Source organism: Actinosynnema pretiosum (genome assembly GCF_024171695.1).
Lineage (GTDB): Bacteria > Actinomycetota > Actinomycetes > Mycobacteriales > Pseudonocardiaceae > Actinosynnema > Actinosynnema pretiosum.
This window is the reverse complement of the sequence record NZ_JAMTCF010000023.1, coordinates 1-111864: the sequence shown is the minus strand read 5'-3', so window position 1 is coordinate 111864 and position 111864 is coordinate 1. Positions and strand designations below refer to the sequence as shown.

Here is a 111864-nt window from a genome sequence, read left to right as displayed (position 1 = left end):
CCAGCTCGGCGGGGTCCGCGCCCTCGGCCGCGGCGGAGGCGACGTCCTCGGCGGCGCAGCGCAGCTGGAACAGCCGGTCCTGCAGGTCGGCCAGCTCGGCGGCGGAGAGCACGACGGCGTCCTCGGGCAGGCCGCCGCGCTGCACGGCGGCCCTGCGCTCGTAGGCGCGCTGGCGGCACGGCTGGGCGCAGTAGCGGCGCGGTCTGCCCACCCGGCCCTGGTCGGGCAGGGGGCGACCGCACCAGGCGCAGTGGCGGGCGTCCTCGCGGCGCGCTCGGCGGGGCGCGGCCGGGTCGGCGGCTGCGGGGTCGACTTCGGTGCCCGGCCCGCCGGGGGCGTCGTCGACGTCCGCGCGGGCCGCGCCGGGGTAGTGGGAGGGGCCTGCCAGCTCCATGGGCGGCGACGGTAGCCGGACACCGGCTGGTTGTTCCAGCGCCACGCCGCCGGTGCACACTCGGCGCGTGAAGCTGAGCCATCGGTACCTGTCCGGCCCGAACCCGCGCGCCTTCGCGCACCGGGGGTGGCACCTGGGCGAGCTGGAGGGCATGGAGAACTCGCTGTCGGCGATGCGCCGCGCGGTGGCGGAGGGGTTCTCCTACCTGGAGACCGACGTGCACACCACCTCGGACGGGGTGGTCGTGGTGCACCACGACTCCACGCTCGACCGCACCACCGACGGCACGGGCGTGGTCTCCGACCTGCCGTGGGCGCGGGTGCGCGAGGCCCGCGTGGGCGGGCGGGAGCCGGTGGTGCGCCTGGAGGAGCTGATGGAGGAGCTGCCGGGGGCGTTCCTCAACATCGACGTCAAGTCCGACGCCGCCGTCGCCCCGGTGGTGGAGCTGCTGCGCCGCACCGGCGCGCTGGGCCGGGTGTGCCTGGCCTCGTTCTCCGACGCGCGCCTGGCCCGGCTGCGCAAGCTGCTCGGCCCCGAGCTGCTCACGTCGATGGGGCCGCGCTCGGTGGCCGCGCTGTGGGCGGGCTGCCGGGTGCCGGGCGTGGGCTCGGCGGCGCGCGGGGTGATCGCGCAGGTGCCGGTCAACCAGGGCAGGCTCACCGTGGTGGACGCCAGGTTCGTGCGGGCGGCGCACCGGCGCGGGGGCGAGGTGCACGTGTGGACCATCGACGAGGCCGACGAGATGCGGCGGCTGCTCGACCTCGGGGTGGACGGTCTGGTCAGCGACCGGCCGGACGTGCTGCGGGAGGTGCTGCGCGAGCGCGGGGCGTGGACGGCCACCTGATGTTCACAACAGGTTGGCCGAGGAGGGCCTGCCGAGGGCCTCTGGACGGATACAGTCCGCCCCCATGAGCGTGGCCGACAGCAGTGCGCCCCCCGCCGATCGCCGTAGAGAGCAGCGGGCCTGGATCTGGTACGACTGGGCGAACTCGGTGTTCCCCACATCGGTGATCACGGTGTTCTTCTCGCTGTACCTGGGCTCGATCGCGCAGGTCGCGGCGCAGGGCGACACCGCCCGCAACGGGGCGACCCCGTGCCTGGACGGCGGCCAGGAGAACTCGCTGGTCAACTGCGACATCTCGCTGTTCGGCCTGGAGTTCCCGGCCGGGTCGCTGTGGGGCTACCTGCTGTCGGTGGCCACCGTCATCCAGGTGCTGGTGCTGCCGGTCATGGGCGCCATCGCCGACCGCACCCAGAACAAGCGGGCGATGATGGGCGCGCTGGCGTTCACCGGCTCGGCCGCGACCATGGCGCTGGCCACCGTGACCGGCACGAACTGGCAGCTGGGCGTGGGGCTCTTCATCATCGCCAACATCTGCTACGGCGCCTCGGTGGTGGTGTACTACGCGTTCCTGCCGGAGATCGCCACCCCCGAGGAGCGCGACGCGGTGTCCTCGCGCGGCTGGGCGTTCGGCTACCTCGGCGGCGGCCTGGCGCTGGCGCTGCACCTGGCGCTGTACCTGGGCCACGACGCGATCGGGCTGACCCAGTCGGAGTCGGTGCGGCTGGCGTTCGTGCTCTCGGGCATCTGGTGGGCGGCGTTCACGCTGGTGCCGCTGCGGGGGCTGCGCGCCCACCAGGCGCCGCACGGCGGCGAGCGCGGGTTCGGCGTGGTGACGGCCGGGTTCAAGGAGCTGGGGCAGACCCTGAGGTTCGCCAAGGGCTTCCCGCTGACCCTGGCGTTCCTGGGCACGTACCTGATCTACACCGACGGCATCGCCACGGTGGCGAACGTGTCGGCCCAGTACGGCAGCGCCGAGCTGAAGCTGGAGCAGTCGGTGCTGATCACCACGATCCTGATCGTGCAGTTCGTGGCGTTCTTCGGCGGGCTGCTGCACGGGTGGGGCGCGAAGCGCTGGGGCACCAAGCGCACGATCATGATCAGCCTGGGCGTGTGGATCGTGGTGGTGGGCGCGGCGTACTTCGTGCAGGCCGGGCAGCAGGGGCAGTTCTTCGCGCTGGCGGCCGGGATCGGGATCGTGCTGGGCGGCACGAACGCGCTGTCGCGGTCGCTGTTCAGCCAGATGATCCCGCCGGGGCGCGAGGCCCAGTACTTCTCCCTGTACGAGGTGGGCGAGCGCTCGACCTCGTGGCTGGGGCCGCTGGTGTTCGCCGGGGTCGGGCAGGCCACCGGGTCGTTCCGGCTGGCGATCGTGTCGCTGGTGGTGTTCTTCGCGGTCGGGCTGGTGCTGATGGTGTTCGTGCCGGTGCGCAGGGCGATCAAGGCGTCGGGGAACCCGGTGCCGGAGACGGTCTGATCCGCTAGCTCGTCGTGGCGGGGTCGGGGTTCTTCCCCGGCCCCGCTTTTCTCATCCCCGCGACGGCGGTGAGCGCGGTGGTGGCGGCGGCGAGCAGCCACGGGTGGTGGTAGGCCAGGACGGGTGGGGCGAGCAGGCACCAGGCGGTCCACGCGGTGGTCGCGGTCGCGGCGGCGACGCTCCAGCGGGCGCCGGGGGCTTCGCGGTGGCGCTGCCCGGCCCACAGGGCGGCGGCGGTGGTCCACGCGGCGGCCTGGGTGGTCAGCGCCCAGGCCAGGGCGGGGCCCTCGGCGGCCAGCAGCGGCAGGCCCAGCGCGGCGGCGGCCGTGGCGGTGAGCGCGGCGGTGGTGGCGCGGCCGGTGAGCAGCGCGAGGAGTGCGAGCGGGGCCAGGGCCAGCACCAGCAGGTCGGCGGCCGGGACCGGAAGGTCGGCGCGCAGGGTCGTGGTGGCCTCCTGCACGGACAGCAGGGTGTGCCCGAGCAGGCCGGTGAACGCCACCAGCCGCACGGCGCGGCCCGCCCGCGTGTCGCCCAGGCGCAGCCGCGCGGCCAGCGCGAGCGTGGCGGCGGCCTCGGACCAGCCCGGCCAGCCGTGCTCCCGGTCCAGGTCGTCCTCGCGGCCCGCCAGGAACACCTCGGTCATCTCGTCGGCCCGCTCGGCGCGGTAGCGCGCGGGCAGCAGCCGCAGCAGCGCCCGGTAGCGGCGCTCCAGGTTGCCGCCGTCCCCGGCTGCCGGCTCGCCCGCTCTCGACTCGTCGGGGCTGCTCATCCGGTCTCCCTGGCCCTGAGGGCGGCGCTCGCCGCGCGCACGGTGGCGTCCAGGCGCGCGACCTCGGCGGTCAGCGCGCGCACGCCCGGTTCGGTGATGCGGTAGTAGCGGCGCAACCGGCCCTGGTGCACCTCGTCGCGGTCCGGTTCGGCCAGGCCCTCGGCGACCAGGCGGTCCAGCACCCCGTAGAGCGTGCCCACCCGCAGCCGGGTGCGCCCCTCGGACAGCGCGTCGACGTGCTGGACGATCGCGTAGCCGTGCCGGGGGCCCTCGGTCAGGGCGGTCAGGACGAGGAGCGCCTGCTCCGTCATGGGCTTCACCCGACACGTTATATCGCGAGACACGATATTAGGTCCAGTGTCGCTCGCCCACCTGAGTGACCGCGCCCGGTGCCCGGCGCATTAAGGTTGCGCGCCGTGGAACCCACCAACCCCGCACTCGACCCGACCGACGCCCTGGCGTCCGTGCCCGCCGCGGGCGCGCGGCGCGGGGTGAGAGCTGCGGGCAGCCTGCGGTTCTTCTTCGGCCCGATGGACTGCGGCAAGTCCACCCTGGCCCTGCAGATCGACCACAACCAGGCCCGGCAGGGCCGCTGCGGCCTGCTGCTGGTGCGCCACGACCGCTCCGGCACCCCCACCATCTCCAGCCGCATGGGCCTGGCCCGCCGCGCGCTGGAGGTCCACGACGACATGGACATGGGCGCGCTGGTGCGCGAGCACTGGGGACGCGGGCAGCGGGTGGACTACCTGATCGTCGACGAGGCCCAGTTCCTCGACCCCGAGCAGGTCGACCAGCTCGCCGAGCTCGCCGACGACGCCCAGATCGACGTCTACTGCTTCGGCCTGGCCACCGACTTCCGCAGCGCCATGTTCCCCGGCTCGCGCAGGCTGTTCGAGCTGGCCGACGAGCTCAACGCCATCCAGGTCGAGGTGCTGTGCTGGTGCGGGCTGCCCGGCCGGTTCAACGGGCGCGTGCACGACGACGTCCTGGTGCGCGACGGCAGCACCGTGCTGGTGGCCGACGTGGTGCAGGTCGCGGCGGACGACGTGCGCTACCAGGTGCTCTGCCGCAAGCACTACCGCACCGGCGACCTCGGCCCGTCCGCCGTGCGCGACGGGCAGCTCAGCCTGACCTGACCACCCCCGCCCCGGCGCATAATGGCAACACGCGTTGCCGGACGTGGGACGGGTCGGAGGGAGGGGCGGGACGTGGACGAGGACGTGCTCGGCCAGGTCGGGGAGCGGCTGCGCGCGCTGCGCACCTCGCGCGGGGCCACGCTGGCCGACCTGGCGGAGGTCACCGGGATCTCCAAGAGCACCCTGTCGCGGCTGGAGTCCGGGCAGCGGCGGCCCAGCCTGGAGCTGCTGCTGCCGATCGCCCGCGCGCACCGGGTGCCCCTGGACGAGCTGGTCGGCGCGCCGCCGGTGGGCGACCCCAGGGTGCGGCTCGCGCCGGTGCGCCGCAACGGCATGACCGTCGTGCCGCTCACCCAGCAGCCCGGCGGCATCCAGGCGTACAAGATGCTCATCCCCTACCGGGGCGACGCCCCCGACCCGCGCACCCACGGCGGCTACGAGTGGCTGTACGTGCTCGCGGGCAGGCTGCGGCTGGTGCTCGGGCAGCACGACGTGGTCCTGGTCTCCGGCGAGGCCGCCGAGTTCGACACGCGCGTGCCGCACTGGTTCGGCGCCGCCGAACCGGACCGGCCGGTGGAGGTGCTGAGCCTGTTCGGCAAGCAGGGCGAGCAGATCCACATGCGCACCGGGTCCACGCGCAAGGACGGCTGAGGTGACCGGCGCGCGAGCGCGGCTGCTGGCGCTGCTGGCCGGGCACGTGGCGGCGGTGCGGCCGGGCGGGATCGCGCGGGTGGCGGTGGACGGGGTCGACGGGGCGGGCAAGACCACCTTCGCCGACCAGCTCGCCGACGCGCTGGCCCCGCTGGGGCGGCCGGTGGTGCGGGCGGGCGTGGACGGCTTCCACCACCCGCGCGCGGTCCGCCACCGGCGCGGCAGGCACGACCCCGAGGGGTTCTTCGCCGACTCGTACGACTACCCGGCGCTGCGGCGCGCCCTGCTGGACCCGCTCGCGCCCGGCGGCGACCGCCTGGCGCGCACCGCCGTGTTCGACCACACCACCGACCGGCCCGTCGAGCGGGAACCGCAGCTCGTCCCGGGCGACGCGGTGCTGCTGCTCGACGGGATCTTCCTGCACCGGGACGAGCTGGCCCCGCTGTGGGACTGCGGGATCTTCCTGCGCGTGCGCTTCGCGGTGTCCGGGGCTCGCATGGCCATCCGAGACGGCTCGGACCCCGATCCGGGGCACCCCTCGAACCGGCGGTACGTCGAAGGGCAGCGCAGGTACCTCTCGGAGTGTCATCCTGAAGCCCGCGTGTGCGCCGTCGTCGACCACGACGATCTGCGCGTTCCAGTCCTGCTCCGCTTGGGCTCGCACGACTGACCACCCCGGCCTGCCCGCGCAGGGCGTGGGCAGGCCAGCGCTTCCGGGATCGTCACAGGAGGCGATTGGTCCGACCGGGGCAGGGGCTGGGAGAGTAGGTGGCGCAGCCGATCGTGAGGGGGGAGACCGTGCGGAGCCTTGCGGAACCACCCGCATCGATGGAACCCGGACCCGGTGGCGCGGAGCGCGTCGTGGCCCGCTTCGACGACCTGCTGCGCAGGCGCGCCGACCTGGAGGCGGTGGCGCGCGCCGCCGCCGAGCTGTCCGGCCTGCCCGCGCGCCTGGTCGACCGGACCCGCCGCGTGGTGATCCGGGTCGAACCGGACGGCGAGCGCCGCGACAGCCCCGACCGGCCCGAGCCGGACTGGCTGGCGGTGCGGGTGCTGGACGGCGCGGCCACCCTGTGGCTGGAGAGCCCGGCGCGTGGCCGCGACCTGGACACCCTGGTGCTGGAGCGCGCGGGCGCGGCGGCTGCGGTGCTGATCCGGCACCGGCCCGTCACCGGCCCCACCCACACGCCCACCGCGCCGCTGCTGGAGACCGCGATCGCCGCGGGCACGCCCCTGGAGGCCCGGCTCGCCGCGCTGCGCGCGCTGGGGCTCAACCCGGAGGGCAGGCTGCGCGTGCTGGCCCAGCCGCACGGCAAGGTCCTGGTGCAGCCCGAGGGCGACCCGGTGCCGGTGCGCGGCCGGGCGGGCGTGGGACCGGCGGTGCCCGCGCACCGGCTGCCCGAGTCGGCGGCGCGCGCCCTGACGGCGTTGCGGCTGACCGCGGAGGGCACCACGGCCGACCCCGGTCCGCGCGTGGTGCGGGCCGAGGACCTGGGCGGGCTGGAGATGCTGGCGGCGGCGGTCGCGCCGGGCACCACGACGCCGGACGCGGCGGTGCTCACGGCGGCGGCCGAGGAGGCGCCGTGGCTGCTGCCGACGCTGGTGGCGGTGGCCAACGCCCCGAACCAGCGGGCCGCCGCGCAGGAGCTGTTCGTGCACCACTCGACGCTGCGGGTGCGGTTGCAGCGCGCCGAGGTGCTGCTGGGGTGGAGCCTGCGCGACGCGGCGGGGATGCTGCGGCTGCGGCTGGCGCTGGCCGTGCGCCTGCTCGGCCGCCAGGTCTGACCCCCTCCCGGCGAACGGGGGCGCGCCACCCGTCCCAGGTGGGCGGGCTCGCGCCCCGGAGCGTCACAAAAAACCCGACCGCGTCTCCCCCGTTCGTGGTTCGCCACTCCCCTGGCGGGTATTGCTGCCCCTGACCCCGCACGGGGCGTCGGGTGCTCGACCCACCCGGCTCGGCACGTGGAGCGCAGGGAGGCGGAGGAGCAGTGGCGGACCAGGACAACCCCGGCCAGTTCGGCAACCGCGAGGACACCGAGGAGCAGGCGCGCAGGGGCGGGCGGGTCAGGCAGGACGGCACGAGCAGCGGGGTCACCAGCGGCGCCTTCGGCGAGCCCGAGTCCGCGGACCCCTCCCTGGCCGGTCGCGCGGGCGCGCACGCCCAGCCCGCCGAGGCCAAGGCCGTGGGCGGCGAGCACAGCCACGACCGCGACTGAGCCGAACCCCGTGAAGGCCCCCGTCCGCCCCTCCGGACGGGGGCCTTCACGCGCGCGCCCACCCCGGCGACCGGCCACACGGACGGGTGGTCACTGCGGCACGCCGCAGCCGTGCTCACCCCAATTCCTCGCGACTTGGCAACATTCGGTGCGGATCGGGCCCCGAGTGCGGCACACTGTCGGGCCGTGACCACGACGGCGCGGCTCAGCGCGGGCATCCTGCTGCACCGGACCGGTGCGGGCGGGCGGACCGAGGTGCTGCTCGGGCACATGGGCGGTCCGTTCTGGGCGCGCAAGCACGCGGGGGCCTGGTCGATCCCCAAGGGCGAGGTGGAGGAGGGCGAGGAGCCCGAGGCCGCCGCGCGGCGCGAGTTCGCGGAGGAGCTGGGCGTGCCCGTGCCGGACGGGCCCCTGGAACCGCTGGGGACGGTGCGGCAGTCCGGGGGGAAGACGGTCGTGGCGTGGTCCCTTCGTGGCGATCTCGACCCCGACTCGGTGACGCCGGGAACCTTCGAGCTGGAGTGGCCGAAGGGGTCCGGGCAGCTCAAGGCGTTCCCGGAAGTCGACCGGGTCGGCTGGTTTGACCTGGAGGAGGCCGCTCGACTGGTGGTGGCCGCGCAGCGCGACCTGCTGACCCGCCTGCCGGGCGCGCGGTCGTCCGGGCCCGACGTCGTTGCTGGTGAGGGAGTTGGTGACGGCGATGGGGGTCTCAATCGACACTGAGGACTTCGTGTCGATCATGTGACTAGGACTACGTTTAGTGGCCGTCCGAACGGGTGAGCCCAACACGGGCGGGCTACCCCGCAGTGACCGTCCACTCGGGACCTGCGGCCTCGCCCCCGAGCGACAAGCAGATAACCATCTGTAATCAACTTGCTGTCGAAGTTGGCTACTGGCGGGTTAAATCCGGTGTAATGTCGCACAACGTGTGCGTAACACGGTGACCCGAGCACGATCAGACGCTTCAGCTACTCCGTCAGTGTGACGCTGTAGCCCAAGAGCCTGATGGCGCGTCACGATCCCGTCGCGCGGACCTCCCCTAGGTGGGAGCCTTCGTTGACTGGTGAAAGACGTCACTGTGGGCGACCAGAAATCCATACCGGGAACGAACGGAGCAGTCCGGTCGTTGCACTCGGTGAGCACCAGCCTGGGCCCCGGCCCTGAGCCGAGCGAAAGGACACCGCCAATGGCCGACCGCGTTCTACGGGGTAGCCGGCTCGGAGCAGTCAGCTACGAGACCGACCGCAATCACGACCTCGCCCCCCGCCGGTCGGTGCGGTACGCCTGCCCCAAGGACCACGACTTCGAGGTCCCCTTCTCCGACGACGCCGAGATCCCGCACACCTGGGAGTGCCGCCTGCACGGCCAGGAGTCCAAGATCATCGACGGGAACGAGCCCGAGGCCAAGAAGGTCAAGCCCCCGCGCACCCACTGGGACATGCTGCTGGAGCGCCGCTCGATCCCCGAGCTGGAGGAGCTGCTCGACGAGCGGCTCGAAGAGCTGAAGGGCCGCCGCACCCGAACTGCGTAATTTCTAGAAGCCGAGGCCTGAGTGTCCAGGAGGAAAAGCGTCTCCTGGACACTCACCGCTCGGCTTCATTTTGTGGCCTGGTTGACGAGGGCCCCACCGCTCGGCGGTGGGGCCCTCGTCCGCTTTCAGCGGTTCTCCGCTAGCGGTTCGCCCCGGCCTTCGGCTTCGGCGCGAACAGGTCGCGCAGCTGGGTGAACCGCCTGCGCAGCCCCCACTTGGTGACCCGCACCAGCGCCTCGCGCACCACGTCGCCGCTCATCTTCGACTGCCCGATCTCCCGGTCCGTGAAAGTGATCGGCACCTCCACCACCCGGTACCCGCGCTCCACGGTCCGCCACGCCAGGTCGATCTGGAAGCAGTAGCCCGCCGACGCCACGTTGTGCAGTTTCAGGTTCCGCAGCACCTCGGCCCGGTACGCCCGGAACCCGGCCGTGATGTCCTTGATCCGCGCGCCCAGCGCCAGCTGCGCGTACAGGTTGGCCCCCCGCGAGAAGAACTCGCGCTTCTTCGGCCAGTTCACCACCGCGCCGCCCGGCGTGTACCGCGACCCGATCACCAGGTCGGCGTCCGGCAGCGCGGCCAGCATCCTGGGCAGGTCCTCCGGCGCGTGCGAGCCGTCCGCGTCCATCTCCACCAGCACGGCGTAGCCCCGGTCGAGACCCCACCCGAACCCGGCCACGTAGGCGGCGCCCAGACCGGCCTTCTCGGTGCGGTGCAGCACGTGCACCCGCTCGTCGGCGGCGGCCAGCGCGTCGGCCAGCTCGCCCGTGCCGTCCGGGCTGCCGTCGTCGACCACGAGGGCGTGCACGTCCGGCAGGGCGGCGTGCAGCCGCTTCACGATCTTCCCGATGTTGTCCCGCTCGTTGTAGGTCGGGATCACCACCAGCACCGGCCCGAGCTCGCGGTCAGGCTGCGCCTGCTGGTCCGTCATCCGTTTCCTCCTCGCCGCCGCCCGGTCGCGGGCGCCGGACGCGTTCCGTCGTCCGATCACGTTCAGTACCGGCCTGGCCGGGTCCGGTGCGGGCATCCCCCACTCGGGCCACGCGCCAAGCCGAAGGGCAAGAGTAGTCCCTCCCCCGGCGGCGGGGCCCGCCACCAGCGGTGTCGGCGCGCCACCCCCCTGCGCCCCGACCGCCCGGCAGCACTGTACGCGCACGTCAACCCCCGTTCGGCGCAGCGGTAGGAGTAACCGCCGGGAAGATCGGGAACCCCGAGTCCAGATATCGGGGTTGTCACCGATGCGGTGACCCCCCGTCCGAGGGGAAGGTGGAGGCATGACGACGACGTTGAGCAGGCCGCGTGAGCAGAAAGTGATCGCCGGGGTGTGCGCGGGCCTGGCCCAGCGCTACGGCTGGAAGCCGAACACCGTCCGGCTGCTGTTCGTGCTCTCCTGCCTGCTGCCCGGACCCCAGTTCATCATCTACCTCGCGCTCTGGATCATCATGCCCTCGCGCGGCTACTGACCAGCGCGGCCACGCCGTCGAGCACCCGCCGCAGCCCGAAGGCGAACGCGTGCTCGGCGTCGTGCGGAGCCCGGTGGGCGGTGCTGGCCGCAGCGCCCACCCGCACCGCCAGCGGGTACCGCTCCTCGTCCAGCACCGCCGCGAGCGCGGGACCCGCCTTCGCCCACCACTGCTCGTCCCCCATCCCCGACCCGGTCCGCGCGCGCTCCGCGTCCACCGCGGCGCGCGCGGTGGCCCGCACGTGCCCGAGCACCAGGGTCAGCACCGCGTCCATCTCGCCGTCGTCCAGGCCGATGCCGTCGACCGCGCCCAGCTCGTGCTCGTACTTGCCGATGGTCCCCGGCCCCAGCACCGCCCGGTGCAGCGGCGCGTCCAGCAGCCACGGGTGCCGCAGCAGCAGCGCCCGGTTGTCCCGCGCCACCGCCTCCAGCCGCTCCCGCCACCCGCCTGCCACCGGCTCGCGCGGCGTCGTGGCGCTCACCGCGTCGACCATCGCCTCCACCAGCTCGGCCTTGCCGGGCACGTGCGTGTACAGCGACATCGTGCCCACGCCCAGCGCCTCGGCCACCCGCCGCATCGACAGCGCCGCCAGCCCGTCGGCGTCGGCCAGCGCGACCGCCGCCGCCACGATCCGGTCCACACCGGGCCCACCGCGCCGGGTGGGCCGCGTGTCGGTGCGCCACAGCAGCGCCAGCACCCGCGCCGGGTCGTGCTCGTTGCTCACCGGCTCAGTCTGCCAAATCAGTCGGCCAGCGCCGCCCGGACGATCTCCAACGCCTCCTGCGCGGTCAGCCCCTGCTCGCGCGCGGTGGCCGCGAACGACCGGGCCGCCCCCAGCACCAGCTCCCGGCTGCGCTCCCCCGCCGCGCTGACCACCGTGCCCGCCCGGCCGCGCGTCTCGATCAGCCCGGCCTCCTCCAGCTCCCGGTAGGCGCGGGCCACGGTGTTGACCGCTATCCCCAGCTCGGCGGCCAGGGCGCGCACCGTCGGCAGCCGGGTTCCCACCGCCAGCTCGCGCTCGGCGATCTGGCGGGCGAACTGGGAGCGCACCTGCTCGTAGGGCGGCACGGGGGAGACCGGGTCGAGACTGATCACCGGTCGATAGTGGCAGAACGTCCGGGTACCGCGTCACCCCGCACGCCGAAGCGCGTCGGCGGCGGGGGTGGGGACGGGGCCCGGTGCGCGGTGGTGGCCGGGTGGGGTGACGCGCGTGGTGGGGGCACTCGTGCGGCGCGCCCCCACGGCCTTCCCGCACGAATGGGGTTTCGCCCGACCCCGCTCGGGGGAGTTCCGGGGCGACAGCGCGTCCACCGGGACCACGACGGGGTGGCCGGGGGCGCGCCCAGGAGGAGGAAGTCGCCGCGTGAGCCTGTACGAGGGGTTCTCCGTCACCCACCGCCGCTACGTGCCGCACTCGCACGCCCGGCGCGGCGGCGGGCTGGTGGACCCGGCTTTCCCGCTGTCCCTGTTCGGCGAGGTCGCGGCCGAGCTGCTGATCCGCGCCGACGGCGACGAGGGGCTGTTCGACGGCTACGAGTCGGTGGAGCTGCCCGCCCCGGTCCAGGCCGGTGACGTGGTGGAGGCCGACGCGACCCTGGTCCGGATCGGCAACCGGTCGCGGGAGGTCGAGTTCGAGGCGCGGGTGGTGTGCCGGGCCGCCCCGCTGCGCGGCCCCACCGCCGCCGACGTGCTGGAGCCGCCGCTGGTGGTGGCCAGGGCGCGCGGCACGCTGGTCGTGCCCACACCTGCGGACTAGGTCGTGTTCCAGGTGTGGCGCAGCCAGGTGTCGATGGCGGCGACGCCGACGGTGGCCTGGTAGCGGACGGCGGCCGTCCACCCGCGGAGCCTGTGGCCTCGCGGTGGGCGGGCGCGGGCCGGGTGCAGCTTGCCGGTCCACCCGCCCCGCGCCCGCCCGGTCGGCCACGCGGCCAGGCCGACGCCCTCGGCCCCCACCCGCTCACCGGGGCGTGGCGAACACCCGTCGTGCGGCCAGGCGCACGTCCGGATCGTCGTCGACGCGCAGCGACCGCAGCACCGACCGCCACTCCGGGGCGCCGATCTCGTCCGTGCCCAGCGTCGACAGCACCGCCACCGCGAGTCGCGCGTCCACCTCCAGCAGCGCGCGCACCAGTCCGCCCCGCTCGGCGTGCGCCACGTACTCCTTCCCCAGCCGCTTGGCCACCTTCAGCCGTGCCTCCGCCAGCAGGCCGGGGGTCGTCGCGGCGCGCAGCGCCACGCGCACGGCGTCGGGCACCGCGCCGGGGTCGGCGCAGTCCACGGCGGCCACCGCGACGTCCACCGCGAGGTCCGGGTGCTCCGGCGCGAGCAGCGCGACCAGCGCGTCGGAGGCGGCCCGCGTCGGCCTCGCGTGCTCGAACCGGCCGACCAGCGCGGCGAGGCGCCTGCGGACGGGCAGGTCGTGCTCGTCGGTGTCCACGTCGTCCAGCGCCACCAGGCGCCCGGCGACGCGGACCAGCGCGTCCGCGTCGGCCGCCAGCGACAGCAGCGCGTTCCACCAGCCCGACCGGCGGGACAGGTCCACCACCAGGTCCACGACGAGGTCCTCCCCGCCGTCGAGCCACCGGCTCCACGCGCGCAGCCGCCCCGCCGCCTCCCCCGAGGTCGGGCCGTCGGGCAAGCGCGTGGCGTCGAGGACCAGCCGCGCGTAGCGCTCCCGGTGGGCGGGCGGCACCCGGCGCGGCGCCCGGCGCAGGACCGCGTCGGCCGTGTCGCGCCGGTCCAGCGCCCAGCGCAGCACCTCCCACGACACCTCGTCGGCGGGCAGCGTCCCCGCCGCCGCGACCACGGCCACGTCGAGGTCCCGGTGCCACCCGCGCTGGTCGGCCAGGAGCCGGGCCGCGCCGGGCAGGCGGTGGGCCGCGGCGAGCCGCACCCCGGTCTTGCGCGCGCCGACCTTGTCCGAGGCGAGCAGGCTCGCCACCAGCCCGGCCAGGTGCGACGGCGGCACGAGCGCCGCGCGCCGCACCAGGGCGCGCGCCGCCTTGAGCGCGTGCGGGCCGTCGAGCCGGGCGAGGAGTTCGGCGTCGGCGTCGGGCGAGTCGGCGGCGGCCAGCCCGTGCAGCGCGGCCTCGGCGACGGCGCGGTCGGGGTCGTCGAGCAGCGGGCGCAGCAGGTCGGCCGCGCCGGGCACCAGGCCGAGCACGCGCACGGCTGCCACGCGCTCCTGGACCAGCGCGCCGTCGTCGCCCGCGGCGGCGGCGAGCGCGGTCGCGTAGGACTGCGCCTGGGCAGGCGTCCAGCGGTGGAAACCGCCGGTGAACAGCGGGAACGGCCGACCGTCCCCGGTCGCGGCGACGACCTCGTCGACCAGGTCGGTGCGCCGGGACACCACGGCCAGCACCTCCGGCCGCGCCGCCGCCGACGGGTCGCGGGCCAGCAGCGGCGTCACACGGTCGGGGTCGGCCGCCAGCCACAGCGCCGTCGCCCGGCGGGCCGCGTCCTCGTCGCGCGCCGCCGTCGCGTCCGCCAGCATCGACTGGAGCGCGGGCATCACCCACGCCCGCCTGCCCAGCTCGCCCGCCAGGTCCAGCAGCACGGTGTGCTCGCCGCGCCGGGCGTCGGCCTCGATCCTCGGGCGCAGCGCCTCGAACAGGCGGTGCTCCAGGCCGGGCGGCAGCGCCTCGGCCATCCGGGGGTGGTACAGGTCGGACACGTACAGGTCGGGCGACACCTCGGCCAGCCGCGCCAGCACGGTCAGCGCGGCGTCGACCAGCGCGCCGTCCACCCGGTCGCCGATCATGCGCGGGAGCAGTTCCAGGACCGCGTCGCGCGTGGCCGACGAGGAGTCCTCGGCGTCGATCGCGGCCACCAGCAGCGCGGTCCACGCCTCGGCGTCCTCGGCGCGCACGGTGTGCGCGGGAAGCTGCCCGAACGTGGTCAGCACCCTGCGCCGCACCGGGTCGCGGTCGCGCGCCAACCGGTCGAAGCGGGCGACGACCTCGCCGAACGCGCCCGGCTCCCGGCTCGCCGCCAGCGCGAACAGCTCGTAGGCGTTGTCACGCGCGTCCGGATCGGGGTCGCCGGTCGCCGCGACGAGCGCGTCGCGCGCCTCGGCCCACGGCAGCAGCGCGGTCAGCGACAGCCTGCGGTGCGCGGAGTCGTCCGGGGTGGCGCGGGCCAGCAGCGCGCGGACCCGCTCGACGCGCTCGGCGGCGGGCAGCAGGAGCAGCAGCTCTGGGGACTCGGTGTCGTCGGGGACGAACGCGGCGCACGTGGCGGGCGGCAGCACGGCCAGCAGCGCGGCGAGGTGGTGCTTCCCGCGCAGGCCCCGCACGAGTGCCGCCAGCACGTCGGCGCCCTGCGCCGCGCACGCCCGCCAGAACGCCGTGCTGCACCGGCCCCAGCCGAGCAGGTCGGGGAAGCGGGTGAACAGCCGGACCGCGCGGGTGGGGTCGTGCCTGAGCAGCGTGGTGCGCAGGTCCCGGTACTCCTTGGCCGGGACGCCCGCGTCGAGCGCCCGCTCGACGTGGGCGAGGGCGAGGTCGGGAGCGGCGGGGCCCGCCGCGCGGACGGCGTCGGCGAAGTGGCGCGCCGACCGGCTGAACGGCTGCTCGGCGACGAAGCCGAGCACCGCGCGCGGGTGCCGCTCGGCCAGCCGCGCCCAGCCGGTGATCGCGTGCTCCAGGCCGGGGAGCAGGCGAGCGACGGTGGCGTCGGCGCAGGCGGCGAGCAGCGCGGCGGCCTCGACGTCGCCGAAGCGGTCGCGGACCAGGGGAAGGAGGGCTTCGGCGAGGTCGGTGGCCCTGCGGCGGCGGATCGCGCGGTGCAGGACGTGGCGCAGGTGCTCGGAGAGCGCGGGCAGGACGGCCGCGACCGTCGGGGCGGGCACGCCGACGCGCACGGCGGCGACGAGGGCCCTGGCGGTGAGGGACCGGTCCTGCTGCTCGTGCTCGTCGGGGGGCGTGCCGATGCTCGGCAGGCAGCGGACGACGTGGTCGACGTCGCCCGCGAAGGCGGCGAGGGACAGCCCGACGTGCCGGGGGTGGCCGCCCGCGGCGTGCAGCTCGGCCAGCAGCGCGCCCAGGTCCTCGGGAGTGGTGTCCCGCGCCGTCATCGCCAGCGCCCGCTGGCGGGCGGAGTGGGAGAGGGGGGCGACGCGGTCGAGCAGGTCACGGGCCAAGATCATCACAGGGGCCATTCTGGACAAGTCGGATCGGGGGTGGGGGCGGAATCCGCGAGGTCGGGGACGCGTCACAGCGAGCCCGCGCACGCCACTTCCGAAACACGACCCGGCACCGACCGGCTAGGACCGCCGGGCCGAGCGCGCCAACCGGTCCGCCAGCGCCGCCACCCGCTCGCGCAGCTCGTCGGGGCGCTCCACGGCGAACGGCAGGTCCAGCGCCGCCAGCACGCCGGGCAGCCAGTCCAGGCTCGCCACCCGCAGCTCCGCCCGGACCCACCCCGCGCCCGCCTCCCCGATCACCGCCACCGACGCGGGCAGGCGGGCGCGGACCTGCTCGGCGCTCCCCCCGATCCGCAGGACCACCTCGTGCCGGTGCGGTGCGGTCGCCAGGCCGGTCAGCACCCGCTCCACCGGGTCCCGGCCCGGCGGTGGCGGGGTGAACGAGCCCGGCAGGGTCCGCGCGGACGCGACCCGGTCCAGCCGGAACGTGCGCTCCTCCCCGACCGCCGGGTCCTCGCCGGTCACGTACCAGCGGCCCGCGTGGGCCACCAGCCCGTGCGGGTGAAGCACGCGCTCGCTGCGCCGACCGTCGGCCGCCTCGTACCGGATCGACACCGGCCTGCGCCCCCGCACCGCGTCGGCGATCGTGAGCAGCACCGCCCCGTCGGGCCCGTCGCCGCCGTCCACCGGGCCGGTGAACGCGACCGACTCCAGCACGGCCGCAAGCCTGCGCTCCAACCGCTCCGGCAGCACCCGCCGGATCTTCGCCGCCGCCGTCTCGCCCGCCGCGCCCGCCGCCGTGGTCAGCCCCGTGCGGCGCCCGGCCACCAGACCCAGCAGCACGGCCAGCGCCTCGTCGTCCCCGAGCATCAGCGGCGGCAACCGGTAGCCGCGCGCCAGCCGGTACCCGCCGTACCGGCCGCGCACCGACTCCACCGGCACGTCAAGGTCCAGCAGGTGCTCCGCGTACCGGCGCACCGTGCGCTCGTCCACGCCCAACCGGTCCGCCAGCTCGGCGGCCGTGCGCACACCTCCCGACTGGAGCAGCTCCAGCAGGGCGAGCACGCGGGCCGTGGGACGGGGCACGGCGGGCAATCATGCCCCGGATACCGGGCGGGTTCCGCCCGGTATCCCTCCTAGCGTCCGTCCCAGCGGCGCCGAACCCGGCGCCGGGCACAGGGAGGAACCACCGTGGACTTCGCCTCGATCCGCGTCATCACCGCCGACGTCGCCCGCCTCGTCGGCTTCTACGAGCGCGTCACCGGCGTCACCGCGACCCGCGCGGGCGACGACTTCGCCGAGCTGACCATCGGCGGCGCCACGCTCGCGATCGGCAGCACCCGCACCGTGGGCCTGTTCGCCCCCGGCTCGGCCCACCCCGCCGACAACCGCAGCGTCATCGTCGAGTTCCGGGTCGACGACGTGGACGCGCTCCACGCCGACCTGACCGGTGAGGTGGCCGAGTTCGTGGCCGAGCCGACCACCCTGCCGTGGGGCAACCGCTCCCTGCTGCTGCGCGACCCCGACGGCAACCTGGTCAACTTCTTCACCCCTGTCACCCCGGAGGCCATCACCCGCTTCGCGCGCCGGTGACCGGCGCGGGGCCGCCCCCGTCGACCAGGGGCGGCCCCGCGAAGCCAGGGCCTCAAGCCTCAGACCTCAGGCACGCTCATAGATCGTGCGCCCCCGCAGCACCGTGCGCAGGCACGTCGGCGCGGGCCCGTCCAGGTCCGGCAGCGCGGGCACCCGCGACCGGGGGTCCAGCGACCAGCGCTGCACCCGGTTGTCCGGCGCCGTCACCGACAGCTCCCCCGCCTCCCACACCGCGTACGTCGCGGGCGCGCCCGGCTGGAGCGTGCCGGTGATGCCGTCGTCCACCCCGGCCGCCCGCCAGCCGCCCCTGGTGTGCGCGTTGAACGCCGCCCTCGGCGAGATCCCCGACCCCGGCGTGCGGTGGTGCACCGCCGCGCGCACCGCCGCCCACGGCCCCACCGGGGTGACCGGCGCGTCCGACCCGAACGCCAGGATCACCCCGGCCGACGCCAACGTCGCGAACGGGTTCAGCCCCGCCGCCCGCTCCACGCCCAGCCGCCCCGCGTACATGCCCTCCGCGCCGCCCCACTCGGCGTCGAACACCGGCTGCACCGACGCCACCACGCCCCACGAGGCGAGCTTCGCCGCCTGCTCGGCGGTCACCATCTCCAGGTGCTCCAACCGGTGCCTGCGCGCCGCCAGCGCCGGGACCCCGACCTCGGCCGCCGCCCGCTCGAAGCCCTCCACGACCGCCGCCACCGCAGCGTCGCCGATCACGTGGAACCCGCCCTGCAACCCCTCGCGCGTGCACGCCACCAGGTGCGCGGCCACCGCGTCGGCGTCCAGGTACAGCGCCCCGGTGGTGTCCGGCGCGTCCGCGTACGGGGCGTGCAGCGCGGCGGTGCGCGACCCGAGCGCGCCGTCCACGAACAGGTCACCGGCCAGCCCGCTCACCGGCAGCCCCACCGGCTTGAGCGCGCCCCAGTACGCGAACACCTCAGGCCCGCCCTCGACCGCCAGCAGGTCGGCCAGGTCGTCCCGGCTGGAGATGTCCGGACCGGCGCACTCGTGCACGGACGCGATCCCGAGCGAGGCCGCGTGCCGCAGGAACGCCGCCTGCGCGTCCCGCCGCTGCCCGGCGGGGATGGCGTCACGGGCCGCGCCGCGCACGTGGTGGTGGGCGGCGCGGGTGAGCGGGCCGTCCGGGGAGAAGCCCTCGGCGTCCCGCGCGCCGGGCGCGAGCGCGACCAGGGCGGAGCTGGCCAGCGCGGAGTGCACGTCCACGCGGGACAGGTACACCGGCCGACCGCCCGCGGCCTCGTCCAGCTCGGCGCGGGAGGGCGGGCGCTGCTCGCTCCACCGGGTCTCGTCCCAGCCGTGCCCCCACAGCAGGGCGCCGTCGGCGCGGCGGACCCGGTCCAGCAGCTCGGCGGCCGAACCGCAGCCGGTCAGGTCGAGGCCGGTGAGCTGGAGGCCTGCGGAGGTCGCGTGCACGTGGGCGTCCACGAAGGCGGGCGCGACGAACGCGCCGTCCAGCTCGACCACCTCGGCGTCGGGGTGCAGCGCACGGCCTGCCGCGTCCTGGCCGAGCCACACCACGACGCCGTCGGTGACGGCCATGGCGGTGGCGTCCGGCGCGGTGGGCGAGTAGAACCGGCCGCCGGTGAGAAGGGTGGTAGTCACGCCTGGTGAGTCTGCCCCTGCGCGGACGGCGGTCGCACGGCAGGTGCGGTCGGGGCGAACTCGGCCGCCGGGCGGCGTGACCTGCGCCGCACCGGTTGGTGGGGTCACTCGCCTATGACGGGCTTCGCGGACCTCCTGGGGTCCTCGAAGGCGACGCCCTCCCCGTCGGGGTCCGGGACGCCGACCAACCGCATGGCCACGGCGCTGCCGGTCAGCGCGGACACGGCGAGCAGCGCCCGAACGACGAACCTCGAACCCTCCTGCCCGGTCCGCGCCGGTGGCTGCCGCTCCGTCGACGAGGTGGGCGCCACCTCCACCGGGGGAGGTGCACCACAGCCGCTCCTTGGCCAGCGGCCTCCGCCCCGTCAGCGCGGCACCTACCGTTGAAGCCACGTGACGGTTCCGGCCTGGACACGCGCATCGAGTGCGTGGACTGCTGTCGTCGCCGCAGTTCAAGCAGGCTCGGGTTCTTAGCTGGGTTTTTGGATGTGATGCCGGGGATATTCAGTTTTGTTCCACACTGAAGGAATAGATGGAATCAACCCCCCTAACCCCCGATCGAGCGACCCAGGATCGGGCGAACCAGCGCGCCCCACGCCCCCGCTCGGGTCAGCCTTGCCGCATGAGGAAACTCGTTCGCGCCCTCGTGGCCTGCTGCGCGGGCGTCGCGCTGGCCGCGAGCCCGGCCGCCCCCGTCGCGATGGCCCAGCCCAACGGCGTCTACCTGGTCGAGAGCAGGATCGGCGACAGCACCCTGCTGCTCACCGCGGGCCTGCCCGGCAGCACCGTCCCCGTCGCCAGCACCTCCAGCGGCGAGGGCGAGCAGTTCTGGCTCTTCTCCTTCGTCAGCGAGGACCGCTGGACCATCTACGACGTGCTCGGCGAGGACTACCTCGGCTTCGACGGCGGCAGCTCCGTCACCCTCGGCGACCAGCCCTACGAGTGGTTCGTCGAGGAGGTGACCACGGTCAACGGCGGCTACTCCGTCATCACCGTGCCCGGCACCAGCCCACGCCTGGTGCTCACCGTCGCCACGTCCTCAGGCGCCACCCGACCGCTCTCCCTGGTCGCCGACACCAACAGCGACAACCAGCACTGGCAGCTCCAGTCCCTGAGCCGCTGAGCACTCCCCCGGCCCCCACCGGACCAACCGCTCACCCGGTCAACCCCACCCGGTCCCCCAGCCACGGCAACCACCGCGTGAGCCCCGGCCCCCACACCTCCCACCCGTGCTGCCCCGGCAGCACCACCAGCTCCACGTCCATCCCCGCACCCCGCGCCGCCTCGAACATCCGCTCCCCCTGCGCCCGGAAGTCCTTGTCCCCCTCCCCCACCACGAACCGCCCCGCCACCTGCGGGAACCGCGTCCCCGCCAGGACGTCGCGCGGGTTGACCGCCCGGAACGCCGCCTCGTCCCCGCCGAACGCGTCCGCCACCGTCTGCTCCCGCGTCCCCCTCCTCGGCTCGTCCTCCCCCGAGATCGACAGGAACGTCGGGTACCGGCCGGTCGCCGTCACCGCCATCTGCACCGCGCACGTCCCCCCGTGCGAGAACCCGCCGAACGCCCACGCCGCCGGGTCCGGGTCCACCCGCAGCGTCGAGGTGATCCAGTCCGGCACGTCCCGCACCAGGTACGTCCGCGCGTTCCCCAACCGCGAGTCCAGGCACATCGGGTTCCCCACCGACGACCCGCCCAGGTCGTCCGGCACCACCACCACCGGCGCCAGCCCACCGTGCTCGGCCGCGTAGGCGTTCATCCGCTCCGCCAACCGCCCGCCCGCCAGCCAGTCCCCCGGAGCCCCCGGCTGCCCGTTGACCAGCACCAGCACCGGTAGCAGCGGCCGGGGCGCCACGAGGTACGCGGGCGGCAACCACACCCACCCCGGCCGCGCCGCCAGCCCCGACACCACACCGGGGATGCTCACCTGCGCCACCACCCCCTGCTTCGGCAGGTCGGCGGGCGGCGTCCACACCGAGGCCACGCTCGCCCCGTCCGGCACCGCCACGACCCCCTCGTCCACCGGCGGCACCTCGGACAGCTCCACCTCGTCCGCCCTGGGCAGCCCCAGCGCCGAGCGCAGCGTCGGGTACTGCCCGAAGTGCGCGTTCACCGCCTGCCCCGCCCCCAGCAGCACCACCAGCGCCAGCGGCACGACCACCAGCCGCCGCCACCGCCACGGCCGCGCCACCACCCGCACCACCGCCAGCGCGAGCCCCAGCGACCCCGCCAGCACCGCGAACCACACCACCGCGGGCAACGGGTACGCGGTCAGCCGGGAGAAGGTCACCACCGCCCACACCACCCCGGTCAGCGCGCCCGCGACCCCCACCGCCGGGAGCACCCGCCGCGACCACCACCGGCGCCCGCGCCCGAGCAGCAGCACCACCAGCGCCGCCCCGCCCGCCGCCACCACGGCGATCGCCAGGCTCGCCCCCGACAGCAGCGACCAGTCCAGCACCGCGCCCCTCCGCTCCCGCTCAGTCGCGCCCGCTCAGTCCAGCAGCTTGCGGGTCAGCGCCGCGAGCTGCCGCGCCGACACCTGCGGCAGGTAGGCCCGCATCAGCGCCCGCCCGATCGCGGGCAGCGCCGCCCCCTCCGGGTAGGCCATGTGCAGCGGCCGGTAGTCGGGCTGGAACTTCGCCTTGAACGCCAGCAGCGACCGGAACCCGTACACCGGCTCCAGCGTCGACGCCAGGTGGTCCAGCAGCCGCTGCAACCGCGTCGGCGCGTCCCCCCGGTCCCGGCGGGCCAGCGGCGCACCGGACAGGCTCAGCAGCAGCGCCCCCTCGTCCCGGCAGGACTGCGCGGCCGAGGCGATCAGGAACTCCACCACGCCCCGGAACCCGTCGGTGCGCCGCCGCATGAAGTCCAGCGTCCAGCCCACCACCACCCCGTCCCGGTACACCGGCAGCCAGCTCGTCACCCCGTGCACGGTCCGGTCGGCGTCCACCGCCAGCAGCAGCCGCGTCCCCGGCTCCGCCAGCTCGGCCAGCCCGCCCAGGGTGAAGCCCATCTCCGGCATCCCCTTGTCCGCGATCCACTCCTCCGCGATCGCCTTCACCTGGTCGGCCATGCCCAGCGGCAGCTCCGCCAGGGTGTGCCACTCGGCGGTGACGCCCTTCTTGGCCGCCTGGTTGAGCGCGGTGCGCACGTCCTGCCACGCCTTGCCGGTGAACGCCAGCCCCGGCAGGTCCAGCACCGTCTCCTCCGCGACCTGGACGGTGGAGTAGCCCTGGTCCGCGCACGCGGCCCGGACCGGCTCGGTCACCGTGTACAGGCAGGGGATCCAGCCGTTGTCGCGGCAGAACGCGGTGAACCCGGCCACCGCGCCCGCGTCCGTGCCCGGCGCGCCGAACGGGCCGCCGGTGGTCAGCGCCACCGACCCGATCACCCGGTAGGCCAGCGCCGTGCCGCCGTCCGGGGTGAACCAGTAGCGGTGGCCCTCCCACAGCACCATGCGCGCCAGGTCCGAGCGCGGGTCCGCGCGCAGCAGCTCCTCCACCCGCTCGCGCTCGTCGGCGTGCGCGGCGGACGGCGCCCTGGTGAACAGCCGCAGCAGCACGGCGGCCGTGACCAGCCAGAACGCCGGGCCGGTCCACTCGAACAGCACCGTCGTGGGCACGTCGGACGGCAGGAACGCGGGCGGGGTCTCCACCAGGTAGCCGGGCGGGATGAACCGGTGCGGCAGCTCGGTGAGCAGGTCGCCGAACCCGATCGCCCGGTCGAACCCGGAGCGGGCCACCCAGCCGCCCAGCAGCCACACCGCGACCGAGCCGAGCAGCGCGAGCCCGATCGTGGCAGCGGCCCGGTTCGCGGCGGGGTGGCGCACCGGGAAGCGCGAGCGGGCCGAGGCCACCAGCAGGAACACCAGGGTCGGCAGGGCCAGCGGCAGCAGCATCGCCACCAGCGACTGCGCGCCGGGCAGACCCGCGAAGTAGACCCGCTCCTCCTCCGGGACCTCCACCAGCAGCGTCACCAGCTCCAGCCCGAGCGCGGCGAACACCCCGTGCAGCGCCAGCGCCGTCCACCAGGCGGCCCGGCGGCCCCGGCGCAGGCCCTCGGCGGCGACCAGGAGCAGCAGGACGGGGATGAGCGAGAGCACCGCCGGTCCCGCGCCGGACAGCCGCAGGGCGGCCTGCATCTGCTTGCACTGGGCGGCGTCGGCGGCGTCGGTGGGGGCGCCGTCGGCGGGCGCGGAGCACAGCGCCTGCACGTCGGCGGCGTCGAGCGGGGTGGGGATGAACAGGTCGTGCAGCACCGACAGCGGCCCGATGGGGGTGCGGGCGAGCACCGCGACGACCGGTCCGACGGCGGCGACCGCGACCACCAGGGCGACCAGCGCGCGGGCCTCGGCGGCCGACGGCGGGTGCGGCGCGGGGCGTGGGCGGCGGCGGGCGAGCAGCACGGCGGCGAGGCCGGTGAGGCCGACCGACAGGCGCAGGAAGTCCACGAGCAGGCCCGCGTAGAGGGTCATCATCACCAGGGCGGTGACCAGCAGCAGCCGCAAGCGGCGGCGCCACCGGGGGCCGAGCTCGGCGGAGCCCGCGAGCGCGGCGCCCAGGACGGCGCCGATGGGCCCGATGGAGGTGGCGCCCGCGAGGTCGTGCGCCCACTCCCCCGGCGCGACCGCGAGCAGCCCGACCCCGACCAGCACGCCGACGACCTGGACGCCGACCAGCAGGGCGGCGGTGCGCGGGGAGCCGAGGCGGCGCTCGACGACGGGCAGCACGGCGAGGGCGACCAGGGTGGAGACGGCGTAGGCGGGCCAGCCGTGCGCCCAGAGGGCGGAGGTGAGCGGGGTCCACCAGCGGCCGTCGGCCAGCGGCCGGACCCCGGCGGCGACGAGCTCGCGCAGCTGCGGCGACGGGCCTGCGCGCAGCGAGCCGGTGACGGCGGCGAGCGTCCAGAGGGCGGCGACGAGCGAGGCGGTGACCGGTGTGCCCGCGACCGCCCGGACGGCGCGCGCCGCCCACGCGCGCGTCGTGCCGGGCGGTCCGGCGGTGCCCCCCTGCTGCGCCACGGCGGTGTCCGCGTCCCCGGCCATGCCCCGACCTCCCGTCGACCGGCTCCAGTCTGATCAACGGCGGCGGGGCGGGCGCGGTGGGGGCCGGTGAAAGCCCTGTTCGGGGCGGTTGTCCCGGCTGGGTATTTACCGGCGGTTACTGGAGTGGTGTCCACCGGCGGGTGATTTGGTTTCGTTCGACACTGAAATCATCGTGCTACGTGATTCCAACTTATTCCACGTGGGCGGTCGTGGAGGTCGCGGTGGGGTCGGCCGCGCGCCAGCGGGCCCACGCTCCCCTGGAGGCGGGCAGCTCGGGCCGGTCGAGGAGGTCGAGCACGAACCGGGCGCGCGGCTCGCGCCCGGCCAGCCCGCCGAGGCGGTCGCGCAGGAGGTCGCCGTCGACCCGCCGCGCCAGGCGCGCGAACATCCAGTCCTTGCACCGGTAGGGCCGCTCCAGCGCGGCGACCACCAGCTCGACCCCCTCCCCTGCCTCGGGCACCCCGCGCCGCCCGAGGTCGCGCAGCAGGAGGTCCTTGGTCGTCCAGGACGACCACTGGCCGGACGCGCGCCACTCGTCCGGGTAGCGGTTCTCCCAGCGCAGGAAGAGCAGGGCGAACGGCCACAGCTCGGCGCGCGCGGCGTCGTCGGGCGCGGCGCGGAACGCGTCGACCCGCCCGTGGACGGTCCTCCCCCGCGCCTTCCCGAAAGCGGCGGCGCACCGCAGCGCGGCAGCCTCGGCGGCTTCCCGCTCCTCCCCCGCCAGGGAGCAGGCCCGCCACGCCGCGTTCATGTCGCGCACCGCGGCGTCGGAGCGCGTCACAAGTGCCCGCTGCTTGGCCAGGGCGCGTGCGCGGACGCGGTCACGGGGGTCCACCAGGTCGAACATCCAACGGCGCGAGAACGGACGCATCCCGGCAGGGTGAGTGAGGTCGGTTCCCGCCGCAAGTTCTTTTCAGCTTGCACTGAAGTGATCGTGTGCCGTGATTCCACTTATTCCGCCGGACCGCCACGCCGCGCTGTGCTGAGATGACCGATCGTGACCACCCTCGCCTACCCGCCCCCGCTCGAAGACGGCGTCGTCCGCGTGCGCCCGTGGCACGACGGCGACCTGCGCTGCGTCGAGCAGGCCTCCCAGGACCCCACGATCCCGCTGGGCACCACCGTGCCCGCGCGCTACACCGAGGAGGAGGGCCGCGCCTACCTCGCCCGCCAGCACGCCCGGCTCACCTCGGGCCAGGGCATCTCGCTGGCGATCGCCCACCGGGGCGCCGACGAGGCCGTCGGCCACATCAACCTGATGACGCGCCCGCAGCAGGGCGTCGCGGGCATCGGCTACTGGGTCGTCCCCGCCGCCCGCCGCCGAGGCGTCGCCCCGCGCGCGATCGCGCTGCTGACCGCGTGGGGCCTCGGCGCGGGCGGTTTCGCGCGCGTCGAGGCCTGGGTCGATCCCGACAACCACGCCTCGCAGCGGGTGCTGGAGCTCAACGGCTACCTGCTGGAGGGCAGGTTGCGCAGCTTCCTCACCTTCGGCGGCCGTCGCACCGACGTGCTCGTCCACTCCCGCGTCACGGCGGACGCGCGGCGCTGAGCGCGGTCAGCCCTCACGCGGCACGAGCGCCGCGATGACCTCCCGCAGCGCCTCCCGCCCCTCGTCCGGCGTGCACTCCCCCACGATCACGCTCCGCGCGACCCCGCCGATCGCCCCCAGGATCGCGGGCATCACCGCGGCGGGCAGCGCACCAGCGCGGGCGTACGGGAGCAGCGCCTCCAGGCACGCGTCGCCGAACCGCCCGTCCGCCTCCTGCCGGAACCTCCGCAGCTCCGGCGACCCCTCCAGCGCGCCGACCACCCCCGGCAGCTCCTCCCCCTCCGTCACCGCGCACCCCACGCACGCGTCCGCGATCAGCTCCGCGACCGACCGCAGGTCGTCCTCCGCCGAGGCCAGCAGCTCGCCGAGCACGGCGAGCTGCCGCTCCTCGAACCGCCGGTACAGCTCGACGAGCACGGCCGCCCGAGTGCCGAAGTGCTGGTACACCAGCGGTTTCGCCACACCGGCCCGCTCGGCCACGCGCGCCAGGGTGAGCGCGTCGCAGCCCTCCTCCCGGATGAGCTGCCGGGCCTCCTCCAGGAGCTGGGAGTGACGCGCGTCATGGGACATCCGCCGCCGAGGCCCTTCCGCTTTCGCCATGGGCTCAGGTTAACTTACCGATCGTAAGTTACTAATCGTAAGTTGACTTGGAGGCCCCCGTGCACACCCTGGTCGTCTTCGCCCACCCCTCCCCCGACTCCCTCACCGGCGCCACCGCCCACCGCGTCGCCGCACGGGTCGCCGCGACCCCCGGCCACACCGCCGAGGTCGCCGACCTGACCACCGAGGGCTTCGACCCCACCTTCACCCCGGCCGACGCGGAAGCCGCCCGCACGGCGGACGACGCGCCCGCCGACGTCCGGCGCGAGCACGAGCGCGTCGAGCGCGCCGACAACCTCGTCCTGGTCTTCCCGGTCTACTGGTGGTCGTTCCCCGCCCTGCTCAAGGGCTGGATCGACCGCGTCTTCACCAACGGCTGGGCCTACGGCGAGGGCGGCACCGCGCTCGCGGGCCACCAGGTGCACCTCGTCGCGCTGGCGGGCGGCGACTCCGACATGTACGACCGGCACGGCTACGCCGAGTCGATGCGCGTGGCGATCGACCACGGGATCTTCGAGTACTGCAACACCAGGGTCACCACGTCCCGCTTCGTGCACGACTCGGACAGCGCCGACGCCGCCACGATCGAGGGCGTCGTCGACGCGCTGGTGGCGGACCTGACCACGGCGGCGCTGGTCTGACCGCCCACCCGCCCGGTCGCGGCGGGCGTCCGTAATTCCGTTGTGGACCCGACGCGGGTTCAGGCACCCTGCGCCGGTGATCGACTACGACCGGCGGGCGCTCGTCGAGGCCTACATCGCCGTGCAGCCGGAGACCCGGCAGGAGCCCTACGGCAGCAACACCGCCTTCGCGACCGCGATGCTGGCGCACCGGAAGCGGGTGCTGGACGGGCTCCAGCGGCTGTTCGGGGTGGTGCTGGAGCGCGAGGCGACGCCGCAGAACCAGCGCGCGCTGTTCTTCATGTTCAACAGGGTCATCGCCTCCTACCTGAAGGTCTCCGCGCCCGGTGACGGGATGGTGGACGCCACCGCGATCTACCAGCAGCTGGAGCAGAACGGCCTGGAGCGGACCGCGCTCATCAGCGGGTTGACGCGCATCCGGGAGTGCAACGAGCAGGTGCGCGAGCACCACCTGGAGGTGCTGGACGTGCTGGTCGGGGTGTTCCTGGGCGACCGGGCGGACGCGACGTTCACCTCCGCCGACCTGGCCGCCCTCGGGGTGGACGACTCGGCGGGGCCGAAGACCGCCGACTACGACATGTGGGAGGACTACTGATCCGGCGGGGGTGAGCGTCGGGGGGTCTCCCGGTACCCGGACCACCGGGATCTCCCCGACCCCCGGACCGCCTGCCAGCCTGGTCGTGCCAGAGTCCACGGCAGAACAGGCGAAAACCCATGGCGGACAACCACTTCACCCCCCACGCGGCCCTCTTCGACCTCACCGGGAAGCGCGCGCTCGTCACCGGTGGCACCAGGGGCATCGGGCTGATGATCGCGCGCGGCCTCCTGCAGGCCGGGGCCCGCGTCGTCATCAGCTCGCGCGACGCGGGCGCGTGCGCGCAGGCCCGCAGTCACCTGTCCGGGTTCGGCGACGTCGAGGCGTTCCCCGCCGACCTGTCCGCGCCCGACGGGTGCCACCGCCTCGCGGACCTCGTCACCGCCGACTCGGACCGCCTCGACGTCCTCGTCAACAACGCGGGGGCCATGTGGCGCGAGCCCCTGGAGACGTTCCCGGCCGAGGCCTGGGACACCGTGCTCGACCTCAACCTCAAGGCGCCCTTCCGGCTGGTGCAGGCGCTGCTCCCGGCACTGCGCGCGGCAGCCACCCCGGACGACCCCGCGCGGGTGGTCAACGTCGGCAGCATCGCCGCCATCCACGTCGCCGCCGCGCCCAACTACTCCTACGCCGCCAGCAAAGCGGGCCTGCACCAGCTCACCAGGGTGCTGGCCAGGGAGCTCGGCCCGCAGCACGTCACGGTCAACGCGGTGGCCCCCGGACCGTTCCCGTCGCAGATGATGGCCACCACGCTCGCCACCCTGGGCGACGCGATCGCCGCGAAGGCCCCGCTGCGCCGCCTCGGCCACGACGACGACATGGCCGGTGTCGCCGTGTTCCTCGCCTGCCGGGCCGGGGCGTACCTCACGGGCGCGGTCATCCCGGTCGACGGCGGCATCGCCACGACCGCGTCGGGCACGTAGGAGGGGCACCGGCAGTGCCTCCCTCCCCCGTCGATCACGGCCTACCGTGGACCGGTGACCACGACCGACCCGCGCACCGAGATCAAGGAGTTCCTGACCTCGCGCCGCGCCCGGATCACGCCCGAGCAGGCCGGACTGCCCGCCTACGGCGCCCACCGCCGGGTCGCGGGCCTGCGCCGCGAGGAGGTGGCGATGCTGGCCGGGGTGTCGGTCGACTACTACGTGCGCATGGAGCGCGGCGGCCTCTCCGGCGCCTCCGACGGGGTGCTCGACGCGCTGGCCTCGGCCCTGCGGCTCGACGAGGCCGAGCGCGCGCACCTGCTCCACCTCGCCCGCCGGTCCGGGACGCCGGGCGCTCCCCGCAGGCGACCGGCCACGGTGGTGCGCCCGGCACTGCGGCGGGTGCTCGACGCGATCACCGACGCGCCCGCCTGGATCTGCGACGGCCGCTACGACGTGCTGGCCGCGAACCGGCTGGCCCGTGCCCTGTACTCCCCCGTGCTGGCCGATCCGCGCCGACCGGCGAACACCGCGCGGTTCGTGTACCTGGAACCCGAGGCGGCGCGGGCGTTCTTCCCCGACTACGACCGGATCGCCCGCGACGTGGCCGCGAAGCTGCGCATGGAGGCCGGTCGCGACCCGCACGACGAGGCGCTGATCGCCCTGGTCGGCGAGCTGTCGACGCGCAGCGAGCTGTTCCGGCGGCGGTGGGCGTCCGGGGACGTGCGGCTGCACCGGTCGGGGCGCAAGCGCCTGCGCCACCCGGTGGTGGGCGGGCTCGACCTGGACGTGGAGTCGATGGAGCTGCCCACCGACCCCGGCCTGCTCCTGACCGTCTACACCGCGCCCTCGGGCACGCCGACAGCCGACGGCCTCGCCCTCCTGGCGTCGTGGGCGGCCAGCCAGGAGGAGCGGGCGGGATGACCGGCCCCCGGCTTCATTTCATCCGACACTGAAGTCATCATGCCCTGTGATTCCAACTTATTCCACGTCGCCTCGGGCACCCCGGCCCGAGGCGACCCCACCCCGCTCAGGCCAGGAACAGCACCGACGTCAGCGTCAGCACCCCCACCGCCATCACCCACGTGTAGGGCAGCGTCGACGCCATCACCTTCTCCGGCCGCACGCCCGCGTACTGCGCGCTCCACACCGTCTGCGTGCTCGTCGGGTCCGACACGCACAGCACCTGCCCGTACGACGACATCAGCCCCAGCACCGCCGGAACCGGGTACACCCCTCCCCCGGCCAGCACCCCGGCGATGCCCGCGCCGAGCCCGTACACGTTGAGCGGCCCCCGGTACAGGCACAGCGGCACCAGCAGCGCGAACACCACCACGAACAGCACCGGCCCGGACGGGCTGACCGCCGACACCACCGGGTCCAGCGCGGCCACCGCCCCCGGCAGCCGCACCGCCGACAGCAGCATCCCGATCGCGACGAACAGCACCAGCGGCGGCGCGGCCACGTCGAACGCCCGGTACAGCGAGCGCATCGCCGTCTCCCCCAACCGGCCCGGCCGGGTGGTGGTCAGCAGCGCGAACACCACGCCCGCCAGCAGCGACGGCACGATCGGCAGCTCGAACCCGAGCGCCAGCACGATCGGCAGCAGCGGCGCGACGAGCGCGTACCAGGGCGCGTCCCCGCGCCGGGCCCGCTTGTCCGGGGCCTTGGCCGCCCGCACCGCCCACGCGTGCCTGGCGCCCCGCCGCCGCACCTCCACCAGCACGTAGGCGACCCCGACCACCAGCGCGATCGGGAACACCTTGAGCTGGAACGCCCGCACCTGCTCCAGCGGCAGGTCCACCGCGTCGGACAGGAACTGCCAGCCGATCAGCTCCACCGGCAGCCCGGTCGCCAGGCCCATCAGCACCGTGCCGCCCGCGACCACCGGCGGCACCCCCACCGCGATCATGGCCGGGATGCCGACCACGCCCGCGAGCATCGCGGCGGGCGCGGAGCCGGTGATCGACCCGCACAGCACCGCCACCGCGTACACCCCGAGCGCCACCACGGCGGGCCGCTCGCCGCCGAACTCGACGATCTTGCGCACGAGCGTGGCGGCGATGCCGGTCTCGGACATCAGCGTGCCCAGCCACGAGCCGAGCAGCACCGCGATCATCGTGCTCGCCAGCAGCGCGGACCCGTTCTGCAGCACGGCGGTGACGCTGTTCTCCTTGCCCACCAGGGAAGCCCCGGACAGCAGGGCGATCACCACGGCGAGCAGCCCGAGCGCGAACGCGGTGGGCAGGACGCGGGTGAGCATGAGCGCGACCCCGATGGCCATCACGGCCAGCACGGCGATCCCCATCGATCAGCCTCCTTGCGCGACGAGGGCGAGGCTGTCCGCGAGTGCCGCGGTCAGCGCGAGCGGGCTGCGGCCCAGGCCGCTGACCCGGTGGGCGAACCGGTGCGCGACGAGCTCGTCGGCCCCGGCGACGTGGCCGAGCACGCGCCACCGGCCGAGCCGGAGGGCGTGGTGCCCCAGGCGCCGCTTGAGCTCGCGGGCGAGCGGGCCGTGCAGCAGGTGGTGGGCGACCTCGTGCGCGACGGCGGCGGTGCGCAGGGCGTCCGGGTCGACGTCCCACCCCCGCTCCCGCGCGATCCGGCGGACCCGGCGCAGCGCGTCGGTGCGGACGACGGCGGTCCCGGTGCGGCGGTGGTACTCGGCCAGCACGACCTCGCCGTCCCGCACCCCGCCGTCGCGCTCTACCACCCGCACGTCCGGCGGCAGCCCGCGCTCGGCCAGCTCGTCGCCGAACCCCAGCGCCGTGCGCGCCCAGCGCCGCAGCAGCTCGGGGTCGCGGTCCTCGTGGGTGGGCGTGGCCGCCAGCAGGGCCGCGCCGAGCTCCTCGTCGGTCACCGCCGGTCCTCCACGATCGCCACGACCGGCTCGTCCGGTCCCCTGGAGGACAGCTCGGCGCCGATGAGCGCGACGAGCTGGTCCCGGTCCAGCACCCCGGACAGGTCCGCGATCTTCGCGCCGACCAGCAGCGACACGGCGGGCGCGCGGGAGCCGCCGTCACCGTGGGAGGTGTGCTCGTCCACCACCCCGGCCAGCTCGCCGGGGGCGCGGGCGACGGTGGTCTCGGCGACGTGCGCGCCCGCCGCGTGCAGCCGGACCACGCCCTCCCGGTCGACCACGCGCACGTGCCGGGTGGTGCGGCCGAAGCCGAGCAGGCCCCTGCGGCGGACCTGCGCGCCCCACACCGCGTGGTGCCCGGTGGCGGTGAGGCGGGTGACCTGGTCGGCGGGCACGTCCAGGCTGCGCGCGACGGCCGCGCGCACCGCGTCCTCGTCGACGACCTGGGCGCGGTCCTTGGCGCGCAGCTCGGTGGCCCCGGTGGCGACGGCGCGGATCAGGTTGCGCTGCGGGTCGACCACGACGTCCACGTCCACCCCGGCGGGGTCGGCGCCCTGGGCGATGACGGCCCGCTCGGCCTCGGCGCGCACCGCGAGCACGTCGGTGTGGCTCGGGTCGGGGACGATCCGCTCGACCGACTCGCGCACCAGTGCCAGCGCCGCGCCGAGCGGGCTGATCACCTCGCTGTGCGCGGCGATCCGCCAGTCCACTGTGGACCGGGTGCCCAGGAACGGGGTGATGGCCGCCGCTCCCCCGCCGCCGCCGACCAGGGTGAGCGCGGAGCGGTCGAGCCGGTAGGCGGCCACGAGCTGGTCCACCACGGCCTCGACCGGGGCGATCGCCTTGCGCAGCACCGCTGTCGCGGCCTCCTCGACGGTCGTGCCGAGATCGGCGGCGAGCACGGCGATCGCGGCGCGGGCGGTGCCGGGGTCGGCGAGCGCGTAGGCGTCCGGCGGGACGACGCCGAGCGCGTTGGCCGCGCAGGTGGTGGTGAGCGCGAACCTGCCGCCACCGGGCGTCTCCAGCGCGACGTGGTCGGCCGGGTCGCCGTCGCGGGGCGCCAGGCGCACCAGGGTCGCGCCGTCCAGCGCGCCGGGTTCGGCGAAGCAGGCGTACGGCAGTCCGGCGATGTGCGCGCTGCGCGGCCCGACCTGCGTGACCGCGCCGCCGGAGACCCGGATCATGGAGCCGCCGCCGACGCCCACGGTGCGCACGTCCAGCGCGGGCAGGTACGTCTCCCGACCGCCCAGCCGGGCGTGCCGGACCTGCACCTTTCCCCTGCGCACCACGGAGATGTCGGTGGAGGTGCCGCCGGTCTCCAGGAAGACGCCCTCGCTCAGCCGCTCCCCCATCAGCGCGCCCGCGACGCCCGCCGCCGGTCCGGACAGCGCGGTGAGCAGCGGGCGCTTGCGCATCTCGGCGACGGACATGACGCCGCCGTCGCCGCGCACGACCATGAGCGGGGCGGTGATCCCGGCGGCGGCGACGCTGCGGTCGACCAGGTCGGCGGTCCCGGTCATGCGCGGCATGATCCCGGCGTTGAGCACGGCCGTGCGGGCGCGCTTGGCCAGCCCGTACAGGCCGGTGATCTCGTGCGTCGCGGTCGCCGGGAGGCCCTGCTCGCGGGCCTCGGCGACCACGGCGCGCTCCCCCAGCGGGTCGTCGACGCTGAACGGCTCGACCGCGACCACGACCTCGGCGCCCTCGCGGTGCAGCGCGTCGACGGCCGACTTGACCACCACCGGGTCGGCCGGGTCGGTGACGGCGGCGTAGCGGATCGGCAGCGGGCGGCCGGGCGCCAGTTCGAGTCTGCGCAACGACTTCAGCCGCGCGGTGGCCCAGGCGTCGAACCCGGTGCCGATCCCGGCGATGCCGACCACAGCCACGTCGCCCTCCAGCAGGGCGTTGGTGGCCTGGGTGGTGCCGTGCGCCAGGAACGACACCCTGGCCAGGTCGACGCCGGTGGCCGCGCGCAGCTCCTCCAGGGCGCGCAGGATGCCGTGGGCGACGCCGTCGGGGTGGTCGTGGCTGGTGGGGACCTTCACCTTGCCCAGCAGGGCGAAGGTGGCCGCGTCGACGGCGACCGCGTCGGTGAACGTGCCGCCGACGTCGACGCCGATCCGCACCCCGCCCGCCCGTGCTCCGCCCGACCGGACCTCGTCTGCGCGGACCTCGCCTGCTCGGACCTCGTTGTCCTCGCTCATCAGTACCCCCTGACGTCGGGCCAGTGGCGCTCCACCCCGGCCCGGTCCAGCAACTGGGCGAACTCGTCGAAGCGCCGCTCCCGCACCGCGCGCGGGCTGATCCCCTCGCTCAGCGCGAAAGCGGCCAGGTGGCCCGCGACCTCGCCCGCGTTCCACTCCACCGGGTGCAGCCGGTAGCAGCCGTTGGTGATGTGCGTGGTGCCGATGTTCTTGGCCGCGGGCAGCAGGTTCTCCACCCGCTGCGGCAGCAGGGCGCCGAGCGGGATCTCGAACGGCGTGCTGGCCACGTCCACGTACCCGTCGCCGGAGGTGGACGGGTGCAGGTCGATCCGGTAGCTGCCCACGCCCACCGAGTCCGGGTGCGCCTTGCGGCCGTGCGGCCCGAGGACCGCCAGCGACACGTCGTGCTCGGTGACCGTGGTGACGGCCTTGATCCGCCGTGATTCCCGGACGTAGGCGGACTTCGCGAGCCCGTCGCGGCTGCCCATGACGTCGTGCCGCAGCTTCAGGCCGGGGAAGCCCAGCTCGGTCTGCAACCAGTAGAGCACCGACTTGGACAGCTGCTTGGCCTCGTGGTGCGCCAGCGCCACGTCCTCGGTGGTGCTGACGCCGTCGATCTCCAGCGCGGGCCGCAGCCAGTAGTCGTTGAGCGGCCAGTTGACCAGGGTGATGTCGGAGTCGAACGCGCCATCGCGGTGCAGGCCGCGCGCCAGGATGCGGCGGAAGCCCCACAGCTCCTTGTCCCCGGCGTCCGCGCTCTGGTCCGCGCTGACCGCCAGCGGGTCGCCCTCCGGGTTGGGGACGAACGTGCGCGGCACCGGTTCCAGGGTGCGCGGGTCGGGCGCGAGCAGCCCCAGCAGCGGTCCCGGCCAGAACTCCGGCCGGTAGGAGCGCCAGAAGTCGTACATCTCCGGCCGGTCGACGGTGTGGTCCTCACCGGCGTGGTGGGACAGGGCGAAGCAGTAGGTGATGCCCTGCAGGTTCGCCGGGTCGGCCACCTCGGGGGCGTGCGGCTCGTCGTGCTCGTCGCGGGACTCCGCGCCCACCGCGAACTCCACGCCCGCCATCGGCAGCAGGTCCCCGCCCTCGGTGGCGTCGAGCACGACGTCGAAGCGCACCACCACGTCCCCGCCCGGTCCGGCGAGGGTGACCGCGTCGACCCGGTCGCCGCTGGTCTCGGCGGAGGTGGGGCGGTGCTCCAGCAGCACGGTCAGCCGCCCGGCGCTGCGGTGCGGCGCGAGCATCGACTCCAGGACGGCGAGCGCGACGCGCGGCTCGTGGCACAGCTTGGACACCCGGCCGGCGCCGGGGTTGAGCGCGTCCAGCCGCAAGGCCTCGGCGCGCAGCGGGTAGTGGGCGCGGTAGTAGTCGCGGATGCCCCGGCGCAGCCGCCGGTAGGAGGCGGTGGCGCCGAAGCTCTCGATCCACGGGTGCTCGTCGGGCGGCACGCCCTGGGCGGTGAGCTGCCCGCCGATCCAGTCGGTCTCCTCGGTGAGCACGACGCGGCGCCCGGCGGACGCGGCGGCCAGCGCGGCGGCGACGCCGCCCAGCCCGCCGCCGACGACGAGGACTTCGGTGCGGATCTCGGTCATGGGCCCTTCCTGCGGTCGGTGCTCGCGCCCAGGACGGGCGCGCAGGCGAGCAGGCGCCTGGCCTGCGGGGAGTCGGGGGTGGTGGCGCGGGTGACCAGGTCGACGAGCAGGCGCACGGCGGCGCGGCCCATCTCGTGCCGGGGCACCTCGAAGCCGGTGACGCTCTCGTCGTCCGGTGGGCGGCCCAGCAAGGCCAGCGACAGGTCGTCGGGCACGCGGAGCCCGGCGTCGCGGATCGCCCGGCGCACCGCGAGGTAGGCGGCGCAGGTGTCGGTCTCCTCCACCACGATCGCGGTGACGCCGTCCGCGACCCAGGAGCGGACGAGGTCGGTGGTCAGGTCGCTGCCGTCGGTGCGGGTGACCCGCTCCAGGGCGGCGCCGCGCTCGCGGTCGGTGGACGAGGGGGCGTCGTCGTGCTCGCGCACGTACCGGATGTCCCGGTGCCCCAACGACCTCAGGTGCTCGACGACGGCGGCCGAGGCGGTGACGTAGTCCGCGCCCACGTGGGGGATTCCGCCCTCCAGCTCGTCCCGCCGTCCTATGTAGACAAGCGGGAAGCCCTCCGCGACGAGGGGGGCGACCGCGTCGACCGGCACGTGCCTGCCGAAGAACAGGCAGCCGTCGGCGATGCGGGTGCGCCGCAGCTCGCGGCTGTCGTGCGCGCGGCCCGCCGCGCCGGTGAACAGCAGCAGGTCCTGCCCGAGGGCGGCGGCCTGCTCCTCCACGCCGGTCAGGATCGGGTGGTAGGAGTCGGCGATGTCGGTGGGGAAGGTCGGGGTGAAGGTGTAGACGCCGAGGATGTTGTTGCGCCGCGAGGCGAGCCGGGTCGCCACGGGGTCGGGCACGTAGCCCAGCTCCTCGGCGGCGGCGAGCACCCGCAGCCGGGTGCTCTCGGCCATGCGCAGGTTCGACCGGTTGCCCCCGAGCACGACCGAGACGGTCGCCTGGGACACCCCGGCGAGCTTCGCGATGTCGGCTTGCCTCGGCCTGGGCGGCATTGCGGCTCCTTCGCGCCAATGCGGATTAGCGGGAGACTTCCCGCCGGTCGGCGGGAAGTCAACGATTCACCTCGAAGTGACCGGAAATCCGCGAACAGGGGAATTAATACGTATTAGCACCTTGACGGCGGCGGGGTGGCGGCGCGAAGACTGTGCGGATCACTTCAGCGACGCGAGGAGCGATGAGCATGGGCGAGCTGTCCCGCCGAGGGGTGTTGCGCGCGGCCGTGGTCGGCGGCGTCGGGGTGGTCGGCGGAGCCGGGCTGACGGCGGGGACGGCGGCGGCCGAGCCACCCGGCTTCCCGAACTACCGCTACCAGGGTCTGGCCCTGGACAAGGGGAAGCTCGCGTACAACCCGACCGGTGAGCTGATCTTCCCGAGCGTGCGCGGCACGGTGGGCCGGATCTCCGGGGCGTTGGGCAGGTTCTACCTGTACTACGCGCCGCACGACGCGCCCGGCGGCATCTGCCTGGCCTACTCGGACTCGTTGGCGGGCCCGTACACCGAGCACCGGGGAAATCCGATCGTCTCCCGGAAGTGGGGCGAGCACTACGACGTCAGCCACGTCTCGTCGCCGCACGCGCTGTGGAACGAGGACGCGAAGGAGATGTGGCTGTACTTCCACGGCGAGAACACGACGACCCGGCTCGCGCGTTCCAAGAACGGCGTCGACTTCACCTACGACCGAGTGGTCCTGACCACCGCGATGCTCCCCGCAGGCGCCACGGAGGCATCGTACGCCAGGGTGTTCCGCCACGACCTGCCGAACGGCGCCCGGTACGTCATGGTGTTCATGATCAACACCACCGCGAACCGCCGCTCGATCGGCTGGGGCTCCTCGAAGGACGGCAGGTCCTGGACGATCTCGCAGACCCCGCTGGTGCGCCCGCAGGACCTCGGCGTGCAGAACCTCGGCGCCCCCGCCGTGGTCGAGCGCAACGGCACCACGTACGTGATCTACCACTGCGACAAGGCCTCCGGCGGCACGATGCGCATCACCGAGGTGGGCAAGGACTTCACCAAGCGCAGGCACATGGGCGTGTTCAACGCGCCGCTGCCGGGCTTCCCGGACAACGGCCGGTGCGCGGCCCCGGCGTTCGGCAGCGACGGCGGCGTGGAGTACATGATCTACGAGGCGGGCGAGCGCCTGTCCGGCAACATCGCGGTGGCCAGGGGCTTCCCGAACCCCTGAGCGCGCACCCGGTGAGCCGCAGGCCGGGGAGCGCGTCCCGGACCGCCCGTGAGGGCGTGGCGGCGGCCACGCCCTCCGGACGACGGACGCGCTTGCGCCGGTTGACCGCTGCCGCGCAGGCCGGTCCGGGACGACACTGGGTCGCGGGCGAGGAACCGTCGAGGGAGACCCCATGACCCCCACTTCCCGCGCGGCGACCACCGCGGTCGCGGCCCTGCTGCTCACCGGCGCGCTCACCCCCGCCGCGACCGCCGCACCGGCCGACCTTGTCGCCTCCTACACCTGCGCCACCTCCACCGGCCGGACCGTGCCGGTGGGCGTGCACTTCGGCGGTCTCCTGCCCGACGACGTGGGCGCCCTGCCGAACGCGGTCTCCTACGCCCAGACCGCCTTCGTGGACCTGGACCTGGACATCACCAACCTGGTCGAGGGCCGCGTCGACGGCGACAGCACGGCGCGGGTGGACGTCTCGATCACCGGCGCGGCCACCAGGCAGGTGCGGGCGGACCTCACCTTCGCCCCCGGCCAGGGCTGGTCGTGGCTGCACGCCGCAGGAGGCCTGGCCCCGCTGCGCGTGGACCCGCCGGGCAACCACGAGATCCGCCTCGGCGACATCACCCTGTCCCTGCGCCCCAAGGCAGACGACGGCGCCCCGCTCCCCCCGCTGGACGCCCTGTGCACCAGGACGCCCGGCGGCGACGACCTCCTGGGCGTCGTCCAGTCCCTGGCCTACATCGCGGACCGCCCCCTGCGCCCCACCGACCTGACCGTCACCGCCACCACCCCGACCACCACGACGGTGACCTGGGTGGGCCGCTCCTGGTGGACCGCCACGGCGGGCTACGACGTCCACCTGGACGGTGCCCTCGTCACGACCACCACCGACCCGCAGGTGACCTTGACCGGCCTGGCCCCGGACAGCCAGCACCGCCTGAAGGTGGTCACCCGCGACGTGCGGGGCAGCACGTCCCTGCCGAGCCAGGGCCTGGTCTTCGCGACCGCGCGCGGCTGACCACGGGACAACCGCTCCGCCGCGCGCGAGCCGGGCGGCTCCCCGACGTTCCCGAGCACGCCCCGCCCCCTCTCCCTCCCTCCCCCCCCCGATCACCCGGTCGGTGAAGTCCGGTTCACCCGATTTCCAGCGGGTAGCCCGTCGCCGACGAAGGAGGTCGGCGATGACGAGCAAGACCGAGACGACGCCCGCCCAGCACGACCGGGAGGTGGACCAGGACGCCCAGAAGTCCCTGTTCCGCCTGGTCACCGCCCGGTCGGCGGTGCTGACCGCGACGGCCGCCGCCCTGGGGTGGCTGCTGGCGCGCGCCCTCGCGCGGGGAGGTCGCGCGTGAACGGCACCGTCGCGGACGCGCTGGTCCGCCGCCTGCGCACCTGGAACGTCCCCAGGGTCTTCGGCTACGCGGGCGACGGCATCGATCCCGTCCTCGCCGCGCTGCACCGCGCGGGCGGTGACCCGGAGTTCGTCCCGTCGCGCCACGAGGAGCTGGCCGCCTTCGCCGCCTGCGGCCACGCCAAGTACACCGGCGGCGTCGGCGTCTGCCTGGCGACCCAGGGCCCCGGCGCGATCCACCTCCTCAACGGCCTCTACGACGCCAAGCTCGACCGCCGCCCGGTCGTCGCGCTGGTCGGCCAGGTCGTGTCCACCGCGCTGGGCACCGGCTACCTGCAGGAGGTGGACCTGCACTCCCTCCTCAAGGACGTCTGCGGTCGCTACCTGCACACCGTCTCCACCCCCGAGCAGCTGCCCGTCCTGCTGGACAACGCGATGCGCACCGCGATCGCCGAACGCGTGCCGACCTGCCTGATCCTGCCGCACGACGTGCAGCGCGCCGACGCCGTCGAGGACCCGCCGCACACCCACGGCGTGGTCCCCTCCTCCGCCGTCACCGCCCGCCCGCGCGTGCTCCCCCGCGAGGACGACCTGCGCGGGGCGGCCGACGTGCTCAACGCCGGTCACCGCGTGGCCCTGCTCGTCGGACGCGGCGCGGCGGGCGCCGAGCACGAGATCACCAGGCTGGTCGAGATCCTGGGCGCGGGCGTCACCACGTCCCTGCTGGGCAAACCGGTCCTCCCGGAGGGCCCGGCGTGGCACACCGGCGTCATGGGCCACCTGGGCACCACCGCGTCGGCCGAGCTGATGGCGGAGTGCGACACGCTGCTGATCGTGGGCAGCAACGACCCGTGGACCGAGTTCTACCCGGAACCCGGCCGGGTCCGCGCCGTGCAGATCGACGTCGACGCCCGCGTGATCGGCAGCAAGCACCCCGTCGAGGCGGCGCTGGTCGGCGACGCCCGCGAGTCCCTGCGCGCCCTGCTCCCCCTCCTGCGCCGCAACCCCGACCGCGGCTGGGAGCGCCGGGTGTCCGCCGCCACCACCCGCTGGCGCCAGGTCGCCGAGGACCGCGCGAACACCCCCGCGACCCCGCTCAACCCGGAACTGGTGGTGCGCGAGCTGTCCGCCCACCTGCCGCCAGACGTGCGGGTCGCCGTGGACGTCGGCTCCTCCACCTACTGGTACGCCCGCCACCTGGCCCTGCCACCGGGCGCGCCCGCGCACACCTCCGGCTACCTGGCCACGATGGGCTGCGCCCTCCCCTACGGCCTCGCGGCGAAGCTGGACGCCCCGGACCGCCCGGTGGTGGCGCTGGCCGGTGACGGCGCGATGCAGATGAACGGCCTGCTGGAGCTGATCACCCTGGCCGACCGCTGGCGCTCCTGGTCGGACCCGAGGTTCGTGGTGCTGGTGCTGCACAACCGGGACCTGAACGAGGTCACCTGGGAGCAGCGCGAGATGGAGGGCGACCCGCGCTTCCCGGCCTCGCAACGGGTTCCGGCGTTCCCGTACGCGGCGCACGCCGAGCTGCTGGGCCTGCGCGGCATCCGCGTCGACTCACCGGACCGGCTCGACGAGGCCTGGCGCGAGGCGTTCGCCGCCGACCGCCCGGTGGTCGTGGAGGCGGTGGTGGACCCGGCCGTGCCGCTGCTGCCGCCGAACCTGCCGGAGGAGAAGGCGCAGGCGGTGCTGCGGGGCCTCGACCAGGAGCCCGACAGCGACGCGGAGCGCGCGAACGTGCGACGCCAGTCCTGATCGCACCCCCGTGGACGAGCGGCCGACCGCGCGTCGCGGACGGCACGTCCCGCACGAGGCCGGGCCGGAGTGGTCCTCATCCCGTTCCACTCCGGCCACCGGGACATCACCGCTCCCCCGCCGTCACCCCGCTCACCGAGGTGATCTCGTCCACGTCCAGCTCCACCACCGCCCCAGGGGGCAGCGCGATCGCGGGCAACGCTCCCGGCCGGTACCCGACCAGGCACCCCAACGCCCTGGTGACCACCCCGGCCCCGGTGGCCGGGTCGGCCCGCATCTCCCACCCCGAGTGCCCGTCCACCGGTTCCCGCCGCCGCAGCACCACCCGCCGAGCCCGCTCAGCCCCGACCTCGACGTCCACCCCGTCGGCGAGGTCGGGCGCGGCAGCCGAGGTGATGGCCCGCTGCGCCCGCGTCAACCGGAGGACCCGGCTCAGGTTGCCGTGCCAAGGCCACCGCTCGGCGGGATGCGCCCAGAACACCAACGGCGCCAGCACCGCCGCCCGCCCCCGCTCGACCCCGATCACGAACCGCCCGCACCCGAACCGCACCACCTCCCCGTCCGGAACCCCCGCGAACCGCGCGACCAGCTCCTCGGCCAGGTCCTCGTACCCGTGCTCGACCGACACCCGCACCGCCCGCCCGTCGATTTGGTACGTCCTGACCCGGCTGACCACGGCGACGTCGGCGTCGTCGTCCACGACCACCCCGCGCTCCCGCAACAACCGCCTGCCCTCCGCGGGCACCACCCCGGACGAGCGCACCACCGCCAACGCGGGCAGACGGGCCAACTCCCCCCACTCGCGCACGTCGAACGAGTCGTCCTCCCCGTCCCAGTGGGGGGCGACGTCGAAGTAGATGCTGTTGCCCCCGTCGAGGAGCACCTCGGTGACCCGCCCCAGCACCTCGTCCGGGATGACCAGGTCCCGGTAGTAGGCGACGGCGTCGGGGTTGCGGTAGGTCGGGGAGTGGTCGTCGGGCTGGGCGCCGGGGTAGGGCGGGAGCAGCTTGAGCGCGTAACACAGCTGGTCGAGCACCAGCAGCTTGGCGGCGAAGTCGGAGAACTCGGGCACGTGCCGGATGGTAGGCCGGGGGTCTGACAGCACGTCCGTCTTCACCAAAGACGACCGATTTGGTTAATCGGTAAACAATGGGTCGTTACCATCGGTCGTGCTCTGCACTCACCGGTGCACAGTCGCGCAACCCTGATTCCAAGCAAGGGGTATCACATTCGAGAGTCCGCGAATTGCGGCCTCAAGCACAGCAGAATCTGTGTCAGTACTAGGTGGCTGATTCACTGTGCCATTTGCCGATCCTCAGAGATAGGCTGTACGGTATGCGCTATCGAGGCCCTCGCCGCACGCGCGGCGGTGATCCCCTGTGGCAGTAACAGGTTTACTCCTCCCCGCTCGAGCGGGGGCGCCGCTCGCTTGACGCGCGAAGGACGGCACCCGTTCGCGAAAAGCGAACGGCCCCCGCTGGAACGGGGGCCGCCCTTCTTCCCCGAACCTGGATGAGGAGAGGAAGCAAACCGCATGTTACCCGGTCCCGATGCATCAGCAAACGATGATTCCCGAAGCTCGTTGATGAGCGGACGCGCCCTGCTGATCTTCCTGGCAGCAGTAGTTGTCAGCGCACTCCCAGCGGGAGGGGCGGCCTTCTCAGCGTGGATCTACACATCGAGCATCACCTCTCCCGCAACCGCGGTGGTCGCGGCAGCCACAACCGGTCTTGCGGTGTTCGTGCCGCTGACAATCCGTATCGCCGACTTCCTCCATCGCCACATTGGCTGAAGCGCGAGGCCCGGCACCGCCGGGCCTCACCGCAATCTTGCGGTCCCTTCACACGTCAATGAGCCCAAACGGGCGCATTTCCCGTAGTGCGCGTAACACTGTCGAACCAACAAGGTATGTCCTCGCCAGGGTGCCGTTGTGGCCACCGTTCGGGGGAAGGTTTGATGACGGAATCGATCGACTGGCGTGTGGTGTGGGCGAAATCCGCGCATGATCCACAAGGTCGTTTGACGCACTGGCTCCCACTGCAGCAGCACTTGGACGACACCGGAGCGGTCGCCGCCCTGCTGGTCGACGAGTGGCTGTCCCCGCAAGCCGCGTTCCGGATCTCCCAGGAGTTACCCGACGGCGCCGCAGGCGTGTCGGTGTTGGCGACCTGGTTGGCTCGGGTTCACGATGTGGGCAAGGCAAGCCCCGCCTTCGGCGTCCAGGTCCCACTGCTCGCGGATCGAATGCGCGAGGCCGGATTGGTCGTGAACCCGAACCTGAGGACGCACCCCCAGCGAAGTCGCGCGTCCCACGCCTTGGTGGGGCACCTGGTGGTGCGCGATTACCTCCTCGGGCAGCTCGGCCCCTCGAGCTCGGTGGTCGCCGAGCAGTTGGCCAGCGTCGTGGGCAGTCATCACGGTGTGCCGCCGGAGATGTCGATGCTGCAGGAAGCCGTGGATCGCACGGACCTGGTCGGTCAGGGCGCGTGGTCGCAGGCGCGCGAGTTCTTCCTCGACCGGGCGTCACGGGGGGTGGACCTCGGGCGCTACCGGGACGTGCGGCTGAGCCAGCCCGTTCTCGCTCTGCTGACCTCCGTCGTCATCCTGGCGGACTGGATAGCTTCCAACTCGGACCTGTTCCCCCTGCTGGAGGCGCACGAGGGGCCTACCGGGTTCGAGCAGGCGCCTCGGGTGGAGCTGGCCTGGAAGAAGCTCGACCTGCCCCAGCGGTGGCGGGCGCGTCCGGTGGGGACCGATGTGGACGCGGCGTTCCGAGCCCGCTTCCCCGCCGTGACGGCGGGAGCGAGACCGGTGCAGGTGGCTGCGGTTCAGGTCGCCGCGGGGTTCGAGCAGGCCGGGTTGATGATCGTCGAGGCGCCCATGGGGGTGGGCAAGACGGAGGCCGCGCTGCTGGCCGCGGAGGAGTTGGCGGCGAAGTCCGGTGCGGACGGCGTGTTCGTGGCGCTGCCGACGCAGGCCACGACGGACGCGATGTTCAGCCGGGTGCGGCGCTGGTTGGACGTGCTGCCGGGGCGTGACGGGTCGGTGAGCGTGACCTTGGCGCACGGCAAGGCGTCGCTGAACGACGAGTTCGCGGGCTTGATGCGTCAGCAGGGGTTCGCTTCCTCCGGTGAGGACGACGACACGGCGGCTGCGGCCCACCAGTGGCTCAGCGGCCGCAAGAAGGGCGTGCTGGCGGCGTTCGTGGTCGGCACGATCGACCAGGTGCTGTTCGCCGGGCTGAAGAGCAGGCACCTGATGCTGCGGCACTTGGCGTTGGCGGGCAAGGTCGTCGTGATCGACGAGGTGCACGCCTACGACGTGCACATGTCGCAGTACTTGCAACGCGTGCTGCACTGGCTGGGCTCCTACGGGGTGCCGGTGGTGCTGCTGTCCGCGACGTTGCCCGCCGAGCGCCGCGCGGAACTGGTGGCCGCCTACGACGGGCGGTCCGTCGCGGTGCGACGTGAACTGGGCTACCCGGTGATCGTCGCGTCGGGTGGAGTGGAACCGAGGGTGCTGGAACTGCCTCCCGAGAACACCCTGGTGGCGTTGGACAGGTTGTCCGACGACTTGGACGCGTTGGCCGCGTACCTGCGGGAGCGCTTGGCCGAGGGTGGTTGCGCGGTCGTGGTCCGCAACACCGTCGGGCGGGTGCAGGAGACCGCCGCGCGGTTGGAGCGGGAGTTCGGCGAGGAGAACGTCACGATCACCCACTCCCGGTTCCTGGCGTGCGATCGGGCGCGGATCGACCGGGGCCTGCTGAGGCGCTTCGGGCCGGAGGGGGAACGTCCGGGATTGCACGTCGTGGTGGCCTCGCAGGTCGTGGAGCAGTCACTGGACCTGGACTTCGACGTGTTGGTGACCGATCTGGCGCCGGTGGACCTGTTGTTGCAGAGGTTGGGTCGACTGCACCGGCACGATCGGGTCAGGCCGAAACCGGTTGAGGGGCCTCGGTGCGCCGTGGTCGGGGTCGAGGACTGGAGCGCCGCACCGGTGCGGGCGGTCAAGGGGTCGCGGCGCGTGTACGGCGAGCACCTGCTGCTGCGATCGGCGGCACTGGTGACGGCTCGGGAGCAGGTGGTGCTGCCGTCGGACATCGCACCGCTGGTGCAGAGCGCCTACGGTCCGGACGCGCTGGGTCCTGAGTCGTGGCAGGTGGCGATGGAGGAGGCCGCGACCGAGGCGGCTGAGCGGGCGGCGAAGCGACAGCGGGCGGCACAGGCGTTCCTGCTGGACGAGGTCAGGTCGAGCAGGCACTCGCTGGTCGGGTGGGTGCGAGCCGGGACAGGCGACACGGAGGACGGCCCGCGCGGCGCGGCGCAGGTGCGCGATGGCGCGGAGTCGCTGGAAGTGCTGGTGGTCCAGCGCGACGGGGCGGGCGGTCTGTCCACACCGGACTGGATCGAGCGCGGTGGTGGTCAGCCGCTGCCAACGGACCTCCCCATCGAGCCCGCGCAAGCCAAGATCGTCGCTGCGTGCGCGTTGCGGTTGCCGGTGGCGTTGAGCCACCCCGGTATCGACCTCGACGTGATCACCGCCTTGGAGGTCGACCACTTTCCCGCTTTCGACGCCTCTCCGCTGCTGGGGGGCCACCTGGTCCTGGTGCTCGACGAGAACCGCACCGCGCGGATCAGGCACGGCAGGGCCGACTTCCACCTGCGCTACAGCCCGCGTGGAGGACTGACGCATGAGAGCCACTGAGGTCGAGTCGTTCAACCTGGTCGACCGGCCTTGGTTGCCCGCGCTACCGCTGACGGGACGCCTGGCCGACCCCGGTCGCCCGGTCGAGCTGTCGCTGCCAGACCTCTTCAAACACGCCCACGAGCTGTCCGGGCTGGTCGGGGACGTGCCGACTCAAGTGTTCGCGTTGACGCGAGTGCTGCTCGCGGTGCTGCACGGCGCGGTTCAGGGCCCTCGCGACTTGGACCACTGGGAGCGGTTGTGGTCGCGGGAGCAGCTTCCCCACGAGGAGGTCCGCGCGTACCTGGAACGGCACCGGGCGCGTTTCGAACTGTTCGACCCGCAGACCCCGTTCCTCCAGGTGGCCGGGTTGACCACGGCCACGGGCGAGGTGTCGGAGCTGAGCAAGCTGATCGCCGACGTCCCCAACGGGCACCCGTTCTTCACCACCCGCTTGGGCGGGAAGGTGCGGTTGTCGTTCGCCGAGGCGGCGCGCTGGCTGGTGCACTGCCACGCCTTCGACCCGTCGGGCATCAAGTCCGGCGCGGTGGGCGACAAGCGGGTCAAGAGCGGCAAGGGGTACCCGATCGGGACGGGGTGGGCCGGGCACCTCGGTGGCGTGATGCCCGAGGGGCGCACCCTGCGCGACACGCTGCTGCTCAACCTGATCGCCGCCGACTCCGTCGCGATCAGGCGGACGCCCTCGCTCGACGTGCCCGCCTGGGAGCGCCCACCGGTCGGCCCGGCCGAGGAGGTCGAGGGCGGACGTGCGCCGACGGGTCCGGTCGACCTCTACACGTGGCAGTCGCGCCGGATCAGGCTCGTGCGCGAGGGCGCCGAGGTGACGGGGGTGCTGATCTGCAACGGAGAGCGCGTCACCCCGCAGAACAAGGAAGGCCTGGAACCGCACACCGCGTGGCGTCGCAGCAAGGCGCAGGAGAAGAAGCTGCGCGTGGCGCAGGTGTACATGCCCCGCGAGCACGCCCCGGAGCGGGCGGTGTGGCGCGGTCTGCAATCGCTGCTGCCCGGCGCGGAGAAGGGCCAAGGCGACGAGGCCGCCGCGTTCGTCTCCCCCGGAGTGCTGGAGTGGGTTGCCGAGGTAGGTGGTGTGATCGGCGCCGACCTGCCCCTGCGGTTGCGCACGATCGGCATGTCCTACGGCGCGCAGAGCGCCACCACCACCGACATCCTCGACGACGGCCTCGCGCTGCGCTCGGCGTTGGTCCACCGCGACGCCCGCGCGCTGGTGCGCACTGCGGTGGACTGCGTCCAGGCAGCGGAGAAATCCGCGCAGGCGCTGGGAAATCTTGCCGCTAACCTCGCCGCCGCCGCAGGCGCGGGCAAGGAGGAGCGGGACGGACCACGTGCGCGCGCCGTCGAACTCGCCTACGCCGAGCTGGACGTGGCGTTCCGGTCCTGGCTGTGGTCGTTGCGCGCGGACACCGATCCGCTGGAGGCGGGCACTGCCTGGCACGTCACCGCCAACCGTCTTGCACGGGCGCTCGGTGCGGACCTCCAGGCTCAGGCCCCGGTGGCGGCGTGGGCGGGTCGTGTGGTGGACAAGCGGTTGATGACCTCCGCGCACGCCGACCGCTGGTTCCGCAGAGACCTGCGCGCCGCGCTGCCGTGGGCTTACTCCGAGACGACCGAGGTGACGTCGTGACCGTCGAGCAGCGACCCGTTCCCCCGGAGGATGAGCGGTGGGCGCCGTTGACCCCGGTGGGCGCGGAGGTCGACGCCCGCATCAAGCCCCTGCAGGAGGGCGCGCTGGCCAACCGGTCGGCGGCGGTGGCCGGGTTGGCGCGGCTGCGCCGGGGTGCGGGCAAACCGGCTGGCAGCGTCAACGAGATCCTCCAGCACACCGTGTCGGAGAAGTTCGCGGGTCCAGGCGCCGGTGACCTGGCGACGCCCGGTGAGGTCGCCGCGCACGTGGCGCTGACCCTGTACGCGGTGCACCAGCAGTCGCAGCGCAAGCGGATGCACCGACGCGGCTGGGGTTTGGGCCACTCGGTGCGGATGCTGCACCCGCAGGAGTTCGAGGCGAACCCGCCACCGGTGCTGCGCCGGTTCCAGGCGTTGGGCACCTCGCAGAGCACGGACGAGCTGGTGCACCACCTGCGCGGTGTGGTGCAACTGCTGCGCGGGCAGACCATCCCGCTCGACTACGCGCTGCTGGCCGACGAACTCGTGCTCTGGCAACGCCCCGGTGGCGCGTCGACCCTGCGCCTGCGCTGGGGGCGCGCCTTCTACCGCACCCCGCGCACCACCTCCCCCTGACCAAGCCCTCGAAGGACTCAGCTCATGCCTCGCACCATCGTCGACGTCCACGTCGTGCAGACCGTGCCGCCCAGCAACATCAACCGCGACGACACCGGCAGCCCCAAAAGCGCGTTCTACGGCGGCAGGCGCCGGGCGCGGGTGTCCAGCCAGTCGTGGAAGCGGGCCACCCGCGACAGGTTCGGCGACCTGCTCGACCGCTTCGAACTGGGGGTGCGCACCAAGCGTGTGGTGGAGCTGCTCGGTGAGGAGATCACCCGCCAGGAACCGGATCTGGCTGAGCGGGCGGGCGAGCTGGCCGAGGCCGTGCTGACCGCCGCGGGCATCAAGATCGTCGCGGCGCGGAAGAAGGACGCCCCGAACGAGTCCGGTTACCTGCTGTTCCTGAGCAACCGGCAGGTCCAAGGGCTCGCCGAACTCGCCGTGACCGCAGCAGCCAGGGCCGGTGCGGGCAAGCTCGACATCAACAAGGCCGAAGCACGGGCGCGGGCGGACCAGCACCACTCGGTGGACGTGGCGCTGTTCGGGCGCATGGTCGCCGACACGACCGACCTCAACGTCGACGCAGCCTGCCAGGTGGCCCACGCGCTGAGCGTGCACGCCGTGGACGACGAGTACGACTACTTCACCGCCGTGGACGACCACAAGCAGCGCGACGCCGAGGAGGACGCGGGCGCGGGGATGATCGGCACCGTGGAGTTCAACTCCTCCACCCTGTACCGCTACGCCACCGTCGACGTGGACCGCCTGCACGACAACCTCGGCGACACCGCCGCCACCACACGCGCGGTCGAGGCGTTCGCCAGGGCGTTCGTGACCAGCATGCCCACCGGCAAGCAGAACACCTTCGCCAACCGCACCCTGCCCGACGCCGTGCTGGTCGTGGTCCGCCAGACCCAGTCGATCAACCTGGTCGGCGCGTTCGAGGAAGCGGTGGAGGACGACGCCGAGGGCGGCCGGGTCGTGGCCGCCGTCTCCCGGCTCGCCGAGCACGCCCGCGAACTGCACGAGGCGTTCGACGAGCGGCCCGTCGCGGCGTGGGTGTTCGGCGTCGGCGAGAAGCGGGTCGCGCCCCTAGCCGAACTGGCGCGGCGCACGACCTTCGAGCCCGCCGTGGCGGAGCTGGGCGCGCTGGTCGCCGACCGGCTGGCGGGCGGGCGGTGAGCACGCTGCTGCTGCGGCTGGGCGCCCCTCTGCAGTCCTGGGGCACCAGCAGCCGCTTCGTGCGCCGCAACACCGACCGCGCCCCGAGCCGGAGCGGTGTCCTCGGCCTGCTCGCGGCGGCTCAAGGACGGCTGCGGACCGATCCGCTGGGCGAACTGCTGGGGCTGCGCGTCGGAGTCCGCGTCGACCAGCCGGGAAGACTTGAACGCGACTTCCAGACCGCGCGCACCCGCGACGGGGCCACGTCGATGCCGCTGTCCTACCGGTTCTACCTTGCCGACGCGGTGTTCGCCGTCGCCGTCGAGGGTGACCGCGCGTTGTTGGAGGCTCTGCGGGAGGTGCTGCGCCGTCCGGTGTTCCCCCTGTTCCTGGGACGTCGCTCCTGCCCGCCTGCGGGAAAGTTGCTGCACGGAATCCACGACGAGTCCTTGGTCGACTGCTTGGAACGGCACCCCTGGCTGGCCTCCCCCTGGGTGCAGCGCAACCACCGCGCACCGACCGTCGACCTCGACGTCGTCACCGACTGCGCCGCCGAGGAGCCCGGCGCAGAACTCGTCCGCGACGAGCCTTTGAGCTTCGACCCCAGGCACCGCCGCTACGGCTGGCGCTCCGTGCACCGGACCAGGACCACCGTGCTCAACCCCGCCCACCTCCCGCCCTCGAACACCCCGGTGGACCCGTTCGACCCGATGGCGGCGTTCGAGGACCTCGTCTGATGCACCTGAGCCGCTTCGAGGTGAACACCGCCCGACGGGCCGCCCGCGCGCTGCTCGCCTCCCCGCAGGAGCTCCACGCCGGGGTCATGGCCGCCTTCACACCCGCCGCTTCGGCACCCGAGCGGGGACGCGTGCTGTGGCGCGTGGACCACCACCAGCACCGCACCGTGCTGTTCGTCGTCAGCCCGCACCGCCCTGACCTGACCCACCTGGTGGAACGGGTCGGCTGGCCCAGCACCCGAACCTGGGACACCCGCGACTACCGGCCGCTGCTCGACCGCTTGGCCGCCAGGCAGACCTGGGCGTTCCGCCTCAAGGCCAACCCCACCCGCAGCATCCGCAGAACCCCCGGCTCCGCACGCACGCAGCGCTTCGGCCACGTCACCGCAGGCCAGCAGACCACCTGGTTGCTGGACCGCGCCGAACGCCACGGCTTCACCGTTCCGCTCGGTGAGCAGGAGGAGCCGGACGTCGCCGTCCGCGAGCGCGAGCTCGTGGTGTTCCAGGGGCGAGGTGGAAACGTCACCCTGGCCACGGCGGTCTTCGAGGGCCACCTGACGGTCACCGATCCCGACGCCCTGCGCGCGGTGCTGGCCGAAGGCCTCGGCGCGGCCAAGGGCTACGGCTGCGGCCTGCTCACCCTCGCCCCCGTTCGCCGAAGCTGAGGTCCCGCGTGCCCGACATCCCAGGAGCCGAACCGGCACCGCTGTCCCAACCGGTCCGCGCCCAGGACCGCCTGACCTTCCTGTACCTGGAGCACTGCGTCGTCAGCCGCGACGACAACGCCATCACCGCCACCGACAAGCGCGGCACGGTCCACATCCCCGCAGCAACCCTCGGCGCGCTCCTGCTCGGCCCCGGCACCACCGTGAGCCAGCAAGCGGTGGTGCTGCTGACGGAGAGCGGTTCCACGGCGGTGTGGGTGGGCGAGCACGGCGTGCGCTACTACGCCCACGGCCGTTCCCCGGCCCGCTCCTCCCGCCTGCTGGAGGCCCAGGCGGCGCTCGTGTCCGACAAGCGCAGTCGACTGCGCGTAGCGCGCGAGATGTACGCCATGCGATTTCCGGGTGAGGACACCACCGGCCTGACCATGCAGCAGTTGCGCGGCCGCGAAGGCGCCCGCGTGCGCCGCCTGTACCGGCACCACGCGCGGCGCACCGGCATCATCTGGGAGCGCCGTGACTACGACCCCGACGACTTCGACTCCGGCACCCCGGTCAACAAAGCTCTCTCAGCGGCCAACACCAGCCTCTACGGCGTCGTGCACGCCGTCGTCGCGGCTCTGGGCTGCGCGCCCGGACTCGGTTTCGTGCACACCGGTCACATTCGCTCCTTCGTGTACGACATCGCCGACCTCTACAAAGCCGACATCACCATCCCGATCGCCTTCGACGTCACCGCGCGCGAGGTGGCCGAAATCGGCGCGGAAACCCGCCGTGCCGTTCGCGACCACATGCGGGGCGGAGCGTTCCTGGACACCTGCGTCCGCGACATCAAGGCTTTGCTGCGCGAGGACGACGGCGTCGTCGAGCACGGCCCCGAGGCCTTTGAGGACCCCGATTTCGAGAGCCGGAACGTGGTCATGCTCTGGGACGACAACGGACGCGCCGTCGCTGGGGGCACCAATTACGACGAGGACGACGTCCTGTGACCATCATCGTGGTCGCCGCCTGCCCAGTCGGCCTGCGCGGTCACCTCACCCGCTGGTTCCTGGAGATCTCACCTGGGGTCTTCGTCGGCAGGGTCAGCGCACGGGTGCGGGAGCTGATGTGGGCGCGGACCGTCGACATGGTGCGCACCGGCCGAGCGATCATGGTCCACCACGCGGACAACGAACAGGGGCTGGACTTCAAAGTCCACCGCCACGACTGGCAACCTGTTGATCACGAAGGCATCCACCTGATGCTCCGGCCAGCCGCCTCCGATGACGACGGCGACTCCGAACAACCGCAGAAGCACCGCAACTGGAGCACAGCGGGCCGCCGACGGCGTTATGGCAACCGTTGACCTTTGGTTGGGCTTGGTGGTTGCAGACTTGTGGACGACTTGAGGGGTGTCGATCACCGGAGCGGTTGAGGCATGTGGGTGAGGCGAGTATTCGCCATTTAGCGCCAGCCGGCATATGCGAGACTGCGTTGAACAGAATTAAAACGCCCACTTGATCTTGTGAACTCGCTGTTCAGTAAGTGTCTTCCCCGCACGAACGGGAGTGGCCCCCGCTCGCCACACCGCGCCCGCCGGTGCTGCGGGTCTTCCCCGCACGAGCGAGGGTGGTCCCGGCAGGTAGCTCACAAAGTCCTTTCTGGACAGTTCTTCCCCGCACGAGCGGGGGTGGTCCGAAGTCCTCGTAGAACTTCAACGAGTCGTCCACGTCTTCCCCGCACGAGCGGGGGTGGTCCTGCGCCGCGCCCCCGCTCGCGGTTCGCCTGGGCGTCTTCCCCGCACGAGCGGGGGTTCACAATGCGGCACCGTCCAGCCCATCGCCCAACGGTCTTCTCCACCCCGGGCCGCTCCCAAAGACCCATCCAACCCAGTTCACTACTTAACTAGTAAAAGGTGTAACCTCCCCCAAGATCAACGGAGGAAGGAGACACCCATGACCGCCAGAGAACAGCCCCACCAGGCGCTCCCGGTCGTCACCGAAGGCGTGGGCAAGCAGTACCGCAGGGGCTGGGCCCTGCATCCGACCTCGCTGGTGATCCCGCCGAACCGGGTCGTGGCCCTCGTCGGCCCGCACGGGGCGGGCAAGAGCACCCTCATGGGGCTGATCACCGGCCTGCTGCGGCCGACCACCGGGTCCATCGCCGTCTTCGGCGACCAGCCCACGGGCAGGGGCCTGCACCCCTCGGTGGCCTACCTCGCCCAGCAGAAGCCGCTCTACCAGCAGCTCACCGTGGCCGAGACGCTCCGCTTCGGGGCGAGGACCAACCCCACCTGGGACCAGGGCTACGCCGAGCACCTGGTCGGGCGGGCGAACGTCCCCCTCCGGGCCAAGGTCGGCACCCTCTCCGGCGGCCAGCGCACCCGCGTCGCCCTCGCGCTGGCGCTGGGCAAGCGCCCCAGCCTGCTGCTGCTCGACGAGCCCCTGGCCGACCTCGACCCGCTCGCGCGCGAGACCGTCCTCCACGCCCTGACCACCGAGGCGCGCGCAGGGCATCACCGTGCTGCTCTCCTCGCACGTGCTGGCCGAGCTGGAAGGCGTGTGCGACCACCTCGTCCTGCTCCACCGGGGACGGATCGTGCTCGCCGGGGACGTCGGCGGGCTCAGCGCGGACGGGACCCCGCTGGGAGAACTGGCCCTGCGCCACATGCGCGCGGCGGTCGCACGGGAGGAAGCAGCATGATCTGGGCCTCGTTCCGGTTGCAGCGCCTGCAACTGCTCACCCTGCTCGGCCTGCTGGTCGTCGGCACGGGCGTCATCGCCCTGATGCGGTCGGCCGTGGTCGACGAGCTCGCCGCCAGGAACCTCACCGCGTGCGCCTCGCTGGCGCTCGACGCGTGCACGGCCGACCCCGACGCGATCAAGGGCTTCAGGCAGTCCTGGTCGACCTCGTTCGACGTCGTGCGGATCGCGATCATCTGCGGGCCCGCCCTGATCGGGCTCTTCATCGGCGCCCCGCTGTTCGCCCGCGAGCTGGAGCAGGGCACGCACGTGCTGGCGTTCACCCAGTCGGTGAGCCGCACCCGGTGGATGCTGCACAAGCTGGTGATCGCGCTCGTCCCCGCGCTGATCGTGCTGGCCGCGCTGCAGACCGCGGTCTGGTGGTTCCTGGAGACGGCGGGCACGCTCGGCCCGAAGATGAACGGGCCGTTCCACCCCATCACCTTCGGCATCGAGCACGTCTCCCCCACCGGTTACGCGCTGTTCGCGTTCGCGCTCGGCACGTTCCTCGGCGTGGTGACCCGGCGGACCCTGGTCGCCATGACGGCGGGGCTCGGCGCGTTCGTCGTGGCGCGCCTGGCGCTGTCCGGCCCGGTGGACCGCCTGGCGCCCACCCAGCGGTTGGAGAGCCCCGGCAACGAGCTGCTGAGCCCGGACAGCAACGGGTTCCTGGTGCTCGCGCAGGGCGCGCTGGACGACGCCGGGCGGCAGATCCCCGTCGAGCGGGTCAGGGAGATCACCCAGGGCTGCAAGTCCGGGGTCGGGCAGGCGGCGACGAGCGAGGCGGAGGGCGCCGAGCTCCAGGAGGAGTTCCTGGCCTGCCTGGCGGATTCCGGTGTGGCGAAGCACTTCGCGGACGTCGTCCCGGCGCGCGAGGCCTGGCAGGTGCACCTGGTCGACGCGGCGGTCTTCGGCGCGCTCGCCGTCGTGCTGCTGGCGGGCACGGCGTGGGCGCTGCGCAGGCAGAGCTGAGCGCGGTGGAGGCCCTGAGCGGCGGGAGCGCCTATGCTGAGCGACGTGATCGAGTTCCGGATCGACCGGCGCTCCGGGGTCTCCACATACATGCAGATCGTCCATCAGGTCGAGCAAGCCATGCGCCTGGGACTGCTCAGCCCCGGCGACCGGCTGCCCTCAGCGCGTGAAGTGGTCGAGGCGACCACCGTCAACCCCAACACCGTGGTGAAGGCCTACCGCGAGCTGGAGCGCGAGGGCCTGGTGCAGGGCCGCCGGGGCCTGGGCACCTTCGTGATCAAGTCCCTGTCGTCCGAGGCGACCACCGGCGACGACGCGCCGCTGCGGCGCGAGCTGACCGCCTGGATGCGCGGCGCCGTGGAGAGCGGCCTGGTGGTCGAGGACGTGGACGCCCTGTACACCGCGGTCCGCGAAGAGCTCTACCCCTCCGAGGAACGATCATGAACCCGTTGACCGGGACCGCCGTGGGCAAGCGCTACCGCGCCCGCTGGGCGGTCCGCGAGTGCAGCTTCACCGTCCCCGAGGGCAGCGTGGTCGCCCTGGTCGGCCCGAACGGCGCGGGCAAGAGCACGCTGCTGCGCATGGCGGCGGGCCTGGTCCGCCCGACGACCGGCGAGCTGCGCGTCTTCGACACCCCCGTGCGCGGGGCAATCCACCCGGACGTGTCATTCCTGGCGCAGAACCGGCCGCTCTACCGGGACCTGACGGTGCGCGAGCTGGTGCGCGTCGCGGCGGGCATGAACGAGCGGTGGTCGAGCGAGCGGGCGCACGAGGTGCTCGGGCTGCTGGCGGGCGTGGACCCGGACGCGAAGGTCGCCGCGCTGTCGGCGGGCGCCCGGTCGCAGACGGCGATCGCGCTGGCGCTGGGGCGGTTGCCCCGCCTGCTGCTGCTGGACGAGCCGCTGTCCGATCTGGACCCGTTGTCGCGCGACGAGACGCTGCGGATCATCATGACCGAGGTCGCCGAGCGCGGCACCACGGTGGTGATGTCGTCGCATTTGCTGACCGACCTGCACAAGGTGTGCGACCGCATCCTGCTGATCGACGAGGGGCGGGTCCAGGTCGACGGGGACGTGGAGGACGTGCTCGCGCGGCACGAGGTGCTGGTGGGGCCGACCTCGGACGAGTCCGGGGTCGGCGGGACGCTGATCAGCGCGACCAGGGCGCAGCGGCGGTCGACCCTGCTGGTGCGGGACCCGGAGCGGGCGCGGGAGGGCTGGGTCGGCGACAGGCCCGACCTGGAGTCGCTGGTGATGGGGTACCTGCGGGCGTCGCGCGAGCGGCGGTCGGGCGGTGGCGCGGCGGGTTCGGCGCGGTGACGTGGCTATCGTGGCCCGATGCGTGAGACGCCCGAAGAACTCGCCGAGCTCCAGGCCCTGCTCGACGCCTCGCTGTCCCGCTCCACCGACCACCTCCGCTCGATCGTCGCCGAGCACACCATGACCGCCGAGCAGCTCACCCGAATCCTGACCGGCATGAGCACCCTCGCCCTGTCCACCGTGACGGCGAAGGGCGAGCCCCGGATCAGCGGCGTGGACGGGCACTTCCTGCACGGCAGGTGGTACTTCGGCACGGCCCGCACCGCCGCCAAGGCCCGCCACCTCGCGGCCCGCCCCGCCGCCAGCGCCGCGCACATGCGCGGCGAGGACCTGGGCGTGTTCACCCACGGCACGGTGGAGGTCCTCAACCCCGAGGACGGCGAACCCGACGCGGACTGGCCGGACCTGCTCGCGTACTTCAAGGACTTCTACGGCGACCAGGGCGACTGGGACGAGGGCGTGTTCTACTACCGGCTGCGCCCGCACTGGATGACCGTCTACGCCCCCGACGCCGCGAGGCTCGTCGCCGAGCGGGCGTCGTCCGCGAGGCACTGACCACGCGGGCGGTGAAATAGGCTGACCCCATGCCCCGCCCCCGCAAGTTCGTCGAGCGCGATGTCATCACCAGCGCGGGCGAGGTCTTCTCCGTGCGCGGTCTGGCCGCCACGACGCTGGACGACCTGGTGCGGGCGACCGGCCTCGGCAAGCAGAGCCTGTACAACGCGTTCGGCGGGAAGCGGGAGCTGTTCCTGCGGGCGCTGTCCGAGGACCGGGACGAGGCGGCGCGGGCCGTGTCGGAAGCGCTCCAGCACGGCGACTCCTCGCCCGTGGAGCGGATTCGCGGGCACATGCTCCGGATGGCGATCGAGTTCAGCCGCAGCGACAGCCGGGTCTCGCTGTCCACGCGGGCGCTCGTGGAGTCGACCGGCGAGCAGGACCAGCTCTCGACGGCGTCGAAGGCGGGCATCGAGCAGCTCGCCGGGATCTACGGGCAGTGCCTGGAGCACGCGCGGGAGGTCGGGAGCCTGCCCGAGGACGCGAACGTGCCGTCGCTGGCGATGTACTTCGTCACCGTCACCAGGGGGATGGAGCTGCTGGGACGCGCGGGGGTCGGGCGCGCGGCGCTCACGGCGGTCGCGCTCGACTCCCTGCGCGTGCTGCGCGACCGGACGGACCCCGCACCCGACTGAGCCGACCGGACCACATCGCCGCGCCGGGTGACCTGCGGCACAACCCCGCCCCCGTTATTGACCAGATAGTCAATAAGGAGTGTTATTGTCCAAGTAGTCAATAACACGTGGACGGAGTGCGGGATGAAGACGCTCGAGGACAAGGTCGCGGTCGTGACCGGCGGCAACGCGGGCATCGGCCTGGCCATCGCAAGGGCCTACCACGCCGAGGGCGCGCGGGTGTTCGTCACCGGTCGCCGCCAGGCGCAGCTGGACGAGGTCGAGGCCGAGCTGGGGCCGAGGGTGACCGGGATCCGCTGCGACGTGGACGACCTCGCCGACCTGGACGGCCTCTACGCGACGATCGCCGAGCGGGCGGGCCGGATCGACGTCCTGGTCGCCAACGCCGGGATCGGGATCACCGCCCCGCTGGGCGAGATCACCGAGGAGCAGTTCGACGCCATGTTCACCACCAACGTCAAGGGCTCGCTGTTCACCCTGCAGAAGGCCCTGCCGCTGCTCGCGCCGGGCGCGTCGATCATCTTCATCGGTTCGTCGGCGGCCACCCGCCCGCAGCCCTACCTGCCCGTGTACGGGGCGACCAAGGCCGCGCTGCGCAACCTGGTCCGGGGGTTCGCCCACGGCGCGGGGGCGGGCGGGTACCGGATCAACATGCTCTCCCCCGGCGGCACCCGCACGCAGGGCCTGATCGACCTGGTCCCGGCCGCCCAGCTCGACGCCGCGGGGGCGGCGATCCCCCTCGGCCGCCTGGCCGAACCCGAGGAGATCGCGGCGGCGGCGGTCTTCCTGGCCTCGGACGCGTCCAGCTACGTCAACGGCGCCGAGCTCGCCGTCGACGGCGGGGTCACCCAGGTCTGAGGCCCGCCCGGCCACACCGTCGGACGCCATCACCGCCGCCGGGCTGGACGACGCCCCGGCCGCCGACGCCATGCCGATCACGCCGTCCGCGCTCGACGAGGTCCGCGCGGGCAGGGCGCTACCCGACGGCGAGTTCATCGCGGGCGCGCTGATCGCCTTCGAGCCGCCGCCCTTCGAGGCGCTGTTCGAGATCTCCGGCCGCTGATCCCCTAGCGTCGGTCGCCCGCGCCGGTCCACCCGCGCGGACGCGGGCAGGCAGGCGGAGTCAGGCGTCGACCGAGCCGCTCCGCAGACCGGCCCCACCACCGTCGGCAACACCACGACCACCTGCGACGAAGCGCCTCCCGCGCAGGCAGTCCGGACCACTCGCACCGCTCGGTCAGGTCGACCGGGCGAGGACAGCCGGTCACCGGAACCGCCTCCGACGTCGCACCCGAAGCCGGGAAACCGGTATTGAGCGATCGCTCAACTCAGGCGTACCCTCCGTTTTGAGCGATCGCTCAAAACGGAGGGGGCCTGGTGACGCGCACGGTGGTCGTGGTGGGCGGCGGGATCGGCGGGCTGGCCGCAGCGGGGGCGTTGCACCGCCGGGGGTGGCGGGTGGCGGTGCTGGAGCGGGCCGCGAGGTTCGCGGAGATCGGCGCCGGGCTCTCGTTGTGGCCCAACGCCCTGCGCGCGCTCGGCGCGCTCGGGCTGGCCGAGCGGGTCGCGGCGGTCGGGGTGGCGGAGGCGGGTGGGGGTGTGCGCGATCGCTCGGGGCGCCCGTTGTCGGGGGTGGACAACGCCGAGGTCGTGCGGCGCCACGGGCTTCCGCTGACCATGGTGCGCCGGGCCGACCTGCTCCGGGTGCTGCTGGAGGAGCTCCCGCCGGAGTGCCTGCTGCCCGGCGGCGAGGTGCGCGCGGTGCGACCGGACGGCGGCGGGGCGGTGGTCGAGCACCGGGGCGGTCGCCTGCGCGCGGACCTGGTGGTCGGGGCGGACGGGGTGGGCAGCGCGGTGCGGCGGAGCCTGTGGCCGGAGGTGGGGCCGCCGCGCTACAGGGGGCACACCGCGTGGCGCATGATCACCGGACCGCTGACCGGGATCACCGCCGACGGCGCGGTGTTCTGGGGACGCGGCGAGCGCGTCGGGTTCACCCGGCTGCCCGACGGGCGGTTCTACTGCTTCGCCGCCGCCACCGCACCGCCGGGCGGCCGGAGCGCCGGGGGTGAGCACGCCGCGCTGACGCGCCGGTTCGGCGACTGGCCCGAACCGGTGCCCGCGCTGCTGGCGGCCACGCCGGAGCACGCCGTGCTGCGGCACGACGTGCACGACCTGCCGCCGCTGCCGACGTTCGCGCGCGGCCGGGTGGTCCTGCTGGGCGACGCGGCGCACGCGATGGACCCCTTCCTCGGGCAGGGCGCCTGCCAGGCGCTGGAGGACGCGGTCACGCTCGCCGCCCACCTGGACGCCACCGGGGACGTGCCCGCCGCACTGGCCGGGTACGACCGGTCGCGACGCCCCAGGACCCGCCGGATCGCCCGCCGCTCCGCCCTCCTCGGCGCCGCCTCCCTGTGGTCGTGGCCCCCGGCGGCGGCGGTCCGCGACCACGTCGCCCGGCTGACGCCCGCCTCGGTCACCACGCACGCGATGGCGCCCGTCCTCGGCTGGACGCCCTGATGCCCGACTGGACCTACCACCCGCTGCGCGGGATCGCCGCCGCGCTGCTCGGGACGCGCCGGTCCCAGCGGCTGGCGCTGCGGACCCTGGCCGCGATCGGCTCGTGGCCCGGCGGCGGACGCCTGGTGGCCGGGATGTTCGGGCACCGGCACGCGCCCGCGCACCTGGCCGGGACGGTCGCGGGTGTCGCGGTCCGCAGCAGGCTCGGCGCGGTGGTGCCGCCGGGCGTGGCGCGGCACGCGGTGCGGGCGCTGCCCCTGCTGGGGGCCGGGGTGGTCGAGGTGTCGCCGGTCGGCGCGGCCGACGTCCCCGCCGTGCGCGAGGCCGCGCGGGGCCGCCGCGTCCCGGTGGTGGCGCGGGCCTGCGGGCCGGACGTGGCGGCGGCGCTGGCCCCGCACGTCGACGCGGTCACCACCGGGGACGACGACCCGCGCGTGCTGCGCACGACCTCCCCGTCGGTGTCGGCCGCCGCGCGCGCCCTGGCCGACCCCGACGCGGTGGTGCTCGCCGCTCCCCCGGTGCTGCTGCGCGCGGGTCCCGGCTGGTTCGCCAGGGTGGTCGAGGCGGCCACCCCCACCACCGCGCCGCCCGGCCTGCGGGACGTGGGGCGCGACCCCCGCCGGTGGCCCGCCTGGTGGTGGGGCCTGCTGGTGGGGCTGGGCATGGCGGGCGCGGGCCTGGGGGCTGCGGTGATCGCGCTCGGGCCGGTCCTGCTGGGGTACGACCGCGCTTTCCTCGGCACGGGGCTGGACGGGCTGCACGCGGTCAACCACCGCCTGGTGGGGTTCCTCCAGCACGACCGGATCACCATGGCGGGCACGATGGTGGCGCTCGGCGCGCTCTACGCGGGTCTGTCGGTCGGCGGCCTGCGCCGGGGGTGGCCGTGGGCGCGCGAGGCCTACCTGGTCTCCGGGTGGATCTGCTTCCCCACGCTGCTGCACTTCCTCGGGTTCGGCTTCGTGGAACCGCTGCACGCGGCGGTCACCGCGGTGCTGTTCCCGCTGTTCCTCGCCGCCACCAGACGGCGGGCCGAGCGGCCCCGGTGGGCGGCGCGGGACGAGGGCCCGGAGGACGTGCGGCGCAGGGCGCTGGTCGGCCAGCTGCTGATGGTGATCACCGGCGCCGGTCTGCTCGTCGGCGGGGTCGTGGTGTCGGTGGTCGGCCTCACCGGGGTGTTCGTGGCCAGCGACCTGGAGTTCCTGGGCGCCGACCCGGACGCGCTGCGCGCCGCGAACCCCCGCCTGCTGCCCTTCATCGCCCACGACCGGGCGGGCTTCGGCGGCGCGCTGACGGCGACCGCCGCCGCGATCACCCTGATCAGCGCGTGGGGGTGGCGCAGGGGCGAGTCCTGGGTCTGGTGGTCGCTCGCGACGGCGGCCGTGGCCGGGTTCGGTCCCGCGCTGGTCGTGCACGGCGCGATCGGGTACACCCACTTCGGCCACCTGGCGCCGGTCCTCGTCGGCGTCGCCCTCACCGCGACCGCCCTGGTCCTGGCCCGCCCGCACCTGTGCGCCCCGGCCCCCGACGAGGCGGGTGGGGCCGTGCGCCTACCGTGACGGCCATGGGCGACACCCGGCAGCGACTGGTCGACGGCGCGATCGAGACGATCCGGCGGCACGGCGTCGTCGGCGCCTCCGCGCGGACGATCGCCACCACCGCCGGGGTCAACCAGGCGCTGGTGTTCTACCACTTCGGCAGCGTGCACGAACTGCTCAGGACCGCTTGCCTCGCCGCCACCGAGGCCAGGGTCGCGCCGTTCGCGGCGCGGCTGGCGGAGGTCGAGGACCTGCGGGGACTGCTGGAGCTGGGGCGCCGGGTGCACACCGAGGAGCGCTCCCTGGGCAACGTCACCGTCCTCGCCCAGGTGCTGGCGGCGGCCCAGTCCGACCCCGGCCTGGCCGAGACGGCCGCCGCCGCGCTGGGGCTGTGGATCGACCCGGTCGAGCGGGCGCTGCACCGGTTGCTGACCGGCTCCCCGCTGGCCGACGCCGTCGACGTCCCCGGCCTGGCCCGCGCGGTGTGCGCCGGGTTCATCGGTCTGGAGCTGTTCGAGGGCGTCGATTCGGCGGGCGCCCTGGGCGCGCTGGACGCGCTGGGCAAGCTGGCGGTGCTCGTCGAGGTGGTCGACGACCTCGGCCCGGTGGCCCGCCGCGCGCTGCGCGCGAAGCTCCGCAGATCGGCGGCGGGGGCGGGCGGGTGATGGTCGGGAAGGCCGTGCGGCGCGGCACCGGTCAGTGCTGAAGAAGACCAAGAACGTTTTCGTCATCACGACGCCAAAAGGCCGCACAAATGCTGGACGTGGTTTTCCTCCACGGACTGGACGGGGACGCGCAAGTCGTGGCAGCGCGGAGCGGAGGATTCCTTCTGGCCCGCGTGGTTAGCGGAGGACGTGGGCGGCATCGCGGTGTGGTCGGTGGCGTACGACGCCTGGTCGAGCGGTTGGCGCGGGCGGGCGATGCCGATCCAGGACCGGGCGCAGAACGTCATGGCCTCGCTGAAGACCAGGGGGATCGGCGAGCGGCCACTGCTGTTCGTGGCGCACAGCATGGGCGGGCTGCTGGTCAAGGAGCTGCTGCTGGAGGCCGCGTGGACCGGGTCGGAGTACGCCTCGTTCGCCGAGCGGGTGCGGGGGTCGTCTTCCTGTGCGGCACACGGCCACCCGCTACCGGGACTGGGCGTTCGACCACCCGGCGGTGCGGCACCTGGTGTTCTTCGAGACGTGGAAGACCAAGGGGGTCCAGGTGGTGGCCGCCGGTTCGGCGGACCCCAGACTGCCCAAGGTGGCGCCCGTCCCCGTCGACGCCGACCACGCCGGTGTGTGCAAGCCCGAGGACCGGGGCGCGCTCGTGTACGCCCGGACGCGGGATTTCGTCGCTGAAACCCGCGCGGGCGTCCGCCCGATCGGTGCGGACGGGTCCGGGAGAACTGAGCTCCCGAGGAAAGCACCGCCGCAGCCCGGAACGCCGTTGTCGGGCCTCGCGCGAATCCACTTGTTGAACGGTCGGCACGTGATCGGTTCACTGGGTGGGCAGCAGCCGAGCATGAGCGTGGGGGAACAGCGTCCGCTGGGAGCTGTCACCGTTCACCACCGACCCGGACTACCCCTACGAGTACCGCGCCGAGCTGTCGTTCATCCCTGAGGACGGCTCAACGGCCAGCGAAGAGGTGTTCACGTTCACCGCCACACCTGAGACGTCGAGCAGGTGCAGCCTGTTCTGGGGCATGTTCCACCCCAGCTCGTACTGAGCCGACTCGACCTGGCCCGCGAGTTGCTGGAGACCACGGACCGGGACGGCGAACTTCCGGCAGCACTTCCGCAGAATTGCGGAGACGGCGTCGATCGAGTACCGGAAGGTGTTCGCGGGCGGACGAGGGGGCGGTAGGTGGCAGGGGGAGAGGGCACGCCATCGACCCGGAACAGCGTTGACGGCAGTTCGGCGGGCTTGATCCTGCAGACGGGCCCGGTGTCGGGCGGGCTGACGATCAACAACTACGGGGGCGGCACTCCCCCGGCGCACCACGGCGCGACCTTCGCTGCGGCAGAGGGCGCGTGGCAGGCTGTGCGGTTCCTGGGCACCGGCAAGCTCGCGTCGGCGCTGCGGGGCGACCGCCTCGGGCCACGGGAGGCGGCGGTGTGCCCGAGGCTGCCCGAGGTGGCGGAGGTCGAGGTCGCGCTGCGCGCGACCTGCTGCGCGGTGCTGACCGGGGACAGCGGGTGCGGCAAGTCAGTGACCGCCTACCAGGTCATGGCCGACCGGGTGGGCGAGGGCTGGAAGGCGATCCGGCTGCGCGACTCGGCCCGGAACCTCGACGGGGATTCTGTCGTGGACGACCTGCTGGGGTGGGGAGGGCCGCTGATCGCGCTGGTCGACGACGCGCAGTCGGTGTCCGACGACACCCTGCGCGCGGTGCTGGAGGCGGCTGGGCCGGAGCGGTGGTTGCTGGTGGCGAACACCGGGGAGTTGCGCGCTCCCGCGCCAGTCGTGCGCGTGGCGCGGGGGCGCGCGGTGGCCGCACTGCACGCTGCCCTGTCGGAAGACCTCGAGGCGCTCACGCGCGAGGTGCGCTCACTCGATCCGAGGGTTGGGGACGACCGCTTCGACGACCGGATCGAACGCAGGCTGCACGTCGCAGCTGAGCAGCCCACGCCGTGGCAATTCTGCTTCGTGCTCTCAGGCGGGTGGCGACGGGTCGCAGGTCAGCTGGCCGGCCTGCGCGAGCGGGACTCGGCTCACCTGGCGCTGGCGGTGGTCGCGATCGGGCAGATCTCCACCGCCGACGCAGGCGCCCCGTTCGACCGGCTCAGCCGGATGTCCGCCTCGTTCGGACGTGACGCGGACTGGCTCGGCCGCTGCCTCGGCGTTCTCCGACGCGAACAGCTCATCAGCAACGACGAGGGCTTCTACCGGTGCACTCACGTGCAAGCCGCGTGGGCGACGCTCAGGTCCTTGGCCGTTTCGGAACCGGACAAGCCTCCTGCGAACGAGGTCCGGATCATCGCCAGGTTGTTCGACGGCGTGCTCCAAGACCCGGCGACGAGCTTGGTCGGGATCAGCTGGCTGCTCAGCCCGTACGGGTTCTACTCGGATGAGTGTCGGGCGCTCACCGCTGCAGGCGCCTTGGGGAGCACGACGGTCGTGCACCTGGTCGAACGGGCCACGACCGGGAACGCGGTGAATTCCGACGTGGGCGTCCGCGCCCGGATCATCTCCGATCTCAACCTGTGGCGGGACGAGGTGTCCCAGCACATCACAAGCAGCGCAGCGGTATTCGGGTCGTGGGTCGACACCATGACCTACCGGGATGCCGGAGGGATAGGCTCCCTGTTCAACTGGCTCGGCACCGCACTTCCCACGTTCAGCCAAGATGCCCTGCGGGATGTCGACGTGGCCGACTTGACGCAGCGATGGGTGGCTTCCGGCTTGGAGGGTGCGGCGCTGTTCAGCGAAGCGATCGATCGGATCTGCTGGGCGGGAGGCCCCGCGCTGCGCGCAGAGGTGGCCGGGGCTGTCGACGCCGAAACGATGATCAGCTTGTGCCGAAGCGAACGCGGAGAGCTCTGGGCGCTGTACCTGCTCGCCGAGGAGATGGCCTGGCTCAACCCTGAGCTGAGCCTGCGGATGGTGGCCGCCTTCCTCCCCAGGCTGGCATTGGCGTTCAACGCCGACCCGGCCCAGACGTGGGTGGAGGCGAACAAAGTCCTGTTCTTCGTGCTCGGATTCGCCCCGGACTTCCTGCGCCACCGGGAGCCCACAAAGAAGCAGAAGCGTATTGCCGCCAAGCTCGCCACGATGCTGGACCCGGATGCGTTCGCGGCGGCGTTCGCCCGCTCGAAGCCCCGCGACTGGGAGGACCTGGCGGAGGTGCTGGCATTCGTCCACGAGGCTGAGCAAGAACGCTTCCGCAGCATCGTCGCCGTCATCGACCTCGTCGCCCTGGGGCAGACAGTCGAGCCGCACTTCGGCGAGAACCGCGTTGACGTGCTGGGACTTTTTCTGGCACTGGCGGAAACCCGCCCGGACGAGGTGGGCGAACTCGTCGGTTCGATGCTGGGGAGCCTGGACGAGCTGGTCGCTCCGCACGCGATGATGGCGCCTGCCCAGACGATCGAGGCGCTGTGCGGAAACGCCTCCCTGGACCTCTGGCTGTCCGAGCACAGGTGGGAGTTCTCCGCCGCGGCGGTGACCGCTTTGGCCGCCGTCGCCCCGGTGACGACGAAGCTGGTGATCATCGCCAACCGGGAGGCGCTCAAGCGCGGCTTGCTGCTGGAGGTCCACGGGGACGACCACAAGGGGCTCCTGGAGTTCGTGCGGGTGTACGACGAACTCCGTCCCGACGAGGTCGACTCGGCGTTGAGCGAGATCCTGGAGGAAGCCGAACCGCACTGGCGCAGGGGGTTGTCCGAGCGGGGCGCGGGCCGCGAGGTGGTGCGTGAGCTCGTCCGGCGGGCGGCGCGCGCCTGCCCCGGCCACGAGGTGGTCCGGCGCCTCCAGCGCCGGTTCCCCTCCCTGCGTAAACCCGGCTAGCCCTCCCGCTGCGCCCGCAGCCGCAGCAGGCACAGCCCGCTGGTGACCACCGCCGCCGCCGCGAGGACCGTGATCGCGGACGAGTAGGCGCGCACGTGGTCCTCCGCCGCGAACCCCGCCGTGCCCGGCTCGCCGCCCAGCACGAAGCGGTACCACACCCCCACCGACGCGAACCCCGTCGCCAGGCCGATCTGGGTGATCGTGGACGCCGCGCCCGAGGTCGCGCCCGCGTCGTCCGGGTGCACGCGGTCGAAGATGCCCGCGATCAGCGGGGACACCACCAGGCCCTCCGCGAGGCCCACGGCGCAGATCGCCGCGCCCAGCAGCACCGTCTGCGCCTCCGGGGCCGCGCGCACCACCAGCAGGTGCGCCAGCAGCGCCGTCGCCAGCAGCAGGCAGCCGAGCACCGGCAGCCTCGGGCCGAACCTCGCGGTCAGGCGGTCGCTGACCGACGAGCCCGCCGCGAACGCGATGCCCAGCGGCACGAACATCAGGCCTGCGGTGAGCGCGTCGTGGCCCAGGCCGGTCTGGGTGTAGAAGGTGAAGACCAGGAACAGGCCCGAGTTGCCCGCGAAGAACAGGCCGATGGCGGCCAACCCCGTGCGCATCCCCGGCGCGGCCAGCACGCGGGCCGGGAACAGGGGGTCGCCGCCGCGCGCGGACGCCGCGCGCTGCTGGAGGACCAGCGCCGAGGCGGCGAGCACGCCCACGGCGGCCGACAGCCACAGCCAGGTCGAACCGATCTCCGGCCCCAGGACCACCGGGAGCAGCAGGGCGGGCAGGCCCACCGCGACCAGGCCCGCCCCCGCCAGGTCCAGGGTCGGCGCGCGTTCCGAGCGGCTCTCGGCGATCGCGCGTCCGGCGGCCAGGATCGCCGCGCCGATCGGCACGTTGATCAGGAACGCCGAGCGCCAGCCGAGCCCGGCGAGGTCCCAGTGGACCAGGACGCCGCCGCCCGCGATGCCCGCCACGACGCCGAGGCCGACCACCACGCCGTACGCGGACATGGCCCTGGCCAAGCCGGTCGACTCGGTGAACATCGACCGGATCAGCGCCAGCTCCTGCGGGATCAGCGCGGCGGCTGCGGAGCCCTGCGCGAACCTGGCGGCGATCAGCACGGCTGCGGTCGGGGCAAGGCCGCACAGCAGGGAGGCCAGGGTGAAGACCGCCACCCCGGCCAGGAAGACCTTGCGCCTGCCGTAGCGGTCGCCCAGCCTGCCGCCCATGACCAGGCCCGCCGCCGCGGCCAGCACGTAGCTCGCGCCGACCAGCTGCACCTGCCCGAACGTGGCGGGCAGGTCGCGCTGCAACGACGGGGCCGCGACGGTGACGATGAAGCCGTCGACCTGGCCCATGAACGTCGCGGCCAGCACGGCGGACAGCGCCAGCCGCTGCCGCCCCGTCGTGGGGGCGGGCTCGGTGGTGGTCAAGGGGAAGTCCTTCCGGGGGTGCTCGCGGGTGGGAGGAAACCGGTGCCCGCCAGGTGGTCGAGGTAGCGGTCGACGAGCGCCTCGTCGATCACGCCCTCCTCGGCGCCGGGCAGCGCGGTGGTGAGGGCGGTGCGGTCGAACGCGGGCGGGTCGAGCGCGCCGATGCCGCCGGACCAGTGCGAGGCGGCGAAGGCCAGCAGCGGGTCGTCCCCGGTGGCGGCCCGGTCGGCGAGCAGGTCGGCCCACTCGGCGGGCTCGGTGGCGCGCAGGGCGTGGCCGCGCGCCCGCAACCGGGCCACCACGGTCGCCACGCGCAGCGGGCGGGCGGCGGTGAGGTGGTAGGTGGCGCTCCCCCGCCGAGGCGGCAGCACCAGGTCGACCACGCGCGCGGCCACCCAGTCCACCGGCACGGCGTCCACCACGCCCAGCGCCTCGTCGGGGGCCGCGCCGAGCACGGTCATCGCCCGCACCAGCGACCAGAACGCGTCGTCCGCCCCGACCGAACCGGTGGCGCGGTCGCCGAGCACCCGGCTGGGCCGGTGCACCGCCACCGGAAGGCCGCGCTCGCCCGCGAGCAGCACCAGGCCCTCGGCGACCCACTTCGCGGCGACGTAACCGTTGGGGAACAGCTCATCGGGCCGCACCCGCCGCGATTCGCCGAGCACCGGCGGATTGTCCGCTGAGGACACCGCAGTGTCGCAAGTGGACACGTGGTGCACCGGTTTGGGCCGCCCGGTGGTGGCCAGCCGCAGCACCTCGGCGGTCCCGCCGACCTGCACCGGGCGCAGCCGCGCGTACGGCTCGAAGTGGTTGACCCGCGCGCCGTTGTGCACCACGGCGTCCACTTCGGACGCCAGCGCCTCGAACTCCGGCTGGGTCAGCCCGAGCCTGGGCAGCGCGAGGTCGCCGGGAACGGCGCGGGCCCGCTCCAGCCCGCCGACGCCCAACCGGTGGCGCAGCAGCGATTCCCGCAGCCTCGCCCCGGCCTCGGCGGGGTCGGCGGCGCGCACCAGGCACACCACGCGCAAGCCCCGGTCGAGCAGTTCGCGCAGCAGGAACGCGCCGAGGAACCCGGTGGCCCCGGTCAGCAGCGCGGTCTCGACCGGGCGCGGCTCGCCGACGGGCGCGATGGTCGGCGGCAGCGCCACCTCGGCGGCCAGGTCGGTGCCCGCCCACGGGTGCCGCGCGGACGGCGCGACCAGGCGGGCGGCCAGCGCGCCGGGCGTGGCGGCCTCGAACACGTCGCGCACCCCCAGCCGGACGCCGAACTCGTCGCGCACCCGGCCGATCAGCCTGGCCACCAGCAGCGAGTGCCCGCCCGCCGTGAAGAAGTCGGTGTCCAGGTCCGCCTCGGGCAGGCCGAGGACCTCGGCGAACAGCGCGCACAGCGCGTGCTCGCGGGGCGTGCCCGGTGGCCGTCCGGCGGCGGCGGGACCGACCTCGGGCGCGGGCAGGGCGGACCGGTCGAGCTTGCCGCTGACCGAGGTCGGCAACCGGTCCAGGTGGGCGAACACCGACGGGACGAGGTGGTCCGGCAGCAGGGACGCGGCGTGGGCGCGCAGCGCGGCGGCGGTCGGGGGCGTCGCGCCCTCGGGCACCACGTAGGCGACCAGGCGGTCGTCGCGGGCGACCACGGCGACCTGGCCGACGTCCGGGTGCCGCAGCAGCGCGGCCTCCACCTCGCCGGGCTCGATCCGGAAACCGCGCACCTTCACCTGGTCGTCGGCGCGCCCCAGGTACTCCAGCTGCCCGTCCGGCCGCCACCGGGCCAGGTCGCCGGTGCGGTAGACCCGCGCGCCGGGCGGGCCGAACGGGTCGGCGGTGAAGCGCTCGGCGGTCAGCTCGGGCCTGCGGTGGTAGCCGGGGCCGACCGGGGTCCCGCCCACGTGCAGCTCCCCCGCCACGCCCGGCGGGACGGGGCGGCCCCGGCCGTCGAGCACCAGGCAGCGGGCGTTGCCGATCGGCCTGCCGATCACCGGCGACGGCGAGTCGGCCAGCCGCGCCCAGGTCGCGTCGACCGCGCACTCGGTCGGCCCGTACAGGTTGTACGAGACCATCTCGGGCGCCGAGCGCAGCGCGGTCCACAGCGCCTGACCGGCCGCCTCGCCGCCGAGCGCGAGCACGGCGGGCCGACGCCTGCCGGGGTCGAGCAGGCCGCACGCGAGCAGTTCGTTGGCGTAGGTCGGGGTGATGTCGAGGAAGTCGATCCGGTGCTCGGCGACGTGGTCGAGCAGCGCGGCCGGTTCACGCCGGGTGTCGTCGTCGACCAGGTGCAGCTCGTGCCCCGCGAGCAGCCAGAGCAGGCCTTCCCACGAGGTGTCGAACGACAGCGACGCGGTGAGCGCGGCCCGCAGCCTGCGCCCGCCCGCCGCCGGTTCGATCATGGTGGTGCGGTGGTGGTGGAACAGGTTCACCAGGCTGCGGTGCGTGGTCCACGCGCCCTTGGGGACGCCGGTGGAGCCGGAGGTGTGGATCAGGCAGAGGGGCTGGTCCGGGTCGATCGGGACGGGGTCGAGCAGAGCGGGGTCGACCAGGACGGGGGCGTCCGGGCCGGAACCGTCCGGAGCGAGGGCGTCAGGGGCGAGGGGGGCCGGGGCTGGGGCGTCCGGGGCTGGGCCCGTCGCGCCGAGGTCGTCCAGGAGCAGCGCGGGGGTCCCCTCGGGCAGCAGCGCCGCCAGCTCGCGCGTGGTCACCACGAGCACGGGTGTCGCGTCCTGCAGCAGCTGGGCGATCCGCGCGGGCGGCAGGTCGGGGTCGGCCGGGCAGTAGGCGGCGCCCGCGTGCGCGACCGCGAACAGCGCGACGACCGCGTCGCGGGTGCGCGGCAGCAGGTGCAGCACGACGGAGCCGGGTCCGACGCCGCGCCCGCGCAGCAGCCCCGCCAGCGCGGCGACCCGGTCGGCCAGCTCGCGGTAGGTCAGGCGGGTGTCCGCGTCCGCCAGCGCGGGCAGGTCGGGGTCGGCCGCCGCGCGCCGGGCGAGCAGCTCCGCGACGGTGCGCCCGTGCTCCGGCGGCCACTCCCGGCCGGTGTCGTTCCAGGTCCGCACGACCAGGTCGTGCTCGCCGGGCAGCAGCGCGTCGACCTCGGCGACGGGCCGGTCGGGGTCGGCGAGCAGCCGGTCCAGGACGGCGCGGAACCGCTCCAGGTGCCCGGCGAGGTCGTCGGCGGAGTACAGGTTCGGGTTGCCGTCCAGCGCCACGAGCAGGCCGTCGCCGTCCGCCCGGTCGTAGACGTTGAACGCCAGGTCCTCCACCAGACCGGCCGACACGTTGCGCACGGTCGAGGAGCACGGGCCGAACTTCAGGCCGTAGTCGAACGGCATGATGTTGGCCGAGGGCCCGAACAGCTTGCGCTCGTCCCCGACCAGCCCGAGGTCGCGGCGCAGCTCCTCGTAGCGGTAGCGCTGGTGCGGTCGGCACGCCCGCAGGTGGTCGCGCACCTGCCCGGCCACCTCGGCCAGGCCGGGCTCGCCCGCGAAGTCCGCGTACAGCTGCACGACGTTGGTCGTCATGCACGGCACGCGCAGCGCCACCGGCCCGGTGCGCGCCATCACCGGCAGGGCCACGGAGACCTGCTCGGCGCCGGTCATCCGGTGGACGTGCGCGGCGATGCCCGCGACCAGCACGTCCGGCCAGCTGGTGCGCAGCGACCGGGCGAGGCCGCGCAGGGCGGCCACCGTCGCGGCGGGCAGCTCGGCGGTGGCGCGCAGCACGTGCCGGGCCAGCGGCGCGGAGCGACCGGCGAGGGTGACCGGGGCGGGGCGGTCCCGGTGGTAGTCGACCCAGAAGTCGCGGTCCTGCTCGTGCTGCCCGCCCCGCTGGTACTCGACGTCCTGGGCGAGCAGGTCCTCGTACCGGCCGAAAGTCCGCTCGGGGAGCGGCCTTCCCTCGACCGCCGCCGTGTACAGGTCGGCGACGCGGCGGGCGAACAGCGCGAGGCCGTAGCCGTCGAGCAGGATGTGGTGGACCCGGTGGTACCACAGGTGGGTGTCGTCGGCGACGCGCAGCACCGCGTGCGCGGACAGGGCGTCGTCCGCCAGGTCCAGCGGTCGCGCGACGTCCCGCGCCATCCACCGCCGGGCCGCGTCGAGCGGGTCAGGTTCGGCGCGCAGGTCCTCCACCAGCACGGCGGTTTCCCGCGAGTGCGGGACCTGGCGCGGTTCGCCGTCGTGGTCGGTGAACCGCACCACCAGCGCCCCGGCCTCCGCCGAGGCGGCGCGGATGGCCTCGACCAGCCGCGCCACCTCCAGCGGTCCGCTGATGCTCACGTGCTCCGCGGTGTTGTACGCCGGGGAGCCGGGGTCGAGCTGCTGGCCGGTCCAGATGCCGTGCTGGGCGGCGGTGAGCGGCAGACCGGGCAGCACGGGCAGCTCAGCCACGGGAGGCGCCCAGCAGTCCCCACCACGCGGAGAGCGTGGGCCGCTCGGCGAGGTCGGCGAACCCGACCTCGGCGCCGAGCCCGCGCCACCTGGTGGCCAGGTCGAGCAGCCGCACCGAGTCCAGTCCCGCCTCGACCAGGTCCGCGTCGTCGTCCACCTCGCCCGGTTCGAGGAAGAGGTGCTCCGCGACGTCGGCGCGCACGGAGTCCAGGGTCAGTTCGCTCATCACTGCCTCGGTGGTGTCGGTTGTGCGGTAACGGTTTCAGTTCACTTCGCGGTCTCGACCGTCCCAGAAGGACTTGCGCAGCTCGCGGCGCAGCACCTTGCCGCTGGGGTTGCGCGGCACGGCGTCGACCAGCTCGAACCGGCTCGGCACCTTGAACCCGGCCAGCCGGTCGCGGCAGTGCGCCAGCAGGTCCCTGGGGCGCGGCGGCAGGCCGGGCGCGGGCACGACGTAGGCCACGACCGACTCGCCGAAGGTCTCGTGCGGCACGCCGATCACGGCGGCGTCGGCCACGCCGGGGTGCTTGGTCAGGACGTTCTCGATCTCGTTGGGGTACACGTTCTCCCCGCCGACGATGATCATGTCCTTGATGCGGTCGTGGATGAACAGGTAGCCCTCGTCGTCCAGGTAGCCCGCGTCGCCGGTGAGCACCCAGCCGTCGACCAGGGTGGCGGCGGTGGCCTCGGGCATCCGCCAGTACTCCAGCATCCTGGCCGGGGTGCGCAGCCGCACCTCGCCGATCTCCCCGGTGGGCAGCGGGTTCCCCGCCCGGTCGGTGACGGCGCACTCGACGCCGGGGTACGGCCGTCCCGCCGCGCGCAGCCTGGGGCCGCCCGGCACGTGCTGGTGCGGTGGCAGGCAGACCGCCGTGTTGCCGGTCTCGGTGAGCCCGTAGATCTGCGCGAAGTCGCAGTCCAGCACCGGGAGCGCGGCCTCCAGCAGCGACTCGGCGATGGGCGAGCCGCCGTAGACCACCTTGCGCAGGCTGGCGAACGCGGTCTTGTCCGCGCCGGGCTCGGCCAGCAGCAGCCGCAGCATCGACGGCACGACGCAGGTGGTGCTCACCCCGAGCGAGGTGATCAGCCGCAGCGCCTCGCGCGGGTCGAAGCGCGGCATGGCGACGGTGGTGATCCCGGCCGCGAAGCCCTGGGCGCACCACCAGATCCCGCCGACGTGGAAGCCGGGGATGCCGACGAGGCTGACGTCCCCGTCCCGCCAGTCGATCCAGTCCAACCCGGCGCCCGCCAGCAGGTCGCGGACCGCGAACAGCCCGCCCTGGCGCAGCACCACGCCCTTGGGCAGGCCGGTGGTGCCGCTGGTGTACAGCTGCACCACCGCGTCGTCGGGACCGGACGGGTGCGGCGGCGGGGTCTCGGACGCGTGCTCGGTCCACGCCGCGAAGTCCGCCTCGCCGCCGCCGCGCACCCGCAGGTCCGGGAGCGCCGCGACAACCGGGGAAAGCGCTTCCCGCAGGTCGTCGTCCACGATCAGGAGCACGCTCCCGGAGTCGCGCAGGACGTGCTCGACCTCCGGCGGCGCGAGCCGGAAGTTGATCGGCACCAGCACCAGCCCCGCCTTGGCGCAGGCGAAGAGCGTCGCGTAGTACTCGACGGACTCCACGCCCAGGTAGGACACCCGGTCGCCGGGGCGCAGGCCGTCGGCCAGCGCGGCGTGCGCGATGCGGCTGCTGAGCCGGTGCAGCTCCGCGTAGTCCAGCTCCCTGCCCGCGCAGACGACCGCCGCCGTGCCGGGCTGCCGCGCGGCGTGCGCGGCGGCGACGTCCGGGAGCGTGGTCAGCTCCGGGAAGTGCCGCCGCTCAGCCATTCCCGCCCCCGGTGATGACGATCCGCGCGGTCCCCGACGCCAGGCCGCCGCCGCTGTCGCGGAAGGCGAACGCGGTGTCCAGGTCCACGAGCGGGGGCTCCCCGTGGCGCAGGGTCCTGGTGCGCGCCTGCCGCACCGACAGCTCGCCGGTGAACGCCCTGGGGTCGATGGGCTTGCGGAAGTTGCTGGAGATGCCCGCGATCAGCACGTCCGGGAGCCTGCGCCGCCAGAACTCCGCCATGTCCCACCCGGCGAGCGCGGGTTCGGAGCCGTCGCGCACCAGCGACGCCAGCAGGGTGTAGAGCAGCTGGTTGTAGCAGATGTTCACCTCGACGGCGTTGAGGTGCCCGGTGTCGTCGATGTAGCAGGACTCCGGGATGGCGAACTCCCCGGTGGCGCGGTGCCCGCCGAGCTCGACCGCCTTCAGGTAGCGGCAGTGCGGCTTGTAGCAGGACAGCGCCCGCTCCAGGAGTTCGGCGGTGGCGGCGGGACCGGTGGGCGCGGGACCGGAGGGCGCAGCGGCGGAGGGCGCGCTCACCGGTTGGCGGTCGGGTCGTCGTGCACGGTGACCCGGTAGGACACGGTGGGCTCGTCGGTGGCGGTGTGCAGCGCGCGGTGGACCAGGCTCCGGTTGTCCCAGACCAGGATGTCGCCCTTCTCGTAGGTCTGGAGGTGGATCGCCGGGTGCTCGTAGGTGGTGTCGAGCTGCCCGGTGTGCTCCAGCAGGGCGCGCAGCAGCTCGGGCCGCTCCTTGCCGTCCGCGTCGGTGATCGAGAGCGTGAAGCCCTCGCTCAGGTAGAGGATCGTCTCGTCGGTGTGCCGGTGCGGCAGCGCGGTGGGCAGCGGCGAGGGCGGGGTCTTGGCGTCGACCTCGTCGATGATCTCCGAGAGCGGCCGGTACACGTCGCTCGGGCGGATCTTGAAGTAGCGGCGGACGCTGTGCGTGGCGGTGGTGCCCGCGGCCTCGGCCTTCAGGTCCTCGGGCAGGGTCTCGTAGGCCTTGCACAGGTCGATGAAGAACGTGCCCCGGTTCCTGGTGGGCAGGACCTGCGGGTAGATGAACGTGAGGTCGAACGGGCGCGGCATGAACTGGTAGTCCGAGTGCCAGAACTTGCCGGTCTTCGGGACGCCGACGCGCTTCTCGCCCTGGACCACGTTGGAGGACACGAAGACCTCCGGCACGTCGGGGTGCTGGTAGACGGGCTCGTAGTACTTCTCGGCCTCGCCGAAGCGCTTGCCCAGCGCCAGGAACGCCGCCGGGTCGTGCTCCTGCCCCTTGAGCACCACGATCTTGTCCCGGTACACCGCCTCCCGGACGCGCTTGACGTCCTCGTCCGAGGACGGGTCGAACCCCTCGGCGATGACGCCGATGCCGTGCTGCGGGCTGAACTCCACGGTGGATCTCCTTGTGGGCTGGTGAATCCGGTCCCTGCCTGCGAACCGGGCGGAACGGGGTGAGGCGTTGGTAAGCGCTTTCAGGCTCGCTGGGGCTCGGCGACGAAGGCGAGCAGGTCGCCCACCGTCTCGATGCCCGGCAGGGCCTCGTCCGGGACGTCGACGCCGTGCTCGCGCTCCAGCTTGAACAGCAGGTCGACGAAGCTCAGCGAGTCGATCCCGAGGTCGTCGAAGGTCGCGCCCGTCCGGACGTCGACCTCCGGTCCGAGCGGGTTGAGCTGCCGGGCGAAGTCGGCCAGCAGGTCCAGCAACTGCTCGTCGGTCATGGCGAAGCGGTCCTCTCCGGTCTGGGGAAGGCGGCCAGCTCTGGCCAGGTGAGGGCGGCGGCGCCCCAGGTGGTCCCGCCCCCGAAGGCGGCGAGCAGCACGCGGTCTCCCGGCAGGAGCGCGCCGTCGGTGGCGGCGTCGGCCAGGGCGAGCGGGATGGAGGCGGCGACGGTGTTGCCGACCTCGGAGATGTTGCGGTAGGCGCGTTCGGCCTCGATGCCGAGCTCCGCCCCCGCGGCGGCGAGGAGGCGGGCGTTCGCCTGGTGGGCGATGAATCGATTCACATCGTGCACGCCCCACCCGGCTTTGGCCAGGGCCGCACGGGCGGTTTGCGCCATGCGCGCTACGGCATTCCGATAGACCGCCTGGCCCTGCATGGCGAAGAAGCGGTCGGCCTCGGGCGCGGTCGCGCGGTCGGGAACGCGCGATCCACCTGCGACGACGGTGATCAGGTCGGCCTGACCGCCGTCGCTGCCGAGATCGAGTCCTTGCAGGGCACCGGGTTCGCCTCGTTCACCCGCTCGCAAGACGACGGCCCCCGCACCGTCACCGAAGATGGCCGCAGTTGTGCGGTCAGCGGGGTTGAGGATGGTGGAGAAGGTGTCCGCGCCGACGAGCAGGACGCGGCGCGCCGTGCCCGCGGCGATCATGCCGTCGGCCACGGCGAGGCCGTAGACGAAGCCGGAGCACACCGCGTCGACGTCGAACGCGGGAACCGGGCCCAGTCCCAGGCGGTGCGCCACGGAGGGCGCGGTCGCCGGGCAGGGCCGGTCGGGGGTGGAGGTGGCCAGGACGACCAGGTCCACCGGGGCGGGACCGGACGAGCGCTCGGCCGAGGCGAGCGCCACGCGGGCCGCCTCGACCGCGAGGTCGCCGGTCGACTGGCCGGGGGCGGCGCGCCTGCGCTGGACGATCCCGGTCCGCTCCCTGATCCACTGGTCGCTGGTGTCGTAGGTCGCTGACAACTCGTCGTTGGTCACCACCCGCTCGGGGGTGTGACCGCCGACTCCGCAAAGGACGGATGCAACTCGCACGTACAGGTTTGTCGCACCCCTATCCGGTCGAGTTCCCGTGAATCCCCAGGAACTTTCGGCCGGGCCCGCCCGACCCGTCAGGCATGACACGCCGCCTGAGCGCCGCTCCCCTGTCCGCGACCGCAGCACTGGCGCTGCTGGCCGCCTGCTCCTCGCAGGCCAGCCCCACCGCCGGGCGGGAGCCCACCGCCGCGCCCGCATCCGCCACCGCCTCGGCGACGACCTACCCGCTCACCATCGACAACTGCGGGACGCAGATCACTTTCACCAAGGCTCCCAGCCGGGTGCTGCTGCTCAACGGCGCGTCCGTGGCCGAGGCGGAGAGCCTGGTCGCGCTCGGCCTGTCCGACCGGGTCGTCGCCAACAGCCAGTCCTACGGCGTCTCCGACGAGCCCGGCATGGTCGAGAAGGTCGCGGCGCTGCCGACGGGCGGCGTCAGCCTCAACGACAACTTCGAGGTCCCGCGCGAGCAGGTCATCGACCTCAAGCCGGACCTGGTGATCTCCACCTGGGCAGGCGGGTTCGACGACCGGATCGGCTCGATCACCCGCGACCAGCTCGCCGAGGCCGGGATCAACAGCCTGGTCACCCCGGCGAACTGCGCGAACGGCGCCACCGACCCACGCCCGCAGGACACCGAGGCCTACGAGAAGCAGTCCGTGGAGTCCTCCTACGAGCTGCTGATGACGCTCGGCCAGGTCTTCGACGTGCAGCAGAAGGCCGCCGACCTGGTCGACACCGGTCGTGAGCGCGTCGCGGCGGCTGCGGCGAAGGCCGAGGGCGAGGAGCCCAAGAGCGTCCTGGTGGTCTACCCCGGCATGTCCACGATGACCACCACCGGGGCGCCCGCCGTGTTCGGCGGCGGGATCTACGACGACATCATCGCCAAGGCGGGCGGGAAGAACGCGTTCGCGGGCAAGTCCAACGCGGAGCTGGCCGAGGTGAACGTGGAGGCGCTGGCCTCCGCCGACGTCGACCTGCTCGTGGTGGGCCTCTACCAGCCGGGCGAGGACGGGCCGGAGCTGGCGGAGGAGCTGTTCGCGAAGTACCCGGCGTGGAAGGCCTCCGCGTCGAAGCGGTACGTGACCGTCTCGGACAGCCCGTACCTCGGGCCGCTCAACGCGATCGCCGTGGAGAAGCTGGCGACCGCCCTGCACGGCTAGCGCGGATCACCCGGCCTCGCTGCGCGTCCCGTCGTCCTCGGCGCGCAGCAGGTCGTCGCGCGCCCGCGCCACCCGCGAGCGGATCGTGCCGACCGGGCAGCCGACCACGTCGGCGGCCTCGGCGTAGGGCAGGCCGAGGACCTGGGTCAGCACCAGCGCCTCGCGGCGCTCCGGGTCGAGGCCGTCGAGCAGGAGGTTCAGCTCGACGGTCCGCTCGAACCGGGAACCGGGGGACCTGCGCTCGGCCGCCTGCTCCCAGTCGACGCCGGGCGAGATCCGGGGCCGCGAGCGCTCCATCCGGACCTGGTCCACCACCACGCGGCGGGCGATGCTCAGCAGCCAGGTCAGCGCCGAGGAGCGCCCCTCGAAGCGGTGCAGCGCGGTCAGGGCGCGGGCGAAGGTCTCCTGGGTCAGGTCGTCGGCGGCGTCGACCCGCGCCAGGTGCGCGGTGAAGCGCCACACGTCCCGCTGGGTGGCGCGGACGAACCGCTCCAGGGCGGCGCGGTCCCCGGACCGGGCTCTGAGCGCCCAGTGCGTCGCCTCGTCGTCAGGTGTGCTCACGAGCCCGGATCGTAACCCGGTGGCCGCCGGGAACTGACCGGCCGATCGTGTCGACTACTGGTGTGTGGACTGCGGAACCTCCCGTGAAGCGCTCTCGGCCCGACTCGACGGCGAGGCGGGCCCGGTGCCCTCGGTGTGGGTCGACGCGCACCTGGAGGGGTGCTCGGCGTGCCGGGGGTGGCAGGCGGGCGCGCTGGCGCTGACGCGGGCCGTGCGGGTCCGCCCGGCGGCGCCGACGCCCGACCTGGTGGCCGCCGTGCTCGCGGACGCCCCGGCGCGCCGGGTGGCGGTGCTCCCCCGCGTGGCGCTCGCGGGCACGGGCCTGGTGCAGCTGTGGCTCGCGCTGGCGCAGCTGCTCACCGGGGCGACCGGCGGCCCGCACGGCGGCCACGGCGCGGCCTCCGGCCTGTCGGACCACCTGTTCAACGAGGGCACGGCCTGGAACCTCGCGCTCGGCGCGGGCCTGCTGGTGGCCGCGGTGGACTCGCGGCGGGCGGCGGGCCTGCTGCCCACGCTGGCGGGCTTCGTCCCGCTGCTGCTGGCGTTCTCCGCCCACGACCTGCTGGAGGGCAGCGCGACCGCAGAGCGCGTCGTGTCCCACCTGCCGCTGGTGGTCGGGCTGGCGCTGCTGGTCGTGGTGGCCAGGGCCCACCGCGAGCGCCCAGCCCCGAACACCCCGGCGGTGCGCGACCGGGAGGACTCCGGCGGTGGGCCGGGGCTGCGGGAGGCGGACGGCCCGCCGCCCCCGCCGAGCCGCGCGGAGATCCGCCACCTGTGGCCCGCAGGCAGGCACGACGCCGCGTGAGCTCGGGCCGGACCTGGTCGAGGACACCTGGGTGGTTCGGGCAGGGGGGCCGTGCGGCTGGCCGAAATGCGTGGGCAGCACGTCGCCGGGAGAGCGGGATCGGTCGATTGCCGAGGACTCCGGCATCGGGCGCGCGGCGGCGCGGTTGTGGGGTGGACGGCGGGAGTGGGCTGCTGGTTCGCTGGTCTGGACAACCCTGCCAACCCCACTCGATGGGAGTTGATCACATGGTGTTCGGAATCAGGCGGATCGGCGCGGTCGCGGCGGCGGTCGCGCTGGTGGTTAGCGGGAGCGTGGCCCCGGCTTCGGCGGTCCCGGCCTCGGCGGGCGCGGTCGCGAAGACCGGTGCCGGTGCGGTCGCGAAGACCGGGCCGGTCTCGGTGGCGTACGTCGAGGTGAACAACCACAGCATGGCCAACGTCGGCAAGTACGAGCTGGCCGGTGGTGGCGCCGTGTTCGACATCGGGGTGATCTTCGCGGCGAACATCAACTACGACACCGCGACGAAGTCGGCCTACCTGTACTTCAACCCGAACGTGCAGCGGGTGCTGGACAACGTGGCGACCGAGGTCAGGCCGTTGCAGGCCAAGGGGATCAAGGTGACGCTGTCCGTGCTGGGCAACCACCAGGGGGCCGGGTTCGCGAACTTCCCGAACGCACAGGCTGCCCAGGCGTTCGCGAAGCAGTTGGCGGACACCGTGGAGAGGTACGGGCTGGACGGGATCGACTTCGACGACGAGTACTCGGAGTACGGCAGGAACGGGACCGGGCAGCCCAACGCGAGCTCGTTCGTGCACCTGGTGACGGCGCTGCGGGCGGCGATGCCCGAGGACAAGCTGATCACGCTGTACAACATCGGGCCCGCGGCGACGCGGCTGTCGTACGGCGGGGTCGACATCACCTCGAAGTTCGACTACGCCTGGAACCCGTACTACGGGACGTGGAGCGCGCCGAGGATGGCCCTGCCCAAGTCCGCCCTCTCCCCCGCCGCCGTGCACATCAACTCCACGTCCACGACCACGGCGGCGAACTTCGCGCGGCGGACGGTGAGCGAGGGGTACGGGGTGTACCTGACGTACGACCTCGGGGCGGTTGACTCGCACACGTACATCTCCGCGTTCACCAGGGAGTTGTACGGCTCGGACGCCCGGTACACCGGGTAGGCGGTCGCGCGCGGGGGCGCCGGGTCCTGCCCCGGCGCCCTCGCGCGTCAACCGGGCCGGGTGATCAGGTCGCCGGTCCAGTCTGTGAACAGGGTGCGTGGAATCGGGGTCACCCCGGTGGTTCCACCGCCCTGTGGTGCGGCGTGACCTCGAGGCTGGGCGGCAGGCGCAGCCAAGCGGTGGATTCGGCGTCCCACCCGGTCAGGGTCGCCGTGCCGTGGGGCGTGGTGATCGGGAAGTGGTGCGCGGTGAGCAGGCCGGGCACGGTCAGGTGCACGGCGTCGAGGTCCTCGGCGGCTCGGGACCAGCACACGCTCGCACGTCCGCGCGCTGAGCGCGGGTACCGGTTCACCAGCCGCCGGTAGTCCGAGGGCGAGTCGATGGTGAACAGCCGGATCGCGGTCGGGTCGAACGCGACGGTGAACAGCGTTCGGTCCGAACCGAACTCCGCCTGCTCGCCCCACTGCCACATGCTGGTTCCGCTCGACAGGAGGGACGAGGTCCACAGTGCGCCCAGCGGTTTGTCGTGGCCTGCGGGGGCATCGGCGATCTGGACCGGGTGCGGTGTCGGGGTGGTCGCGTAGCGCGCCTGGGGTGAGCGCAGCGAGGTGTCGCCGAGCGGACCGGTCGACAGGCGTCGCAGGACTGCGGCGGCGATGTGGGCGAGTTCCGGTGCGGGGCGGGCGGTGAAGTCTCGGCCGGAGTGCTGGAGGGACAGCGCGAAGGTGGTGTGGTGGTAGAGGTCTTCGTCGGGGAGGGCCGCGAGTTCGGCGTCCAGGTCGTGGTCGCCGAGGAAGTCGCGCAGGAGCAGGCACAGCTCGATGAGCACGGGGCTCATGGGCTGGTCGGGGTGTGACGCCCGCCGTATCACGATGGTGAGGTGGTTCGGTCGGTGATCCAGCGGATGAGGGTGTTCAGGTATCCGGGGGCCGGGTCGGCGCCGTTGCCCTGGAGGCGGTGGTCCGCTAGGCCCGAACCGCCGACCATGACGACGCCGGGCGCGGGGATGGCGCCTGCGGGCAGTGCGAGTGACCCCGCCGGCACCGCTCCTGGGTTGGCGAAGGTGACGTTTTCCACCAGGACTCCCCCATGAACTGACGGTGATCAGATCGTAGCTGCGGCGTCCACCCGATTCGGCGGGTGCGGGAGGCGACGTCATCGCCCCGGTCGTGGGATGCCGGTCGTGGGCGGCGCGGAATGTCGGACCCCTGCGGGAGGATGCGTTCATGCGGAAGTTGGTCTTCGGGATGAACGTGAGCGTGGACGGGTACGTCGCGGCGCCGGGTGGTGATCTGGGGTGGAGTTCGCCCAGTGACGAGCTGTTCGAGTGGTGGTTGGAGCGGGAGCAGGGGGTCGAGCTGTTCCTTTACGGGCGTGGGTTGTGGGAGGCGATGAGTTCGCACTGGCCTACCGCCGACCAGTTGCCTGGGGCGAACGCGGCGGAGGTGGCGTTCGCGCGGAACTGGCGGGACACGCCGAAGGTGGTGTTCACGTCTGCGGCGCTCGACGTGGACTGGAACACGCGGGTGGTGTCCGGGGACGCGGTCGATGAGATCGCCCGGCTCAGGGACGGGGACGGCGGGCCGATGCGGGTCGGTGGCGCGCGGTTGGGGGGTGCGGCGATGCGGGCGGGGCTGGTGGACGAGTACGAGATCGTCACCCACCCGGTGCTGGTGGGCGGGGGTGCGCCGTTCTTCCCCGTGCTGGAGGGGCGGGTGGGGTTGGAGTTGGTGGAGACGCGGGTGTTTCCGGGTGGGGTGGTGGCGACCAGGTACGAGCGGCGGTGACGGGGGTGACGTCGCCGCGCGACCTGGCATTTAGGCGTTGTCCCACATAGCCATCACGTCGCTGCCGGTGGCGCCCACCGGGACGACCACGTCGAAGCTGTACGAGTCGTCGCAGAAGATCAAGTCGAACTCGCTCGGCACCAGCTTCCGGTACCAGGCGACGAACTCCACGACCAGGTCCGCGTCCCCGTCGAGGTAGAGGCAGGTGCCCGAGTCGAACGTGTGGCCTTCGACCTCCTTCCCCCCACGGGAGAACGTGAAGTCGACGGGACGGGTGTGCTCTCCGCACCCTCCCGGAGGGGTGCGCACGAGTCTCGACGGCTTCCAGTCCTTCTCCAGCTCGCGAGCTAGCTCGGCGTGGTCCACGAACCGCGAACCGCCGTCGAACGCGGCCAGGTACGTCACGTGATCTCGTCCAGCAGCGTGCCCTGGCCGACCACGGCAACGGCCGCTACGACCTTGCGCGCGATCGGTTCCACGGTCCCCCCTCAGGTCGGCTGGGGGAATCGTAGGGTGACCGGCGTGAACAGCGCCGAGATCGCCCGGTTGGCCGGGGTCAGCGTCCGGACCCTGCGGCACTACCACCAGCTCGGGGTGCTGCCCGAGCCCGCGCGGCGGGCCAACGGGTACCGGGAGTACGGGGCGGGCGATCTGGTGCTGTTGTTGCGGGTTCGGCGGTTGGCGGAGTTGGGGGTCGCGCTGGAGGAGATCCCCGGACTGCTGGAAACGGACGGGGTGCGGGTCGGGGTGGCGTTGGACGAGTTGGACCGGGAGCTGGCCGGGCAGATCGAGGTGTTGGCGGCTCGCCGGGCCGCGATCGCGCGGGTGCGGGCAGCTGGGACCGGGGCGGACGCTCCGCCTAAGATCGCCGAGCTGGTCGCGGCCGTGGGGCGGGAGTTGCCCGGTGAGGTGGCTCGGCGGGATCGGGAGATCCTGTTGTTGCTGCACCAGGGGCTCGACGCGCGGGGGCGGGAGGTGTTGGCGGCGGTGCTGGGGCGGATGGTGGAGCCGGAGTTGCTGCCGGGGATTACGGCGTTGGCGGTGCGGTTCGCCGCGCTCGGTCCGGACAGCGGGGACGACGAGGTCGAGCGGTTGGCCCGCGACTACCGGGAGCTGGTGGACGGGTTCGGGGACAAGCCTGGTGGGCGGGTGGTCCTTCGGACGGACGCGGTGCTCAGCGCGTACCAGGAGACGGCGTTCACCAGCGCGCAGCGCGCGGTCCTGGAGCGGTTGGGTGAGAGCGGGGGTTGACCCCGACGCTACGTCCGGGTGTTCAGTCCTCGGCGCACGGACGTCGCACGGACGTCCGCACGGACGTTCGCAGGCTGGATGAGGACCACGATGAACAGCAGCACCCGAATCCGTCCACTCAGGACGGCCTTCGGCATCATTCGCCGCGACCGGCGGGCTTACCTGGCGCTCAACCTCGCCTTCTACGGGGTGCTCGTGCTCGCGGCGGTCGCGGCCGGCGCGTTCCCGTGGTTGCGGGAGGCCGCCCAGCACGGCACGGACCCCAACGCCGACCCGACCAACCACCTCTTCGTCGCCACCTACGGCACGGGGGACGTGCTCGGCGCCGCCGGGATCACCTTCGTCGTCAACCTCCTGATCGGCGCGCTCCTCTGGCAGACCGCGCCGTCACTGGTCGTGCCGTTCGCCGGGGTGGCGCTGGGCCTGGTGCGGCTCGTGGGCTGGGGCATGATCTTCACCCCGTCCGGCGCCGACGACCTCGCGTGGTTCGTCCCGCACGGCGTCACCGCGCTCCTGGAGGCCCAGGGGTACGTGCTCGCGGCCCTCGCCTCCTGGGTGCACGGGCGCAAGTTCCTGCGGCCTCGGCGGTTCGGGCTGGAGACGCGGCGGGCGGGTTACGCGGCGGGGCTGGCGGACGCCCTGCGGCTGTACCCGCTCGTGGTCGTGGTCCTGGCGGTCGCGGCGCTCTGGGAGGCGGTCGAGCTGATCCACCTCGTCCCGGACGAGTTCCTCCAGTGGTGGCTCGGGCGCTGACCACCGGGAACGGAGTCGCGGGCGGCGGCGTCCGGGTGCACCATCACCTGTCGTGGGCAACGATTGGGACTGGACCCTGTACGTCGACCGCACGCCGGAGGTGGTCGCCGAGCTGTTCGACCTGGCGGTGGGCGCCGGGCTGCGCATCGGGCACCCGGAGGACGGGCTGATCTCCGCGTTCCGCACCGACGAGCCCGGCGAGTTCGACCGGTTGGACCGCGACGACCTCGTGGCCGCGCTCGCCTCCGGAACGCACCACGGGTGCACCCTGTGGCCCGCGGACGAGGAGGTCTGGTTCAGCGTGCAAGAGTCGCGGCTGTACTGGTCGATCGAGCGCTTCCTGTTCACCCCGGACCTGCACCGCCGCCTCACCGACCTCTGGACCGTGGCGGCCGAGCGGTTCGGGGCGAGGTTCGGGACCGTCGTGGACGAGTGGTCGTGGGAGCAGGTGTGGCGGGTGCGCGGTGGCGAACTGGACTTCGAGAACCCGCCGCCGCCCGGTTCCTTCCCGGACTGCTTCGGCTGGTGGACCTACTTCGACGCCGAGCGCGCCGCCCGGTTGCCGGAGTTCCCGGCGGCCGTGGCGGCGCGCGTGCGGTCGACGGCGAGCGGAGGTGTGGTGGTGGCGCTCCTGGAGGACCCGGTGGACGCCCGCGACTTCGTCTTCGGGGAGATCCACCGGGTGCTGTTCGGACTGGCGCCGGAGGACGGCGCTTAGGTTGCCCTACAAGGCTTTCAGGACCTCCCGGCACAGCTGGAGCTCCTCGCGCGAGCGCACCAGCAGCACCGGCACGGCGGCCTCCGGCGGGCTCACGGGGCCGTCGCCGTCGCGGGTCGGGGTCAGGGTGGCGGGGACGCCGAGCAGGGACAGCCCGGCCACGACGTCGGCGCGCACCTCGGGCTGGTCCCAGCCGATCTCGCCGGTGAACACCAGCGCGTCCAGCCGGTCCAGGCTGGTCGCGGCTGCGGCCAGTTCGCGGCGGACGCGGTGGGCGAACACGCGCAGCGCCAGCGCCGCCGCCTGGTCCTCCCCCGCCGCCGCGACCAGGTCGCGGGTGTCGCCCGACCGGCCGCCGGACAGGCCCAGCAGACCGGACTCGTGGTTCAGGCCGTGCTCCACCTCGTCCAGGTCGACGCCGTTGCGCAGCAACCACAGCAGCATCCCCGGATCGACGCTGCCCGAGCGCTTCGACATCGGCACGCCCTCCAGCGGGGTGAAGCCCATCGAGGTGTCGACGCTGCGGCCCGCGCGCACGGCGCACACCGAGCAACCGCCGCCCAGGTGGGTCATCAGGACGGTCAAGCCCTCGGCCGGGCGGCCCAGGAGTTCGGCGGCGCGGTCCAGTGCCCAGCGGTAGGACAGGCCGTGGAAGCCGTAGCGGCGCAGGCCGTGCCGCTCGCGCCAGTCGAGCGGCAGCGGGTAGGTGGTGGCCTCCTCGGGCAGGTCGGCGTGGAACGCGGTGTCCGGGCACAGCACGTGCGGCGGGTCGGGGAGGCGGTCCCGCAGCACGTCCAGCAGGCGCAGCGCGGGCGGAACGTGCAGTGGAGCAAGGGTTTCCGCGCGGTGGGCCGCTGCCAGGGACTCGTCGTCGACGACAGCGGGCGCGCGCAGGTCGGGGCCTCCGTGGACCAGGCGGTGGGCCACGGCGACCAGGTCGTCCACATCGGACAGAAGCGCGTCCAGGGCCTCACGCGCCTCGTCGGAGTCCGGTGGGCCTTCCACGTCCACCGAGTCCAGGACCTCCTCGGTGTCGGGGTCGACCAGGTGCGCCTTGAGGCTGTTCGACCCGGCGTTGACGGTCAGGACGGCGCTCACGCGGCCCACCTCCAGCCGGTGATCTCCTCGGGGTCCACGCCGTCGCGGTGCGCGGCGGCGCGCAGGTCGTCGCGCTCGGCCAGCAACCCCTCGGCCAGGTCCCCGTCGCGACCGGCCCGGCGCAGCGCGTCGACGGCCAGGTCGTGGCGGCTCATGCGGTTGGCCACGAGCAGGTCGTAGGGCGTGGTCGTGGTGCCCTCCTCCAGGTAGCCGTGCACGTGGAACCGGTCGGAGCCGGGACGGCCGTGCAGGGTCTCGTGGACGGCCGAGGGGTAGCCGTGGAAGGCCAGGACCACCGGGACGTCCTCGGGGAAGCAGGCCGTGAAGGCCTCGTCGGGCAGGCCGTGCGGGTGGCGGTCTGCGGGGGCCAGTGACAGCAGGTCCACCACGTTGACCACGCGCACGGCCAGGTCGGGGGCGCGCTCGCGCAGGATCGACGCCGCCGCCAGCGCCTCCACCGTGGGGATGCCGCCCGCGCACGCCAGCACCACGTCCGGGTCGCCGTCGCCGTGCCCGGCCCACTCCCACACGCCGGCGCCCGCCGCGCAGTGCCGCTCGGCGGCCTCCGGGTCCAGCCACTGCGCGCCCGCGTTCTTGCCCGCCACCACCAGGTTGATCCGGTCCGTGGACGCCAGGCAGTCCCGCAGGGTGACCAGCAGGGTGTTCGCGTCCGGCGGCAGGTACACGCGGGCGGTGGAGGCCTTCTTGGTCAGCAGGTTGTTGATGAAGCCGGGGCCCTGGTGGCTGTAGCCGTTGTGCTCCTGCCGCCAGCCCTCGCTGGTGAGCAGGTAGTTCAGGCTCGCCACCGGTTCGCGCCACGGCACCTCGCCGGACATCTTGAGGAACTTGGCGTGCTGGTTCACCATGCTGTCCACGATGGACGCGAACGCCTCGTAGCACGGGAACAGCGCGTGCCGACCGGTCAGCAGGTAGCCCTGCGCCCAGCCCTGGCACAGGTGCTCGGACAGCACCTCCAGCACCCGCCCGCCCGGCGCGACGTGCTCGGCGGTGTCAGGAAGCGGCCAGGTGAAGCCCCGGTCGGTGGCCTCCAGGAGGGCGCCGAGCTTGTTGGACTCCAGCTCGTCGGGGCAGAACACGCGGAAGTCGCGGCGGTCCTCGGTGGCGCGCACCAGCTCGGCCAGCCAGCGGCCCGCCACATCGGTGGGGCTGGTCGAGCCCGCGCCGGGTTCGGGGACCTCGACGGCGAAGCGGGTCACGTCGGGCAGCGGCAGGTCGCGGCGCAGCCTGCCGCCGTTGGCCTCGGGGACGCGGCCGAGGCGCAGGTGCTCCGGGGGCAGCTGGGCGAGCAGGTCCTCGTGCGGGCGGCCTTCGGCGTCGAACAGCTCGTCGGGGCGGTAGGAGCGCAGCCAGCGCTCCAGCAGGGCCAGCTCCTCGTCGTCCTCGTGGACCGCGCCGAGCGGGACCTGGTGGGCGCGGAAGGTGCCTTCCAGGGGCTCGCCCGCGACGTCGTGCTCGGGCACGCCCCAGCCCTTCGGGGAGCGCAGCACCAGCATCGGCCGCACCGCCCGCTCCCCCGGCCGCCAGCGCTCGCGCAGGGCGGCGTTCTCGTCGTGCGCCCAGGCCAGCGCCTCGGCCAGCAGGGCGTCCGGGTCGTCGGTCCGGGTGACGTCCACGACGCGCGGGGACCAGCCCGCGCCGCTGAAGTAGGCGGTCAGCTCGGCGTCGTCCATGCAGCCGTAGACCGTGGGCGAGGAGATCTTGTACCCGTTGGCGTGCAGCACCGGCAGGACCACGCCGTCGGTGCGCGGGGACAGGTACTTGCCCGCGTGCCAGGAGCCCGCCGTGGGGCCGGTCTCGGCCTCGCCGTCGCCGACCAGGCAGGCCACCAGCAGGTCCGGCTTGTCCATGGCCGCGCCGAAGGCGGTGGCGAGCGCGTAGCCCAGCTCGCCGCCCTCGTGGATCACGCCGGGCACCTCCGGCGAGAGGTGGCTGGGGAAGCCGCCTGGCCAGGAGAAGCGGCGCACCAGCTCGGTCAGGCCCGCGCCGTCGCGGCCCAGCTCGGGGTCCAGCTCGGCGTGCGTGCCCTCCAGCCACAGGTTGGCGTGCACGGCGGGCGCGCCGTGGCCGGGGCCGGTGACCAGCAGCGTCCGCTGCCCGGTGCGCCGGATGAGGCCGTTGAGCCCGGCGTTCAGGAAGGTGATGCCGGGGCAGGTGCCCCAGTGGCCGAGCAGCCTTGGCTTGAGGTGCTCGCGGCGCAGCGGTTCGCGCAGCAGCGCGTTGTCCTTGAGGTAGATCATGGCCGCGGCGGCGTAGTCGCACGCCCTGCGGTAGCGCCGGACGGCCTCCGTGCCGCGCGTCTGCGTGGTCGTCATGCGCCCGGATTCCCCGCGCGGGCCGGGGCACACCACCGATTTGTCCGGTTCGCGTCACCGAGGTGGAAGCGCGGGCGGCTGGGTACTCCGGTGACCATGACGACCAAGAGCGAGGTCAGCGCCGTCGACGTGCTGTCGGACGGCTTCGGGCGGGTGCTGGAGTCCGTGGAGCGCGTGCTGGACGGTGTGTCGCCCGAGCAGCTGGCGCACCGGGTGGACGGCGCGGGGAACCCGATCGCGTGGCTGGTCTGGCACCTGACCCGCGTGCAGGACGACCACGTCGCCGAGGTGGCGGGCGCGGAGCAGGTCTGGACAGCCGAGGGCTGGTCCGAACGGTTCGACCTGCCGCTGCCGGTCGACGACACCGGGTACGGGCACGACTCCGACCAGGTCACGGCCGTCGTCGCGCCCGCCGAGCTGCTGCTGGGCTACCACCGGGCGGTGCACGAGCGGACCGAGGCCTACCTGCGCACGCTGGGGGCCGGTGACCTGACCAGGGTCGTGGACGACTCGTGGGACCCGCCGGTGACCCTGGCCGTGCGGCTGCTCAGCGTGGTCGAGGACGACCTCCAGCACGTCGGGCAGGCGGCTTTCGTCCGGGGCGTGTCAGGGGCGGGCGCGCAGTGAGACGCGGAACTCGCGCGGCGGCACGCCGACGACGCGCCGGAACGCGGTGCTGAACGCGCTCTCGGAGCGGTAGCCGACGGCGCCCGCGATCGAGGTGAGGGAGTCGTCCGTGCGCAGCGCGGCGCGCGCCAGCTGCATCCGCCACTCGATGAGGTAGTCCAGGGGCGGCTTCCCCACCTTGGTCCGGAAGTTCACCGCGAAGGACGAGCGGGACATCCGCGCGATCGCGGCGAGCTCCTCCAACGTCCAGCGGTGGCCGGGCTCGGCGTGCACGGCGCGCAGCACGGCCCCGATCCCGTCGTCGACCACGGACGCGAGCCAGCCCAGCGGCTCGCTGGACGAGTCGGCGTGCGCCCTGAGCAGGTGCACCAGCAGGATCTGGGCCAGGTGCTCCAGGACGAGCGACTGGCCCGTCCTGGGCTCCTGGAACTCGTGCACGAGCAGGGTCGCGATGTTCCAGAGCAGCTGCCCCCCGGTCTCGTCCGCCCTGACGACGACGGCCGGGGGCAGCGCCGAGAACAGCGTGGAGGCGTCGGCGTCCCGGAACTCGAAGTCGACGCTGCACGTGTAGGCGGGAGCGCCGGGGCCGTTCACCGGAACGCCCTCCCGCGCCGCGTCGACCGAGCTGCCCAGGCCGTAGGCGGGCGGGTTCCCGAGCAGGTAGAAGTCACCGGCGCGCAGCAGGACGGGGTCGAGGCCGTCCACGCACAGCCAGACCTCGCCGTCGACCACCACGCCGAGCTTGATGTGCGGGAATGGCGAGAACCGGGCGCCCCAGGGCGCCGTCGCGCGGAGCGGGGCCGGGACGACGGCCCTCGGCCGGGCCAGCGCCAGGACCTGCCGGACGGGGTCGCTGACGTCGAGCGTGACCTCGGTCCTGGACGATCGATAAGGATTGCTGGACTCCACGTTATGGACTATACGAGGGACGCTGGGAACGATGGTGTCCGGCGGCTGGGCCGCCGGGCGCGGGGAACCTGCCCGCGCCGGATCCACGCGAGGAGCGGAGCACTCATGCGTTACCGATTTCTTGGCGGCTCCGGGCTGCGCGTGTCGGAGTTGTCGCTGGGAACGGGCAACTTCGGCACCGGCTGGGGGCACGGGGCGCAGGCGTCCGAGGCGCGGGCGATGTACGACGCCTACCGGGAGGCGGGCGGGAACTTCGTCGACACCGCCTCCAACTACCAGTCCGGTGACGCCGAGGAGCACCTGGCGGACCTCATCGCCTCGGACCGCGAGGACGTGGTCCTGGCGACGAAGTACAGCGCGGGGACCACGCCGGACAGCGGCCTGCACCTGACCGGCAACAGCCGCAAGGCGATGGTCCAGTCCCTGGAGCAGAGCCTGCGCAGGCTGGGCACCGACCGGGTGGACGTCTTCTGGGCGCACGTGGCCGACGGGGGCACGCCCGTGGAGGAGGTGCTGCGGGCCTTCGACGACCTGACGCGCGCGGGCAAGGTCCTGTACACCGGGCTGTGCAACTTCCCCGCGTGGCGCGTGGCCGCCGGGACCGTGCTGGCGGCGCAGCGCGGGTGGGCTCCGGTCACGGCGATCCAGGTCGAGTACAGCCTGGTCGAGCGCGCGGCCGACCGGGAGCTGCTGCCGATGGCGGAGGCGCTGGGGCTGGGCGTGCTCGGGTTCTCGCCCCTCGGCGGCGGGCTGCTGACCGGCAAGTACCGGCGGGGCGGGACGGGGCGGGCGGAGAGCGTGCTCAGCCGGTTCCTCCACCGGGAGGACGAGGCGACTAAGACGAAGGTCCTGGACGCGGTCGAGAGCGTCGCCCTCGACCTCGGCGCGACCCCGGACCAGGTGGCGATCAGGTGGTCGATGACCAGGGGCGTGATCCCGATCATCGGGCCCAGGGACGTGGAGCAGTTCACGTCGAACCTCGCGGCGGCCGAGCTGGAGATCCCGGCGCACCACCTCGACCGGTTGACCGAGGTGAGCGCGCCGCGACCGGAGTACCCGCACGGGCTGTGGGTCGAGCACGACCGGGTTGAGCCGAAGCGGTTCGCCCAGGTGTAGCGCCAGGGGGTTAGCGCTCAGGGCGTGACGACGATCTTGCCCAGCGGACGGCCCCGCGCGTAGTCGACCACCGCCGCGACGGCGTCGTCGAGCGGGTACCGGCGGGCGATCGGGGTGGCGAGCGTTCCCGCCAGCGCGGCCTCGGCGACGGCATCGGCCCCGGTGGACTCGTCACCGGTGTGCATCACGAAGCCCAGGTCGACGTCGTCACGTCCGAGCTGCTCCGGCCTGGGCGGCGGGAAGACGATCGAGAGCAGCCTGCCGCCCGGCCGCAGGGCGCGGGCTGCGGCGGGCAGGGCGTCGGGGAGGAGCGCCAGGTTGAGCACGACGTCGACGCCCGAGGGGTAGGCGCCGTGGTCGACCACGTGCCGGGCGCCGAGGCCGCGCAGCAGGTCGGCGCCCTCGGCGGTGCGGGCGGTCGCGGTGATCTCGGCGCCCGCGGCGGCCAGCACCGGGACGAGGGTGAGGCCGACCGGGCCGGTGGCCCCGACGACCAGCACGGACTCGTCGGGCTGGATCCTGGCGGCGGCGGTGAGCGCGAGCGTGGTGCCGCCCGCGATCGGCAGGGACGCGGCCAGGTCCGGGGGCAGGGCGGACGGGCGGTGGCCGATGGCGGGGGTGTCCGCCTCGAACACCGCGTGGTCGGCGAGCGCGCCGGTGCTCAGCGACGGGCGCTCGGGGTCGGCCACCGCGCGCAGCTGGCGGGGCAGGGCCAGGCCGAAGACCTCGTCGCCCGCGCGGTAGCGGGTCACCGCCGGTCCGGTCGCCACGACGGTTCCGGCGAACTCGTTGCCGGGGGTGTAGGGGAACCGGAGGTCGAGCAGGTCGCGGAAGCCGCCGGTGATCACGCGCAGGTCGGTGGGGTTGACGGTGGCGGCGGCGATCCGCACCAGGATCTGGCCGGGTCCGGGGGTGGGGACGGGCAGTTCGGCGAGGGTGAGCCGCTCGGGGTCCCCGTAGCCGGTGGCGACGAGCGCCCGCATGGTGGTGCCGGTTGTCATGGGGCCACCGTATGGAGCACCGGGTGCGGCGGTCGATGCCGGAACGACTCGGTTTCTTGCCCGTCTGCCTCATCTAGGCTGGTCGGGTGGATCTCGTCGCGGACGTGCTGGAGGTGTCCGGCGTGCGGGGCGCGCTCGGGGCCAGGACCGAGGCGGGCGGGCGCTGGTCGGTTCCGCTGGCCCGCTGCTCCTCGGCGCTGCTGCACGTGGTGGTCGAGGGGCGCGCCTGGCTCGGGGTGGGCGCTCCGCCGTCGTGGCTGGAGCTGGCGGCGGGTGACGTGGCGCTGCTGCCGACCGGGCCGTCGCACGTGCTCAGCAGCTCGCCGGAGGTTCCCACGGGCGGCGCGGCGGGCGCGGTCCGCGCGGCCGAGGCGGGCGAGGTGATCCGGCTGGGGACGCGGGACGCCGACACGCGCGTGCTGACGATCGCCTACGACTGCGACCACACCGTCCGCACCCAGGTCCTCGGCGCGCTGCCCGAGCTCGTGCACGTGCGCGGCGGCCGGGGAGAGGAGGGATTCGACGACACCGTCCGGATGCTGGGCCGGGAGCTGGCCCACCCCCGGCCGGGTGGGCGGGCGGTGCTGAACAGCCTGGTCGACGTGCTGCTCGTGCAGCTCATGCGCGCCTGGCTGCCGACCCAGCCGAGCCAGGTGGGCACCTGGCTCGGCGTGCTCGACGACCCGCTCGTGCGCGGCGCGGTGGAACGCCTGCACGCCGACCCCGCCCACCCCTGGACGACGGCGTCGCTGGCCTCCGCGCTGGCGGTCTCGCGCGCGACCCTGTCCCGCCGCTTCCCGGCGGCGATCGGCCAGAGCCCGGCCGCCTACCTGGCCCAGTGGCGGATGGACCTGGCGGCGGCCCGCCTGCGCAGGACCAGGGACCCGGTCGAGTCGATCGCCGCACGGGTCGGGTACCGGTCGGCGCCCGCGTTCAGCCGGGCCTTCACCCGGTCGCGGGGGATGACGCCGGGGCGGTACCGGGCGGGTGGGGCGACCGCAGAGGAGTGACCGCAGAGGGGTGACCAGCGGCGAGGCGTGCCGGAGGCCGTCGTGCGGGCCCTGCCCCCAGGTCGGTTCCCAGCCGTCGGCGTCGTAGTACAGCACCGGGTTGTCGACGGCCAGGAGCGAGACGCACCACGCCATCGTGCAGCCGCCCCAGGCCAGGTGCAGCCACGACGGGGGCACGCCGTCCTCCCTGGCGCGGCGGTGCAGGTCCACCGCGCAGGTCCGGTCCGAGGCGTGCCCCGGCTCGCGCCGCCCGGCGGTCAGGGGGTCAGTCCGGAGCCGTGGCCGAAGCCGCCGTCGCCGACCTCGGTGTCACGGGCGGGAGCAGCGGCCCGCGCGGGGTGTCGGCGAAGTAGGCCGTCACGACCTCGTCGTACGCCGAGTCGAACCGCAGTCCGGGGTCCCACGCGCGGGTCCGCAGGGCCGCGATCAGCGCGTCGTCGTCCTCGGCGAGATGTGGTTCCGGCAGGGGTGTTGGGAGTGACACGTCGGGAGCCTGGTTAACGGGTCCGACACGACCGGGGCCCATGCTGGAGGGCGACCGCGTGTCCTCCGTGGACGGTCACGGAGCGCGGGAGAAGTGCGAAGAGGCTGTGACGTGACGACATCCGCAGTGACCATCCGGCCCTCGACCGCCGCCGACGTGGCGGTCGTGGCCGCCGTCTACGCCCACTACGTCGAGCACGGCGTGGCGACGTTCGACGAGGTGGCGCCGAGCGAGGAGGACTGGGCGGGCAAGCGCGCGGACATCACCGGGCGCGGGTTGCCGTTCCTGGTGGCCGAGGTGGACGGGGTGGTGTCCGGGTTCGCGTACGCGGCGCCGTGGCGGTGGAAGCGGGCCTACCGGCACACCGCCGAGGACACGATCTACCTCGCGCCGGGGGCCACCGGGCACGGGGTGGGCAAGGCGTTGTTGGGGGCGGTCGTCGAGGCGGCTCGGGAGGCCGGGGTGCGGCAGCTCATCGCGGTGATCGCGGACAGCGGGGACGGGGCGTCCGCCGCGCTGCACCGGCGGTTCGGGTTCGGCGAGGCCGGGGTGCTGCGGGCGGTGGGGTTCAAGCACGGGCGGTGGATCGACACGGCGTTGTGGCAGTTGTCGTTGTAGACGTGGTTGACAGTTGTGGCCCAGTTTGTAAAGTGAGGCCATGACGGTCACCGACGAGCGGAACCGCGTGATCCTGGACGCGGCGATCGGGTTGTTCCTGCGCTACGGCTACCGCAAGACGGCGATGGACGAGGTCGCCAGGGCCGCCGGGTTGTCCAGGCAGGGGCTGTACCTGCACTACCGGGCCAAGGACGTGCTGTTCGCGGCCGTGCTGGAGCGCATGGTCGGGCAGGTGCGCGAGGCCGCGCTGGCGGAGCTGGCGCGGGTGGGCGTGCCGGTGGAGCGGCGGGTGGTCTCGGCGCTGGAGGCGTTGCACGGCGAGGCGGCGACGGCGAGCAGCGCGAGCGTGAGCGAGCTGCTGCAGGCCGCCGCCGAGGTGAGCGGGCCGCTGCTGGAGCGGTTGCACGACGACGTGGTCGCGGCGCTGGTGGACGTGCTGGAGGAGTCCGGGGTGGCCGGGGCGTGGCGGCCGGGCGGGGTCGGGGCGGTGGAGCTGGCCGAGCACCTGTACCTGGTGTCGGCGGCGGTCAAGCAGCTCGACGCGCCGGTGGACGTGCAGCTGGCGCGGTTGCGGGTGGCCGTCCGGATCGTGCTGCGCGGCTCCGACTCCGACGGGAGGGCCTGACGTGCGGGTCGTCGCGCTGGCCGCGCACGAGGCGGGCGGTCCGCTGCGCCCGCTGGTGCGCGAGGTGGGACCGCCGGGGCCGGACGAGGTGGACGTGCGGGTGACGCACTGCGGGATCTGCCACACCGACGTCGGCGTGATCGACGACGAGTGGGGCGTGGCGCGGTTCCCGGTCGTCGCCGGGCACGAGGCCGTGGGCGTGGTGGTCGCCGTGGGGGCGAACGCGCGGCTCGCGGTCGGGACGCGGGTGGGGGTCGGCGCGATCGCCGGGTCGTGCTCGCACTGCGCGCGGTGCCTGAGCGGGCGGCACAACCTGTGCGCGGCGCGCGACGACGTGGTGCTGCGCGGGGACGGCGGGGCGTTCGCCGACCACCTGCGGGCGTCCGACTGGCGGCACGTGCACCCGCTGCCCGACGAGCTGCCCTCGGCCGAGGCCGCGCCGCTGCTGTGCGCGGGCACCACGGTGTTCGGGCCGCTGCTGGCCAACGGGGTCCGGCCGACCGACCGGGTCGCGGTGGTCGGCGTCGGCGGGCTCGGGCACCTGGCGCTGCAGTTCCTGGCCGCGTGGGGGTGCGCGGTGACGGCGGTGTCGACGACGCGGGCGAAGGAGGCCGAGGCTCGGGCGTTCGGCGCGACCGACTTCCGGACCCCTGAGGAGCTGGTGGAGGGGGCGTTCGACTTCGTGCTGTCGACGGTCCCGGCCGACCTGCCGTGGGACGACTACCTGGCCGCGCTGCGCCCCGGCGGGACGCTGTGCGTGGTGGGCTTGCCCGCCGGGACGATCTCGGTGCGGCCGATGAGCCTGCTGCCGCAGGCGAAGCGGATCGTGGGCGGGATCCCGGCGACGCCGTCGGAGAACCGGCTGATGCTGGAGTTCGCGGCGCGGCACGGGATCAGGGCGGCGGTGGAGGTGTTCCCGGTGGGCGAGGTGGAGCGGGCGCTGGAGCTGGTGCGCGGGGGTGGGGCGCGGTACCGGGCGGTGCTGGAGTTCTGACGGGAGGCGGGGCGGTGCTCCCCCGGCGGTCGCACCGCGCCGGTGGAGCACCGGCTGACCCCGTTGCCGCGCGACAGCTGAGCGCGCACGCTCGCCGACCTGCCCGGCGAGCAGGCGGACGCGCTGCGCGACCCTGCTCGTGGACGCGGTGGTGGCGGTGTCGAACGCGCCGACGTCCGGCCCGCTCGCCGGGCAGGCGGTCAGACCGGCGTGTTGGCCGCGATCACCACCTCGGCGGCGGTGCTCCAGCCCAGGGCGGTGTAGAGGGCGTGGCCGTCCGGGGTCGCCATCAGGACGCCCCTGGTCGCGCCCCTGCGGACGGCCTCGGCGGACAGCAGGGCCATCACCGCGCTGCCCAGGCCCTTGCGGCGGTGCTGCGGGGCGGTTTCGACGCGGTCGAAGACGGTGTCCCCGTCGACCAGGGCGGCTTGGCCGCTCGCCGCCACGCTGGTGTCCGCGTGGCGCAGTTCGACCCTGAGCACGGCAGCGGCGGTGACGGCGGTGACGGTCACCACCGGGTGGTAGCCGGGTGGCAGGAGTGGGGCCGGGTGGTCGGGCAGCGGCCTGGTCATCAGGTGCTCGCGGGTCGGGCGGACGTGCAGGCCCGCCTCCACCAGGGTGCGCGCGGCCTCGGCCGGGTGCTCGGTGGGGACGGTCAGCCAGGTGGGCTCGTCGGCCTCGGCCACCTCGGCGGCCAGTTCCGGGGACAGGCGCAGCGCGATCAGCTCGCGGCGCCTGCCGGGCAGGCCCAGCAGGACGCGCAGCGCGCCGCGCTCCTCGGGCTGCCGCGTCCAGCCCCGGCAGGCGCTCCAGCCCCGCTCCCAGCGGCGGATCAGGTCGTCGGGCACGGCGGTCAGCCTAGGCCAGTGGCGCTCTCGGGTGACCAGGGCTCGGGGACGGGGCTCAGCGGGGGTCGCGGATCGCCAGCACCGCCAACCGCACCCGGTTCGCCGCGCCGGTCTTGTCCAGCAGCGCGGCCACGTGCGTCTTCACCGTGCTCACCGCCACGTGCAGCCGCGCCGCCACCTCCGCGTTCGACAGCCCCTCGCCGACCAGGGCCAGCACGTCGCGCTCCCGGTCCGTCAACCCCGGCAAGCCCTGGCGCGGCGGGGCCGCCGGTTCGGCGCGGTGGGCCGCGCGGGCCGCGTCCACCAGGCGCCGCAGGACGGGCCCGCTGAACGGCGACTCGCCCGCCGCCGTGCGCCTGATCGCGTCCAGCAGCTCCTCCGGCGGCGCGTCCTTGCCCAGGAAGCCCTGCGCGCCCGCGTCCAGCGCCGGGTACAGGTGCTCGTCGTCGTCGAACGTGGTCAGCACCAGCACGCGGGTGGCAGGCCGGGAGGCGAGGATCCTGGCGGTCGCGGTGATGCCGTCCACGCCCGGCATCCGCAGGTCCATCAGGACCACGTCCGGCGCCAGCCGCTCCACCAGGCGCACCGCCTCGCCGCCCTCGGCCGCCTCGCCCACCACCTCCAGGTCGGCGCTGCTCTCGCAGAGCATCCGCAGGCCCGCGCGCACCAGGTGCTGGTCGTCCACCAGCAGCACCCGGATCACCGCGCGCCCCCGGTCGGGATGGTGACCTCCAGCGCCCAACCCCGGTCACGGCGGCCCGCGCTGATGCTCCCGCCCAGCAGCTCCACCCGCTCCCGCATCCCCACCAGGCCGAAGCCGGGATCGTGCGGCGGTCGGGGCGCGGTCCCGTCGTCGGCCACCACGATCCGCACCGCCCCCTCCCCCACCGCGACCCGCACTCGCGCGCGGGGACGCGGACCGGCGTGCTTGACCACGTTCGTCAACCCCTCCTGCACCACTCGCAGCACCGAGATCCGGCGGATCGAATCGAGCCCGGCGACCGCCCCGTCCACCTCCGCCTCCACCACGGCCCCGGCGGCGCGCGTGCGGTCCACGGCCGCCTGGAGCGCCGTGGCCAGCCCGGTCTCCCCCGCCACCACGCCGGTCCCGTCCTGACCGGTGGCGGGGTCGCGCAGGACCGCCATCAACCGCTTCAGGTCGGCCAGCGCGGCCCGGCCGGTGCCGTGCGCCTGGTCCAGGGCCCGGTCGACGCCGGGGTGCGCGCCGCCCAGCGCGTGGCGCGCCGCCCCCACCTGCACGGTGATCGACGCCATGTGGTGCGCCACCAGGTCGTGCAGCTCGCGCGCGATGGCCGTGCGCTCGGCCAGCCGCGCGTGCCGCACCGCGTCGTCCCGGCCGCGCTCGGCCTCCCGCGCGGTCCGCAGCACCGAGCGCACGTGCCACCCCAGCAGCACCGGCGGGCACGTGGTCAGCACCAGCGAGGAGGTCGACAGCAGCGGGTCGTAGTGCGGCGCGTAGATCACCACCTGCGCCGCCGCGAACGCCGCCGCCGCGCTCCAGCACGGCCACCCGTCGCGGCGCACCCACAGCTCCGCCAGGGAGATCGTGGTGAGGATGAACATCACCGGGGACGCCACGTCCGCGCCCACGAGCTCGGCGGCGAGCAGCAGCACCGGGTTCAGCAGCGCGGCGGTGAGCGGGAACCACCCGGCGAGCCCGGTGAGCGCGGCGGCGGCCAGGCCGAGGAGCCAGTCGGCCGGGCGGGTGGGCGCTGGGCCGTGCAGCACCGCCAGGAACGCGGCCGTGAGCGGCAGCGGCAGCACCCGCAGCAGGAGCGGCGTCATGCGCCAACCCTAGGGAGCGCGCCCGCGAACCGCCTCCGTCGTCGGGTGGAGGGGCCTCCACCCCGAGGCGGGGACGACGGGCCGCTCGGCGGAGGCGGGCGGGCGGCGCGGGCGGCCACGGTGGAGCGCATGATCACTCGTCATCAGCACTGGGCGGTCGCGGCCTCGGTCGCCGCGTCGCTCGTCCTCGTCCCGTCCGCGAGCGGGAACCCCGCGCCGCGGTGGGAACCTTGCGCCGGGAACCCGGCGGTCGAGTGCGCCACCGTCCCCGTCCCGGTCGACTGGGCCGATCCCGGCGGGGAGCGGTTCGACCTGGCCGTGGCCCGCCGCCCCGCCAGGGGCGAACCGGTCGGCACGCTCGTCTACCTGCCCGCCGGTCCCGGCAGCTCCGGGGTGGACGCGGTCACCGACGACGCGCTGTTCGAGCTGCTGTTCTCCGCCGGGACGGCCGAGCGCTTCGACGTCGTCGGCTTCGACCCGCGCGGCGTGCGGCGCAGCAACCCCGTGCTGTGCTCCCCCGAGCTGGTCGCCGCGCTGGACCGGCCGACGCCCTCGGACCAGCGGGAGTTCGACGACCTGCTCGCCGCGCAGGCCGCGCTCGGCGCCGACTGCCGCGAGCGCACCGGCCCGGTGTTCGACCACCTGGACAGCACGCAGGTGGCCGGGGACGTCGACGCGCTGCGGGCCGCGCTGGGCGAGGAGTCGGTGAACCTGTACGCGCTGTCCTACGGGACGGTGGTGGGCCAGCGGTACGCCGAGCTGTTCCCCGGCCGCATCCGGACCGTGGTGCTGGACGGCGTCTTCGACCACACGGTGGACTCGGACCGGTTCGCGCTCGCGGGCGCGCGGGCCGCGCAGGGCGCGTTCGAGGTGTTCCTGGAGTGGTGCGACCGCGCGCGGGAGTGCGCGCTGCACGGGCAGGACGTCCGAGCGCGGGTCGCGGACCTGTTCGACCGCGCCGAGCGGGGCGGGCTGCCCGACCCGGACGACCCGGCCCGCCCGCTCGACCCGGCCGGGCTGACCTACCTGCTGGTGTCCCCGCTGACCCGGCCGGACCTGCCGGAGGTCGCCGCCCGGATCGCCTGGTTCGACGCCCCCGCCCAGCAGGCAGCCCCGGTCGCCCCGACCGCCGCGCCGTCCCCGGTCCCGCTGCCGATCTACCTCCAGTGCGCCGACAACCGCAACGACGCGTCGACCTTCGCCCGCGCGGAGGCGCTGCGCGCCGCGTCCCGCGCCGTCGCGCCGGACGTGCGGCAGTCCGCGTACGACCTGGCCGACCTGTGCGTGAACCCGCCGGTCCCCGCGACGAACCCGCAGCGCCCCCTGGAAGCCGGGGACGCGCCGCCGGTCCTGCTGCTGAACGCGCGCCACGACCCGTCGACGCCGCACGAGGGCGCGCGGAACGTGGCGGACCAGCTGCCCGGTTCGGTGCTGGTCACCCACGAGGGCCTCGGGCACGGGGTGGCGACCAGGACGCCCTGCGCGGTCGACGCGGTGCACCGCTACCTCACCGAACGCGTTCTGCCGCAACGGGACGCGCACTGCCCGGCGGGTTGACCGCGATCCGGTGATCTTCGCGCCGGGCACCACGCGCACCTCGTCCCCCCGGAGCCCCGGACGTCACCGCCGCGCCCCGGAACGACGACGTTCCCAAGAGGAGCGGAGCGCTTGAGAAGCCTTGCCGCACAACGACTTCCCCCGACCTCGGAAGCGGTCGGCCGCCCTCCGCGCCGGACCGTCACCGGCCGCGACCGGGTTGCCGCGACCGGCCGCCCGCGCCAATCCACCGGACAGGGGGATGGCGGGCGCTCGGAGCAGTGTGGTCTGCTCCCCTTCGGCGTGCCCCGGAGCGATTCCCGGTCGTGGTCGGGGCTGGAGGGAGGATCCGGTGTCGTTGGGCTTGGTCGACCACGTGATGGTCTCTCTGGTGCACGGCGTGCCGCCGGAGCGGTTGCTGGCCGGGTGGGGCTCGGCCCCCGTCACCGGGCCGCAGCTGGCGCGCGGGCGGTGGTGGGACTGGGCAGGGCGGGGCGCTCCCGCCGGACGGGCCCGGCTCGGGGTGCAGCGGGCGGTGGCCGGTGGGCCGCGCTGGAACCGGTGCCTGCTGGTGTGGGAGACCTGGACGCGCGAGGGGCTGCGCCCCCAGGTGGCGCGCGCGGTGACCTCGGGGGGCGGGCGGATGCTCGCGGTCGGCGGCACGCTCGCGCAGGCGCGGGTGCTGCACGCCGGGGGCGGGCGGGTGCTGGCCGAGGCGTCCGCGCTCGGCGGGCTGAGCGAGGAGGACCCGGAGCGGCTGCTCTCCCGCGCGCTGGTCACGGGCGGGATCGACCTGGAGGGGTTCGCCACCGGCGGCGCGCTGGAGCTGGCGCTGCGGATGAGCGGGATCGACCTCGACGCGCAGGACCCGCGCGCCCTGCTGACCTGCGTGGAGCTGACCACCCTGCCGCACGCGCCCGCCGACCTCGCCGTGGTGGCGCCGCGCTCCGGCCACGACCACGACGGGGCGCTCGCGGGCGGGGGCACGACCGGCCTGCGGCTCTGAGCCCCAGCCACCCCACAACCCAGCCACACCACGCCCCAGCCACCTCGTGTCCCAGCCACCCCACGCCGTGGGTAGGAAAGCGCGGGGCTGGTTGGCCCGCGCCCGCACGTCCAGGCTCGGCTCTGTCAAGCAGGCCGACCCTAGGACGGAGCACGTGGAGCAGAACCCCGATCAGATCACCCTGGGCGACGTCACCGTCACCCGCGTCCCCGCGTTCCACGGCCCGGTGGGGCTCACCCCGGAGGAGTTCTTCCCGGAGAGCCCCGCCGGGTCGTGGGAGGGGAACCGCGACTGGCTGGCGCCCGACTTCTGGGACCCGGCCGCGAACCAGTGCCGCTCGGCGGTCCAGACCTGGCTGCTGCGCAGCGAGGGCCGCACGATCCTGGTCGACACCGGAGTCGGCGACGACAAGGACCGGCCCTACTCGCCGGTGTGGAGCCGCAGGCGGAGCGGCTACCTCGCGAACCTCGCCGCCGCCGGGGTGCGGCCGGAGGACGTGGACGTCGTGGTCAACACGCACCTGCACGTGGACCACGTCGGCTGGAACACCCGGCTCGACGGGCGCGAGTGGGTGCCGACGTTCCCGAACGCCGAGTACCTGGTGACGTGGCAGGACTTCGAGTTCTGGGCCCCGGCGAACGGGCACCGGTCGGTGCTGGGGCGCGGCAACCAGAACGTGTTCGAGGACAGCGTGCGGCCGGTGCGCGAGGCCGGGCTGGTGCGGTTGTGGGACGGGTCGCACCGGATCGACGCGAACCTGCGGCTGGAGCTGGCCCCCGGCCACACGCCCGGCTCGTCCGCGCTCGTCCTGGAGTCCGGCGGCGAGCGGGCGCTGTTCGTCGGGGACCTGGTGCACACCCCGCTGCAGGTCGTGGAGCCGGGCGCCAACTCCTGCTTCTGCGAGGACCCGGTCGGGTCGCGGGTGACCCGGCGCAGGCTGCTCGGCCTGGCCGCCGAGTCCGGCGCGCTGGTGTTCCCGGCGCACTTCGGCGGGCGCGGCGCGCTGGAGGTCGAGCGCGACGGGTCCCGGTTCGCGGTCAAGCGGTGGGCGCCGTTCGAGCGGATCTCCTGACGTGCCACCAACTCCTGGAGCGGAGAGCTCCCACGTGAACCCGGTCGCGCACACCCCGGCGGGCGCCGTGCGCGGCGTCCGCGACGGCTCCGGCGAGCTGTACCGCGCGATCCCCTACGCGGCGGCGCCGGTCGGGGCGGGCCGGTTCGGCGCGCCCGCGCCGCACCCCGGCTGGTCCGGGGTGCGCGACGGCACGCGCCCGTCCCCCACCGCGCCGCAACCGGTGCGCGACTTCGGCTCGCTCGACATGGCGCCCTACTTCGGGCCGGGCTGGGTGCGCGGCGAGGAGTACCTGACCGTCGACGTGCGCACCCCCGCCGCCGACGGTGGCGCGCGGCCGGTGCTGGTGTTCGTGCACGGCGGCGGGTTCGTCACCGGGTCGACGCGCGCCGCGCTCTACGACGGCGGCGCGTTCGCCCGCGACGGCGTCGTGCTGGTGACGGTGAACTACCGGCTGGGCGTCCCCGGTTTCCTGGACCTGGCGGGCGCGCCGCGCAACCGGGGGCTGCTGGACGTGCTCGCCGCGCTGGGCTGGGTGCGCTCGACCATCGCGGCGTTCGGCGGGGACCCCGGCGCCGTGACGGTGTTCGGCCAGTCGGCGGGCGCGACGCTGGTGGGCGCGCTGCTGGCGACACCGGCGGCCACCGGGCTGTTCCGGCGGGCGATCGTGCAGAGCGGCAGCGGGACCGGGGCGTTCACCCCGGAGCAGGCGGGGCGGGTCACCGCCGCCGCGTCCGCCGCGCTGGGGGTGGAACCGACCGCCGAGGCGTTCGGCGCGGTCCCGGACGAGCGGTTCCTGGCGGTGCTGCCCGCGCTGGCCGGGCTCGACCTGCGCACTCGCTCCGCCGCCGACCCGCTGGCCGGGTTGAGCCCGTTCAGCCTGGTGCTCGACGCGCAGCCCGCCGACGCCCTCGCGGACGGCCCGGCCCGCGACGTGGACCTGCTGATCGGGACGAACACCGAGGAGGGGCGGCTGTACGTGGTGCCGCAGGGGAAGCCGGAGGAGGGCGCGGAGGCGCTCGGCGCCGTCCTGTTCGGCGCCGGGACGGACCGCTTGGCGCGGGCGCACGCGCGGATCTCGGGCGGGCGCACGCACGTCTACTCCTTCGCGCACCGCTCGACGGCGCTGGGCGGGCGGCTCGGCGCGGCGCACGCGGTGGAGCTGCCGTTCGTGTTCGACCTCGCCGACTCGCCGTGGTTGCACGGTGCGACCGGGTTGCTCGGGCCGACCCCCGCGCCCCCAGGGCTCGCCGCGCGCGTGCACGGGGCCTGGGTGGCGTTCGCGGGCGGCGGGTCACCGGGTTGGCCCGCCTACTCCGCCGAGCACCCGGTGGTGGAGGTGTTCGGCTGAGCCGTTCCGGGCACGGTCGGTGACCGTCGCCCGCTCAGGTGAACTGCGTCGCACGACGATTGGGTGGCGGTCCACTCGGGAATCCCGATAGCGTTAGACCATCGACTACCTGGAGGGTGACATGATCGGGTTCATCGTCGCCGGCCTGATCATCGGCGCGCTCGCCCGGCTGATCAAGCCCGGCAAGCAGAACCTCAGCGTGATCGCGACGCTGCTGCTCGGGCTCGTGGGCTCGGTCATCGGCGGCACGATCGCGAACGTGCTCGGCACCGGTGACATCTTCGAGCTGAACGTGCTCGGCTTCATCGTCGCCGTGATCGCCTCCGTGCTGCTGATCGGCGTCGCCGAGGGCCTGTCGGGCAACCGCCGCTCCAGCGTCCGGTAACGGCGCGCGACCACTTCGAGGCCCCTGCACCTGACGGTGCGGGGGCCTTGTGCGTTGGGCGACTACGCACCGGGGTCGGGCGTGATCCCGGTGGCCGCGGCGGTGGCCAGCCACAGCTCGGCGGCGAGCCGGGGGTCGCGGGCGGCGGCCGAGCGCTTCGCGGGCCCGGCCGGTCCCCTGGTGCCGAACAGCCGGGTGGGCCCGAGGTAGTCCCCGCCGTCGACCGGTCCGGTGGCGGCGAGCAGCTGGGGCAGGATGCCGTCGGTGACCGGCTGGGAGAGATAGCGCTCGGGCAGCGCGTACAGCCGGGTCTTCCAGGTGCCGCCGCGCGCGAGGGCGTTGGCGAGCAGCTGCGAGGTGGTCAGGCCGGGGTGGGCGGCGACCGACAGGACGGGGTCGCCGACGCGGCGCGACCGCCGGTCCAGCTCGGCGGCGAACAGCAGGTTCGCGAGCTTGGACGCGCCGTACGCGCGCGTGGGCGAGTAGCTCCGCCGCTCCCAGTGCAGGTCGGTCGGGTCGAGCCCGCCGGTGCGGTGCCCGAGGCTCGACGTGGTCACCACCCTGGCGGGCCGCTCCGGGGTCCCGGCCGCGCGCAGGGCGGGCATCAGCAGCCAGGTGAGCGCGGCGGGCCCGAGGTGGTTGGTGCCGATCTGGAGCTCGAACCCGTCACGGGTGAGCTGGCGGGGCCCGAGCGAGACGGCGGCGTTGTTGACGAGCACGTCGACCCGGTCGCCCGCGCGCTCCCGGACGTCGTCGGCGGCGGCGCGCACGGAGGCGAGGTCGGCCAGGTCGAGCCGGACGGTCTCGGCGGAACCGGCGCCGGTGAGCCGGTCGCGCACCTGGGCGAGGGCGGTCGCGCCGCGCTCGGGGTCGCGGACGGTCATCAGGACGCGGGCGCCCGCGCGCGCGAACGCGCCGGAGAGGGCGAGGCCGAGACCGGAGGTCGTCCCGGTGACGACGACGGTGCGACCCGCGAGGTCGGGGACGGGCTGGCGAGGTGGTGCCATGGGGACGGCGTCTCCTGTTCGGTGGCGGCGGCGGACGGGCGCGACCGGCGCCCGTCGACGTCCACACTCCCCCAGTGGGATGACACTGTCAACCGAAGTGGTCCCGCCGGGCCGCTCACCGCCACCGCGAGTGCTTGACCGTTCAACCTCCCGGCAGTAATTTCCGGAACGGACAGGTCCCCTCTTCACCGGAGGAACCCCATGCGATTAAAGGCTTTCACCCTCGCCGCGTCCGCCGTCGGCCTGCTGCTCACCGCCCCGTCCGCCGTCGCGGACCCCGGTGACCCGAACGAGGCGTGGCCGCCGGGGAACTGCCCGCGCGGCTCGTTCTGCGCCTGGCCCCACTGGGCCCACCCCGAACCCGCCCCCGTCGAACCGCCGTCGCTGGTGAGCGCGGGCGCGTGGACCGGGAGGGCGCTGACGTCGACGTACTACAACTACACGTCCGGGAACGTCGACGTGGACTACACCTTCACCTGGCCGGACGGGACGTCGACGAACGCCAGCGTGTGCACGTCCCCCGGCGGCAACATCTTCTACTTCCAGGTGGTCGTCACCGCGCTGCGACCGCGCGCGGGGGCCTGCTAGCGACCGGCCGCACCGGGGCGCGGCCTGCTCGGGTCTAGAAGCGCAGCTCCTCCCACGGCACCTCGCGGGCGCCCCGGTGCAGCGCGAGCGCCAGGAACTCCAGCACCCTCGGCAGCCGGATGCCGGGCCGCTCGTACCCGAGCAGGCGGCCCCGGTGTCCGGGCGTGATCAGCGCCGCCACCACGCGCGGTCGGCCCCGCTCGTCGACGCGGGTGATCAGGTCGGCGACCTTCCCGATCGGGCGACCGCTCGCGTCGAGGGCGGTGCGCCCGATCAGCTCACTCGCCAGCACGGCGCGCTCCCGGAATCCAGCCGATCACGTTCTCCCGCAACCACTCCTCCAGCGGCGGCGGGTCCAGCAGCTCGACCGGCAGCGACAGCTCGACGGCGCTGCCCACGCGGGCCACGTGCTCGTAGCCGACGCGCAGCGCGGGACGCCGGGCGGCCCGGCGCAGCCACCGGCCGAGCACGCCGCCGAACCGGTCGGCCAGCGCCCGCCCGCCGGACAGCAGCGCCACGACCACGAGCGTCCCGTCCTCGTCGCGGGCCAGCTCCACGTCGTCCACCTTGCCCACGGGCACGCCGCGCAGGTCGACGATCTGGCGGTCGAGGAGGTGGAAGTCCACCCGGATCGTGGTCATGAGCCCATCCCGGTCAGCAGCATCAGGGGGATCGCCGCCACCGCGACGACGAGGATGATCACGAGGTAGGTGACGCCGAACGCGTTGGCGACCCGGCCGTTGACGTGCTCGCCCAGGTAGTCGCGATCGTTGGCCACCACCAGGATCGGCAGGTAGGTCAGCGGCAGGGCGACCGCGCTGAACACCAGCGAGTACTCGGTGACCGCCACCGGGTCGACGGCGGTGAGCAGCACCGCGGCGCCGATCAGGACGCTCACCAGCACCACGGTGTGGAACCGGGCGGCCTGGCGGGGCGGCACGCGCTTGCCCCACCGCCAGCCGAAGTACTGGGCGACGGTGTAGCCGGAGGACAGCCCGGTCTCCAGCGCGGCGCCGAAGGTGGCGGCGAAGAACCCGAGGATCACCACCGCGAGCCCGATCTTGCCCAGGGCCGGCTCGACGGGCTGGGCGACCTGCGCCAGCTCGTCCACCTGGAGCCCCTGCGGCAGGAAGACGGTCGCGGCGCAGGCCATGATCGCCAGCGACAGCAGTCCGCCGAGCGGGAACCCGATGAAGACGTTGGCGCGCTCGGTGACCAGGTCGCGGTCCGTCCAGCGCTCCTCGACGCCGCCGGAGGAGAAGAAGAACACCTCGTACGGGGTCATGGCGGCGGCGAAGAGGGTGACGCCGAAGAACGCGTAGGTGGCCCAGCCCTCGGCCCCGGTGGGCCCGAACTCCACCGCCTGGGCGCCGAGGTCGCGCCACGACGGGTCGAGCCGCACCAAGGCCACGACGAACACCACGAGCGCGAGCCCGGCCAGGCCGAAGACCCGTTCCATGGTCTCGAACCGGACCCGCCACAGCACCACCCAGACGACGAACGAGGCCACCGGGACCCACAGCAGGTGGTGCACGCTGGTGACCATCTCGACGGCGAGCGCGACCCCGCCGATCTCGGCGGTGAGCGTGAGCAGCGTGACCAGGTAGGAGCCGACCAGGTTGGCCAGCGCGACGCGCGGGCCGAGGCGCTCGCGCACCAGGTCGAACACCGGTCTGCGGCTGACCGCGGCGACCCGGCCGCACATCTCGGCGTAGACGCAGATCCCGACCACGCCCACCACCACGACCCAGCCCAGCCCCATGCCGAACCGGGCCCCGGTCTGGGCGTTGGCCACCAGGTCGCCGATGTCGACGAACCCGCCGATGGCGGTGAGGATGCCGAGCGTGACGGCGAGGACCCTCTTCACGCGCCCTTCCCCTGCCCGTCGAGTGCCGATCGCCGGGTAGCACTACCCCCGGAGGGGAGGGTGAAACCGCCCGCCCGGCGGTTCAGGGGCGCCCGTCCCGACCGGGGCGCGCCAACGGGAATACCGCCGCCACGCAGGGCGTTCGCCGCTGGCGTGCACATCGTCGACCGCGGCAGCGGCACCCCGCTCGTCCTGCTCCACGGGTTCGAGGTCGACCACCGCGACCTCCTGCCGCTCGACCCGGTGATCGCGGGGGCGGGCGGGTGGCGGCGGATCTACGTCGACCTGCCCGGCATGGGGCGGTCCCCAGGTGACGGGGTCGCGAGCGCCCGCGACGTGCTGCGCGTGGTCGCGGGCGGACTGGACGACCTGCTCGGCGGGGAGCCGTTCGCGGTGCTCGGGAGTTCGTTCGGCGGGCTGCTCGCCCGGCACCTGGCGCACGACGCCCGCGAGCGGGTGCTCGGGTTGGCGACGCTCGTCGGCGTCGTGGTCTCCGAGCACGCCCGGCGCCGCGTGCCTCCGCGCACCGTCCTGCACGAGGACCCCGCCGTGCTGGCCGCCCTGGGCGAGGCGGCGACGGACTACGCGGGCCAGGCCGTCGTGCAGGGCCACCGCAGCGCCCAGGCGTTCCTCGACCACACCCGGCCGGGCCTGCTCGCCGCCGACCGGGCGGCCGTCACCCGCATCGCCGCCGACTACGGTCTCGGCGAACCACCGGAGCGCACGTCCCCCGAGCCGTTCACCGCGCCCGCGCTGTTCCTGACCGGAAGGCAGGACGACGTCGTCGGCTACGCGGACGCCTGGGCGACGCTGGAGCACTACCCGCGCGCGAGCTTCGCGGTCCTGGACGCGGCCGGGCACAACGCGCTGTTCGAACGGCCCGGTCCGGCGACGGCGCTGGTGGTGGACTGGTTGGAGCGGGTGCGGGCGGAGCTGACGCGGGCCGGGTGACCGGCACGGGCGGGGTGGTCCGTTCCGGTGAACCGGTGGGCGCGCGGTCAACCACCGGTCCCGCCGCGCGCCTTACCCGGTGTTCGGGGTGATCAACGCCCCGACGGGCGCGCCGGGGGGCGGTCGCCGGGACGGGGGTCGCTTCGGCCGACGAGGCGCGCGGGAGCGTGTCGGGGCTGGTCTGGTTCGACCGCGACGGGGACGGCGCGGTGGATCGAGGTGACCGCGGCGGGCGTCACCGGGGTCGACTTCGGGATGCGGGGAGGCCGGGTCACCGGTCGGGTGTGGGACGGCGCGAACGCGGACGGCGTCCGGCAGGACGACGAGGCAGGCCTGGTCGACCCGATCGCCCGCGTGGGCGTCGAGGGCCACTACGCGCGCTGGACGCAGGAGGCCGACGGGACCTACGTGGTGGACGACATCCCGGCGGGCTACCACGGGTTCTACAGCCAGGACGCCGCGATCAACCAGGTGGCGCTCGCGCACTCGCCCGGCGGTGTCGGCGACGACCCGACCAGGGACTCCGACTTCGACCGCCACGGCGGCGGCCCGGTCCTGGGCTTCGCGGTGGTCGGCGACGAGGTCGTGGCGGTGGACGGCCCGGTCACCCTCGCGGATCAGGATCAGCGCCACGGTGACGGCGCCGTTCTCGGGCGCGGTCACGGCCGACCTGCACTACTCGTTCTTCCTGGTCGACGAGGGCTCGCCAAGGGCCTCCCTGCCGCTGAGCGCTTCCTGACCACCACGACGGCGGATGGCGTCCGCTGTGGACGTCACCCGCCGTCGTGCGTCCGTCAGCCCGCGACACCGGGGTCCCAGGGGTTCTGCTCGCCCTCCGGGGTCGACCACCAGCCGTCCCGGCAGACCCGCCCCTCGGGGTCCGTGTCGCCCTCGGTGTAGTCCCCGTAGCCCTTGGTCTCGCCGTTGGGTCCGGGGAAGAACGACGTGTAGTAGTACCGGCACCCCTCCTCCTGCGCCGAGGCCGTTCCGGCGAGGGCCAGGGGCGCCACCGCGAGCGCCGCGGTGAGGACAAGGCCGCTCAGGAGCTCTTTGCGCACGACATCCACCTCCGTGGTCGTCTTCGTCGTGACCGTGGGGTTGCCCCCGGCCGGCCGGGAATGCCTCGCGCCCCCGGTCCCACCCGGACGAGCGACCACGCACCGCGCGCGGGACCACCCTGCCGGGTGGCCGCGGTGGTTCGGTCCCCGTCCCCGCGCACCGCCCGCGCAGCCGTAGGCTCAGGTGCTGTGGAGGCAGCGCAGCACCGGACCGGCCACCGCGCGGGGATCGTCCAGCTGCACCAGGTGCCCCGCCTCGGGCACGACGCGGTGCACGCCGCCGGGAGAGAGCGACGCCATCGAGGCGTGAGCCGCGAGGACGCCCGACGCCGACCTCGGCCGTCCCAGCGTCCCTCCCGCCGTGAGCACCCACCACGGCACGTCCGGCAGCGGGTGCGCGCCGCGCAGCGCGTCCACCTCGGCGACCAGCTCGGGGTACCCGGCGAGCTCCTGCACCACGGCGACTCGGGCGGGCGGGCGCCCGGCCAGGTGGAGCAGCGGACTGGCGGCCCGCGCCGCAGGCCCCGCGACGCCGAGGCGGAGCAGGGCCTTCGCGAGCGCGGCCCCGACGTCGGCGGGGCGGCCGATCCCCGGTGGCGCGAGGCTGGGGTCCACGAGCACCGCGCCGCGCACGCGCCACGGGCGCAGCCGCGCGAACGCCTCCGCGTGCAGGCCCGCCATCGAGTGCCCGACGAGCACGGCCGGGGCGCCGACCGCGTCGAGGACCGCGTCGAGCACGGCCACCTCCCGCCGGGCCGACGGGGGCTCGGGCGACGGCGTGCTCGCCCCGGTCCCCGGCCGGTCGAACCGCACCACCCGCGCGGAGGTCGCGAGCAGCCGGGTCACCGGGTCCCAGTCGGCGATCGCGCCCGCGAGACCGGACAGGAGCACGACCGGCGGCGCGTCGGCCGGTCCGTCCGCGACGAGGTGCAGGTCCGAGCCCACGACGTTGACCACGGTGCACAGCATGGCGGAGGGGTGTCGCGAGCGTGATCGAGGACAGGGCGTCGAGCCGGAGCCGGTGGCCCGCGCTCGACCGGCCGGGCGGGTGGCTGGTCGCGGCGGCGGTGCTGTACGCGTGCTGGCTGCTCGAACTGGTGCTGCCGACCGGGCTGTCCGTCGTGGACGGCTACGTGAGCGAGCTGCTCGCGGACGACCAGCCGCACCGGTGGCTGTTCCGCGCCACCGACGCGCTCGCCGCCTGCTGCCTGCTGCTCGCCGCGCGCCACCTGCGCGGGCGGTGGGCGGTCGCCGCCGTGCTCGTCTTCGCCGTCGCGACCCTCGCGGACACCGCGCTGCCGCTCGACTGCGCGCCCAGCACCGACCGGCTGTGCCGCGACCGGGAGGCCTCGGGCGCGGTGTCGCTCAGCCACCACCTGCACCAGGTGACCAGCGTGCTGACGTTCGTCGGCGCGCTCGCCGCCGCGGCGGTCCTGGAGCGGGGCACCCGGCTGCCCAGCGCCAGGGTGGTGCTGATCCTCCTCGCCGGGACCGGCGTGCTGTCGGCGGTGCTGGCCAACCAGCCCGGCGCCGGGCTGGTCCAGCGCGTCCAGCTGCTGACCGTCTCGGCCGGGCTGCTGCTCGGCGCGCGGGTGTTGTCGCGGGGGGCGGTCAGGCCGGGTGACGGGCCGCCCCCGTGACCGCCGGGTAGTCCACGTACCCGGTGGCGTCACCGCCGAAGAACGTCGCCGGGTCGGCCTCGGCCAGCGGCAGCCCGGCGCGCAGGCGCTGCACCAGGTCCGGGTTCGCGATGTACGGGCGGCCGAACGCGGCCAGGTCGATCAGGCCCGCGCCGATCAGGTCGGCCGCGCCGGTGGGGGTCAGGCCGCCCGCCAGGACGAGCGCGGTGCGACCGCCCTCCGGGCGCAGGGCGGGCAGCAGGGCGCGCACGCGATCGCCGTCGCCGCCGAAGCCCGAGGTGTCGTGGACGTGCAGGTAGGCCAGGTCGCGGGCGGCGAGCTCGGCGGCGAGGGCGCGGTAGGTCTCCTCGGCCTTGTCGTCCTCGGGCATGTTCCCGACCGTGCTGAACGGGGAGACGCGCACGCCCACGCGGTGCGCGCCGAGGCGCTCGACCACGGCGTCCACCACCTCCAGGGTGAACCGGAGCCGGTCGGCGAGGGTTCGGCCGCCGTAGCGGTCGGGGCGGTCGTTGACCCGCGAGTTGAGGAACTGCTCGAACAGGTACTGGGTCGCCGCGTGCAGCTCCACCCCGTGGAAGCCCGCCGCGTCCGCGTTGGTCGCGGCGGCGGCGAAGTCGGCGGCCACGCGCGCGACCTCGTCGGCGCGCAGCGCGCGGGGCGCGGAGGCGGGCACGCGGCCGGGGGTCCCGTCGGGCAGGCGGGCGAACGCGGTGTCGGCGCGGGCCCGGTCGGTGGAGCTGACCGGCGCGCGGCCACCGGGCTGGAGCGAGACGTGCGAGGCCGGGCCGACGTGCCACAGCTGGGCGAACACCCGGCCTCCCCGGTCGCGGACGGCGTCGGTGACGTGCCGCCAGCCGGTGACCTGCTCGTCGGTGTGCAGGCCGGGCGTGAACAGGTACCCGACGCCCTCGCGGGAGACCGGGGCGCCCTCGGTCACGATCAGGCCAGCGCCCGCGCGCTGCGCGTAGTAGCGGGCGGTGAGGTCGTCGGGCACCTCGCGCACCGCACGCGCCCGCGTCATCGGGGCCATGACCACGCGGGTGGGCAGCGGCAGGCCGCGCAGGTCGAAGGGGGTCAGCAGGACGTCGGTCACGGGGTCTCCCAACCTGGAACTGCACATCTGCACCTGATACATAAGTACCAGGTACAGATGTACAGTTTCAAGTGCGGCTAGCGCCGGGACCGGAACGGGGTGACCGCGTGGCCCAGCGCGCGCAGGAGGGCCCGGAGCTCGACCGCGTTCGGCCGGACCCCGAGGCCCGCGTAGCGCAGCGCGTCGCCGTGCTCGGACATCCGCGTGATCAGGCCGTCCTCGACGTCGAAGCGGATCACGTAGTCGTTGCGGTACGGCTCGCCCGTCCGCGCGACGACCATGTCCCCCGTGGCGGCGAACCAGGCCGCGTCCCCGGCGGCGCCCCACCGGTGGTCGCGCCAGACCAGCGGGTCGAACTTGGCGAAGATCCCCTCGGTGTAGGCCAGCACCTCGCCCCGCCCCTTGAGGTGGGCGACGCAGAAACCCCCGCCCCGCCTGGAGATCAGCTCCGCCACCCCCTCCGGGTTGCCCGCCTTGCGGGACTGGAGGAAGAGCTGCCGCACGTCCGGCGCGAGCACGTCCGACACGGCGCGGAGGTCCTTGGCCTCCACGGCGCGGACGAAGCGCCGGGCGAGCGCGAGGGGGTCGGGGGTGTGCACTGCGCCTCCGGTGGGGGTCGTGGCGCGCCGACGGTCGTGGGCGCCCCCCGATCCTGCGGCGCGCGCCGCGCGCGGGGGAGGCCGAACCGAGGGTGGTACCGGCAGGGCCAGTCAGGCGGGAAGCGCGACGGCACAATGGGATCGTGGCGACAGCGGACCGGATCGCGTTCGGCGAGTACCTGCGCGGCAGGCGTGCGGCGCTGCCCGCGCCCGAGCAGAGCGGCCGGCCTCGGACCTCGCGCCGCCGGGTGCCCGGTCTGCGCAGGCAGGAGCTGGCGGACCTCGCGGGCATCTCGGTCGAGTACTGCACCCGTCTCGAACAGGGCCGCGCCACCCGCCCCTCCCGCGAGGTCCTCACCGCGCTGGCGCGGGCCCTCCGGCTCACCGCTCCGGCGCGGGACCACCTGTTCCGGCTCGCGGGCGAACCGGCCCCCGCCCCCGACTCGCCGCGCGACACCGTCCGCCCCGGCCTGCTGCGGGTGGTGCGCGCGCTGGGCGAGGCGGTTCCCGTCACGGTGCACGACGGCCGCCTGGACCTGCTCTTCCACAACGGGGCCGCCGCCGAGCTGCTGCGCCCGGTGTCCGCCACCGGGCCGTTCGCGCGCAACCTCGCCCACCGGGCGTTCACCGCCGAAGGCCGCGCCGAGCTGCTCGACGGGGAGGGCGTCGAGCTGCTCGCCCGCGTGGCCGCCGGGGAGCTGCGCGCGGCGCTGAGCCGCTACCCCGGTGACGCCTACCTGGAAGCGCTGCACGCCGAGCTGACCGCGACCAGCGCGGACTTCCGGGCGCACTGGGCGCGGGCGGAGGTGGGCGACTGGCGGTCGGCGGTGAAGCGGATGCGCCACCCCGCGCTGGGCTGGCGGCACTTCGACCTGGAGCTGCTGCACGACCCCGAGCGCGACCACTGGGTCATGTTCTACGCGCCCAGGGACGACGCGCCCTAGGGCCTGTCCTCAAAGCCAGATGAGCAGCGTGGCCAGGTCGAGCATGCCTCGATAGGACACGGCGGTCTTGTCGAAGCGGGTGGCGATGGCGCGGAACTGCTTGAGCCGGTTGAAGCAGCGTTCCACCACGTTGCGACGCTTGTAGGCGGCGCGGTCGAAGGTCGGCGGGCGTCCGCCGGCCCGGCCTCGGCGCAGCCGGTTGGCCCTCTGGTCGCGGCGTTCCGGGATGGTGGCCGGGATGCGGCGTCTGCGCAGGTAGGAGCGGATGGCGCGGCTGGAGTAGCCCTTGTCCGCGATCACCCGCCTCGGTCTGGTCGCC

At 74.1% G+C, this 111864-nt stretch carries 115 protein-coding genes (1 of these 115 only partly in view); 64 read left to right on the top strand and 51 right to left on the bottom strand.

Annotated elements, in window-relative coordinates:
• Positions 1-394: the 5' portion of a hypothetical protein gene (locus LV78_RS35000; RefSeq protein ID WP_253850375.1), read on the bottom strand. Its footprint begins 56 nt before the window's first position; 394 of the gene's 450 nt are visible here — the first part of the coding sequence; its start codon is at positions 392-394; its stop codon lies beyond the left edge, outside the window.
• A 67-nt stretch (positions 395-461) separates the two neighbouring features.
• Here LV78_RS35000 and LV78_RS34995 point away from each other — a divergent pair, with 67 nt between their 5' ends.
• Both LV78_RS34995 and LV78_RS34990 read left to right on the top strand, forming a co-directional pair.
• Complete coding sequence (locus LV78_RS34995; RefSeq protein ID WP_253850374.1) at positions 462-1238, top strand: glycerophosphodiester phosphodiesterase family protein; 777 nt, start codon at positions 462-464, stop codon at positions 1236-1238.
• Between the two features lie 64 nt (positions 1239-1302).
• Positions 1303-2712, top strand: coding sequence for an MFS transporter (locus tag LV78_RS34990; RefSeq protein WP_253850372.1), 1410 nt, complete (start codon positions 1303-1305; stop codon positions 2710-2712).
• A gap of 4 nt (positions 2713-2716) precedes the next feature.
• Here the strand turns inward: LV78_RS34990 and LV78_RS34985 are convergent, their stop codons facing one another.
• Both LV78_RS34985 and LV78_RS34980 read right to left on the bottom strand, forming a co-directional pair.
• Positions 2717-3481 carry a hypothetical protein gene (locus LV78_RS34985; protein WP_253850370.1) on the bottom strand — a complete coding sequence of 255 codons (765 nt, stop codon included), beginning with the start codon at positions 3479-3481 and terminating at the stop codon, positions 2717-2719.
• On the bottom strand, positions 3478-3792 hold the full coding sequence (locus LV78_RS34980) for a PadR family transcriptional regulator (protein ID WP_253850418.1): 315 nt from the start codon (positions 3790-3792) through the stop codon (positions 3478-3480). The genes LV78_RS34985 and LV78_RS34980 overlap by 4 nt, the downstream gene beginning before the upstream one ends.
• 105 nt (positions 3793-3897) lie before the next feature.
• Between LV78_RS34980 and LV78_RS34975 the strand changes: the two genes are divergently transcribed.
• The 7 genes from LV78_RS34975 (at position 3898) to LV78_RS34945 (ending at position 9015) form a co-directional block, all read left to right on the top strand.
• Positions 3898-4617: a thymidine kinase gene (locus tag LV78_RS34975; RefSeq protein WP_253850368.1), complete on the top strand. Its 720-nt coding sequence runs from the start codon at positions 3898-3900 to the stop codon at positions 4615-4617.
• Between the two features lie 72 nt (positions 4618-4689).
• Entirely contained in the window at positions 4690-5268 is a 579-nt protein-coding gene (locus LV78_RS34970) for a helix-turn-helix domain-containing protein (protein WP_253850366.1), read from the top strand.
• A gap of 1 nt (position 5269) precedes the next feature.
• On the top strand, positions 5270-5938 hold the full coding sequence (locus tag LV78_RS34965; protein ID WP_253850364.1) for a nucleoside/nucleotide kinase family protein: 669 nt from the start codon (positions 5270-5272) through the stop codon (positions 5936-5938).
• 158 nt (positions 5939-6096) lie between these two features.
• Entirely contained in the window at positions 6097-7053 is a 957-nt protein-coding gene (locus LV78_RS34960; protein WP_253850362.1) for a helix-turn-helix domain-containing protein, read from the top strand.
• 203 nt (positions 7054-7256) lie between these two features.
• Entirely contained in the window at positions 7257-7484 is a 228-nt protein-coding gene (locus LV78_RS34955; RefSeq protein ID WP_253850360.1) for a hypothetical protein, read from the top strand.
• Between the two features lie 186 nt (positions 7485-7670).
• Positions 7671-8207: an NUDIX hydrolase gene (locus LV78_RS34950; protein ID WP_253850358.1), complete on the top strand. Its 537-nt coding sequence runs from the start codon at positions 7671-7673 to the stop codon at positions 8205-8207.
• A 463-nt stretch (positions 8208-8670) separates the two neighbouring features.
• On the top strand, positions 8671-9015 hold the full coding sequence (locus LV78_RS34945; protein WP_015802189.1) for an RNA polymerase-binding protein RbpA: 345 nt from the start codon (positions 8671-8673) through the stop codon (positions 9013-9015).
• Positions 9016-9154: 139 nt separating this feature from the next.
• On the opposite strand, the gene LV78_RS34940 is transcribed toward LV78_RS34945, so the two are convergent.
• Positions 9155-9946 (bottom strand): polyprenol monophosphomannose synthase, encoded by a 792-nt coding sequence (locus LV78_RS34940; protein ID WP_253850357.1) that lies wholly within the window; start codon positions 9944-9946, stop codon positions 9155-9157.
• A 343-nt stretch (positions 9947-10289) separates the two neighbouring features.
• Here LV78_RS34940 and LV78_RS34935 point away from each other — a divergent pair, with 343 nt between their 5' ends.
• Positions 10290-10478: a PspC domain-containing protein gene (locus LV78_RS34935; RefSeq protein WP_096494322.1), complete on the top strand. Its 189-nt coding sequence runs from the start codon at positions 10290-10292 to the stop codon at positions 10476-10478.
• On the opposite strand, the gene LV78_RS34930 is transcribed toward LV78_RS34935, so the two are convergent.
• Together LV78_RS34930 and LV78_RS34925 are read right to left on the bottom strand one after the other, a co-directional pair.
• Positions 10456-11202, bottom strand: a complete 747-nt coding sequence (locus LV78_RS34930; RefSeq protein ID WP_253850356.1) for a TetR/AcrR family transcriptional regulator — start codon at positions 11200-11202, stop codon at positions 10456-10458. The genes LV78_RS34935 and LV78_RS34930 overlap by 23 nt on opposite strands.
• Positions 11203-11219: 17 nt before the next feature.
• Positions 11220-11573 carry a GntR family transcriptional regulator gene (locus LV78_RS34925; RefSeq protein ID WP_015802185.1) on the bottom strand — a complete coding sequence of 118 codons (354 nt, stop codon included), beginning with the start codon at positions 11571-11573 and terminating at the stop codon, positions 11220-11222.
• A gap of 268 nt (positions 11574-11841) precedes the next feature.
• Here LV78_RS34925 and LV78_RS34920 point away from each other — a divergent pair, with 268 nt between their 5' ends.
• Positions 11842-12234, top strand: coding sequence for an acyl-CoA hydrolase (locus tag LV78_RS34920; protein ID WP_253850355.1), 393 nt, complete (start codon positions 11842-11844; stop codon positions 12232-12234).
• On the opposite strand, the gene LV78_RS34915 is transcribed toward LV78_RS34920, so the two are convergent.
• From LV78_RS34915 to LV78_RS34905, 3 genes are all read right to left on the bottom strand, one after another.
• The gene (locus LV78_RS34915) at positions 12231-12431 is read right to left on the bottom strand and encodes a hypothetical protein (RefSeq protein ID WP_253850354.1); all 201 of its coding nucleotides are present in this window, start codon (positions 12429-12431) and stop codon (positions 12231-12233) included. The two genes, LV78_RS34920 and LV78_RS34915, sit on opposite strands and share 4 nt — an antisense overlap.
• 4 nt (positions 12432-12435) lie before the next feature.
• Positions 12436-15624 carry a hypothetical protein gene (locus LV78_RS34910; protein WP_253850353.1) on the bottom strand — a complete coding sequence of 1063 codons (3189 nt, stop codon included), beginning with the start codon at positions 15622-15624 and terminating at the stop codon, positions 12436-12438.
• A 117-nt stretch (positions 15625-15741) separates the two neighbouring features.
• A complete protein-coding gene (locus LV78_RS34905) occupies positions 15742-16707 on the bottom strand; it encodes a helix-turn-helix transcriptional regulator (protein WP_253850351.1) in 966 nt (321 codons plus the stop codon).
• A gap of 105 nt (positions 16708-16812) precedes the next feature.
• Between LV78_RS34905 and LV78_RS34900 the strand changes: the two genes are divergently transcribed.
• Positions 16813-17214, top strand: coding sequence for a VOC family protein (locus tag LV78_RS34900; protein ID WP_253850350.1), 402 nt, complete (start codon positions 16813-16815; stop codon positions 17212-17214).
• Between the two features lie 66 nt (positions 17215-17280).
• Here the strand turns inward: LV78_RS34900 and LV78_RS34895 are convergent, their stop codons facing one another.
• Complete coding sequence (locus tag LV78_RS34895) at positions 17281-18837, bottom strand: amidohydrolase (RefSeq protein ID WP_253850347.1); 1557 nt, start codon at positions 18835-18837, stop codon at positions 17281-17283.
• A gap of 104 nt (positions 18838-18941) precedes the next feature.
• Positions 18942-19154 (bottom strand): hypothetical protein, encoded by a 213-nt coding sequence (locus LV78_RS34890; RefSeq protein ID WP_253850345.1) that lies wholly within the window; start codon positions 19152-19154, stop codon positions 18942-18944.
• A 305-nt stretch (positions 19155-19459) separates the two neighbouring features.
• Between LV78_RS34890 and LV78_RS34885 the strand changes: the two genes are divergently transcribed.
• Entirely contained in the window at positions 19460-19960 is a 501-nt protein-coding gene (locus LV78_RS34885) for a ricin-type beta-trefoil lectin domain protein (protein WP_253850343.1), read from the top strand.
• A gap of 31 nt (positions 19961-19991) precedes the next feature.
• Here LV78_RS34885 and LV78_RS34880 read toward each other — a convergent pair whose 3' ends face one another.
• The 3 genes from LV78_RS34880 to LV78_RS34870 form a co-directional block, all read right to left on the bottom strand.
• Positions 19992-21296 (bottom strand): alpha/beta hydrolase, encoded by a 1305-nt coding sequence (locus LV78_RS34880; RefSeq protein ID WP_253850341.1) that lies wholly within the window; start codon positions 21294-21296, stop codon positions 19992-19994.
• 33 nt (positions 21297-21329) lie between these two features.
• Positions 21330-23882 carry a bifunctional lysylphosphatidylglycerol flippase/synthetase MprF gene (locus tag LV78_RS34875; protein WP_253850339.1) on the bottom strand — a complete coding sequence of 851 codons (2553 nt, stop codon included), beginning with the start codon at positions 23880-23882 and terminating at the stop codon, positions 21330-21332.
• Positions 23883-24072: 190 nt separating this feature from the next.
• On the bottom strand, positions 24073-24753 hold the full coding sequence (locus LV78_RS34870) for a hypothetical protein (RefSeq protein WP_253850337.1): 681 nt from the start codon (positions 24751-24753) through the stop codon (positions 24073-24075).
• A 126-nt stretch (positions 24754-24879) separates the two neighbouring features.
• Here LV78_RS34870 and LV78_RS34865 point away from each other — a divergent pair, with 126 nt between their 5' ends.
• A complete protein-coding gene (locus LV78_RS34865; RefSeq protein WP_253850336.1) occupies positions 24880-25431 on the top strand; it encodes a GNAT family N-acetyltransferase in 552 nt (183 codons plus the stop codon).
• Positions 25432-25437: 6 nt separating this feature from the next.
• Here the strand turns inward: LV78_RS34865 and LV78_RS34860 are convergent, their stop codons facing one another.
• Positions 25438-26031: a TetR/AcrR family transcriptional regulator gene (locus LV78_RS34860; RefSeq protein ID WP_253850333.1), complete on the bottom strand. Its 594-nt coding sequence runs from the start codon at positions 26029-26031 to the stop codon at positions 25438-25440.
• Positions 26032-26090: 59 nt separating this feature from the next.
• Between LV78_RS34860 and LV78_RS34855 the strand changes: the two genes are divergently transcribed.
• The 4 genes from LV78_RS34855 to LV78_RS34840 all read left to right on the top strand — a co-directional run bounded on the left by LV78_RS34855 (position 26091) and on the right by LV78_RS34840 (position 29114).
• Positions 26091-26672 (top strand): NAD(P)H-dependent oxidoreductase, encoded by a 582-nt coding sequence (locus LV78_RS34855; protein ID WP_253850332.1) that lies wholly within the window; start codon positions 26091-26093, stop codon positions 26670-26672.
• A 76-nt stretch (positions 26673-26748) separates the two neighbouring features.
• Positions 26749-27267, top strand: a complete 519-nt coding sequence (locus LV78_RS34850) for a hypothetical protein (RefSeq protein WP_253850330.1) — start codon at positions 26749-26751, stop codon at positions 27265-27267.
• A 119-nt stretch (positions 27268-27386) separates the two neighbouring features.
• Entirely contained in the window at positions 27387-28190 is an 804-nt protein-coding gene (locus LV78_RS34845) for an SDR family oxidoreductase (protein WP_253850329.1), read from the top strand.
• Positions 28191-28244: 54 nt separating this feature from the next.
• The gene (locus tag LV78_RS34840; RefSeq protein WP_253850327.1) at positions 28245-29114 is read left to right on the top strand and encodes a helix-turn-helix transcriptional regulator; all 870 of its coding nucleotides are present in this window, start codon (positions 28245-28247) and stop codon (positions 29112-29114) included.
• Between the two features lie 106 nt (positions 29115-29220).
• Here LV78_RS34840 and LV78_RS34835 read toward each other — a convergent pair whose 3' ends face one another.
• The 5 genes from LV78_RS34835 to LV78_RS34815 are packed head-to-tail and all read right to left on the bottom strand — an operon-like array spanning position 29221 to position 35844.
• A complete protein-coding gene (locus LV78_RS34835; protein WP_253850326.1) occupies positions 29221-30498 on the bottom strand; it encodes a transporter in 1278 nt (425 codons plus the stop codon).
• A gap of 3 nt (positions 30499-30501) precedes the next feature.
• Positions 30502-31050, bottom strand: a complete 549-nt coding sequence (locus LV78_RS34830) for a hypothetical protein (RefSeq protein ID WP_253850323.1) — start codon at positions 31048-31050, stop codon at positions 30502-30504.
• Positions 31047-33254, bottom strand: a complete 2208-nt coding sequence (locus LV78_RS34825; protein WP_253850321.1) for a hydantoinase/oxoprolinase family protein — start codon at positions 33252-33254, stop codon at positions 31047-31049. Before LV78_RS34825 ends, LV78_RS34830 begins: the two co-directional genes overlap by 4 nt.
• On the bottom strand, positions 33254-34846 hold the full coding sequence (locus LV78_RS34820) for an FAD-dependent oxidoreductase (protein WP_253850319.1): 1593 nt from the start codon (positions 34844-34846) through the stop codon (positions 33254-33256). Before LV78_RS34820 ends, LV78_RS34825 begins: the two co-directional genes overlap by 1 nt.
• Positions 34843-35844, bottom strand: a complete 1002-nt coding sequence (locus LV78_RS34815) for a LacI family DNA-binding transcriptional regulator (protein WP_253850318.1) — start codon at positions 35842-35844, stop codon at positions 34843-34845. Before LV78_RS34815 ends, LV78_RS34820 begins: the two co-directional genes overlap by 4 nt.
• A 188-nt stretch (positions 35845-36032) precedes the next feature.
• On the opposite strand from LV78_RS34815, the gene LV78_RS34810 reads away from it, so the two are divergent.
• The 4 genes from LV78_RS34810 to LV78_RS34795 all read left to right on the top strand — a co-directional run bounded on the left by LV78_RS34810 (position 36033) and on the right by LV78_RS34795 (position 40140).
• Positions 36033-37037: a glycoside hydrolase family protein gene (locus tag LV78_RS34810; RefSeq protein ID WP_253850316.1), complete on the top strand. Its 1005-nt coding sequence runs from the start codon at positions 36033-36035 to the stop codon at positions 37035-37037.
• 172 nt (positions 37038-37209) lie between these two features.
• Positions 37210-38049: a DUF6801 domain-containing protein gene (locus LV78_RS34805; RefSeq protein ID WP_253850314.1), complete on the top strand. Its 840-nt coding sequence runs from the start codon at positions 37210-37212 to the stop codon at positions 38047-38049.
• A gap of 163 nt (positions 38050-38212) precedes the next feature.
• On the top strand, positions 38213-38383 hold the full coding sequence (locus tag LV78_RS34800; RefSeq protein ID WP_253850312.1) for a hypothetical protein: 171 nt from the start codon (positions 38213-38215) through the stop codon (positions 38381-38383).
• Positions 38380-40140 (top strand): thiamine pyrophosphate-requiring protein, encoded by a 1761-nt coding sequence (locus LV78_RS34795; RefSeq protein ID WP_253850310.1) that lies wholly within the window; start codon positions 38380-38382, stop codon positions 40138-40140. The genes LV78_RS34800 and LV78_RS34795 overlap by 4 nt, the downstream gene beginning before the upstream one ends.
• Positions 40141-40246: 106 nt before the next feature.
• Here the strand turns inward: LV78_RS34795 and LV78_RS34790 are convergent, their stop codons facing one another.
• The gene (locus tag LV78_RS34790; protein ID WP_253850308.1) at positions 40247-41212 is read right to left on the bottom strand and encodes a DUF6892 domain-containing protein; all 966 of its coding nucleotides are present in this window, start codon (positions 41210-41212) and stop codon (positions 40247-40249) included.
• Positions 41213-42048: 836 nt separating this feature from the next.
• Between LV78_RS34790 and cas3 the strand changes: the two genes are divergently transcribed.
• The 18 genes from cas3 (at position 42049) to LV78_RS34705 (ending at position 60560) form a co-directional block, all read left to right on the top strand.
• Positions 42049-44844, top strand: coding sequence for a CRISPR-associated helicase Cas3' (gene cas3 / locus LV78_RS34785; RefSeq protein WP_308208791.1), 2796 nt, complete (start codon positions 42049-42051; stop codon positions 44842-44844).
• Positions 44831-46486 (top strand): type I-E CRISPR-associated protein Cse1/CasA, encoded by a 1656-nt coding sequence (casA, locus tag LV78_RS34780; RefSeq protein ID WP_253850304.1) that lies wholly within the window; start codon positions 44831-44833, stop codon positions 46484-46486. The genes cas3 and casA overlap by 14 nt, the downstream gene beginning before the upstream one ends.
• Complete coding sequence (casB, locus tag LV78_RS34775) at positions 46483-47100, top strand: type I-E CRISPR-associated protein Cse2/CasB (RefSeq protein WP_253850303.1); 618 nt, start codon at positions 46483-46485, stop codon at positions 47098-47100. The genes casA and casB overlap by 4 nt, the downstream gene beginning before the upstream one ends.
• Positions 47101-47124: 24 nt before the next feature.
• Positions 47125-48264, top strand: coding sequence for a type I-E CRISPR-associated protein Cas7/Cse4/CasC (gene cas7e / locus LV78_RS34770; RefSeq protein WP_253850301.1), 1140 nt, complete (start codon positions 47125-47127; stop codon positions 48262-48264).
• Entirely contained in the window at positions 48261-48980 is a 720-nt protein-coding gene (gene cas5e, locus LV78_RS34765) for a type I-E CRISPR-associated protein Cas5/CasD (RefSeq protein WP_253850300.1), read from the top strand. Before cas7e ends, cas5e begins: the two co-directional genes overlap by 4 nt.
• Positions 48980-49645, top strand: coding sequence for a type I-E CRISPR-associated protein Cas6/Cse3/CasE (cas6e, locus tag LV78_RS34760; RefSeq protein ID WP_253850298.1), 666 nt, complete (start codon positions 48980-48982; stop codon positions 49643-49645). The genes cas5e and cas6e overlap by 1 nt, the downstream gene beginning before the upstream one ends.
• Positions 49646-49653: 8 nt before the next feature.
• Positions 49654-50631 carry a type I-E CRISPR-associated endonuclease Cas1e gene (gene cas1e, locus LV78_RS34755; RefSeq protein WP_253850297.1) on the top strand — a complete coding sequence of 326 codons (978 nt, stop codon included), beginning with the start codon at positions 49654-49656 and terminating at the stop codon, positions 50629-50631.
• A complete protein-coding gene (gene cas2e, locus LV78_RS34750) occupies positions 50628-50987 on the top strand; it encodes a type I-E CRISPR-associated endoribonuclease Cas2e (protein WP_253850296.1) in 360 nt (119 codons plus the stop codon). The genes cas1e and cas2e overlap by 4 nt, the downstream gene beginning before the upstream one ends.
• Before the next feature lie 589 nt (positions 50988-51576).
• The gene (locus LV78_RS34745; protein WP_253850294.1) at positions 51577-53334 is read left to right on the top strand and encodes an ABC-2 membrane transporter-related protein; all 1758 of its coding nucleotides are present in this window, start codon (positions 51577-51579) and stop codon (positions 53332-53334) included.
• 45 nt (positions 53335-53379) lie between these two features.
• Positions 53380-53778, top strand: a complete 399-nt coding sequence (locus LV78_RS34740; protein ID WP_253850292.1) for a GntR family transcriptional regulator — start codon at positions 53380-53382, stop codon at positions 53776-53778.
• Complete coding sequence (locus tag LV78_RS34735; protein WP_253850290.1) at positions 53775-54653, top strand: ATP-binding cassette domain-containing protein; 879 nt, start codon at positions 53775-53777, stop codon at positions 54651-54653. Before LV78_RS34740 ends, LV78_RS34735 begins: the two co-directional genes overlap by 4 nt.
• 18 nt (positions 54654-54671) lie before the next feature.
• A complete protein-coding gene (locus LV78_RS34730) occupies positions 54672-55208 on the top strand; it encodes a pyridoxamine 5'-phosphate oxidase family protein (RefSeq protein WP_253850288.1) in 537 nt (178 codons plus the stop codon).
• 29 nt (positions 55209-55237) lie between these two features.
• Positions 55238-55843, top strand: a complete 606-nt coding sequence (locus tag LV78_RS34725; protein ID WP_253850286.1) for a TetR/AcrR family transcriptional regulator — start codon at positions 55238-55240, stop codon at positions 55841-55843.
• Positions 55844-55966: 123 nt separating this feature from the next.
• Complete coding sequence (locus LV78_RS34720; protein ID WP_253850284.1) at positions 55967-56701, top strand: SDR family NAD(P)-dependent oxidoreductase; 735 nt, start codon at positions 55967-55969, stop codon at positions 56699-56701.
• A gap of 70 nt (positions 56702-56771) precedes the next feature.
• Complete coding sequence (locus LV78_RS41265) at positions 56772-56906, top strand: hypothetical protein (RefSeq protein ID WP_301307910.1); 135 nt, start codon at positions 56772-56774, stop codon at positions 56904-56906.
• A gap of 314 nt (positions 56907-57220) precedes the next feature.
• Entirely contained in the window at positions 57221-58360 is a 1140-nt protein-coding gene (locus LV78_RS34715) for an FAD-dependent monooxygenase (RefSeq protein WP_253850282.1), read from the top strand.
• Positions 58360-59916: a hypothetical protein gene (locus LV78_RS34710; protein ID WP_253850280.1), complete on the top strand. Its 1557-nt coding sequence runs from the start codon at positions 58360-58362 to the stop codon at positions 59914-59916. The genes LV78_RS34715 and LV78_RS34710 overlap by 1 nt, the downstream gene beginning before the upstream one ends.
• Positions 59917-59921: 5 nt before the next feature.
• Positions 59922-60560 (top strand): TetR/AcrR family transcriptional regulator, encoded by a 639-nt coding sequence (locus LV78_RS34705; RefSeq protein WP_253850279.1) that lies wholly within the window; start codon positions 59922-59924, stop codon positions 60558-60560.
• Between the two features lie 65 nt (positions 60561-60625).
• Here LV78_RS34705 and LV78_RS34700 read toward each other — a convergent pair whose 3' ends face one another.
• The gene (locus LV78_RS34700; RefSeq protein ID WP_253850278.1) at positions 60626-60925 is read right to left on the bottom strand and encodes a hypothetical protein; all 300 of its coding nucleotides are present in this window, start codon (positions 60923-60925) and stop codon (positions 60626-60628) included.
• Positions 60926-62013: 1088 nt separating this feature from the next.
• On the opposite strand from LV78_RS34700, the gene LV78_RS34695 reads away from it, so the two are divergent.
• Positions 62014-64386, top strand: a complete 2373-nt coding sequence (locus tag LV78_RS34695) for a hypothetical protein (protein WP_253850276.1) — start codon at positions 62014-62016, stop codon at positions 64384-64386.
• Here LV78_RS34695 and LV78_RS34690 read toward each other — a convergent pair.
• From LV78_RS34690 to LV78_RS34655, 8 genes are all read right to left on the bottom strand, one after another.
• Positions 64383-65816, bottom strand: coding sequence for an MFS transporter (locus tag LV78_RS34690; RefSeq protein ID WP_253850274.1), 1434 nt, complete (start codon positions 65814-65816; stop codon positions 64383-64385). The two genes, LV78_RS34695 and LV78_RS34690, sit on opposite strands and share 4 nt — an antisense overlap.
• Complete coding sequence (locus tag LV78_RS34685; protein ID WP_253850272.1) at positions 65813-70195, bottom strand: non-ribosomal peptide synthetase; 4383 nt, start codon at positions 70193-70195, stop codon at positions 65813-65815. Before LV78_RS34685 ends, LV78_RS34690 begins: the two co-directional genes overlap by 4 nt.
• Complete coding sequence (locus tag LV78_RS34680; RefSeq protein WP_253850269.1) at positions 70188-70421, bottom strand: phosphopantetheine-binding protein; 234 nt, start codon at positions 70419-70421, stop codon at positions 70188-70190. The genes LV78_RS34685 and LV78_RS34680 overlap by 8 nt, the downstream gene beginning before the upstream one ends.
• Positions 70422-70457: 36 nt before the next feature.
• Positions 70458-72023, bottom strand: coding sequence for a long-chain-fatty-acid--CoA ligase (locus tag LV78_RS34675; protein WP_253850266.1), 1566 nt, complete (start codon positions 72021-72023; stop codon positions 70458-70460).
• A complete protein-coding gene (locus LV78_RS34670; protein ID WP_253850263.1) occupies positions 72016-72561 on the bottom strand; it encodes an FcoT family thioesterase in 546 nt (181 codons plus the stop codon). The genes LV78_RS34675 and LV78_RS34670 overlap by 8 nt, the downstream gene beginning before the upstream one ends.
• Complete coding sequence (gene scoE, locus LV78_RS34665; RefSeq protein ID WP_253850261.1) at positions 72558-73418, bottom strand: (3R)-3-[(carboxymethyl)amino]fatty acid oxygenase/decarboxylase; 861 nt, start codon at positions 73416-73418, stop codon at positions 72558-72560. The genes LV78_RS34670 and scoE overlap by 4 nt, the downstream gene beginning before the upstream one ends.
• Positions 73419-73498: 80 nt before the next feature.
• A complete protein-coding gene (locus LV78_RS34660) occupies positions 73499-73744 on the bottom strand; it encodes an acyl carrier protein (RefSeq protein WP_253850260.1) in 246 nt (81 codons plus the stop codon).
• Complete coding sequence (locus tag LV78_RS34655; RefSeq protein WP_308208790.1) at positions 73741-74778, bottom strand: beta-ketoacyl-ACP synthase III; 1038 nt, start codon at positions 74776-74778, stop codon at positions 73741-73743. Before LV78_RS34655 ends, LV78_RS34660 begins: the two co-directional genes overlap by 4 nt.
• Before the next feature lie 83 nt (positions 74779-74861).
• Between LV78_RS34655 and LV78_RS34650 the strand changes: the two genes are divergently transcribed.
• Positions 74862-75941, top strand: coding sequence for an ABC transporter substrate-binding protein (locus tag LV78_RS34650; protein ID WP_253850256.1), 1080 nt, complete (start codon positions 74862-74864; stop codon positions 75939-75941).
• A gap of 6 nt (positions 75942-75947) precedes the next feature.
• Here the strand turns inward: LV78_RS34650 and LV78_RS34645 are convergent, their stop codons facing one another.
• The gene (locus tag LV78_RS34645) at positions 75948-76502 is read right to left on the bottom strand and encodes a sigma-70 family RNA polymerase sigma factor (protein ID WP_253850255.1); all 555 of its coding nucleotides are present in this window, start codon (positions 76500-76502) and stop codon (positions 75948-75950) included.
• Positions 76503-76566: 64 nt separating this feature from the next.
• Here LV78_RS34645 and LV78_RS34640 point away from each other — a divergent pair, with 64 nt between their 5' ends.
• Complete coding sequence (locus LV78_RS34640; protein ID WP_253850253.1) at positions 76567-77307, top strand: zf-HC2 domain-containing protein; 741 nt, start codon at positions 76567-76569, stop codon at positions 77305-77307.
• Between the two features lie 227 nt (positions 77308-77534).
• Positions 77535-78470, top strand: a complete 936-nt coding sequence (locus LV78_RS34635; protein WP_253850251.1) for an endo-beta-N-acetylglucosaminidase H — start codon at positions 77535-77537, stop codon at positions 78468-78470.
• A 109-nt stretch (positions 78471-78579) separates the two neighbouring features.
• On the opposite strand, the gene LV78_RS34630 is transcribed toward LV78_RS34635, so the two are convergent.
• Positions 78580-79308 carry a hypothetical protein gene (locus LV78_RS34630; protein WP_253850250.1) on the bottom strand — a complete coding sequence of 243 codons (729 nt, stop codon included), beginning with the start codon at positions 79306-79308 and terminating at the stop codon, positions 78580-78582.
• Between the two features lie 29 nt (positions 79309-79337).
• Complete coding sequence (locus LV78_RS34625) at positions 79338-79547, bottom strand: hypothetical protein (RefSeq protein ID WP_253850248.1); 210 nt, start codon at positions 79545-79547, stop codon at positions 79338-79340.
• 149 nt (positions 79548-79696) lie between these two features.
• Here LV78_RS34625 and LV78_RS34620 point away from each other — a divergent pair, with 149 nt between their 5' ends.
• The gene (locus tag LV78_RS34620; protein ID WP_253850246.1) at positions 79697-80257 is read left to right on the top strand and encodes a dihydrofolate reductase family protein; all 561 of its coding nucleotides are present in this window, start codon (positions 79697-79699) and stop codon (positions 80255-80257) included.
• Positions 80258-80287: 30 nt separating this feature from the next.
• On the opposite strand, the gene LV78_RS34615 is transcribed toward LV78_RS34620, so the two are convergent.
• A complete protein-coding gene (locus LV78_RS34615) occupies positions 80288-80662 on the bottom strand; it encodes a hypothetical protein (RefSeq protein ID WP_253850244.1) in 375 nt (124 codons plus the stop codon).
• Between the two features lie 117 nt (positions 80663-80779).
• On the opposite strand from LV78_RS34615, the gene LV78_RS34610 reads away from it, so the two are divergent.
• From LV78_RS34610 to LV78_RS34600, 3 genes are all read left to right on the top strand, one after another.
• Positions 80780-81508, top strand: a complete 729-nt coding sequence (locus LV78_RS34610; RefSeq protein WP_253850242.1) for a MerR family transcriptional regulator — start codon at positions 80780-80782, stop codon at positions 81506-81508.
• 90 nt (positions 81509-81598) lie between these two features.
• On the top strand, positions 81599-82261 hold the full coding sequence (locus LV78_RS34605; RefSeq protein ID WP_253850240.1) for a hypothetical protein: 663 nt from the start codon (positions 81599-81601) through the stop codon (positions 82259-82261).
• A gap of 52 nt (positions 82262-82313) precedes the next feature.
• Positions 82314-82979, top strand: a complete 666-nt coding sequence (locus LV78_RS34600; protein ID WP_253850239.1) for a hypothetical protein — start codon at positions 82314-82316, stop codon at positions 82977-82979.
• Positions 82980-82985: 6 nt separating this feature from the next.
• Here the strand turns inward: LV78_RS34600 and LV78_RS34595 are convergent, their stop codons facing one another.
• Together LV78_RS34595 and LV78_RS34590 are read right to left on the bottom strand one after the other, a co-directional pair.
• Positions 82986-84077, bottom strand: coding sequence for an acetate/propionate family kinase (locus tag LV78_RS34595; RefSeq protein ID WP_253850238.1), 1092 nt, complete (start codon positions 84075-84077; stop codon positions 82986-82988).
• Positions 84074-86410, bottom strand: coding sequence for a phosphoketolase family protein (locus LV78_RS34590; RefSeq protein ID WP_253850235.1), 2337 nt, complete (start codon positions 86408-86410; stop codon positions 84074-84076). Before LV78_RS34590 ends, LV78_RS34595 begins: the two co-directional genes overlap by 4 nt.
• Before the next feature lie 96 nt (positions 86411-86506).
• On the opposite strand from LV78_RS34590, the gene LV78_RS34585 reads away from it, so the two are divergent.
• Positions 86507-87037, top strand: coding sequence for a mycothiol transferase (locus LV78_RS34585; protein ID WP_253850233.1), 531 nt, complete (start codon positions 86507-86509; stop codon positions 87035-87037).
• On the opposite strand, the gene LV78_RS34580 is transcribed toward LV78_RS34585, so the two are convergent.
• A complete protein-coding gene (locus LV78_RS34580; RefSeq protein ID WP_253850231.1) occupies positions 87017-87946 on the bottom strand; it encodes an AraC family transcriptional regulator in 930 nt (309 codons plus the stop codon). The genes LV78_RS34585 and LV78_RS34580 overlap by 21 nt on opposite strands.
• A gap of 105 nt (positions 87947-88051) precedes the next feature.
• On the opposite strand from LV78_RS34580, the gene LV78_RS34575 reads away from it, so the two are divergent.
• Positions 88052-89062: an aldo/keto reductase gene (locus tag LV78_RS34575; RefSeq protein WP_253850229.1), complete on the top strand. Its 1011-nt coding sequence runs from the start codon at positions 88052-88054 to the stop codon at positions 89060-89062.
• Positions 89063-89079: 17 nt separating this feature from the next.
• Here the strand turns inward: LV78_RS34575 and LV78_RS34570 are convergent, their stop codons facing one another.
• Complete coding sequence (locus LV78_RS34570; RefSeq protein ID WP_253850227.1) at positions 89080-90063, bottom strand: NADP-dependent oxidoreductase; 984 nt, start codon at positions 90061-90063, stop codon at positions 89080-89082.
• A gap of 86 nt (positions 90064-90149) precedes the next feature.
• Between LV78_RS34570 and LV78_RS41885 the strand changes: the two genes are divergently transcribed.
• The gene (locus tag LV78_RS41885; protein WP_253850225.1) at positions 90150-91073 is read left to right on the top strand and encodes an AraC family transcriptional regulator; all 924 of its coding nucleotides are present in this window, start codon (positions 90150-90152) and stop codon (positions 91071-91073) included.
• Between the two features lie 265 nt (positions 91074-91338).
• On the opposite strand, the gene LV78_RS34560 is transcribed toward LV78_RS41885, so the two are convergent.
• A complete protein-coding gene (locus LV78_RS34560; protein ID WP_253850223.1) occupies positions 91339-91557 on the bottom strand; it encodes a hypothetical protein in 219 nt (72 codons plus the stop codon).
• A gap of 111 nt (positions 91558-91668) precedes the next feature.
• Between LV78_RS34560 and LV78_RS34555 the strand changes: the two genes are divergently transcribed.
• The 3 genes from LV78_RS34555 to LV78_RS34545 are packed head-to-tail and all read left to right on the top strand — an operon-like array spanning position 91669 to position 93794.
• Positions 91669-92175 carry a GNAT family N-acetyltransferase gene (locus LV78_RS34555; protein ID WP_253850221.1) on the top strand — a complete coding sequence of 169 codons (507 nt, stop codon included), beginning with the start codon at positions 91669-91671 and terminating at the stop codon, positions 92173-92175.
• Positions 92176-92215: 40 nt separating this feature from the next.
• Positions 92216-92800 carry a TetR/AcrR family transcriptional regulator gene (locus LV78_RS34550; protein WP_253850220.1) on the top strand — a complete coding sequence of 195 codons (585 nt, stop codon included), beginning with the start codon at positions 92216-92218 and terminating at the stop codon, positions 92798-92800.
• Between the two features lies 1 nt (position 92801).
• Positions 92802-93794: an NAD(P)-dependent alcohol dehydrogenase gene (locus tag LV78_RS34545; protein WP_253850219.1), complete on the top strand. Its 993-nt coding sequence runs from the start codon at positions 92802-92804 to the stop codon at positions 93792-93794.
• A 200-nt stretch (positions 93795-93994) separates the two neighbouring features.
• Here the strand turns inward: LV78_RS34545 and LV78_RS34540 are convergent, their stop codons facing one another.
• Genes LV78_RS34540 through LV78_RS34530 form a run of 3 tightly spaced genes read right to left on the bottom strand, consistent with a single transcriptional unit; the run spans position 93995 to position 96448 of the window.
• Complete coding sequence (locus LV78_RS34540) at positions 93995-94642, bottom strand: GNAT family N-acetyltransferase (RefSeq protein ID WP_253850217.1); 648 nt, start codon at positions 94640-94642, stop codon at positions 93995-93997.
• A gap of 55 nt (positions 94643-94697) precedes the next feature.
• Positions 94698-95345 (bottom strand): response regulator, encoded by a 648-nt coding sequence (locus tag LV78_RS34535; RefSeq protein ID WP_253850215.1) that lies wholly within the window; start codon positions 95343-95345, stop codon positions 94698-94700.
• Complete coding sequence (locus LV78_RS34530) at positions 95342-96448, bottom strand: sensor histidine kinase (protein WP_253850212.1); 1107 nt, start codon at positions 96446-96448, stop codon at positions 95342-95344. Before LV78_RS34530 ends, LV78_RS34535 begins: the two co-directional genes overlap by 4 nt.
• Before the next feature lie 129 nt (positions 96449-96577).
• Between LV78_RS34530 and LV78_RS34525 the strand changes: the two genes are divergently transcribed.
• The 5 genes from LV78_RS34525 (at position 96578) to LV78_RS34505 (ending at position 101798) form a co-directional block, all read left to right on the top strand.
• Positions 96578-98005, top strand: a complete 1428-nt coding sequence (locus LV78_RS34525; RefSeq protein WP_253850209.1) for an alpha/beta hydrolase — start codon at positions 96578-96580, stop codon at positions 98003-98005.
• Between the two features lie 331 nt (positions 98006-98336).
• On the top strand, positions 98337-98990 hold the full coding sequence (locus tag LV78_RS34520) for a hypothetical protein (protein WP_253850208.1): 654 nt from the start codon (positions 98337-98339) through the stop codon (positions 98988-98990).
• 154 nt (positions 98991-99144) lie between these two features.
• Entirely contained in the window at positions 99145-100062 is a 918-nt protein-coding gene (locus tag LV78_RS34515) for an MBL fold metallo-hydrolase (RefSeq protein ID WP_253850206.1), read from the top strand.
• A 34-nt stretch (positions 100063-100096) separates the two neighbouring features.
• Entirely contained in the window at positions 100097-101413 is a 1317-nt protein-coding gene (locus LV78_RS34510; RefSeq protein WP_253850205.1) for a carboxylesterase/lipase family protein, read from the top strand.
• A 121-nt stretch (positions 101414-101534) separates the two neighbouring features.
• Positions 101535-101798: a GlsB/YeaQ/YmgE family stress response membrane protein gene (locus LV78_RS34505; RefSeq protein ID WP_253850203.1), complete on the top strand. Its 264-nt coding sequence runs from the start codon at positions 101535-101537 to the stop codon at positions 101796-101798.
• A gap of 62 nt (positions 101799-101860) precedes the next feature.
• Here the strand turns inward: LV78_RS34505 and LV78_RS34500 are convergent, their stop codons facing one another.
• A complete protein-coding gene (locus tag LV78_RS34500) occupies positions 101861-102805 on the bottom strand; it encodes an SDR family NAD(P)-dependent oxidoreductase (protein ID WP_253850201.1) in 945 nt (314 codons plus the stop codon).
• Between the two features lie 201 nt (positions 102806-103006).
• On the opposite strand from LV78_RS34500, the gene LV78_RS34495 reads away from it, so the two are divergent.
• The gene (locus tag LV78_RS34495; protein WP_253850199.1) at positions 103007-103393 is read left to right on the top strand and encodes a hypothetical protein; all 387 of its coding nucleotides are present in this window, start codon (positions 103007-103009) and stop codon (positions 103391-103393) included.
• A 34-nt stretch (positions 103394-103427) separates the two neighbouring features.
• On the opposite strand, the gene LV78_RS34490 is transcribed toward LV78_RS34495, so the two are convergent.
• From LV78_RS34490 to LV78_RS34480, 3 genes are read right to left on the bottom strand one after another with little or no spacing between them, the layout of a single operon-like run.
• Positions 103428-103685: a PRC-barrel domain-containing protein gene (locus LV78_RS34490; protein ID WP_253850198.1), complete on the bottom strand. Its 258-nt coding sequence runs from the start codon at positions 103683-103685 to the stop codon at positions 103428-103430.
• Complete coding sequence (locus LV78_RS34485; protein WP_253850197.1) at positions 103672-104034, bottom strand: hypothetical protein; 363 nt, start codon at positions 104032-104034, stop codon at positions 103672-103674. Before LV78_RS34485 ends, LV78_RS34490 begins: the two co-directional genes overlap by 14 nt.
• Entirely contained in the window at positions 104031-105260 is a 1230-nt protein-coding gene (locus LV78_RS34480; protein ID WP_253850195.1) for an NRAMP family divalent metal transporter, read from the bottom strand. Before LV78_RS34480 ends, LV78_RS34485 begins: the two co-directional genes overlap by 4 nt.
• 153 nt (positions 105261-105413) lie before the next feature.
• On the opposite strand from LV78_RS34480, the gene LV78_RS34475 reads away from it, so the two are divergent.
• A complete protein-coding gene (locus tag LV78_RS34475) occupies positions 105414-106211 on the top strand; it encodes an alpha/beta fold hydrolase (RefSeq protein WP_253850193.1) in 798 nt (265 codons plus the stop codon).
• 219 nt (positions 106212-106430) lie between these two features.
• Positions 106431-107111, top strand: a complete 681-nt coding sequence (locus LV78_RS34470) for a hypothetical protein (protein ID WP_253850190.1) — start codon at positions 106431-106433, stop codon at positions 107109-107111.
• On the opposite strand, the gene LV78_RS34465 is transcribed toward LV78_RS34470, so the two are convergent.
• Together LV78_RS34465 and LV78_RS34460 are read right to left on the bottom strand one after the other, a co-directional pair.
• Complete coding sequence (locus tag LV78_RS34465) at positions 107006-107269, bottom strand: hypothetical protein (RefSeq protein ID WP_253850189.1); 264 nt, start codon at positions 107267-107269, stop codon at positions 107006-107008. The genes LV78_RS34470 and LV78_RS34465 overlap by 106 nt on opposite strands.
• A 180-nt stretch (positions 107270-107449) precedes the next feature.
• Positions 107450-108226, bottom strand: coding sequence for an alpha/beta fold hydrolase (locus tag LV78_RS34460; RefSeq protein ID WP_253850186.1), 777 nt, complete (start codon positions 108224-108226; stop codon positions 107450-107452).
• 32 nt (positions 108227-108258) lie between these two features.
• Here LV78_RS34460 and LV78_RS34455 point away from each other — a divergent pair, with 32 nt between their 5' ends.
• Positions 108259-108909, top strand: a complete 651-nt coding sequence (locus tag LV78_RS34455) for a DUF998 domain-containing protein (RefSeq protein WP_253850184.1) — start codon at positions 108259-108261, stop codon at positions 108907-108909.
• Here LV78_RS34455 and LV78_RS34450 read toward each other — a convergent pair.
• Entirely contained in the window at positions 108881-110002 is a 1122-nt protein-coding gene (locus LV78_RS34450) for an oxidoreductase (RefSeq protein WP_253850182.1), read from the bottom strand. The two genes, LV78_RS34455 and LV78_RS34450, sit on opposite strands and share 29 nt — an antisense overlap.
• 77 nt (positions 110003-110079) lie before the next feature.
• Complete coding sequence (locus LV78_RS34445; protein WP_253850180.1) at positions 110080-110601, bottom strand: nuclear transport factor 2 family protein; 522 nt, start codon at positions 110599-110601, stop codon at positions 110080-110082.
• Between the two features lie 143 nt (positions 110602-110744).
• On the opposite strand from LV78_RS34445, the gene LV78_RS34440 reads away from it, so the two are divergent.
• Entirely contained in the window at positions 110745-111545 is an 801-nt protein-coding gene (locus LV78_RS34440) for a helix-turn-helix domain-containing protein (protein WP_253850178.1), read from the top strand.
• A gap of 9 nt (positions 111546-111554) precedes the next feature.
• Here LV78_RS34440 and LV78_RS34435 read toward each other — a convergent pair.
• On the bottom strand, positions 111555-111864 hold a 310-nt coding region (locus LV78_RS34435; protein ID WP_253847534.1), incomplete at its 5' end, for a transposase.

What these genes read in the sequence shown, in the direction of transcription:
- casA (WP_253850304.1), top strand. Translation starts at nt 44,831, where the DNA reads ATGAGAGCCACTGAGGTCGAGTCGTTCAACCTGGTCGACCGGCCTTGG.
- LV78_RS34875 (WP_253850339.1), bottom strand. Translation starts at nt 23,882, where the DNA reads ATGGCCGGGGACGCGGACACCGCCGTGGCGCAGCAGGGGGGCACCGCC.
- LV78_RS34860 (WP_253850333.1), bottom strand. Translation starts at nt 26,031, where the DNA reads ATGGCGAAAGCGGAAGGGCCTCGGCGGCGGATGTCCCATGACGCGCGT.
- LV78_RS34725 (WP_253850286.1), top strand. Translation starts at nt 55,238, where the DNA reads ATGCCCCGCCCCCGCAAGTTCGTCGAGCGCGATGTCATCACCAGCGCG.
- cas3 (WP_308208791.1), top strand. Translation starts at nt 42,049, where the DNA reads ATGTCCTCGCCAGGGTGCCGTTGTGGCCACCGTTCGGGGGAAGGTTTG.
- LV78_RS34945 (WP_015802189.1), top strand. Translation starts at nt 8,671, where the DNA reads ATGGCCGACCGCGTTCTACGGGGTAGCCGGCTCGGAGCAGTCAGCTAC.
- LV78_RS34675 (WP_253850266.1), bottom strand. Translation starts at nt 72,023, where the DNA reads ATGGCTGAGCGGCGGCACTTCCCGGAGCTGACCACGCTCCCGGACGTC.
- LV78_RS34720 (WP_253850284.1), top strand. Translation starts at nt 55,967, where the DNA reads ATGAAGACGCTCGAGGACAAGGTCGCGGTCGTGACCGGCGGCAACGCG.
- LV78_RS34505 (WP_253850203.1), top strand. Translation starts at nt 101,535, where the DNA reads ATGATCGGGTTCATCGTCGCCGGCCTGATCATCGGCGCGCTCGCCCGG.
- LV78_RS34605 (WP_253850240.1), top strand. Translation starts at nt 81,599, where the DNA reads ATGAACAGCAGCACCCGAATCCGTCCACTCAGGACGGCCTTCGGCATC.
- LV78_RS34980 (WP_253850418.1), bottom strand. Translation starts at nt 3,792, where the DNA reads ATGACGGAGCAGGCGCTCCTCGTCCTGACCGCCCTGACCGAGGGCCCC.
- LV78_RS34870 (WP_253850337.1), bottom strand. Translation starts at nt 24,753, where the DNA reads ATGCGTCCGTTCTCGCGCCGTTGGATGTTCGACCTGGTGGACCCCCGT.
- LV78_RS34735 (WP_253850290.1), top strand. Translation starts at nt 53,775, where the DNA reads ATGAACCCGTTGACCGGGACCGCCGTGGGCAAGCGCTACCGCGCCCGC.
- LV78_RS34680 (WP_253850269.1), bottom strand. Translation starts at nt 70,421, where the DNA reads ATGAGCGAACTGACCCTGGACTCCGTGCGCGCCGACGTCGCGGAGCAC.
- LV78_RS34805 (WP_253850314.1), top strand. Translation starts at nt 37,210, where the DNA reads ATGACCCCCACTTCCCGCGCGGCGACCACCGCGGTCGCGGCCCTGCTG.
- LV78_RS34570 (WP_253850227.1), bottom strand. Translation starts at nt 90,063, where the DNA reads ATGACAACCGGCACCACCATGCGGGCGCTCGTCGCCACCGGCTACGGG.
- LV78_RS34550 (WP_253850220.1), top strand. Translation starts at nt 92,216, where the DNA reads ATGACGGTCACCGACGAGCGGAACCGCGTGATCCTGGACGCGGCGATC.
- LV78_RS34985 (WP_253850370.1), bottom strand. Translation starts at nt 3,481, where the DNA reads ATGAGCAGCCCCGACGAGTCGAGAGCGGGCGAGCCGGCAGCCGGGGAC.
- LV78_RS34500 (WP_253850201.1), bottom strand. Translation starts at nt 102,805, where the DNA reads ATGGCACCACCTCGCCAGCCCGTCCCCGACCTCGCGGGTCGCACCGTC.
- LV78_RS34525 (WP_253850209.1), top strand. Translation starts at nt 96,578, where the DNA reads ATGATCACTCGTCATCAGCACTGGGCGGTCGCGGCCTCGGTCGCCGCG.
- cas7e (WP_253850301.1), top strand. Translation starts at nt 47,125, where the DNA reads ATGCCTCGCACCATCGTCGACGTCCACGTCGTGCAGACCGTGCCGCCC.
- LV78_RS34910 (WP_253850353.1), bottom strand. Translation starts at nt 15,624, where the DNA reads ATGATCTTGGCCCGTGACCTGCTCGACCGCGTCGCCCCCCTCTCCCAC.
- LV78_RS34820 (WP_253850319.1), bottom strand. Translation starts at nt 34,846, where the DNA reads ATGACCGAGATCCGCACCGAAGTCCTCGTCGTCGGCGGCGGGCTGGGC.
- LV78_RS34590 (WP_253850235.1), bottom strand. Translation starts at nt 86,410, where the DNA reads ATGACGACCACGCAGACGCGCGGCACGGAGGCCGTCCGGCGCTACCGC.
- LV78_RS34620 (WP_253850246.1), top strand. Translation starts at nt 79,697, where the DNA reads ATGCGGAAGTTGGTCTTCGGGATGAACGTGAGCGTGGACGGGTACGTC.
- LV78_RS34575 (WP_253850229.1), top strand. Translation starts at nt 88,052, where the DNA reads ATGCGTTACCGATTTCTTGGCGGCTCCGGGCTGCGCGTGTCGGAGTTG.
- LV78_RS34990 (WP_253850372.1), top strand. Translation starts at nt 1,303, where the DNA reads ATGAGCGTGGCCGACAGCAGTGCGCCCCCCGCCGATCGCCGTAGAGAG.
- LV78_RS34650 (WP_253850256.1), top strand. Translation starts at nt 74,862, where the DNA reads ATGACACGCCGCCTGAGCGCCGCTCCCCTGTCCGCGACCGCAGCACTG.
- LV78_RS34485 (WP_253850197.1), bottom strand. Translation starts at nt 104,034, where the DNA reads ATGACCACGATCCGGGTGGACTTCCACCTCCTCGACCGCCAGATCGTC.
- LV78_RS34710 (WP_253850280.1), top strand. Translation starts at nt 58,360, where the DNA reads ATGCCCGACTGGACCTACCACCCGCTGCGCGGGATCGCCGCCGCGCTG.
- LV78_RS41265 (WP_301307910.1), top strand. Translation starts at nt 56,772, where the DNA reads ATGCCGATCACGCCGTCCGCGCTCGACGAGGTCCGCGCGGGCAGGGCG.
- LV78_RS34495 (WP_253850199.1), top strand. Translation starts at nt 103,007, where the DNA reads ATGCGATTAAAGGCTTTCACCCTCGCCGCGTCCGCCGTCGGCCTGCTG.
- LV78_RS34800 (WP_253850312.1), top strand. Translation starts at nt 38,213, where the DNA reads ATGACGAGCAAGACCGAGACGACGCCCGCCCAGCACGACCGGGAGGTG.
- LV78_RS34835 (WP_253850326.1), bottom strand. Translation starts at nt 30,498, where the DNA reads ATGGGGATCGCCGTGCTGGCCGTGATGGCCATCGGGGTCGCGCTCATG.
- LV78_RS34960 (WP_253850362.1), top strand. Translation starts at nt 6,097, where the DNA reads ATGGAACCCGGACCCGGTGGCGCGGAGCGCGTCGTGGCCCGCTTCGAC.
- LV78_RS34660 (WP_253850260.1), bottom strand. Translation starts at nt 73,744, where the DNA reads ATGACCGACGAGCAGTTGCTGGACCTGCTGGCCGACTTCGCCCGGCAG.
- LV78_RS34530 (WP_253850212.1), bottom strand. Translation starts at nt 96,448, where the DNA reads ATGACGCCGCTCCTGCTGCGGGTGCTGCCGCTGCCGCTCACGGCCGCG.
- LV78_RS34635 (WP_253850251.1), top strand. Translation starts at nt 77,535, where the DNA reads ATGGTGTTCGGAATCAGGCGGATCGGCGCGGTCGCGGCGGCGGTCGCG.
- LV78_RS34935 (WP_096494322.1), top strand. Translation starts at nt 10,290, where the DNA reads ATGACGACGACGTTGAGCAGGCCGCGTGAGCAGAAAGTGATCGCCGGG.
- LV78_RS34630 (WP_253850250.1), bottom strand. Translation starts at nt 79,308, where the DNA reads ATGAGCCCCGTGCTCATCGAGCTGTGCCTGCTCCTGCGCGACTTCCTC.
- LV78_RS34705 (WP_253850279.1), top strand. Translation starts at nt 59,922, where the DNA reads ATGGGCGACACCCGGCAGCGACTGGTCGACGGCGCGATCGAGACGATC.
- LV78_RS34825 (WP_253850321.1), bottom strand. Translation starts at nt 33,254, where the DNA reads ATGAGCGAGGACAACGAGGTCCGAGCAGGCGAGGTCCGCGCAGACGAG.
- LV78_RS34845 (WP_253850329.1), top strand. Translation starts at nt 27,387, where the DNA reads ATGGCGGACAACCACTTCACCCCCCACGCGGCCCTCTTCGACCTCACC.
- LV78_RS34885 (WP_253850343.1), top strand. Translation starts at nt 19,460, where the DNA reads ATGAGGAAACTCGTTCGCGCCCTCGTGGCCTGCTGCGCGGGCGTCGCG.
- LV78_RS34940 (WP_253850357.1), bottom strand. Translation starts at nt 9,946, where the DNA reads ATGACGGACCAGCAGGCGCAGCCTGACCGCGAGCTCGGGCCGGTGCTG.
- LV78_RS34745 (WP_253850294.1), top strand. Translation starts at nt 51,577, where the DNA reads ATGACCGCCAGAGAACAGCCCCACCAGGCGCTCCCGGTCGTCACCGAA.
- LV78_RS34730 (WP_253850288.1), top strand. Translation starts at nt 54,672, where the DNA reads ATGCGTGAGACGCCCGAAGAACTCGCCGAGCTCCAGGCCCTGCTCGAC.
- cas6e (WP_253850298.1), top strand. Translation starts at nt 48,980, where the DNA reads ATGCACCTGAGCCGCTTCGAGGTGAACACCGCCCGACGGGCCGCCCGC.
- LV78_RS34585 (WP_253850233.1), top strand. Translation starts at nt 86,507, where the DNA reads ATGACGACCAAGAGCGAGGTCAGCGCCGTCGACGTGCTGTCGGACGGC.
- LV78_RS34810 (WP_253850316.1), top strand. Translation starts at nt 36,033, where the DNA reads ATGGGCGAGCTGTCCCGCCGAGGGGTGTTGCGCGCGGCCGTGGTCGGC.
- LV78_RS34815 (WP_253850318.1), bottom strand. Translation starts at nt 35,844, where the DNA reads ATGCCGCCCAGGCCGAGGCAAGCCGACATCGCGAAGCTCGCCGGGGTG.